Annotated in this window: 80 protein-coding genes, 1 pseudogene and 1 riboswitch; of the genes and pseudogenes, 34 read left to right on the top strand and 47 right to left on the bottom strand. The window is 61.8% G+C overall.

What is annotated here, in order from left to right:
- Nucleotides 1–267 precede the first annotated feature (267 nt).
- Entirely contained in the window at nucleotides 268–516 is a 249-nt protein-coding gene (locus ACTIFE_RS15235) for a hypothetical protein (RefSeq protein ID WP_439530012.1), read from the top strand.
- 311 nt (nucleotides 517–827) lie between these two features.
- On the opposite strand, the gene ACTIFE_RS15230 is transcribed toward ACTIFE_RS15235, so the two are convergent.
- The 12 genes from ACTIFE_RS15230 to ACTIFE_RS15175 all read right to left on the bottom strand — a co-directional run bounded on the left by ACTIFE_RS15230 (nucleotide 828) and on the right by ACTIFE_RS15175 (nucleotide 12,785).
- The gene (locus tag ACTIFE_RS15230; RefSeq protein WP_439530011.1) at nucleotides 828–1,520 is read right to left on the bottom strand and encodes an RraA family protein; all 693 of its coding nucleotides are present in this window, start codon (nucleotides 1,518–1,520) and stop codon (nucleotides 828–830) included.
- Nucleotides 1,520–2,218, bottom strand: coding sequence for an alpha/beta fold hydrolase (locus ACTIFE_RS15225; protein WP_439530010.1), 699 nt, complete (start codon nucleotides 2,216–2,218; stop codon nucleotides 1,520–1,522). The genes ACTIFE_RS15230 and ACTIFE_RS15225 overlap by 1 nt, the downstream gene beginning before the upstream one ends.
- A 26-nt stretch (nucleotides 2,219–2,244) precedes the next feature.
- A complete protein-coding gene (locus ACTIFE_RS15220; RefSeq protein ID WP_439530009.1) occupies nucleotides 2,245–3,213 on the bottom strand; it encodes a cupin domain-containing protein in 969 nt (322 codons plus the stop codon).
- Nucleotides 3,214–3,255: 42 nt separating this feature from the next.
- On the bottom strand, nucleotides 3,256–4,230 hold the full coding sequence (locus ACTIFE_RS15215; RefSeq protein WP_439530008.1) for an ester cyclase: 975 nt from the start codon (nucleotides 4,228–4,230) through the stop codon (nucleotides 3,256–3,258).
- On the bottom strand, nucleotides 4,227–5,252 hold the full coding sequence (locus tag ACTIFE_RS15210; RefSeq protein WP_439530007.1) for a LacI family DNA-binding transcriptional regulator: 1,026 nt from the start codon (nucleotides 5,250–5,252) through the stop codon (nucleotides 4,227–4,229). The genes ACTIFE_RS15215 and ACTIFE_RS15210 overlap by 4 nt, the downstream gene beginning before the upstream one ends.
- The gene (locus tag ACTIFE_RS15205; RefSeq protein WP_439530006.1) at nucleotides 5,249–6,016 is read right to left on the bottom strand and encodes an SDR family NAD(P)-dependent oxidoreductase; all 768 of its coding nucleotides are present in this window, start codon (nucleotides 6,014–6,016) and stop codon (nucleotides 5,249–5,251) included. The genes ACTIFE_RS15210 and ACTIFE_RS15205 overlap by 4 nt, the downstream gene beginning before the upstream one ends.
- On the bottom strand, nucleotides 6,013–7,056 hold the full coding sequence (locus tag ACTIFE_RS15200; RefSeq protein ID WP_439530005.1) for an ester cyclase: 1,044 nt from the start codon (nucleotides 7,054–7,056) through the stop codon (nucleotides 6,013–6,015). Before ACTIFE_RS15200 ends, ACTIFE_RS15205 begins: the two co-directional genes overlap by 4 nt.
- A gap of 4 nt (nucleotides 7,057–7,060) precedes the next feature.
- A complete protein-coding gene (gene hisD / locus ACTIFE_RS15195; protein ID WP_439530004.1) occupies nucleotides 7,061–8,371 on the bottom strand; it encodes a histidinol dehydrogenase in 1,311 nt (436 codons plus the stop codon).
- 40 nt (nucleotides 8,372–8,411) lie between these two features.
- Nucleotides 8,412–9,458 (bottom strand): ABC transporter ATP-binding protein, encoded by a 1,047-nt coding sequence (locus ACTIFE_RS15190; protein ID WP_439530003.1) that lies wholly within the window; start codon nucleotides 9,456–9,458, stop codon nucleotides 8,412–8,414.
- Between the two features lie 4 nt (nucleotides 9,459–9,462).
- Nucleotides 9,463–10,347: a carbohydrate ABC transporter permease gene (locus ACTIFE_RS15185; protein WP_439530002.1), complete on the bottom strand. Its 885-nt coding sequence runs from the start codon at nucleotides 10,345–10,347 to the stop codon at nucleotides 9,463–9,465.
- The gene (locus ACTIFE_RS15180) at nucleotides 10,344–11,372 is read right to left on the bottom strand and encodes a carbohydrate ABC transporter permease (protein ID WP_439530001.1); all 1,029 of its coding nucleotides are present in this window, start codon (nucleotides 11,370–11,372) and stop codon (nucleotides 10,344–10,346) included. The genes ACTIFE_RS15185 and ACTIFE_RS15180 overlap by 4 nt, the downstream gene beginning before the upstream one ends.
- A 156-nt stretch (nucleotides 11,373–11,528) precedes the next feature.
- A complete protein-coding gene (locus tag ACTIFE_RS15175; RefSeq protein WP_439530000.1) occupies nucleotides 11,529–12,785 on the bottom strand; it encodes an ABC transporter substrate-binding protein in 1,257 nt (418 codons plus the stop codon).
- Between the two features lie 226 nt (nucleotides 12,786–13,011).
- Between ACTIFE_RS15175 and ACTIFE_RS15170 the strand changes: the two genes are divergently transcribed.
- Nucleotides 13,012–14,094 (top strand): ester cyclase, encoded by a 1,083-nt coding sequence (locus ACTIFE_RS15170; protein ID WP_439529999.1) that lies wholly within the window; start codon nucleotides 13,012–13,014, stop codon nucleotides 14,092–14,094.
- Nucleotides 14,095–14,230: 136 nt separating this feature from the next.
- Here the strand turns inward: ACTIFE_RS15170 and ACTIFE_RS15165 are convergent, their stop codons facing one another.
- From ACTIFE_RS15165 to ACTIFE_RS15140, 6 genes are all read right to left on the bottom strand, one after another.
- On the bottom strand, nucleotides 14,231–14,953 hold the full coding sequence (locus ACTIFE_RS15165; protein ID WP_439529998.1) for an ATP-binding cassette domain-containing protein: 723 nt from the start codon (nucleotides 14,951–14,953) through the stop codon (nucleotides 14,231–14,233).
- Between the two features lie 6 nt (nucleotides 14,954–14,959).
- Entirely contained in the window at nucleotides 14,960–16,138 is a 1,179-nt protein-coding gene (locus tag ACTIFE_RS15160) for an FtsX-like permease family protein (protein ID WP_439529997.1), read from the bottom strand.
- Nucleotides 16,135–17,259, bottom strand: a complete 1,125-nt coding sequence (locus ACTIFE_RS15155; protein WP_439529996.1) for an HlyD family efflux transporter periplasmic adaptor subunit — start codon at nucleotides 17,257–17,259, stop codon at nucleotides 16,135–16,137. The genes ACTIFE_RS15160 and ACTIFE_RS15155 overlap by 4 nt, the downstream gene beginning before the upstream one ends.
- A gap of 131 nt (nucleotides 17,260–17,390) precedes the next feature.
- The gene (locus ACTIFE_RS15150; RefSeq protein ID WP_439529995.1) at nucleotides 17,391–17,705 is read right to left on the bottom strand and encodes a hypothetical protein; all 315 of its coding nucleotides are present in this window, start codon (nucleotides 17,703–17,705) and stop codon (nucleotides 17,391–17,393) included.
- Between the two features lie 53 nt (nucleotides 17,706–17,758).
- The gene (locus ACTIFE_RS15145; protein ID WP_439529994.1) at nucleotides 17,759–18,124 is read right to left on the bottom strand and encodes an EF-hand domain-containing protein; all 366 of its coding nucleotides are present in this window, start codon (nucleotides 18,122–18,124) and stop codon (nucleotides 17,759–17,761) included.
- Nucleotides 18,125–18,223: 99 nt separating this feature from the next.
- Nucleotides 18,224–18,901 (bottom strand): SH3 domain-containing protein, encoded by a 678-nt coding sequence (locus ACTIFE_RS15140; RefSeq protein ID WP_439529993.1) that lies wholly within the window; start codon nucleotides 18,899–18,901, stop codon nucleotides 18,224–18,226.
- A gap of 184 nt (nucleotides 18,902–19,085) precedes the next feature.
- Here ACTIFE_RS15140 and ACTIFE_RS15135 point away from each other — a divergent pair, with 184 nt between their 5' ends.
- The 10 genes from ACTIFE_RS15135 to ACTIFE_RS15090 all read left to right on the top strand — a co-directional run bounded on the left by ACTIFE_RS15135 (nucleotide 19,086) and on the right by ACTIFE_RS15090 (nucleotide 30,369).
- Complete coding sequence (locus ACTIFE_RS15135; protein ID WP_439529992.1) at nucleotides 19,086–19,793, top strand: response regulator; 708 nt, start codon at nucleotides 19,086–19,088, stop codon at nucleotides 19,791–19,793.
- A 58-nt stretch (nucleotides 19,794–19,851) separates the two neighbouring features.
- Nucleotides 19,852–21,102 carry an ATP-binding protein gene (locus tag ACTIFE_RS15130; protein WP_439529991.1) on the top strand — a complete coding sequence of 417 codons (1,251 nt, stop codon included), beginning with the start codon at nucleotides 19,852–19,854 and terminating at the stop codon, nucleotides 21,100–21,102.
- Between the two features lie 462 nt (nucleotides 21,103–21,564).
- Nucleotides 21,565–23,142, top strand: a complete 1,578-nt coding sequence (locus ACTIFE_RS15125; protein WP_439529990.1) for an ABC transporter substrate-binding protein — start codon at nucleotides 21,565–21,567, stop codon at nucleotides 23,140–23,142.
- 65 nt (nucleotides 23,143–23,207) lie between these two features.
- A complete protein-coding gene (locus ACTIFE_RS15120; protein ID WP_439529989.1) occupies nucleotides 23,208–24,188 on the top strand; it encodes an ABC transporter ATP-binding protein in 981 nt (326 codons plus the stop codon).
- Nucleotides 24,185–25,198 carry an ABC transporter ATP-binding protein gene (locus ACTIFE_RS15115; RefSeq protein WP_439529988.1) on the top strand — a complete coding sequence of 338 codons (1,014 nt, stop codon included), beginning with the start codon at nucleotides 24,185–24,187 and terminating at the stop codon, nucleotides 25,196–25,198. The genes ACTIFE_RS15120 and ACTIFE_RS15115 overlap by 4 nt, the downstream gene beginning before the upstream one ends.
- Nucleotides 25,195–26,148 carry an ABC transporter permease gene (locus ACTIFE_RS15110; RefSeq protein WP_439530015.1) on the top strand — a complete coding sequence of 318 codons (954 nt, stop codon included), beginning with the start codon at nucleotides 25,195–25,197 and terminating at the stop codon, nucleotides 26,146–26,148. Before ACTIFE_RS15115 ends, ACTIFE_RS15110 begins: the two co-directional genes overlap by 4 nt.
- Entirely contained in the window at nucleotides 26,145–27,020 is an 876-nt protein-coding gene (locus ACTIFE_RS15105; protein WP_439529987.1) for an ABC transporter permease, read from the top strand. The genes ACTIFE_RS15110 and ACTIFE_RS15105 overlap by 4 nt, the downstream gene beginning before the upstream one ends.
- A 3-nt stretch (nucleotides 27,021–27,023) precedes the next feature.
- A complete protein-coding gene (locus tag ACTIFE_RS15100) occupies nucleotides 27,024–27,971 on the top strand; it encodes a sugar phosphate isomerase/epimerase family protein (RefSeq protein ID WP_439529986.1) in 948 nt (315 codons plus the stop codon).
- Complete coding sequence (locus ACTIFE_RS15095) at nucleotides 27,968–28,924, top strand: sugar phosphate isomerase/epimerase family protein (RefSeq protein WP_439529985.1); 957 nt, start codon at nucleotides 27,968–27,970, stop codon at nucleotides 28,922–28,924. The genes ACTIFE_RS15100 and ACTIFE_RS15095 overlap by 4 nt, the downstream gene beginning before the upstream one ends.
- A complete protein-coding gene (locus ACTIFE_RS15090) occupies nucleotides 28,921–30,369 on the top strand; it encodes an alkaline phosphatase family protein (protein ID WP_439529984.1) in 1,449 nt (482 codons plus the stop codon). The genes ACTIFE_RS15095 and ACTIFE_RS15090 overlap by 4 nt, the downstream gene beginning before the upstream one ends.
- A 92-nt stretch (nucleotides 30,370–30,461) precedes the next feature.
- Here ACTIFE_RS15090 and ACTIFE_RS15085 read toward each other — a convergent pair whose 3' ends face one another.
- From ACTIFE_RS15085 to ACTIFE_RS15060, 6 genes are all read right to left on the bottom strand, one after another.
- Nucleotides 30,462–32,282 (bottom strand): aminopeptidase P family protein, encoded by a 1,821-nt coding sequence (locus ACTIFE_RS15085; protein WP_439529983.1) that lies wholly within the window; start codon nucleotides 32,280–32,282, stop codon nucleotides 30,462–30,464.
- Nucleotides 32,269–33,270 carry an ABC transporter ATP-binding protein gene (locus ACTIFE_RS15080; protein ID WP_439529982.1) on the bottom strand — a complete coding sequence of 334 codons (1,002 nt, stop codon included), beginning with the start codon at nucleotides 33,268–33,270 and terminating at the stop codon, nucleotides 32,269–32,271. The genes ACTIFE_RS15085 and ACTIFE_RS15080 overlap by 14 nt, the downstream gene beginning before the upstream one ends.
- Nucleotides 33,267–34,268: an ABC transporter ATP-binding protein gene (locus ACTIFE_RS15075; protein ID WP_439529981.1), complete on the bottom strand. Its 1,002-nt coding sequence runs from the start codon at nucleotides 34,266–34,268 to the stop codon at nucleotides 33,267–33,269. The genes ACTIFE_RS15080 and ACTIFE_RS15075 overlap by 4 nt, the downstream gene beginning before the upstream one ends.
- A gap of 2 nt (nucleotides 34,269–34,270) precedes the next feature.
- A complete protein-coding gene (locus ACTIFE_RS15070; RefSeq protein WP_439529980.1) occupies nucleotides 34,271–35,149 on the bottom strand; it encodes an ABC transporter permease in 879 nt (292 codons plus the stop codon).
- Nucleotides 35,146–36,087 carry an ABC transporter permease gene (locus ACTIFE_RS15065; RefSeq protein WP_439529979.1) on the bottom strand — a complete coding sequence of 314 codons (942 nt, stop codon included), beginning with the start codon at nucleotides 36,085–36,087 and terminating at the stop codon, nucleotides 35,146–35,148. Before ACTIFE_RS15065 ends, ACTIFE_RS15070 begins: the two co-directional genes overlap by 4 nt.
- 81 nt (nucleotides 36,088–36,168) lie before the next feature.
- On the bottom strand, nucleotides 36,169–37,761 hold the full coding sequence (locus ACTIFE_RS15060; RefSeq protein ID WP_439529978.1) for an ABC transporter substrate-binding protein: 1,593 nt from the start codon (nucleotides 37,759–37,761) through the stop codon (nucleotides 36,169–36,171).
- Between the two features lie 277 nt (nucleotides 37,762–38,038).
- Between ACTIFE_RS15060 and ACTIFE_RS15055 the strand changes: the two genes are divergently transcribed.
- Entirely contained in the window at nucleotides 38,039–38,710 is a 672-nt protein-coding gene (locus ACTIFE_RS15055) for a helix-turn-helix domain-containing protein (protein ID WP_439529977.1), read from the top strand.
- A 39-nt stretch (nucleotides 38,711–38,749) separates the two neighbouring features.
- Here the strand turns inward: ACTIFE_RS15055 and ACTIFE_RS15050 are convergent, their stop codons facing one another.
- The 5 genes from ACTIFE_RS15050 to ACTIFE_RS15030 form a co-directional block, all read right to left on the bottom strand.
- Nucleotides 38,750–39,559, bottom strand: coding sequence for a metallophosphoesterase (locus ACTIFE_RS15050; protein WP_439529976.1), 810 nt, complete (start codon nucleotides 39,557–39,559; stop codon nucleotides 38,750–38,752).
- A gap of 19 nt (nucleotides 39,560–39,578) precedes the next feature.
- Nucleotides 39,579–40,406 carry an ABC transporter permease gene (locus tag ACTIFE_RS15045; RefSeq protein ID WP_439529975.1) on the bottom strand — a complete coding sequence of 276 codons (828 nt, stop codon included), beginning with the start codon at nucleotides 40,404–40,406 and terminating at the stop codon, nucleotides 39,579–39,581.
- Complete coding sequence (locus ACTIFE_RS15040; RefSeq protein WP_439529974.1) at nucleotides 40,403–41,305, bottom strand: ABC transporter permease; 903 nt, start codon at nucleotides 41,303–41,305, stop codon at nucleotides 40,403–40,405. The genes ACTIFE_RS15045 and ACTIFE_RS15040 overlap by 4 nt, the downstream gene beginning before the upstream one ends.
- A 104-nt stretch (nucleotides 41,306–41,409) precedes the next feature.
- Nucleotides 41,410–42,543, bottom strand: coding sequence for an extracellular solute-binding protein (locus tag ACTIFE_RS15035; protein WP_439529973.1), 1,134 nt, complete (start codon nucleotides 42,541–42,543; stop codon nucleotides 41,410–41,412).
- Nucleotides 42,544–42,576: 33 nt separating this feature from the next.
- Nucleotides 42,577–43,611 (bottom strand): ABC transporter ATP-binding protein, encoded by a 1,035-nt coding sequence (locus tag ACTIFE_RS15030; RefSeq protein ID WP_439529972.1) that lies wholly within the window; start codon nucleotides 43,609–43,611, stop codon nucleotides 42,577–42,579.
- Nucleotides 43,612–43,742: 131 nt separating this feature from the next.
- Between ACTIFE_RS15030 and ACTIFE_RS15025 the strand changes: the two genes are divergently transcribed.
- From ACTIFE_RS15025 to phnE (ACTIFE_RS15005), 5 genes are all read left to right on the top strand, one after another.
- Nucleotides 43,743–44,777 carry a LacI family DNA-binding transcriptional regulator gene (locus tag ACTIFE_RS15025; protein WP_439529971.1) on the top strand — a complete coding sequence of 345 codons (1,035 nt, stop codon included), beginning with the start codon at nucleotides 43,743–43,745 and terminating at the stop codon, nucleotides 44,775–44,777.
- A 156-nt stretch (nucleotides 44,778–44,933) separates the two neighbouring features.
- Nucleotides 44,934–45,881, top strand: coding sequence for a phosphate/phosphite/phosphonate ABC transporter substrate-binding protein (phnD, locus tag ACTIFE_RS15020; protein ID WP_439529970.1), 948 nt, complete (start codon nucleotides 44,934–44,936; stop codon nucleotides 45,879–45,881).
- A 65-nt stretch (nucleotides 45,882–45,946) separates the two neighbouring features.
- Nucleotides 45,947–46,768, top strand: a complete 822-nt coding sequence (gene phnC / locus ACTIFE_RS15015) for a phosphonate ABC transporter ATP-binding protein (protein WP_439529969.1) — start codon at nucleotides 45,947–45,949, stop codon at nucleotides 46,766–46,768.
- Nucleotides 46,765–47,568 carry a phosphonate ABC transporter, permease protein PhnE gene (gene phnE / locus ACTIFE_RS15010; protein ID WP_439529968.1) on the top strand — a complete coding sequence of 268 codons (804 nt, stop codon included), beginning with the start codon at nucleotides 46,765–46,767 and terminating at the stop codon, nucleotides 47,566–47,568. The genes phnC and phnE (ACTIFE_RS15010) overlap by 4 nt, the downstream gene beginning before the upstream one ends.
- Nucleotides 47,565–48,392 (top strand): phosphonate ABC transporter, permease protein PhnE, encoded by an 828-nt coding sequence (phnE, locus tag ACTIFE_RS15005; RefSeq protein WP_439529967.1) that lies wholly within the window; start codon nucleotides 47,565–47,567, stop codon nucleotides 48,390–48,392. The genes phnE (ACTIFE_RS15010) and phnE (ACTIFE_RS15005) overlap by 4 nt, the downstream gene beginning before the upstream one ends.
- A 61-nt stretch (nucleotides 48,393–48,453) precedes the next feature.
- Here phnE (ACTIFE_RS15005) and ACTIFE_RS15000 read toward each other — a convergent pair whose 3' ends face one another.
- Nucleotides 48,454–49,182, bottom strand: a complete 729-nt coding sequence (locus ACTIFE_RS15000) for an NADPH-dependent FMN reductase (RefSeq protein WP_439529966.1) — start codon at nucleotides 49,180–49,182, stop codon at nucleotides 48,454–48,456.
- A gap of 114 nt (nucleotides 49,183–49,296) precedes the next feature.
- Between ACTIFE_RS15000 and ACTIFE_RS14995 the strand changes: the two genes are divergently transcribed.
- The 5 genes from ACTIFE_RS14995 to ACTIFE_RS14975 all read left to right on the top strand — a co-directional run bounded on the left by ACTIFE_RS14995 (nucleotide 49,297) and on the right by ACTIFE_RS14975 (nucleotide 55,889).
- Nucleotides 49,297–50,094, top strand: a complete 798-nt coding sequence (locus ACTIFE_RS14995; protein WP_439529965.1) for a substrate-binding domain-containing protein — start codon at nucleotides 49,297–49,299, stop codon at nucleotides 50,092–50,094.
- A complete protein-coding gene (locus ACTIFE_RS14990) occupies nucleotides 50,091–51,512 on the top strand; it encodes an ATP-binding protein (protein WP_439529964.1) in 1,422 nt (473 codons plus the stop codon). Before ACTIFE_RS14995 ends, ACTIFE_RS14990 begins: the two co-directional genes overlap by 4 nt.
- A complete protein-coding gene (locus tag ACTIFE_RS14985) occupies nucleotides 51,506–52,735 on the top strand; it encodes a sigma-54-dependent transcriptional regulator (RefSeq protein ID WP_439529963.1) in 1,230 nt (409 codons plus the stop codon). The genes ACTIFE_RS14990 and ACTIFE_RS14985 overlap by 7 nt, the downstream gene beginning before the upstream one ends.
- 151 nt (nucleotides 52,736–52,886) lie before the next feature.
- On the top strand, nucleotides 52,887–53,411 hold the full coding sequence (locus ACTIFE_RS14980; protein WP_439529962.1) for an arsenate reductase (azurin) small subunit: 525 nt from the start codon (nucleotides 52,887–52,889) through the stop codon (nucleotides 53,409–53,411).
- Nucleotides 53,412–53,423: 12 nt separating this feature from the next.
- A complete protein-coding gene (locus tag ACTIFE_RS14975; protein WP_439529961.1) occupies nucleotides 53,424–55,889 on the top strand; it encodes an arsenate reductase (azurin) large subunit in 2,466 nt (821 codons plus the stop codon).
- A 156-nt stretch (nucleotides 55,890–56,045) separates the two neighbouring features.
- Here ACTIFE_RS14975 and ACTIFE_RS14970 read toward each other — a convergent pair whose 3' ends face one another.
- Nucleotides 56,046–57,434: an HD domain-containing phosphohydrolase gene (locus ACTIFE_RS14970; RefSeq protein ID WP_439529960.1), complete on the bottom strand. Its 1,389-nt coding sequence runs from the start codon at nucleotides 57,432–57,434 to the stop codon at nucleotides 56,046–56,048.
- A gap of 145 nt (nucleotides 57,435–57,579) precedes the next feature.
- On the opposite strand from ACTIFE_RS14970, the gene ACTIFE_RS14965 reads away from it, so the two are divergent.
- A complete protein-coding gene (locus ACTIFE_RS14965; protein WP_439529959.1) occupies nucleotides 57,580–58,653 on the top strand; it encodes a YeeE/YedE family protein in 1,074 nt (357 codons plus the stop codon).
- 27 nt (nucleotides 58,654–58,680) lie between these two features.
- Here the strand turns inward: ACTIFE_RS14965 and ACTIFE_RS14960 are convergent, their stop codons facing one another.
- The 12 genes from ACTIFE_RS14960 to ACTIFE_RS14905 form a co-directional block, all read right to left on the bottom strand.
- Nucleotides 58,681–59,592, bottom strand: a complete 912-nt coding sequence (locus tag ACTIFE_RS14960) for an MBL fold metallo-hydrolase (protein ID WP_439529958.1) — start codon at nucleotides 59,590–59,592, stop codon at nucleotides 58,681–58,683.
- A gap of 62 nt (nucleotides 59,593–59,654) precedes the next feature.
- Nucleotides 59,655–60,917, bottom strand: a complete 1,263-nt coding sequence (locus tag ACTIFE_RS14955) for an FCSD flavin-binding domain-containing protein (RefSeq protein ID WP_439529957.1) — start codon at nucleotides 60,915–60,917, stop codon at nucleotides 59,655–59,657.
- A gap of 61 nt (nucleotides 60,918–60,978) precedes the next feature.
- Entirely contained in the window at nucleotides 60,979–61,695 is a 717-nt protein-coding gene (locus ACTIFE_RS14950; RefSeq protein ID WP_439529956.1) for a c-type cytochrome, read from the bottom strand.
- A gap of 3 nt (nucleotides 61,696–61,698) precedes the next feature.
- A complete protein-coding gene (locus ACTIFE_RS14945; RefSeq protein WP_439529955.1) occupies nucleotides 61,699–62,838 on the bottom strand; it encodes a c-type cytochrome in 1,140 nt (379 codons plus the stop codon).
- Nucleotides 62,822–64,090, bottom strand: a complete 1,269-nt coding sequence (soxC, locus tag ACTIFE_RS14940; protein WP_439529954.1) for a sulfite dehydrogenase — start codon at nucleotides 64,088–64,090, stop codon at nucleotides 62,822–62,824. The genes ACTIFE_RS14945 and soxC overlap by 17 nt, the downstream gene beginning before the upstream one ends.
- Before the next feature lie 22 nt (nucleotides 64,091–64,112).
- On the bottom strand, nucleotides 64,113–65,804 hold the full coding sequence (gene soxB / locus ACTIFE_RS14935; protein ID WP_439529953.1) for a thiosulfohydrolase SoxB: 1,692 nt from the start codon (nucleotides 65,802–65,804) through the stop codon (nucleotides 64,113–64,115).
- Between the two features lie 123 nt (nucleotides 65,805–65,927).
- Nucleotides 65,928–66,797 (bottom strand): sulfur oxidation c-type cytochrome SoxA, encoded by an 870-nt coding sequence (soxA, locus tag ACTIFE_RS14930; RefSeq protein WP_439529952.1) that lies wholly within the window; start codon nucleotides 66,795–66,797, stop codon nucleotides 65,928–65,930.
- A gap of 35 nt (nucleotides 66,798–66,832) precedes the next feature.
- Nucleotides 66,833–67,162, bottom strand: a complete 330-nt coding sequence (gene soxZ, locus ACTIFE_RS14925; protein WP_439529951.1) for a thiosulfate oxidation carrier complex protein SoxZ — start codon at nucleotides 67,160–67,162, stop codon at nucleotides 66,833–66,835.
- A 16-nt stretch (nucleotides 67,163–67,178) separates the two neighbouring features.
- Nucleotides 67,179–67,598 carry a thiosulfate oxidation carrier protein SoxY gene (gene soxY, locus ACTIFE_RS14920; RefSeq protein WP_439529950.1) on the bottom strand — a complete coding sequence of 140 codons (420 nt, stop codon included), beginning with the start codon at nucleotides 67,596–67,598 and terminating at the stop codon, nucleotides 67,179–67,181.
- Nucleotides 67,599–67,626: 28 nt separating this feature from the next.
- Complete coding sequence (gene soxX, locus ACTIFE_RS14915; protein WP_439529949.1) at nucleotides 67,627–68,100, bottom strand: sulfur oxidation c-type cytochrome SoxX; 474 nt, start codon at nucleotides 68,098–68,100, stop codon at nucleotides 67,627–67,629.
- 127 nt (nucleotides 68,101–68,227) lie between these two features.
- Complete coding sequence (locus ACTIFE_RS14910; protein ID WP_439529948.1) at nucleotides 68,228–68,788, bottom strand: thioredoxin family protein; 561 nt, start codon at nucleotides 68,786–68,788, stop codon at nucleotides 68,228–68,230.
- Between the two features lie 15 nt (nucleotides 68,789–68,803).
- A complete protein-coding gene (locus ACTIFE_RS14905; protein ID WP_439529947.1) occupies nucleotides 68,804–69,541 on the bottom strand; it encodes a cytochrome c biogenesis CcdA family protein in 738 nt (245 codons plus the stop codon).
- A gap of 77 nt (nucleotides 69,542–69,618) precedes the next feature.
- On the opposite strand from ACTIFE_RS14905, the gene ACTIFE_RS14900 reads away from it, so the two are divergent.
- The 10 genes from ACTIFE_RS14900 to ACTIFE_RS14855 all read left to right on the top strand — a co-directional run bounded on the left by ACTIFE_RS14900 (nucleotide 69,619) and on the right by ACTIFE_RS14855 (nucleotide 78,046).
- Nucleotides 69,619–69,975: a hypothetical protein gene (locus tag ACTIFE_RS14900; protein ID WP_439529946.1), complete on the top strand. Its 357-nt coding sequence runs from the start codon at nucleotides 69,619–69,621 to the stop codon at nucleotides 69,973–69,975.
- A gap of 115 nt (nucleotides 69,976–70,090) precedes the next feature.
- Nucleotides 70,091–70,432 carry an ArsR/SmtB family transcription factor gene (locus ACTIFE_RS14895; protein ID WP_439529945.1) on the top strand — a complete coding sequence of 114 codons (342 nt, stop codon included), beginning with the start codon at nucleotides 70,091–70,093 and terminating at the stop codon, nucleotides 70,430–70,432.
- A 61-nt stretch (nucleotides 70,433–70,493) separates the two neighbouring features.
- Complete coding sequence (locus ACTIFE_RS14890) at nucleotides 70,494–71,540, top strand: YeeE/YedE family protein (RefSeq protein WP_439529944.1); 1,047 nt, start codon at nucleotides 70,494–70,496, stop codon at nucleotides 71,538–71,540.
- An 85-nt stretch (nucleotides 71,541–71,625) separates the two neighbouring features.
- Nucleotides 71,626–71,850: riboswitch (cobalamin riboswitch) on the top strand.
- A 254-nt stretch (nucleotides 71,851–72,104) separates the two neighbouring features.
- Nucleotides 72,105–72,326 (top strand): glutaredoxin-like protein NrdH, encoded by a 222-nt coding sequence (gene nrdH, locus ACTIFE_RS14885; protein WP_106752844.1) that lies wholly within the window; start codon nucleotides 72,105–72,107, stop codon nucleotides 72,324–72,326.
- Nucleotides 72,327–72,335: 9 nt separating this feature from the next.
- Nucleotides 72,336–72,734, top strand: a complete 399-nt coding sequence (nrdI, locus tag ACTIFE_RS14880) for a class Ib ribonucleoside-diphosphate reductase assembly flavoprotein NrdI (RefSeq protein ID WP_439529943.1) — start codon at nucleotides 72,336–72,338, stop codon at nucleotides 72,732–72,734.
- The gene (gene nrdE / locus ACTIFE_RS14875) at nucleotides 72,728–74,920 is read left to right on the top strand and encodes a class 1b ribonucleoside-diphosphate reductase subunit alpha (protein WP_439529942.1); all 2,193 of its coding nucleotides are present in this window, start codon (nucleotides 72,728–72,730) and stop codon (nucleotides 74,918–74,920) included. The genes nrdI and nrdE overlap by 7 nt, the downstream gene beginning before the upstream one ends.
- 17 nt (nucleotides 74,921–74,937) lie before the next feature.
- Nucleotides 74,938–75,912: a class 1b ribonucleoside-diphosphate reductase subunit beta gene (gene nrdF / locus ACTIFE_RS14870; protein WP_439529941.1), complete on the top strand. Its 975-nt coding sequence runs from the start codon at nucleotides 74,938–74,940 to the stop codon at nucleotides 75,910–75,912.
- A 262-nt stretch (nucleotides 75,913–76,174) separates the two neighbouring features.
- Complete coding sequence (locus ACTIFE_RS14865) at nucleotides 76,175–77,383, top strand: trans-sulfuration enzyme family protein (protein ID WP_439529940.1); 1,209 nt, start codon at nucleotides 76,175–76,177, stop codon at nucleotides 77,381–77,383.
- 30 nt (nucleotides 77,384–77,413) lie between these two features.
- On the top strand, nucleotides 77,414–77,758 hold the full coding sequence (gene gspG / locus ACTIFE_RS14860; RefSeq protein ID WP_439530014.1) for a type II secretion system major pseudopilin GspG: 345 nt from the start codon (nucleotides 77,414–77,416) through the stop codon (nucleotides 77,756–77,758).
- 111 nt (nucleotides 77,759–77,869) lie between these two features.
- A complete protein-coding gene (locus ACTIFE_RS14855; RefSeq protein WP_439529939.1) occupies nucleotides 77,870–78,046 on the top strand; it encodes a hypothetical protein in 177 nt (58 codons plus the stop codon).
- 990 nt (nucleotides 78,047–79,036) lie between these two features.
- Here ACTIFE_RS14855 and ACTIFE_RS14850 read toward each other — a convergent pair.
- The 4 genes and pseudogenes from ACTIFE_RS14850 to ACTIFE_RS14835 form a co-directional block, all read right to left on the bottom strand.
- The gene (locus ACTIFE_RS14850) at nucleotides 79,037–79,609 is read right to left on the bottom strand and encodes a hypothetical protein (RefSeq protein ID WP_439529938.1); all 573 of its coding nucleotides are present in this window, start codon (nucleotides 79,607–79,609) and stop codon (nucleotides 79,037–79,039) included.
- Nucleotides 79,610–80,109: 500 nt separating this feature from the next.
- Nucleotides 80,110–80,244, bottom strand: coding sequence for a hypothetical protein (locus ACTIFE_RS14845; RefSeq protein WP_439529937.1), 135 nt, complete (start codon nucleotides 80,242–80,244; stop codon nucleotides 80,110–80,112).
- 22 nt (nucleotides 80,245–80,266) lie between these two features.
- Nucleotides 80,267–80,368 (bottom strand): annotated as a pseudogene (locus ACTIFE_RS14840) (hypothetical protein); the annotation flags it as partial.
- 681 nt (nucleotides 80,369–81,049) lie between these two features.
- Nucleotides 81,050–81,199 (bottom strand): transposase (locus ACTIFE_RS14835; RefSeq protein WP_439530013.1); only part of this gene is annotated, 150 nt, incomplete at its 5' end.

Here is an 81,199-nt window from a genome sequence, read left to right as displayed (position 1 = left end):
TGTTTCGATGCAAAACAGGGAATCACGGATCAACACCAAAGGGAATCCCGAATCTGGTCAGATACGACACGCTCTAGTTCGAAAGGTCAGAGGCCTATCCCACGAAGAAAGGAAAACTCTCGGTCACGGCTAGAGAGGTTTCCTCTTCATGAAAGCGGCACAGCGCTCCATGTCTGTGTTCGCGTGAAGCCACTTGCGTCGAGGCATCGCAATTGAGGCGGAGCGTGGGGTAAAGACACTGAGCGTTCGCCAGGAGCGCTACCGCAGATGAGCGGCAAGGACTTAACCTTCGTCACCGCCGACTGCGGATGGTTCAACCCGCTGCCGGAGGTGACAGCAAAGTGTGGGACTTCGCCTGCTGCATCGCGTACCAAAAAGGCAGCGATTGGCTTTCGATCTGCCGGGTTGGCACACAGGCCAAGAGATAACTTATCACAGAGACTGCCTTTGCCGGGCATGACCATTGGTGTGGCGATACCCGCCTCGTTCTTGATCAGTTTTCTTGCGGCAACTTGAGGCCCTGCCGACGCCGTTAGCTCTACGGGCGTACCGTCTTCTAAACCGGATAACCATCAGGGTAGCGATCTCCAATGGGTTCGCCGGAACCGGTGGCTGCAGCTTTCCATCCCTGGCGAGGGCCACAACAAGGAGGCATGGTCGGCCTTCATTCAGCCCAGAAGGCTGTGCGACCTCCCCCACCGCGCCCTGTTTTCCGGCCAGGCAAACTCTTCCGCCACACCATGCACGACTGAGCGCTTGAAGGCCGCGCCAGAACTGAGGGTTGATGGAACACGACCATGCCCGGCGATCTCTGCAACCGGTTCACGTCAGGTTCGCGCCTTCTCGAAAGCGCCCCATGCTGCCTCGAAGGCCGCGAAATCGAAATCACCGGCCCTGGCCGGATCCAGGATCAGGCGCTCAGTCGCCTGGAGTTTTGCGATCGCATCAGCGAGGTGCGGGATTGTCTCAGGCGGAATAATCAGCGCGCCATGCCGGTCGGCATGGATCAGGTCCCCCGTTTTGACTGTCAGCCCGAAAATGCGCACCGGCTCTCCGACGGAGCGCACATGCACGAAACCGTGGCTCGGGCCGATGCTGCCGGCGATCACCGGGAAGCCATCCGGCAGATCCCCCAGATCACGCACCACGCCATTGGTCAGGGCGCCGGACATACCGAAGCCCTTGTGCACCGTGGTGTTGATCTCGCCCCAGTAGGCCCCAATCGCATGCGGCCAGTCGAGATCCTCAATGACCGCGATTGAAGGCTTTGGCGCATCATGCATGGCACGATAATAGGCCATGCGGCGGGCTCGAATGACATCCGCCGGCTCCGTCGGGGGAGCCACTGCCGCAATCTGCGCCGTCATGGCATAGCCGACCACGGCCGTTCCGGGCTCCGTGCAAACCATTGTGCCGCGCGTGAAGGCTGAAAAGCCGCGCCGTCCCTGCACCACCTCGATGGCGTTGCAGACCGTTGGTGTATCGATACGCCGCAACAGGGCGAGAAGGTCCTGGTTCATCATTCCTCCAACCAGCGCTGCAGCGCTGCAATCGTGTCCTGCGGACGTTCCAGGGGGGGCAGGTGCCCTGCCCCATCGATAATCACCAGCCGCGACTGCGGCAGGAGCGCATGCATCAGGTCATGCCTGTCGCGCGGGCAGAGCCGGTCCTCAGCGCCCATCAACACCAGGGCTGGACCATGAAACCCTGCCAGCGCCTCCTGCCGGTCAGCCCGGTTGCGCAAAGCCAGCGACTGGCGGATGAAAACCTCGGGGCCAAGCGAAAGCCCCATCTCGAGGCAAAGCGCCACGAGAGGAGCGGTATCCTGCCCGGAGGCAAAATAGTTCGGAACCATGTCCTCTCGCAGGACGCCTTCAAGGTCACCGGCCCGGGCGCGGGCCATCTGGGGCCCGCGCCGGGCCTGTACCTCCGGCACTTCAGCGCGCGGATTGGTGTCGAGCAAGGCCAGACGCTCGATCCGTTCGGGCGCCTGGGCCAGCATTTCCATGGCGAGGATCCCCCCCATCGAGAGGCCAGCCAGGGCAAAGCGCGGTGGCGCCTGCCGGAGTGCTTCCGCCGCGAGCGCGGCCATGCTGTCAGCCCCCACCGGAGCCACGTGACGAATGTCACGTAGCTTCAAGGTCTCCGGGACGGTCCCCCACATGCGCGCATCGCACATCATGCCCGGAACCAGCAGCAGTGGCAGAGCAGGTGTCATTGGCAGCTCCAGGTCATGTCCGATGCCTAGAGGAGACGACCAGTCGCGCCTGCAGGATCGTCGGTGTTGAGGATGCGGTAGAGGCTCGCCTCACCGGTCATCGATGGGGTCAGGCTGTGTTCGAGCCCGGGAGGAATGGCAGCCGTATCGCCGGGGTTTAGCGCAGTCGTCCCACCGCTCCAGCTGAGCCGCCAGTGACCACGCACTGGCATCAGCACCTCATGCCGGTTCAGTGTGTAGGCCGTCTCCGGCAAGGAATTGCGCGACAGGAATTCGACCTCGAAGCCCGGCCGGTCCTGCAGCTTGCCTTGCGCTCCGATCACCTTGGCCGGTTGCCGATCGGACAGCGCCATCAGATCCCAGTATCGGGCAATGCAATTGGGAATGACCTCAGCGGTTGTCGGTTCCGGGAACGCCTTCAGTTCTTCCTCGGTCAGAAGCGGCATCGGAGCTATGCCGTCGGGAAGGCGTTCGCCCTTCTTGCTGTCGTAGAGCCGGCCATTGGCCCCCAGGACGAGCCCGTAATCGCTGGCTTCCGAAATCACCTGCGGTGCCCAGATGACACCACCGCCGGCGTCGTCACCGCCGAGAATGGCCATGATCATCCCGTAGTCGAGGCCGATGTTCTCGAAACCGCGAAAGATGCCGGTCGGAATATTGAAGATATCCCCCTCCTGCAGCACCACCTCCCCTGCCGTTCCGTGGCGGCCCCAGAAGAACCGCCAGCGGCCCTTGAGGACAAAGAACACCTCGGCGGTGCGATGCGAATGCAGCGAGTTGCGACACTTCGGCGGCTGACCGGCCGCGCCTATGTTGAAGCCCGGCGTCTCCCGGATATGGACATGCTGGTCCGGGCTCTCCGAAACACCGCCACCAATAATGGTGAAGTTTTCCTTCTGGTTCGAACCGGGCGTATGGGCATCGATGAAGGCAGTCTTGCAGGGACGCAAGTCGCCATAGCGGACGATGCGGGCTTCCATTTCTTGCGGAGTCATGGGGGTCATCCTCAGGTCGTGTCCGGGGGCAGACATCAGGTGTCAGAGATCGCCGGTGTGGAGCAGGATCTGTCGCCAGATCGCGGTTTCATCGAACAGGGTGTATTCGCGGCGCAGGCCCCAGGGGCCAAATTCGGCATGGGTGATGCCGAGCACATAGACTTCGGCGCCGGACGGAGCGCCGAAGCGACCCCAGCCGGAATGTTTGCCATAGAGGCTCCAGCGAACCGCCGCCCGTGGCGGCATTTTCGGATCGTCGCGGCCGATGACGTGATCGATGCTAAACTCGGCAGAGGGGAAGGCTGCGCGCAATTCCATCCAGAACCTGTCGGCCGCCCCGGGTCCATGATCCGTGACGCCGCCGGGGTACTCCAGCTGCGCGGCACGGTCATACTCGCGTCCGATGCGGGCAAAATCTGCGTCCATGATGCCGCTCAGCAGATCGGCCAAAGCCTTGCCCGAAGCATTGTCATTTCCCCTGCCCTTGTAGGGGCCGGGGAGATCGGTGGCAGGCGTCAGCGGGCGCAAGCAGGTATCCGGCCCACCCTCGCGCGCGATCTGCTGGCGGGCGTAGTCCTTCGGGTCGAGGCCGAGCTGGCGCACGATCGCGCCCTGGTCCCGGATCAGCCACTCGTCATCGATCATGTTGTTGCGGGCATGGCAGTCGGCCATGATGCGATAGACGAGGCGCTTGCCGGTGGCCGGACCATAGACGCCCGAGCCCTTGTGTGTCGCCGTCGACAGGATCCGGTGCGATGACAGCATCCCGGTTTCCGGTGTTCCGGACCAGATCACGTCCTCGCCGAGCAACGTGCGGTCCGGGAATTCGGCGAGTGTCGCCATGGTCGCCGCGATGACGCCGGCGTTGCCTTGCGCGACCGAGGCTGGCGTTCGCACGATGATATCGGGCGCGTAGTAGCGATGCAGGGTTGAAAGGCCGCGATCTTCCCAGATCTCTTTGGTGATGCCGAGAATGTAATGCGGAAAATCCGTCCAGTGCGGGTCAAAGCCTTTCATGGCGTATATCCTTCGGGAACTCGGGAGGACTTGCGGACGATGAGCGGCCCATCGATCCGGATCTTTTGCGGCAACGTGGTCTGGTCGATCTGACCAAGGATCGCCTCAACCGTCGCCGACACCATCCGGTTGACCGGCTGGCGGATCGTGGTCAGCGCATAAGTCGGCCAGGCAGCCAGGGGCACATCGTCGTAGCCAACGATCGACACATCCCCAGGTATGGACAGGCCGAGTTCGAAGCGCAGTTCGTCCATCACGGCAAAGGCCATGTGGTCGTTGCCGACAAAGATCGCATCCGGCCGTTCACGTCCGGCGCATAGCTCACGCGCCACGGCCGCAGCCCGCTCGCGGGAATACATGCCATCAACCATCGCCACGATTGGCAATCCGGCCTCTTCCATCGCAGACTGGAAGCCGGCAGCCCGGTCGCGGCCTGTGGAGGCTCCCTGCCAGCCCATGATGTGGGCGATGTGTGTGTGCCCGGCCGCTATCAGGAACTCCGCCGCCCGGCGTCCGCCGGCGATGTTGTCTGAGGTCACATCCGTCAGCCGCGGATCGTTCTGGCCACGGTTGAAATTGACCACTGGAATGCCGAAGGAGGCCAGGCGGCCGGTGAGATCATTCGACAGGGAAACCGATGCGGTGATGATGCCGTCGACCCGGTAGTCAATAAGCTCCTGCACCACTTCGGCCACCTTCTCGGTCGAGTTCTCGGCCATGAAGACGAGGATGTGGTATCCGCGTTCCTGCAAGGCGCGCGACAACCTTTCCAGCGCAATCGGATAGAACTGATTTTCCAGATAGGCGACCACGAGGCCGATGATCCGGGTTCTCCCGGTAATCATGGCCCGGGCAAGCGGATCGGGCCGGTAACCAAGGATCTCGGCAGCGGCGCGGACCTTGTCGACGGTAGCTTTGGACGCCGATGCGCCCGGCGTGAAGACACGGCTGACCGCAGACTGGCTGACACCCGCCAGCCGCGCGACATCCTGTGCCGTGATTTTGGAGGAGGTCTCGTTCATTCGGCTGTCCACCCGCCGTCGACCAGAAGATGCGTGCCCGTCACCAGCGCCGATGCGTCACTGGCGAGAAAGACGATCGGCCCCATCAGGTCTGTGATCTCACCGATCCGCCCCAGCTTTATCTTCGACAGGATCCACGCACGCCGCTCCGGATTGGCCAGGGTCTGTTCCGCCAAGGGCGTGCGGATGAACGTCGGGCAAAGCGTGTTCACGCGAATGCCATGGGCGCCCCACTCCAGCGCCATGGCCTTGGTCATGCCCTCAAGTGCGTGCTTGGTGGCGCAATAAACGGCCCGGTCAGGCCCGCCGACCAGACCCATCTGGCTGGAGACATTGATCAGACTGCCGGGACGCCCGGCGGCGATGAGCCCGCGCGCGACTTCCCGGGTGAGGAAGTAGGCAGCTTTTAGGTTCAGCGCGAGTGCAGCGTCGAAATCGTCTTCCTCGGTTTCCAGCGCAGGCGAGTGCCGGGCGAGCCCGGCCGAATTGACCAGAATATCGAACGGCCCAAGACGGTTGACGCAGTCAGCCGCGGCAATGCGGTCGGTGATGTCGAGGCTGCAGGTCTCCGTCAGTCCGCCAACCGCACGAATGGCTTCGGCAACGGCCTGCAGTTCCGCTTCACGGCGGGCGACCAGGGTGACATGGGCCCCGGCCTCGGCCAGCGCTGCGGCGGCGCCCAGACCGATGCCGGAACTGGCGCCTGTCACCAGGGCACGACGCCCGTCAAGACGGAAACTGGGAAGTTTTGGCAGGTCGATCATGGGGTTAATCCATCTGGAACAGTGACAGGCCCAAGGTTCCTTGCCTTGTTGAAAGACGCAAGCCGGGCAAACACATCAACCCCAATCTGGCGATAGAGATCGAGCAGATCGACCAGCACCCAGTTCTCGCGGATCAGACCGTCTTCCAGGCGCCAGAAATCGAGACTGCGCAAAAGCACCTCGCGGCCTGCAGGGGCAATGCCCATCCAGCCGTCACCACTGAGCGTCAGCCGCATGTTGGGCCAGCCGGTCTCGCAGACGTAGTTCCCCTCGCCGATCCAGTGCGACATGAGATCGCCCATCGCGTCGAGCTTGCGGTCCGGCATGGCGCTCAGGAACGGGATCTGGTGCCAGTTTCGAAAACCTGCAATGCCACGCCCGGTGCCGATCCCCGCTGGTCCGTACCAGTTGAAGCGCGGATGCCAGTAACGCTCGAGTTGCATCACCCGGGGGTCGGGGTCAGCCGGGTGCCGGCACAGATCCGTGAGCATGGCAACCACATGCGCGAGGGCTGCCTGTCCGTCACCTGTTACGGTCAGGCCATCGCCGCTCATCGGGGCTGGCGTACAGACAAAAGCGCCCATCTGTGGTGCCATCGGCCAGACGCCGGCCTGCATCATCAGCTCCGGCAGGTCCCAGATTGCCTGCATCTCGACGATCTGCCCCTCCTCGAGCCGGAAGAACTCGTGGTAGCGCATATGCACGAGATGACCGGTCGGGCGAATGCCGAAGAACGGGCGCAAGAACGTGCCCATGTAGTTGCCCATGCAGCCGACCCAGTCCTCGCCCTCAGGGCTGGTGCCTGCCATGACGATCATGTCACGCCGTTCGAGATCCGGTATGGCTGTCAGCAGCGGCCCAAGCGCCTGCAACTCGAACTCCTCCGGACCCGTCAGCATGCCGAAGGGATGGCAAAGCGCGAGACGGGCATCGTCGGCAAAGGCTGCCGCAAGCACGGGACGAAGGCGATCCGCTGACGGATTTTCAAGCGCCTTTCGCAAGGGGTGCAGGGCGTCCTTCAACTCGGCGGGCGTTGCCATGGACCTACTCCGCCGCAGCGCCATAGGCCACGTTGCGTCCGCCATAACGGCGCACACGTACGTTGCACTGTTCTGCATGGCCGACGAAGCCCTCAAGCATGCACAGGCGGGAGCCGTAAGCACCAATGGTCGCTGCTGCCTCGTCTGTCGTGACCTTCTGGTAGGAATGCGTCTTCAGGAATTTGCCGACCCACAGGCCACCCGTGTAGCGCCCGGCCTTGCGGGTTGGCAGCGTGTGGTTCGTGCCGATCACCTTGTCGCCATTGGCTACATTGGTCCGCGCGCCCAGGAACAGCGCGCCGTAGGAATGCATGTTCTCCAGGAACCAGTCGTCCCGGTCCGTCATCACCTGCACATGCTCATAGGCCATGTCGTTGGCCACGCTGAGCATCTCGTCGTAGGTATCGCACAGGATGACATCGCCATAGTCGGCCCAGCTGACGGCTGCAGTCTCGGCCGTTGGCAGGATCTTCAGGAGGCGGTCGATCTCCTCCATCGTGGCTTCGGCGAGACGGCGGGAATTGGTAATCAGGCAGGCCGGAGAATTGTAGCCATGCTCGGCCTGGCCAAGCAGATCCGTCGCGCAGATCTCTGCGTCCACCGTATCGTCGGCGATCACCATGGTCTCGGTCGGCCCGGCAAAGAGATCGATGCCGACGCGGCCGAACAACTGCCGCTTGGCTTCGGCCACGAAGGCGTTGCCTGGCCCCACCAGCATGTGGACCGGTTCGATGCTCTCGGTGCCGATCGCCATGGCACCCACCGCCTGGATACCGCCCAGCACATAGATCTCATGCGCTCCGCCCAGTTGCATGGCAGCGACAATGGCCGGATGCGGTTCGCCCTTCACAGGCGGAGCGGAGGCGACAATGCGCGGAACCCCGGCGACTGAGGCCGTCAGAACCGACATATGCGCCGAGGCAACCATCGGGAACTTGCCGCCCGGCACGTAACAACCGACCGACTGCACCGAAATGTTGCGATGGCCGAGGATGACGCCCGGAAGGGTCTCAACCTCGATATCGGTCATCGACGCCCGCTGGGCTTCGGCAAAGCGACGGATCTGAACCTGGGCGAAGCGAATGTCCTCCATATCGCGCGGGCTGACCTTCTGCATCGCCGCTTCAATTTCGGACGGCGTCAGGCGGAAACGCGGTGCGTCATAGCCGTCAAACTTCCGGGCAAGTTCACGCACCGCCGTGTCGCCGCGTGTCTCGATGTCCTTCAGGATGGTCTCGACTGTCGTCCGGACCTTTGCATCGTCCTCGGCGCGGGCCGCTTCGGGCTTGCCGGACTTCAGGTGCTGGATGGCCATGAATGATCTCCCTAGAATTGCGCTCGGCGCTTTGTTGTTGTCAGGCCGTGAGGCGCGCGCCGCTGTGCGCGTCGAACAAGTGGCAGATGCGGGCGGGCACCTTGGCTGCAATCGGCTGACCGATGCTGCCGGCAAAGGCCTTGGGCGCCTTGATCGCAACGAGCGTGCCGCCAACCTGAACCGTTGCCATCGAACTGTCGCCGAGCAGTTCCATCGAATAGATCGGAGCTGTGATCTCGCCGATATCGGCCAGCGCTGCATCTTCGGCGCGGAAGCCGAGCGTTACCGGTCCGTCGGGAGCCTGCAACCCGGGAATGCGGACATGCGGCGCTTCGAAAACGCCTGAGGTGACAACGCCTTCGATCAGGTTCATCGCTGGGCTGCCGATAAAGCTCGCGACAAATGTGTTGGCCGGACAGTCATAAATATCCAGCGGCGTGCCAACCTGCTGGACCTCGCCGCGCCGCATTACGACAACACGGTCGGCGAGCGTCATGGCCTCGATCTGGTCATGCGTGACGTAGATCGTCGTGGTCTTCAGTTCATGATGCAGGTTCTTGATCTGGGCCCTTGTCGACACGCGCAGCTTCGCGTCCAGGTTCGACAAGGGCTCGTCCATCAGAAACACCTTCGGCTTGCGGACGATGGCGCGGGCAAGCGCCACACGCTGGCGCTGCCCCCCGGAGAGGGCCGCCGGCTTGCGCTGAAGAAATTCGGTCAGTTCCACGGTTTCGGCTGCGCGCATCACCCGGTCATGGTGCTCGGCTTCCGGGATCCGCCGCACCTTCAGTGGAAAGCGGATGTTCTCGTAGACGCTCATGGTCGGGTAGAGACCGTAGGACTGGAACACCATCGCGATATCGCGATCCTTCGGCTCCAGATCGTTGACCCTGCGGCCGCCGATCAGGATGTCACCGTCAGTGGCGTCCTCCAGACCTGCGATCATCCGCATGGTCGTGGTCTTGCCGCAGCCCGAGGGGCCAAGCAGAACAAGGAACTCGCCATCCGAAATTGTCAGGTCCAGTGTCTGGACACCCGTGAAGTTGCCCCAGCGCTTGGACAGGTTGCGAAGTTCAATATTGGCCATCGGCTTATCCTTTCACCGCGCCGGCGGTCAGGCCGCTGACGATCTGGCGCTGGAAGAACATCACCAGCACGAACAGCGGTGCTGTGACGGAGACAACGGAGGAAACGGCGAACATCACATTGCCCTTGGTCTGCGTGGTACCGAGGAACGAGGCGATCTTCGGAATCATGGTCTGGTTTTCCTTCGACAGCAGCATCGCGGTCACCGCGAAGTCATTGTAGGCAAGCAGGAAGGAGAACAGGCCGGTGGTGATGACGCCGGGCCACATGACCGGGATGATCACATAGCGAAAGGCCTGGAACCGGGAACAGCCGTCGACCATGGCGCTCTCGTCGAGGTCCTTCGGAATGTTGCGGAAGAAACTTGTCAGCATCCAAAGGGTGAAAGGCTGGTTGATCGCGACAAGGACGATGATCGCGGTCGGAAGATGCCCCCACAGGTTCCACTCGAAAAAGGGCAACAGATAGCCGGACACCAGCGTCACCGGCGGCATGGCGCGGAACACCAGCGCCACGAGGAGCAGCCAGAAGGCATACCTGTAGGACGAACGGGCAAGTGCATAGCCGCCGAGCGTCCCGAAGGTCAGCGAGATACAGACGACACTGACGACCACGATCGCGGAGTTCAGCGCAGCGCGCCAGAATTCCTCCTGCACCCAGGCGCCGACATATCCGGTTGCGGTAAAGCTGCTGCCGGTCTCAGCCGTTGTCAGGGGACCGGTGATGGCATTCATCCAATCGGCCTTTGAGAAGAAATCCCCCTCAACCTTGAAGCTGCCCCAGAAGGTCCACAGGAAGGGAAAGGCGGCAATCACAAGCCAGATGATCAGGAAACCATTGAGCGCAATCAGCAGCGCAGGTGGACGCCTGTCGGCGATACGGGTTGTCATGCTGCGCCCCTTCCATAGGTTTTCCAGGTGCGGACAAGAACTGGCGACAGCAGCACGATCACACCAAGGATAGTCAGCACCGACGTGGCCGCTGCCGAGGACAGAAGGCGGGTCTCGCCACCCAGATCAGAGTAGATGAAGTAACTGAGGCTCTGGGCGTGGGCGGATGCGTTGAAGCTGACGATCGGCTCGAACACCCGGAAATTGTCCATGATCTTGATCAGCGCCATGAAGGTCGTCAGCGGCAGGAGGTGCGGAACGATCACATAGCGGATGCGTTCCCAACGGCTTGCGCCGTCAATCATTGCGGACTCAAGCGTGTCCTGCGGCACGGTTTGCAGGCCGGCATAGTAGACGACGAAGGCAAAGGGTGCCGACGACCAGATGCCGTAGACCATGAGCATTGCCCACATCAGTGGCGTCGACGCCTTGACCGACAGGTTGGGATCGCCGGCCAGCGACTGGATCAGGGCACCCAGCACGCCGCGCGCATCGACCATCCAGAACAGGATAAGCGCACCCACAAGCGGCGTGATGATCATCGGCAGCAGCGAGACAAAAATCATCGGTCCGCGCAGAAACCTCGGGACGGCATTGACCGCGAGGGCGACGACAAAACCGAGCAGGATCGACAGCGGCGTCACGACCAGGGTGTAGGTCAACGTGAACAGCAAGGCGCCATAGAAGGGCAGGTTCAACAGGCCATTCAGGAAGGCGGCGATCCCGTCTGCGGTGGACGCCAGCATAGCCACCTCGGAAAAAGCCAGATGGTTCCGGTCCGTGTAGATGCTCCCGCCGACGAAGCGGCCGAGCGGCTCGGCCTCCCGCAGCGCTTCTGTTGCAGTAAGATCAACTGTCGTGGTCTTGGTGCAGCCAAACACCGAGCAGTTTTCAACCTCCCGAACAACCTGCTGATGTGGCGCAAAGACAGATTGCATCAGAACGGAGACGATCGGCAGGGCGATGAAGAGGAACATGGCTGCCGCAGAGGGGAGGAAGAACCAGAAAAAGGTGCGATGTTTCATCTGAGCCGCCTCTCGATCCGGACGGAAAAGGATCCCAGCCGCGCGTCCCGACCGTGCCAAAGGCAACGGCCGGAACGCCCTCGCGTCTTTCGGAGGAAGGCAGATGGGTCGAACGGGCGACGCCAGAGCAAATGACCTGGCTGGCGCCTTGCCTTGTTACTGCAGGAAGCCCTTTTCGCGGGCAGCGGCCGTGTAAGCGGCCTCGATGTCGGCGAGCGTTGTCCTGGCGTCCTCCTTACCGGTCAGGAAGTCGGCAATATTGTCCCCGAGCGCCGTGTGCAGCAGCCCCATGTAGGGCAGCATCGGGTAAGGCTTGGCCCCCATGGTCATCGTCTGCATCACGCCTTCATTGATCGGAGCCGGCTTGTAGCCCTCGATCATCCAGACAGCTTCCCGCATCGTGGCATCGTTGAGGATTTCAGGGCCAGAGCCGCGCTTCATCGCGATGAAAGTCGCCTCGGCATCTGCGTCGGATATGTTCTTGGCAACGGTCCAGCCATCCCACCACAGCGTCGTCGCAGGAATTGCGCCCCCACCTACCGTCATCGGCGCGCCGACCATGGTGTTCTCGTAAACTTCCGGCTTGGAGCCTTCGGTGTCGACCAGCACGCCGGTGCGCGAGCCCCACATATTCATCAGGGCGACGTTGCCGGCCTCCCATTCCGCCGACGTGGCGTTGGAATCGTGGGTGAGATAGTCCGGGTTCATGTAACCGGTCAGTTTCTTCATCATTTCCAGCGCCGCCACGCCCTGGTCGTTGTTCACCGCAACTTCCGCCGTACCGGGTTTGAAGAACTCCCCGCCCATGCCGATGTACATGTTGACGAATTCCTGGCCGAGGTTCCAGCCGGCGGCGTAAGCGCCACCCACCGGGTACTGCATGATCCCGGCCGCACGGATCTTTTCCGCAGTCTCGAGCATCTCCTCGTAGGATTTCGGCGGCTGGACACCGACCTTCTCCAAGACGTCCTTGCGATAAACCTGATGCTGCGCGTTTGCCATGAAGGCGACGGCCATCACCTTGCCGTCGATGGTGACGAGACGGTTCTTCGGGATATCCTGACCATGCGCGGCCACCAGTTCATCGAGCGGGCGAATGACGCCTTCGTTCATCAAGGCCACGATGGAAGACGTCGCGATCACGGCGGACGTATACTCCGCAGGATTGCCGCTCATTCCGGCCAGATTGATCTTCTGATGGTCCGCGGTCAGGTTCGACTTCACTTCAACGGTCGAACTGGCACAGGTTGCGGCGTTGGCCGCTACCGTCTTGATCGCCGGGAACTCGTTGCCAACAATTGAAACGCGGCCCGACTTGATACCGCAGTCAGCATTTGCAATCCCGACGGTGCAGGCGAGCGCCGTAGCGCCCAACAGAACAGTCTGCGCAAGGCGCTGGATGGAAATGGTCATCGTTCTCCTCCGTGTTGCCCGCACTGCCCCAGTTTTCTGTTTTTCAGCGCGGCTGCCACTTCACGATTGCAAGCTTTGCAAACGTATGCAACATCAAAATGCATACGTTTGCAAAATTTAATCGAACGGCGCATTTTGGCTGTATGACCGGCAGAAACGCAGCGGTTGCATGACCGCAGCCATGCCAGCGAAATCAGCGGTGCTTGCAAGGGGGAGAGCGTGAAAGATGCTGGAACTGACCGAAGGCTTTGACGCAAACGCGACACCGGGAACATCGATGCGCAATGCGCTCCATACCGCTTTAAAGCGGATTGCGGAGAGCCCGTTCGACCGGCTTGAGACCGAGCTTGCGGCCCTTGCCGCGCCGGATTGCCAGTGGCGTGCCGCCCATCCGATGAACGAGGTCACTGGTACTGCCGCCGCGCTTGCCCGGATCTGGCAGCCGCTGAAGCAGGCCTTCCCGGATCTGGAGCGACGCGACACGATCTTCCTTGCCGGAAGCTACCAGGGCAAGACGTTCTTTGCTGCCACGGGCGTCTATTGCGGCACGATGCGTGGCGACTGGCTCGGCATACCGGCGACGGGCCGCACGATCTACCTCCGCTCTGGCGAAGTCTGGCAAGTGGCTGCCGATGGCCGCGTTGTCCAGGCCAACTTGTTGTGGGATGTGCTGGATGTCATGCGGCAGGCCGGCGTCTGGCCCCTCGGGCCATCGATGGGCGTCGAAGAGGCTTGGCCGGGGCCGATGACGGCCGATGGTGTGCGTCTGTCCCCGTCCGATCCCGCCCTAGGCCGGGCCAGCCTTGCCCAGACGCTTGCCATGCACAAGACATTGGCCGAGTTCGATGATCGGGGAATGTTGTCCCGCGAGGCTCTGATCGCCATGCCGCAGAAGGATCACTGGCATCCGAAAATGATGTGGTACGGCCCTGCCGGCATTGGCACGACGCGTGGCCTCGACGGCTTCGTCACCGGTCACCAGTTCCCGTTCCGCATCGCATTCGCCCGGCCACAGGGCACGTTCGAGGAAGTCACCGCGGAACGCGCCCGCCATGGCGCCGGCCACTACATCCGGATCGGCGACGGCCCCTATTCCGTGACCGGCGGCTGGCCTTCCGTCTATGCCCAGCATGTCGGCGGCGGGTTCTGCGGCATGCCACCATCGGGCAAGCCGGTGTTCATGCGCGTGATGGATTTCTATTTGCACAACGAACAGCTAATCCGCGAGAACTGGGTACCGCTCGACATGCTGGACCTCTTCCGGCAGATGGGTGTCGACCTGCTGGAGCGCATGCGCAGCCAGCTGTAAAGGCGTTTATCTGCTCAGAAAGTGACTTGGAACGTCGGCAAACTGCAACTTGCCGATTCCACATTTCGATCCAAAGCTCAAACGGTTGTCCAAGACAACCGTCAGCCGCAGCGCATATGCAGGACGTGCCGGTTGTTCACGCGTGCTCGGCGGACACATGTGCGTGTCCCGCTGCGGCTCGATCGGCGACGATCCTGCCCTCTTCCAGCGTGACGATGCGATCGGCCAGGTCGAGGATGCGCGAATCGTGGGTGACCATGACGGTCGTTGTGCCGCGGGCGCGGCCGAGTTCCTTGAAAAGCTGCACAGCTGCGAGGCCGCTGACCTTGTCGAGCGCTGCCGTCGGCTCGTCAGCGAAGATAATGTCGGGGTTGGACACCAACGCCCGTGCGATGGCCACACGCTGCTTTTGCCCGCCCGAGAGGTTTGCCGGACGATAGTCCATTCGCTCCCCCAGCCCCAGCAGACCCAGAAGATGATCTGCCGCCCGCGCCTGCTTTGCCGCATCCCCCCGTCCGTGGACCTGCAGGCCCATCATGACATTCTGCCGGGCGGTCAGGCTGTCATGCAGGTTGTGGGCCTGGAAGATGAAACCGAGCCGCCGACGCATGTCGATCCGGCTGATCTCGTCTGAACCAGATAGCTCCTCATCCAGCAAGCGGATCCCGCCCGCCTGCACCTCGCGCAGGCACCCCATGATGGTCAGCAGCGTGGTCTTGCCAGAACCCGATGGCCCCATGAAGATCGTCAGCGATCCGCGCTGGATCTCCAGGTTGATATCGAACAGGGCCTGTTTTCGGGCCTCGCCCTCGCCGAAAAAGTGGTCGAGATGTCTGACTGAAATGGCTGCGTCTGTCATGAGGCCTCAGAACAGGTCGGCCGGCTGGGCGGCGGCGAGTTTGCGCATGGCCAGAACACCGGACAGGGCGCAGGCGATGATCGTCCCGATGAAGACGGCGGCGGCTCGCTCTGGCGTCATGAAGATCGGGATGTTCGTGAGATAGGCCAGCGACTGGTAGAAGAGCTGCGAAAACGCCAGCCCAGGCCAGAAGCCGATGGCCGCGAGAATGATCGCTTCTTCCAGGATGATTCCGACGAAAAAGCCCTGGCGGAACCCCATCGCCTTGAACGTTGCATATTCCCGGATGTGGTCAGCGACATCGGCCGATAGAACCTGATAGGCGATGACGATCCCCACAACGATCCCGATACCCACGCCGAAGGCAAAGATCAGACCAGTCGGACGCTCGGTCATCTGGTAGCGGACCTCATGTTCCATCGCTTCGCCCACCGTTCGAATCCGGACCGTATCGGGTGGATAGATCTGCGCCAGTTCCGCGGCAACGCGCATGGGGTCGGCACCAGGGGCAAGCGCCAGCAGTATGTGGCTTGGCGTGGCGGAGCTGCGCTTCGGAAACAGATGGAAAAAGGTCTGGTCCGAGACGAGGAAAACCCCGTCGCCACCAAATCCGCCGCCAATCGAAACCGTCCCGATTGCGCCAATCTGACGGCTCTGCATTTCGAATGGAACCGGCGTTTCCGGCGTCGCTCCGGCAAAGCTACGCATGTCAACAAAGCGCGTCTGCGTATCGACAAGGGCCGTGTCAGACAGGGACAGGCTGGCCAGAGGATTGACCAGTGCGTCGTCGAAAAACGTCCCGGCGTCCGGCGCAAGGCCGATGAACTGGATCGACGACGACGCATCATGACCCGAGATCCAGGTCGAGCGGCTCATGTAGACCGGCGTACCGCCCACTACGTCCGGGTGTACCTGCGCCTGGAACAGTCTCTGCCTTGGGAGAGTGGCGGCATCGGTCAGGGTTTCGGATTCCGCCGGTGACATGATGAGGAGGTTTTGCTGGAATAGTCTGTACGGAATAGCGATCGATTCCGCCATGGAGCCGGCCAGACCCAGCTGGACGAAAACAAGCACATTGGCGAAGGCGACGCCGGCCAAGGCAGCCAACAATCGCCCTGGGCGATGCAAGAGCTGCAGGTAGCCAATCGGCAACCGGCCGAAGAGGCGTGTCAGGAACCTCGTCATTGTCCCGCCCCCCCGTGAGACGTGTCCTGCGCGACCGCGATCCGGGCGACGACCTCAAGATGAACGTAGCGCTCGGCGCGGGCGCTTGACGCCTCGTCCAGCGCAACTGTGACCAGAAGAACACGCGCATCCGTGTTGGCAGCTGGATCATCCGCAGTCACGCTCTGCCGCCCAACCAGCGTGCCAATGCGCGAGACCGTTCCCGAGAGCTGTTCATCTCCCAGTACTCCGGAGACCAACGAAACCGGCTGGCCGACCGCAACACGTGGCACCATGGTCTGGAACACCTCGAGTTCAGCCTCCATTCGCCCCGTGTCACCCATGCGCAGAAGCCCGTCGGCGGATGGGCGCTCTCCAGCACGCGCGGCCACCTCGATGATGGAACCGTTGCGCGGGGCGAGAACCCGTGCCCTGTCAAGATCGCGCCGCGCCTGCTCAACAGCCGCTTCTGCCGCTGCGAGATCGGCAGTTGCCACCGCAACATCGACCTGCAGTCCGTCAGGCCCGGGTTGATGCCGGGTCAGCGATGCGCGTAACCGGTCAAGATCGGCCCTGGACATGTCCGCGGCCCGATGGGCATCCTCAAGGGACGCTTGCGTCCGAACCCCCCTGTCCAGAAGTGTGCCTGCCCGCGACAGCTCACTCTCGGCCGCCGCAAGCGAGGCCTCTGCTCCTCGGATCTGCGCGAGAATTTCAGCTTCTGTTGCCGAAGCCTGGACCTTGGTCTGGGCAAGAACGGCGCGCCGGATAGCCAGGTTGCTTTCGGCGCTCGTCAAGGCCGCCTCATAGACCGCAAGACTGTCCAGAACCGCCAGCACGTCGCCTTCGGCAACGATATCCCCCTCGTCGACAAGGATCCGGTCAATCCGCGCATCGCCGGCGCCCTGCGGCAGAGCAACGGAGACAACCCCGCCAGCGGGCTGCAAACGACCGAGGGCAACAACGTCGCCGGTTGCCATAGAAGCGACGCGCTCAGGCGACGGCACGCGGCGAACAGCGAGCGCAATCGGCTGACGCGCACCGGCACCGGGCTCAAGCGAAGTCCAGGCGAAGATCGCCCGCACGGCCGGCCCCTGGAAATAGAGACCGCCCACCCCGCCGATGAGCAAGGTCAAAAACACGGTCAACACCCTCAGCGACCAACGCGGCCGCCGCCGAGTTGCTGGTTTCGACGAGGACAGATCCTTACCGTTGTCGAGCAACGGCAAGGTGTTGGATTGGGACGCGTCGTCCGGGCGGTGAGTGCCGGATTTCATCGGGCGAGCGCTTGCAGTTCTTGCTGGGTCACCAGGCCGTTCCGATCGGCGTCGATCTGGTTGAAAGCTGTGTCCTGGCGGCCAAACCTGACGATCTGCGCTGCCCTGCCGATGTTGTCTTGGGCGTTGAGCAACAAAAGATTGTTAAACTCGGCGCGTGTCAGAGCCTTGTCGCCATTGGCATCGGCCTGGGCATAGTTTTCAGCCAGTTTCTGTTTGTTCGCATCAGACATCGTCTGGGCCTGGACGCCGGACAGCGACAAGGCAGCAGAAACGGCAATAATCAGCGGTGCCAATACAGTGTATTTCATATTTCTATTTCTCCTTCTTGGATGATTTGCAGAGAACAAGGTTTGTAAAAGAGCTATTGGGCGGCCATTTCCAGTTCGGCTCTGGTCAGGACGCCGTCTCCGTTCCGGTCGGCCCGACGGAACAAAGGCGCTTCTCCATCAACGAATTCGCTCTGGCTGAACTGGCCGTCGCCATCCGTGTCGAGATACGCAATCCCTGCCAACTGCGCCTTTGCACGGTCTGCGGCGATGCTGGGAAAGTCGTCAACGGTAAGGAAGCCGTCGCCATTGCGGTCGATCTGCAGCCATCGGGCCAACTGGACCTCGCGAAACTCGGCCCGTGAGATGGCACCGTCACCGTCGAGATCGAGACGCTCGAAGTTGGCAAGAACGTTCTGGACCGGGTCTTGCGACTGTGCCGAGACTTGGCACACTCCCACTGACACTCCGAAGGCAATGATGATCACTCTGACCAAAGTGTTCCCCTTCTCGTGACGTGTTGTCGATCCGGCTGCCCCGTCAAGGAGGCGAGATACAGGTTAGCGGTTAAACGTGCGGGTGCCTGTAGACGTGCCACCAAACGGACCAGAGCGCGTCATGTTGCAGCTGCGGTCGTTTGCGCTGCAGTTCCGGTTACGGGAAGCGGTATTGCCATAGCGGCCGGTTGTCTCACGCATTGCATTGCATTCACCGCCAGCACAATTGCGGGTCTGGCTCGTCGATCCACCGTAGATCCCCGTGGCCGCACGTGTCCCCGTGCAGCTGCCGTCGGCACAAGTTGCATTTCGGCCATAAGTCTCAACTCGCGGGGCGACGGGGGCATAGGGGCGGTAATAGGATGACCAGGACCCGTACCACGGCTGGGCCACGTAGTGCGTGTTCCAATAGGCACGGTCATAGGTAACGACGGTCACGCCAACGGCGGGAGCAACGGCAGCGGACAAAGCGACTGGGCCGCCCTTGTAAACAACCTGAATGTAGCTAGCGGACACCCAGCCACGGAATTGGCCATAGGCAACGTCGCACCACGTGTAGCCATCAACGCAACCATGGGTCACAATGCGCGCACCCTGCGGAACGACGGTCACAACCGGATAGCTCGTTGCAGGACCAGCGCGCAGGTTGACGTTTGCCCGCGACACTGCAACGGCAGAGGCTGACGCGGCCGTTATCCCGGCCATCAACACAGCCAAGACCACAACTATTCTCTTCAGCATGATCAACTCCATATCCGATGAACCTCGTGCTCATCTGCTGGGCTGCTTTTTGCCGAAGCGGTGTTTCACCGGTGCTACGAAAATCGAGCAAGTTGCGACCGAATGTTACGGACGGCAGTTCCTGTCACACTTTGAAATATCTTGGAGCTGTGCATGAATTCAGAGCACCGATAGGATCGACCCCATGAATGGCAAACCAGATAGAGTGATCGTCGTCGATGATGATCCGGAGCTCCGCGCGCTGCTGCGCCGGTTCCTGTCCGATCACGGCTTCGACACCCGCGCCGTGGAGAGCGGTGCTGCGCTGGACAGGGAATTGTCGCGCAATCCGGCCGATGCCATCGTTCTCGACCTCATGATGCCGGGTGAAGACGGGCTCTCCATCTGCAGGCGCCTTCGTGCCGCAGGTGACATGACACCGATCTTGATGCTCACCGCACGTGGCGATCCGATTGACCGGATTGTCGGTCTGGAAACCGGCATGGACGACTATCTGTCCAAACCCTTCGAACCGCGCGAGCTGGTGGCCCGCCTGTCTGCGGTGCTACGACGGACCCGAGGCTGGCGAGACGTGGCGACCGACGACATCGTGACGGTCGGCACTCTCGAGATCAATCTGTCGACCCGAACCGCCACGCGCGGCGGCACGGTGCTGAAGCTCTCCAGTCGAGAATTCGCGTTGCTCGCCGCTCTGGTGCGCAGCCGGGGACGCCCCCTCAGCCGCTCGCAACTGATCGAACGCGCGCTCGGGCGGGATGCCGAGGTTACGGACCGCGCGGTGGATGTCCAGGTCGCCCGCCTGCGACGCGCGATCGGTGACCAGGCCGATGCGGCAGAACTGATCAAGACAGTCTGGGGCGTAGGCTACGTGTTGGTGTCCGACGGTGCTTGACTCGCTCCTTAAACAGAACATGGCGGTACTCGTTGCGACGATCCTTGGCGCATTGTTGGTGTCGCTGGCCCTGATCGCCACTCTTGTCCTGCGGCCCCAGATCGAACGCTCTGCCGCGGATACCGCGCAGACAATTCGAAATTTAGAGCTATCCTTTGCGCAGATGGATCCGTTCCAGCAGATCCTGTTCGCCGAGGCATTGCGGGCCGATGAAGCGCCTGGTGTTCTGGTCGCAGAGACAGCTCCGCAGGACACAAACGCACCGCGCAACTGGTTTTCACGCTATTTCCTGCAAGTTCTGACGGACCGTCACGGCATCGCAGCGTCTGACGTGATGGTCGATTCCGATGGCCGTGTGTGGGCCCGCATGGCCACGGCAGATCAACCATACTGGCTGTCGCTCAGGACCCTTCCTGCAACCGATCCGGCAACCGGCGTCCTGATCGCATTTGGCATCGCACTGATCGCCGCGCTGGCCGGCGGCATCGCGCTTCAACGACGGATTGCACTGCCGCTGAAGCGGCTGGAAGAAGCTGTTGGCCAGCTGTCTTTTCCCAGCGACCTTTACGACAACAAGATCGAGAGCCCCCGGGAGATCGCCGCCGTGTCGCGCGCGCTGACAGACATGTCACAGCGACTGAGGGCGGCAGAAGCGGACAGGGCATTGATGCTGGCTGGCGTCAGCCATGACCTGCGCACGCCCCTGACAAAGCTTCGACTGACCCTGGCGTTACTGAAGGACGCAGATGCCGAACTTATTGCTGGTGCGGAGCGCAACGTGGTCCGCATTGAAAGTATGTTGGGACAGTTTCTCGATTTCGCTCGTGGTTTCGAGGCGGAAGAGACCCGTGTGGTTTCGCTGCAGGACCTGTTGCAAAGTGCAATCGCCACATTCGCCGAGCCAATAACAGTCGAGGCCGAGCCGCATGCGGACGTTGAGGTCCAGGTCAAGGAAACAGCGCTGCTGCGCGCAATCGACAATCTGCTCATGAATGCCCTGCGACATGGCAAGCCACCAATAACACTCAGCGCCCGCGTTGAGGCTGGCACCCTCTCAATCGACGTGCGCGATGCGGGGCGCGGCCTCTCTCCCGACGAGGCACAGGACTTGGTGCGTCCATTTGCACGGGGAAACGCTGCGCGCTCTGGCGAGGGGACGGGCCTTGGGCTCGCGATCGTCGCGCAGGTTGCCAGGGCACACCGCGGAAGCGTCGAATTCAAGCAAGATGCGGAAACATTCACAGTGCGCCTGATCATTCCCCAATCGGGCGTTACTTGCTCGGACAGACAGCCGACTTTGCGCTCGTAGACCACTTCCCCGCGGTGCAGGATGGAGTTCCTATCCGTGTCGTTGGCGTCCTGGGACCGGGCAAATGTCATGTCAGCCGTTGCGCCAAGCCGCCAGAATGTCAGGCATCAAGCGCCTGTTCGGATATTCGTTCAAGCTCAGATCACAACGTCCGACATCCTCGCCCCATACAATAAACCTGAAAAGGCCCGCAAACGGGAAACTCAATATAAATCGAAATAATCCTTATCCGAAGAAGATTAGGCCTTGAGCACAGATTCAGCATTCGAAGCCATTTATTCTTATATCTTTGAAAAATATATTTAATATGATTTGCTAAATAACGACACAACCTCATCATAAGCCGCCTAAAATACATTCTTCTGTCATATTTTAATCGCGAAAAATTCAATAAACCGAATCGAGCATGTCATTCGAATGAGTGAAGTTCCCGTGCGAAACGTCACGGGAAAGGATGCTCTCATGCCCACAACTTTACTGGTTCAAACCGCCAGACTGCTGCGAGGTGCAATCGTCGCGTCTCTGATCAGTCTTCCAGCCCTCGCCGATGATCGACCCAACCTGACTGTTGCTGTGAACACGCTGCCGGCAAGCCTTGAGTCAATCGAGGAGCAGGGCAATGTGGCCGTCCGCATCACCTATACCCTGTTCGACAGCCTGATCCGCCGCGACTTTCTCTCCGATGGCAGCGGGACCTCCGCAACCCTGGTCCCAGGCCTGGCAGAAAGCTGGGTTCGTGTCGATGACCGGACGATGGACTTCAAGCTTCGCGAAGGGGTGAAGTTTCACAACGGCGATGAAATGACGTCGGATGACGTCGCCTTCTCGCTGGTCCCGGGGCGCGGCCTTGGGCAGAACCCGCTGTTCGGCGAAGCCAAGACCTACATGAACTCCATCAGTCATGTGATCCCGCTCGACCGTTACAGCGTGCGCATCGTGTCGAAGAAGCCTGACATCCTGATGGAGCAGCGCATCGCAGGCTACTCGTTCTGGATCGTCAACGCCCGTGAATACCTGACACGCGGCGCGGCCGACTATGCCCGCAAGCCTGTCGGCACCGGCCCCTACAAGGTCGAGGAATGGGTGGATGGCGAATTCCTCCGCCTCGTTGCCCATGACGACTATTTCGGCGGCAAGCCGACCGCTGCGTCGATCACCTATCGTGTGGTTCCTGAAGTCTCGGCACGCATCGCCGGACTGGTCTCCGGCGAGTTCGACATCGCCGTCAATATTCCGCCGGACCAGGTTCCGGTGATCCGCGGCTACGACGATTTGAAAGTCGAGCGTATTGTCCTCGACAACTCGCATGTCCTGCGCTTCTTCCCCTACGGCCCACTCGCTGACAAACGCGTTCGCCAGGCGCTGAGCCTTGGCATCAACCGTGCCCTGCTGCGTGAGGCGCTGTGGGAGAATGCCAACTACACGCCGAACGGCCACCAGTTGCGCTCCTACGACATGTGGATCGAAGAGTTCCCGGACTTCGCTTATGACCCGGAGCAGGCAAAGGCCCTGTTGGCCGAAGCAGGGTATGCCGGCGAGGAAATCGTCTACCGGCTGCCGCTGAACTACTACCTGCTGAGCCTCGAAGCCGCGCAGGCCATGCAGCAGATGTGGGCCGCAATCGGGCTGAACGTATCGCTGCAGCCGGTCGAGAACTTCACCCAGGCCGAGGAAAAGGGCGTCCATATCCTGCCCTGGTCCAACACCCACCGCTTCCCGGACCCGCTGGGCAGCTTCGTACCGCAATGGGGCAAGAGTTCTGGGAGCCAGAAGAACGCCAAGTTCCCCGAACGGTCCTGGGCTGCACCGACACGCTTCAACGAACTTCAGGACATCCTGCTGACTTCGATGGACTGGGCAGAGCGCAAGACTGCCTACCGGGAAGCGCTGGAGATCTGGAATGACGAGGCTCCCGGCACGATCCTCTACAATCCGCTGGAAAGCTACGCGATGAAGAAGTCCGTCAACTGGAAGCCCTACGGCCTCTACTACATGGACTTCCGTCCCTACAACCTGACCTTCGGCAACGCGTCCAACTGAGCCAAACAAACAAGCGGGCGGCGCCGTTTGCGGGCCGCCCGTCCTGCATTGTAGGGAGGCCGAGAATGTCGATGATAGAACTCGACCAGTTGCGCGTCAGCATCCAGGGCCGGGATGGCACCGAGGTTCATCCGGTGCGCGAAGTTTCGCTCAGTCTCGACACCGGCCGGACCTTGGCGTTGGTCGGCGAAAGCGGCTGCGGCAAATCGATGACCTGTCTGGCTTTGGCCGGGCTCCTGCCACACCGCACAAGGATCAGCTCCGGCAGCTTTCGGTTCGAGGGAACCGATGTCTTCAGCCTGTCGAACGCAGCTGCCTTTGACTTGCGACGCCGCAATATCGCAAGCGTGTTTCAGGATGCGACTGGCAGTCTGAACCCAGTCCGCACGATCGGCTGGCAAATCGCCGAGGCATTGCGTCTGCGCCGGGGCGCCACACAGGCCGAAGCGTGGACCGAGGCCGTGCGCCTGCTGGGCCGCGTCGGCATTCCCAGCCCGGAGGCCCGGGCGCGCGATTATCCCCACCGCTTTTCCGGCGGCATGAACCAGCGGGCGATGATCGCGCTGGCAATCGCAGGACGCCCGCGCCTCCTGATCGCCGACGAAGCGACGACCGCACTGGACGTGACCATCCAGGCGCAGATCCTGGATCTGATCGCAGACCTGCAGGCCGAGATGGGCATGGCGGTTCTGCTGGTGACCCATGATCTGGGCGTCGTGGCCCGTGCCGCCGACGATGTCGCAGTGATGTATGCCGGGCGTGTGGTGGAGCGCGCGCCCGTGCGGCGCCTGTTCGCGGATCCGCGCCATCCCTACACCCAGGGACTTCTGGGCGCGCGTCCCCGGATTGATCGCGACGCCGCGCGCCTGGTCACGATTGACGGCGTCGTACCGCCGCTCAACGCAATTCCATCCGGTTGCGCCTTCGCGCCGCGTTGCCCGCATGCGGATGCAACCTGTCAACGCCAGGATCCGCCGACAGCGGGGGATGGGTCAGGCCGCTTCCTTGCCTGCCACAAGCCGGGCGCAGCGAGGATTGCGGCATGACAGCGCCTCTCCTGTCCGCCAGAGATGTGTCGCGCAGCTACGTCGCCGGTCGAGCCGGCCTGTTTCGCAGGGTATCCAGATTCCGCGCTGTCGATGGTGTCTCGCTACACGTGAATCGGGGAGAGACGGTTGGGATCGTCGGTGAGAGCGGATGTGGCAAGTCCACTCTGGCCCGGTTGCTGCTGGCTCTGTCCCGCACCGAAACCGGCACCGTGACATTTGACGGCATCGACCTTGAAGGTCTGAGCACCGCAAAGTGGCGCGCCCTCAGGGCACGAATGCAATGCGTCTTCCAGGATACCGGCGCCTCACTCGACCCCCGCCTCACAATCCGGACCCAGGTTCGGGAACCTCTGGAGATACACTGCCACCCCGACCCGGCCGCACGAACGCAGGCAGTGCTGGAGATGGTCCGCCTAGGCGCGCATCTTTGGGATCACTATCCGCATGAACTGTCAGGCGGACAGGTGCAACGCGTGATCCTGGCGCGAGCCCTGGCCCTCGGACCCGATCTGCTGGTGCTGGACGAACCGGTGTCCGCGCTGGACGTTTCCATTCAGGCGCAGATCGTAAACCTGCTGAAAGACCTGCAAGAAGAACTGGGACTTGCATACGTCTTTGTCAGCCATGACCTCGGTGTTGTGCGCCATATCGCTGACCGGGTTTATGTCATGTATCTGGGGCAGGTGATTGAGCATGCCCCCAAGGCCGACTTCTTCGCAAATCCACGCCACCCCTACAGTGCAGCGCTTCTGGCAGCCATTCCTGCGGCTGATCCGGAGGCCGTGCCCAAGCGCGTTGCCTTGATCGGTGATCCGCCCAGCCCGCTCACCCCGCCAAGCGGATGCCGGTTCCATCCGCGCTGCCCTCACGCACTCGCACAGTGTGCAACAGAGACACCGGTCCTGCGCAGGCTCGGCACGCATGAGGTGGCCTGCCACAGGTCCGAAGACGTCACCCCAGTCGCGCTTGTCCCCCGGCACATTGCAGTAAAACGGGAGTTTGCCTGATGCGCTTCGTTGCCGTGAAACTGCTGCGAGCCGCCCTCACCCTTTGGCTGGTCATCACCTTCGTCTTCGTGGTGCTGCGCATCTCGGGGGACCCGACGGACATCCTGCTGCCAGACGATGTCACCCAGGCGGTGCGCGACTTTTACCGGGCCAAGTGGGGTTTGGACAAATCCCTCTGGCAACAATACCTGGCCTATTGGCAGTCACTGTTGACGGGCGACTTCGGCATGTCCCTGCGCTCAGGCATGCCTGCATGGGACATGGTAATGGAACGGGCGCCGAAGACGCTGCTCCTTGGGGTATGTGGTCTGGGGATGGCGCTGTTCATCGGCATACCGCTTGGCGTGGTCGCAGCACGGTACAAGGGCACCGCGATCGACCGTGGCGTGATGAGTTTTGCCGTCTTCGGCTTCTCGATGCCCAACTTCTTCTTGGGGATCATCCTCATCCTCGCATTTTCCTTGCATCTGCGCTGGCTCCCCTCTTCCGGGTCCGGCACCTGGGCACAGTTGGTGATGCCAGCCTTCACGCTCGGCACTGCATTTGCCGCGCAGATCGCGCGGTTCACCCGCTCGGCCATGATCGATGTGTCCAACCGCCCCTACATGCGCACCGCCCGTTCCAAAGGAGCCGGGCGACTGCGGCAGGTGGTTTCCCACGCCTTTCCCAATGCGGTCGCCCCGATCGTCACCATCGTCGGCCTGAAGATCGGCGAACTGATCGGAGGGGCAGTGGTGACGGAGACCGTCTTTGCCTGGCCGGGGCTCGGCCGGCTGATCACCATAGCTGTTGCCAATCGCGACCTGGCAGTGGTGCAGACGATTTTGATCCTGCTCGCGGTCACAATGATCACCACCAATCTGGTGGTTGACCTTCTCTATGGCTGGCTCGACCCAAGGGTCCGCGATCTGAGACGGGCGGGTGTATCCAGCCAGGAGGCAAGAGCGTGACCGTTGTTTCTGAGAAGGCTCCTGTTCGAAGCACCCGCAAACCGCCTCGGCTGCAGTTGGGGGTCGCTCTGGCGACCGGCTTCCTGGTGTTGATCCTGTTCGTCACACTCTTCGCCCAGGCGATCCAGCCCTATGCCTTCGAGCATATCAGCCTGCTGGACCGGATGAAGCCGCCTTTCCCGCTTGAGGGATATTCTGCCGACCACCTGCTGGGCACCGACCGGTTGGGCCGGGATCTGCTGTCCCGCCTTCTGGTTGCCACGCAGACCTCGATCGCACTGGCCCTTCTGGGGACCATCTTCGGGGCAGTGCTCGGAACCGGGCTCGGCTTTATGGCGGCGCATTACGGCGGCTGGGTTGATGAAGCGATCAGCGCCCTCGTCGATTTCGGCGCGGCCATGCCTTACTTCATTATCGCACTGGCCGTGCTGGCATTTCTCGGCAACTCGATGCTCGTGTTCCTGTTCCTGATGGGGATCTACGGCTGGGAGCGCTATGCCCGCATCACGCGCGGTCTTGTCCTTTCGGCGCGCCAGGAGGGCTATGCCCTGGCCGTGCATGCCCTTGGGGGCAGCCCAGCCCGCATCTACGCGCGTCATGTCCTGCCGAACATCATGGGACCGTTGATCGTCCAGATCACGATCAACTTCCCCGAGACCATCCTGTTCGAGACCTCGCTTTCCTTCATCGGCCTCGGCATCCGCCCGCCACTGACCTCTCTCGGGCAATTGCTGGGCGACGGGCGCGACTACCTCATCAACGCCTGGTGGCTGGCCGTCATACCGGGGCTGGTGATCTTCTTCACCACCCTGTCGATCTCCATTCTGGGCGACCACCTGCGCGCCCGTCTCGATCCCTCTTCCCAAGGATAGGACATGACTGCTGAACCCATCATCGACGGCGTGGGGTTGAACCTGACGGACATGGTTCCGGGCAACATCGACCAGCTTCCCGGCATCTTGAACTGGTACCGGGAGATCGGCTGCAGCCACGTGGAGTTGACTGCGCGCAGGTTGGACTTCGTTGTTGGCGGACGGCTCAATGTTGCGCGCACCGAGACCGTCGCAGCCATCGTGGCAGAGGCCGGTCTTGTCCCCGTGCTGCACGCCAATCACGCAATCAACCTGATGCATCCGGTTGACGCGGATCTGCACGAGGCGGCCGCAGCGGCCTCGATCGCCGCCTGTGAAAGGCTCGGGGCTGGCTCGATGGTGTTGCACCCGGGCGTATTGCCGCGCGACCTGCATGTCGCCGAGGGGGAGGTCCGACGCAAGCTTGAGCGGGATCGCCTGCGGCGTCTCGGCGACCTGGCCGGCAAGGCCGGGGTCAGACTGGCGATGGAGAACCTCATCGGCGGACCGGAAACGCCCTGGGTTGCCTATAGCGCCGATCCGGTGATGCTTGCGACCCAGCTCGACGCCGTCGCGCATGACCATGTCGGGGCCTGTCTGGATTTCGGGCATGGCTGGCTGTCGTCCCATGCAATGGGCTTCGACTACCTCGCCGCCCTTGAAACCCTGTCCCCCTTCGTCTGGCATCTGCATCTGCACGACAACTTCGGTCGTCGCGGCAACGCCGGCGATCCGGGTGACGATGTAACCCTTCGCCTTGGAGACATGCACGCCCCGATGTTCATGGGGTCGATCCCTTGGGCGGAATTGCTGCCGAAAATGCGGTTCCGGCCGCGGACCTTTGGCGGAATTGAACTGAACGGGCGCTTCCGGACCGAAGCGGCAACAGTGGTTTCAACCGCCTACGCAATCGCTGCCCATGTCAATTCCGGGGCCGAACTCGTGAACCCCTACAGGGACGCTTTCAAATGACGATCATCGCCACTGGCTTCAACACGGGCGACGCAGCGGGTTCCGTTGCCGCGCTTGCAACCAAACTTGCGCATCTGGCCCAAATAGGCGCAACTGGCGCCGAAATCACGGCTACGGGTCTGGATGCAGTCGTCGCCTGCCGCCTGATCCCGTCGCAAGTTGCCGCCGTGCGCGCGGCCATGGCCGCGCACGATCTGGCCTATTCAATGCATGCCCCGATCGCCATCAACCTGATGGATGAAGCACACCGTGACCTGCAGCGCCGCGCGGCGCTGGTTTCAATGGAGCTTGCTGCGGAGATCGGCGCACGGGTGGTCGTCCTGCATCCAGGCCGCTGCACCCCGCTCGACTGGGTAAACCGGCGCGCGGAGCTTCTGGCCTTCGAGCGCGAGCTTCTGGCAGAAGTCGCCGACCGGGCGCAGGTGCTCGGCGTGCGCATCGCCTATGAGAACATCTCTCCCAACGCCCGGGTAATTGACGGGTTGGAAACATCCTACTCGCTTGACCCTGCGCAACTGGCCGAGCAACTGGAAGCGCTGAACCATCCTGCTGTGGTGGCCTGCCTCGACATCAGTCATGCGCAGCAAGGGGCAACGCTCTGGGGCTTCGACATGATTGCCGCCTGCCTTCGGCTGGCACCGCATATCGGCCACATCCACTATTCCGACAGCACCGGCTGGCCCGCCACAATCGCAAGCCGTCATATGGGCGAGACGCATTTCTTCGGTCTGGGCGACATGCATGCGCCCCCAGGTTTCGGCCTCGTGGATTTTGCAGCGCTGGAAGCCCAACTGACCGTCCTGCCCGACACGCGCATCGTCATCGAGATCAAGTCAAACTTCAAAGCCCATAGCGAAGCTTCAACCCTTGCTGCAGCGCAAGGGTTCGCTGCCGCCGTCAATGCGCGTCAGATGGCAGGAAATACCGCGATCAAGACAGAGGCAGGCGCATGACAACCGGGACCGCAGACCGCGTGGTGGTCGTCGTCTTCGACGGGCTCCGTCCCGACATGATCGCGGGAAGAATGCCGGTACTGGAGGCGTTCGGACAATCGGGCGTGGTGTTCACGGGCGCAAGGTCTGTGTTTCCTTCGGTCACGCGCGTGGCGACAAGTTCGATCGGCTCCGGCCATTGGCCGCGCATGCATGGCATTGTCGGCAATTCGATGCATCAGCCACAGGTGATCCAGGGCCGGGCCCTGGACACATCCGGCTTCGAACATCTCACCCTTGCGCGGGAGGCCTGGGGACGGGTCGTCGCTCCGCAGACCTTGGGCGAAGCGTTGGCAGCGGCAGGCAGGAAGATGGCCGTTGTCCACTCCGGATCATCCGGATCTGCCTATCTCTGCAACCCGGAAGTCACGGCCAACAAAGGCCACTGGACCTTCTCGATCCACGGCACCGGCCACACGCAGACACCCGATGCCGTTGACAATGCACAGAACCTGCATGGTCCGCTGCCCAAAGGCGGCACCCCCAAACATGACCAGCTTGCCTATGCTACCGAAGTTGCTCTGACCAGCCTGACTTCCGCCGACGGCCCGGATGTTCTGGTGGTCTGGCTTTGCGAACCCGACAGCACTTGGCATAGCAATGGCCTCGGGTCCGATGAAGCCAACGCGGTGCTGGCCTCAGCGGATGCTGCCTTCTCCCGCATCCTTGATGCGGCAACCCAAGGCCCGCGCGGCACGTCTACGGCGGTGATGGCCGTGTCTGACCATGGCCAGATCACCACGACCGGCCTGTTCGAGATCGAGGCCTTGTTGCGCGAAGACGGCTTCGACGCGCGGGTCCGTCCCGAGACCGACACCGCCATCGCCCTCACCCTTGGCAACAGCGGCGAACTGCGTTGCCTGCGGGATGAGGCGACCATCGCGCCGGAACTGGCCAAATGGCTCATGCAGCGCCCGGAGATCGGCATGGTGTTTGCGCGCGACGATCTGCTGCCCATTGTTGCCGGCGCGTTTCCGCTCTCCCTGGTGAACCTCGATCACGCGCGGGCTCCTTCGCTGTTCTACGTGATGTCGTCGGATACAGGCCCGGATCGGCTCGGTCTGCCGGGTCGCGGTTTGATGACGGGCGGAGTTGCAGTGGGCGGTGGCATGCATGGCGGCCTCAATCGCCACGAGATGGCAACGGTCCTGCATCTGCGCTTGCCCGGGGGCCCTGCCGGCGTTCGCGATGATCAGCCATGTGCCTTGCCGGACATTGCACCGACCATCCTTGACTTGCTGGGACTGCCGAAAGGGGCGATGTCCGGACATCCTCTGACGCTCGACGGATCGCTGTCCGCGATCGAGGTTGACCGGCAGACAGCCTCAAGCGGCAACTTCGAACAGATGCTGGAACGGCGACGCACAGCCGGGGATTGGGTGCTGGATCACGGCGGGCGCGCATAAACGGCTGCACACGTGTGGGTCAGTTCAACCCCGTGACGTTTGTACGGAACCGGATGAACCTCTGGCACCTGCGCCTGCAGCAGCACCGCTCCCTATCGGGGCGGTGCCTCGGCCGAAACCCCGGAACAGGCTGCCAACAACCACGCGCGTGCGTCCTTGCTGACCCGCGCTTCGAGGGTTGACCAGACCCTGGCATGATAGGCGTCGAGCCAGTCGATCTCTGTCCAGGTCAGGCTGGCGAGATCGAGCATGTCGGTCTGGATCGGAGCAAGGGTCAAAGTCTGGAACTCGAGGAAGCCGTCCTCGGCCTCGCGGATCTCGAACAGGTTCTCGATGCGGATGCCGTAGTCGCCTGCCACGTAGTGCCCCGGCTCGATGGACAGGACCATGCCGGGCTGCAGGTCGACCGGATTGTAGGGCCGGCCAATGCGCTGCGGCTGTTCATGCACGGACAGGCGGTGGCCGATGCCGTGGCCGGTGCCGTGGTCATAGTCGAGGCCGAGATCCCAGAGCGGCCGGCGGCAGAGGGCGTCGAGATGATGTCCTTGGGTTCCCTTGGGAAAACGGGCGGTGGCAAGCGCATGAAACGCCCGGAACACGGCCGTATAGGCGCGGCGGTACTGGGGCGAGACCGGGCCGAAGGCATAGCTGCGGGTGGCGTCGGTGGTTCCGGTCAGATACTGGCCGCCGCTATCAAGGAGGTACGTCCCGTCCAGCGCGATGCGTCCCTGGCTGGCCGGATCGGCGGAATAGTGGCACATGGCGGCATTGCTACCTGCGGCGGAAATCGTGCGGAAGCTCTCGGAGAGAAACCCAGGTTGCTGCTGGCGGAAGGCGAGGATGGCGTCTTCGGCCTCCAGTTCCGTGATCGGATGACCGGCCTTTACCCGCTCCGGCACCATCAGGGCCAGCCAGGCGCCGAACTCCACCCAGGCTGCCCCGTCGACGACGTGACAGTCGCGCAGGCCCTCCAGTTCGGTCCGGTTCTTGACGGCCTTTTCCAGGGTCACGGCGCTGGGCCGTGCGATCACGCTCGCGCCGGCCTCCCTGATCAGCAGCGAGACGGCGACCGGCGAGAAGTCCGGATCAATTGCTATCCGGTCTGCGGCGCTAAGGCGCTCGCGCAGGTGCGGCAGAAACTCCGGCATCGGATGCACATGGAGCCAGTCCGGCAGACTGCCGGCAAGACCTTCCTCGAACTTCGTCCGGTCGACGAACCAATTGGCCATGCCGTCCCGGCCAAGCGTCAGGAAGGACTGCGGCATGGGATTGAAGCGGACGTCGTCACCGCGCACGTTGAGGAACCAGGCGATGTTGTCCGGCTGGGTCTCAACGTGATGGCTGGCCCCGATCCGGGCCATTTCCCCAAGCAGCCAGTCGCGCTTTTCAAGCGGAGAGCGGCCGGCGAACTGCAACGGAAAGCTCGAAATGCGGCCCTGCGGCGCGGCTGGCTGGTGGACCCAGATCCGGTCAATGAGATTGCCCTCGGTCACGACCATCCGGACAGCAACGGGTGTCAGCGCGGTTTCATAGCGCGCCAGCCAGGCGGGCGGCAGCAGCATGGCGTCATAGCCGACACGCCAACCGGGCAATGCGACATCGGCCAGCCATTGCTCCGGTGGCTGGCTGTGCAGGTGCAGGCGCTCGATGCCATGGCCGCCGCATTGCCGCGCGGCCTGCACGGTGTAACGGCCATCGACGAACAAGGCCGTCCGGTCCTGCGTCACGATGGCAACGCCGGCCGATCCGGTAAACCCGGTCAGGAAGGCCAGCCGCTCGTCATGCGGGGCGATGTATTCGCCCTGGTGCGCATCGAAACGGGGCACGATAAGAGCATCAAGGCCGCTAGAGTTCATCTCCTGGCGCAGGGCGGCAAGGCGGGCGGCAATGGAGGGCAAGTCAAAGGCGTTCATGGGCAATCTCTTCAATGTGATGACAGGCGGCCGCGCCGCCGGTGGCGAGCGGACGCAGCGCCGGCACTTCAGCCGAGCAACGGGGCGAGCGGTGCGGGCAACGGACGTGAAAGGCACAGCCGCCGGGCACGTCCAGGGGCGAAGGGAGCTCCCCTTCCAGGTGGGTGCGGTTGCCGCGCTCAGCCGGATCGAGCGACGGCGCCGCCGACAGCAGTGCACGTGAATAAGGATGCACCGGGTCCTTGAACAGCGTCTCGCTGTCGCCGATCTCGACGATCCGGCCGAGATAGATCACCGCCACCCGGTGCGAGATATGGCGCACCAGACGCAGGTCATGCGCCACGAACAGGATCGTCAGATCGAGCCGCTCCTGCAGGTCCAGAAGCAGGTTGACGATCTGCGCCTGCACAGACACATCCAGCGCCGAGACCAGTTCGTCGGCGATCAGGATCTCGGGTTCGACGGCAAGGGCGCGGGCAATGGCGATCCGCTGGCGCTGGCCGCCGGAAAACGCATGCGGCAGTTTGTGGGCGGCATCCTGCGGCAGGCGGACGAGATCGAGAAGCTCGGCCACACGGGCGGGAACATCGGTGGCCGGGCAGATCCGGTGCACGCGCAGCGCTTCGGCCAGGATCTCGCCCGTGGTCATGCGCGGGTTCAGGGACGAATACGGGTCCTGGAACATCATCTGGACGCGGCGGTTGAAGCGCCGGTCATGACGCTGGTCCGGGGCGAAAATGTCCTTGCCGTGAAAGTGGATCGAGCCGCCGGTCGGCGTGTTGAGGCGAACGATGCAGCGCGCCAGCGTTGACTTGCCACACCCGGATTCGCCCACGACGCCCAGCGTTTCCCCGCGCCGCAGGGTCAGCGTGACGCCGTTGAGTGCATTGACCTGCCGGACCGGCGCACGCCGGACGAGATCGACCAGGCTACGCGCAACGGGAAAGGACAGGCGCAGGTCGCGGATTTCGAGCACGGGATCACTCATGCCGCAGTTACTCCCTCGGCCGGACGGACTTCACAGCGGAAACAGGCAGCCCTGCGGTCATCGCTGAAGCTGGCAAGATCAGGGCGGCTAACGGCGCAGGACGGGTCGCGGACCGGGCAGCGCGGCTCGAAGGCGCAACCCGGCGGCAGATGCAGCAGGCCCGGCGGGGTTCCCGGGATCGTGTAGAGCCGGCTGCGCGGCGCAACGTCCTGTGGCACGGAGCGCATCAGGCCGATGGTATAGGGATGGAGCGGTGCCCGCAGCACATCGCGTACGCTGCCCTCCTCCACCACCCGCCCGGCATACATGACCGCGACCCGGTCGCAGGTCTGTGCCACCACGCCCAGATCATGGGTGACGAGAATAACGCCCATGTCGAAGTCACGGGCAAGCGCCAGAATGAGGTCGAGGATCTGGGCCTGAATGGTCACATCAAGCGCGGTCGTCGGCTCATCGGCGAGCAGCAGGCGGGGCCGCACGGCAAGGGCAATCGCGATCATCACCCGCTGCCGCATGCCGCCAGAAAACTGATGCGGGTAATTGTCGAGGCGGGACGCCGCCGCCGGGATGCCGACCATGTCCAGCATCTCGATGGCCCGCGCCTTGCGCTCGCTGCGCGACAGGGACGTATGGGCCTTAAGGCTTTCCGTGATCTGCAGGCCGACCGGCAGCAGCGGGTTGAGCGCGGTCATCGGCTCCTGGAAGATCATGGCGATCTCCCTGCCCCGCACGCGGCGCAAGGCTGCCTCATTGAGCGCGAGCAGATCCTGTCCCTTCCAGCGGACCGCCCCCTCGATCTGGCCATAGCGGCGGGTGAGACCCAGGATCGAGCGCAGCGTCACGCTCTTGCCCGAGCCGCTTTCGCCGACAAGCCCGAGCACCTCACCGGGGGCGAGGGTGAAGCTGACATTGCGCACGGCGGGCAGCGTGGCGGCCCCGACCGGGAACGTGACGGAGAGGTTGGAGACCTCCAGCCGGGGTGTTGCATCGGTTGTCATGATCATCCCCGCGGCCGCAGAAGATCGGCAAGACCATCGCCGATGAGGGAAAAGCCGAAGCCTGTCAGCACGATGGCAATGCCCGGCATCAGGCTGAGCCACCAGGCGGTGGTGACAAAGTTGCGCCCTTCGGCAATCAGCACGCCCCATTCGGCCTGTGGTGGCTGGGCGCCGAGACCGAGATACCCGAGGGAGCTGCCCAGCAGGATGGCGAGCGCCATATCGGTCATCCAGTAGACGATGACAGGGGTGATCGCGTTGGGAAGCAGGTGGCGGAAAATGATACGCAGGTCGGAATAGCCCATGACGATACCGGCTGCGGCGTAGTCGCTGGTCTTCTGCGAGATGATCTCGGCCCGCATCAGCCGGGCATAGTAGACCCAGCCGACCAGCGTGATGGCGATGTACATGTTGACAAGGCCGGGCCCGAGCACCGCGACCACGGCAATGACGAGGACGAGGAACGGGAAGGTGATGATCGCATCGACAAACCGGCCGAATATGATGTCGGCGATGCCGCGGTAGTATCCGACCAGCGCCCCGACCACGACGCCGATGACAAGCGCAAAGACGGTGGCGAGCACCGCCATCTGCATGTTGACCGAATAGGCCCAGATCACGCGCGAAAAGGCATCGCGGCCGAGCATGTCGGTTCCGAAGGGATGCGCGAGGCTCGGCGGCTGGCGCATGGCCGCCACATTGATCGCGTTGGGATCGTGCGGGGCAAAGAAACCGGGGAACAGGGCCAGCAGCGTCGACAGGGCAATGATGCCCATGCCGACCATCAGCCCGGGTTTGGCGAGGGCAGCGCGCAGAAGCTCACGGCTACGACGGGAACTTGCCGGCGGAACTGGAGCGGAAACAGGGGAAGCCGATGTCATGACAGGCGCAGTCTCGGATCAAGCCAGCTCTGGATCAGGTCGGTCATCAGGAAGACCAGCGTGACCAGCACGGCGAAGGTAAGGGTGAGCCCCTGGATCAGGGCATAGTCGCGGCCGAAGATGGCATCGAGCATCAGCCGCCCGACGCCCGGGACGCCGAAGACGGTCTCGGTGACAAGCGTTCCGCTCATCAGGTTGCCGATGGACAGGCCCAGCAGCGTGATCGTGGAGATGAGGGCGTTGCGCAGCACGTGACGCCCAAGGACAAGACGCAGCGGCAGGCCCTTGGCACGGGCGAACTGCACGTATTCCGCATCGAGCACCTCGATGATGGCGGCGCGCAGGTTCCGCATCAGGATGGCGGAGGTGTAGAGCGCCACGGTCATGGCTGGCAGGAACAGGTGATAGAGGTTGTCGGCCAGCCCCTTGCCATAGCCGCCGACCGGAAAGAGCCGCAGCTGCGCGGCCAGAAACGTCAGCAGCAACAGGCCGATGTAGAACACCGGCATCGACAGCCCGACCTGGAACACGGCGCGGATGACAGTGTCCGGCCAGCGGCCACGATTGAGGGCGGCAACGAAGGCGAGCGGTCCGGCGATCAGCACGGCCAGCGACACGGAATAGACCGTGAGAAAGATCGTTGCCGGAAGGCGCGACAGGATCACGTCCCAGACCGGAGCCCGCAGCATCAGGGAGGTGCCGAGATTGCCGCTGAGAACCGAGCTGACGAACAGCATGAACTGTGTGGCCAGCGGCGCGTTGAGGCCGAGCCGTTCCCGGAAAGCTGCCAGCTCGGCATCGGAAGCCTTGTCGCCAACCAGGGCAATCGCCGGATCGCCCGGCAACAGCCGGACCAGCAGGAAAATGATGACCATGACCAGAAGAAAGGTCGGCACCAGCAGCAGAAGCCGGTTCAGGAGATATCGAAGGGGAGCCATTGACGTTCCATGGATGGGGTCGGACGAGGAGCACCCGGCCGGCTCCGGCGGACCGGGACCGGCCGGGTGCAAGCCGGACCCTCAGCGCTGCAGGGATGCTTCCTCGAAAACATTGGCCCCGAGCGGCGTCTGCACGTAGCCGGTCACCTTCGCCGACAGGGCGACGGCAAAGGGCGTCTCGTACATGAACAGGAGCGGTGCCTCTTCCGCATAGATTTCCTGCATGCGGCGGAACTGGGCGGCGCGGCGTTCGGGATCCATCTCGGCGGCGGCGGCGGCATAGAGCTCGTTGAACTCCGTGTTTTCCCAGCCCGTGCCGACCGCCTTTGCCGTGGGCGTGTGGCCAAGCCAGCCGACGACCTGGCTCGGGTCGGCAATGTCGTCAACCCAGCCGTAGGTGTGGATGTCGAAGTCGCCGGAGCGGTTCTTGGCGCCGCGTGTCGGGCTGTCGACCTGTTCGGCGACAAGCTCGACGCCGACTGCGGTCCACATCTGCTGCAGGGCCGCGAACACAGTGGCATCATCCGCCGAGCCGGCCAGGGTGGTGAGCTTGATCTTGGTGCCAGCGGCAAAGCCGGCCTCCTGCATCAGCTCCATCGCCTTGACCGGGTCATAGCCGTAGAGCGGGTCGGTCTTGACAGCCATATGGGTCGAGGAGGACATCAGCGGCGACGTCATCGGCGCGCCTGCACCGTGCAGGACGAGGCTGACCAGCGCTTCCTTGTTGGTGGCGTAGTTGAGTGCCTGGCGCACCCGCTTGTCAGCCAGCGGATTGGGCGTCCCGTCAGCCCGCGCGGCCCGGGTGTTGATCGGCGAGTAGATGATGCGGGTCGAGGGGAAGAGTTCCATCTTCAGGTTGGTATCGGTGCCAAGCTCGGCGATGCGGGCGAAGGGGATAAACTCCGCGACATCCACTTCCCCGGCCTGCAGCTTCAGGATGCGGGTGGCGTCATCCGGGATGATCTGGAACTCGACCCCATCAAGGTAGGGCAGCGGCTTTCCGTCCGCACCGGACCTCCAGTAGTAGGGATTGGCCTTGAACGACATCGAGGCACCCTGCTCGAAGCCACTGAGGTAGAACGGGCCTGATCCCGCACCCGGACCGCCGGCAGCAAACAGCGCCGCCGACTTCTCCTGATCCGTTGCGCCGGGTGCCTTTTCAAAGGCCGCACGGGACACGATGGCCGTGTTGAAGGTGGCCAGCATCGACAGGATGGTCGGGTCTGGCCGCGACAGGCTGATCGTCACCTTGGCCCCCTCCCCGGTCACGCCGGAAATTGCGCCGAGCAGCCCGGCCCAGGGCGAAAGGTCGGAATTGCGGGCACGATCCAGCGAGAACACCACATCGGCAGCTGTGACCGTGCTTCCATCTGAAAAGCGGATACCATCGCGCAAAGTGATGTCGATCGTCTTGCCATCGCTCGACTGGCTGAAGCTCGCCGCCAATGCACCCGTGAGGCCGGATCCATCCCGTGCCCGCTCCAAGAGCGTGCTGTACAGGCTGCCGACCATCCAGATGTCCGGATTGCGTTCGGCATAAATCGGATCGACCAGCTTGGAGCCGTCATAGCGGGCAAACTTCAATGTGCCGCCACGTTCCTGCGCCGCCAGCGGTGCCGCCAGGCCAAGCGCGAGCGTTGCGGCAAGGGCAGCCGCGAACAAAGTCTTTTTCATGTGTTCTCCTCCCAGAGCGTCTCGTCGAGACGAGGCGACACTAGGCGAGCTGCGGCAAAAATTGAAGTAAAAATTATAGTGAGGCTTCAAAATATATAAGCTATCGTAGCGCCGTACTCTCTGTGCGGCCCGAACAGAAAGCCATCCATTTGTATTTTATAATCTTTTCTTCGAGTCCCCCAAACTGCAGGGCCGTGACAACGTTTGCGGCAACTTGCCAATCGGCCTATATCGGGAACAACTCGAACACCCGGCGCCTGCGACTGCGAGAGAACAAATGACGTTGCCACCCCACCCTCCTGCCACGCATGTGCCTCAGCCAGGGACAGGGCCAGAGTTCGGGAAAACGATCCGTAAGCGTCGCAAGGCTCTGGGAAAGACACTGGAGGCTGTCGCGCAGGAAACGCAGCTGACCATCGGTTTCCTGTCGCAGGTCGAACGCGGGGTCAGCAGTCCGTCGCTCTCCTCCTTCATGCGCATTGCGTCGGCGCTCCAGACGACGATGGAAGAGCTGCTGAGCATGCCCGAGCCGTTTTGCGAGTTCTCTCCGCGGGAAGGACGCTCGACCTATCGGCTGGGCGAGGCAGGAAAGCTCTACGAAAAACTCGGGCCCGGCTTTGCGGGCGCGTTGAACTATCCCAGCATCATTCATCGTGTCCCCGGCCATGTCTCCGAAAAGATGTGCCATGACGGCGAGGCGTTCCTGTATCTGCTGGAAGGCCAACTCGAGTACCACCTTGGCGACCAGGTCTACATCCTCGGGCCAGGCGACAGCATTCACCACGACACGCGCACGCTGCATTTTTCACGCGTCCTGGGCGACACGGACTCCGTCGAGCTGTGGGTCAGTTCACGTCCCATTCGCCCGGCTCCACCTTCACAGCCGCGCCAGGAATCCGTGAAAGACGAGCCCGGGACGCCTGGATCGCTCGACAAGAAGGGCCGATAAGCCCCCATTGTGACAGCCGCTTGAGCGGTCCGGCGCGCCTCAGACCGGCGCAGCGCCGAGGTCGATCATCCGTGGGCTGGTGATGACGGTCCCCGGCGCCGTAATATGATGCAGCCAGTAGACATAAGGCTCCGCCGACAAGGGCGGCTCGCCGGTCCAGCCAAGGCCGGGAGCATACTGGAAAGCCGGACTGCCGGCGATGGCGGCGAAATGTCCGGCGTGCGTCGTGATCAGGGGCCGATGCACATGGCCTGTGAGCAGGCGCAGATGTCCCTCGAACCCTGAAATCAGTTGGGTGAACTCCCGCCGTCCCTTCATCAAGGTCATGGCATCCCAGGACGGGCTCGCCAGGTCGAACGGTGGGTGATGCAGCATCAAGAAGGTGACGGCACTTTCCGTCTGCGTTCTGGCAGTCTCGTCAGCCAGCCGATCAGCAAGCCAGTCAAGCCGGTCAGGACAAAGTTCGCCCTCGACAGCACCTGGAACGATCGTGTCGAGACCAATGACGCGGATGCCCTTGTGGATCAGGTCGAAATTGAGGAACGGGCCTTCAGCAAAGGGAATGCTGTCACCAAAAGCCGCCCGCATGGCCGCACGGCGATCATGGTTGCCCGGGATGACAAGTACCGGCGACGAGAAGCCGGCCAGCATCTCCTTGGCCAGCGCATAGTCCTCCGCCGTGCCGCAGTCCGTTAGGTCACCGGAAATCAGCACGAGATCCGGCTGCGGCGTCAGACGAGCGGCATCCGCCAGCACCCGCTCTACCGCGTCCACGGTGTCGTGACGCGGATGGGTGCTTTCCTTTTCGCCTGCGAAAAGATGAAAGTCGGAGAAATGAAGGATGTACATATGTCGGGGTGTCTTTTTATCAGCGGCCAATGCGCGAGAGCACATCAGCCTTCAAGAAGCGCTCGATGACCAGCATGAAGCCGACCGAGGGGATCAGCAGGATCAGCGCCGTAATGGCCGCAATCTGGTAATTGCCGCCCATGCTGGCATTGAACATCAAGATCGGCAGGGTTGCGATGTCCGGCGCACCGACGAAGTAGGTGCCAGTGAACTCGTCGATACTGTCGAGGAAGACGAAGATCGACGCGGCCATCAGCCCGGGAAAGGCCTGCGGCAGAGTGATATCGCGGAAGGTTCGCAGCGGGCCGGCTCCGAGATTGCGCGCGGCTTCTTCCATGCTGCGATCAACGGCCGAGAACGCCGCGGTGGCAATCCAAACCGCATAGACGAGGCCCGGCAGCGAATGCACCAGCACAACGCCGAACAGCGTGCCGTTAAGCCCGAAATTATAGAAGATGGCGGCAATGTTGACGAAGATCGGCAGGGAAGGAAAAGCCTGGGGCAGCAGGAAGATCAGCATGATCAGGCTGCGGGCGGGCAAGGCAAGCCGCGCCAGCGCATAGCCGGCAGGCACTGACAGCGCCATCGACAGGCCAACCGTCGCAACGGCGATCAAAACTGAATTCCACAAAGAATCCCACGCGCCGGCGCGCGGCCGGAAAACCCGGCCCCAGAACTCAAAGCCCCAGCGGGTCGGCCACTGGTTCGGGTAGAACCATTGCTCGGCAAAGGCCCAGATGGCGAGGTTGGCCAGAGGTCCGAAGACAACAAAGGCGACAAGACCCATGGCGATGGCAAGGCCCAGGGCCGAGCCGGCGCCGCGCAGAGTTGCGGACAGGTTGCTCATGGGTTCGCCTTCTCTTTCAGGCTCATGCGAAGGTAGGCCCAGGCCGCCGCGGCCGTCAGAAGGTAGGAGAACAGGCCAAGCGCGTTGGCGACGGCGTAGTCGCCATAATAGGTGACCCTGTGCGCCATCATCGCCGTCATCATGGTCGGGTTGCCAGAGATCAGCATCACCGGGACGGACAGGACGGAGAGCAGGGTGACCAGCGACAAGACAAGTGCCACGAACAATTGCGGACGAACCTGTGGCAACACGATCTCGAACAAGCACCGGAACCGGCCGGCACCGAGGTTTCGGGCAGCCTCGATGGTCGAGCGATCAAGCGAGGCCATCGCCCCGGCCAGCAGCAGGGTGACGAAGGGGACCTGCTTCCAGGCGAAGGTCAGCACCAGGCCGCGCCAGTCGAGCAGGCTTTGTGCAGCAGCCGCGTCCAGAACACCCGCATCCGCGAGCAGCGTGTTCAGCATGCCATTGCGGGCCAGGAACGAGCGCGCAGTCTGGCCGGCAACAATGAAGGGAATGAACAACGGCCAACGGTACATCCAGCGCAGCAACGGCACTGCCCAGCGGCTTTGCCCAAGCGTCAGATAGCCGGCAATCGCGATGGATGTCGCCGCGATCAGCGCCAGCGAAGCCAGTGTGACAAGGATAGAGAAGAGAATGTCGGCACCATAAAACTCCAGCGCCTTTGCCAGATTGGCGAAGGTAAAAGTGCCGTCTTCTCCGACGAATGCCGTCACAAGCGACCGTACAAGCGGCGCGGCATAGAGCAAACCGATAGCCGTCAGCGCCGGCGCGACAAGCAGCAGCCCAGGGAGCATGCCCGAAAGGTGTCGACTGGCAGAACCAGGTACGCGGTCCGGAGGGGTCTGCCGGGCACCGGCGGACGTCGTTGCAGTCATGTCCGTAGGTCCTGTTCGCCGGCCTGTCCACCCCTTGGCGGCCGACCTGTCATCAACAGCAAGAGCCCGGTCCGGCGTGTCAGCCGGACCGGGTAGTTTACGCCTTACTTGGCGACGTTCTTTTCGTAGGCTTCCAGGATCGCTGCGAAATACTTCGCCTGCGGCATGGACCAACCGCGCTCAGCCAGCGTTTCAGGAGCAACGTCCGCGAACAGACGGTTCCACTCGGCGTCGGTGAGTTCCGACTTCACGTTCTGCGGATCAATGCCCGGGAACCAGTTGAAGCGGCGGACAATGCCTTCGGCCTGAACCGCCGGGCTGGTTGCGAAGGCGATGAATTCCTTGGCAAGGTCAGCCTGTGCGGCCTTGGCCGGTACCGCATAGTACATCGGCTGGCCCGGCATGCCCGGCGACAGGATCATCAGCTTCAGGTTGGGGTTCAGACGACCGTCAGCAACCCAGGTGTAGAACATGTCCATCCACACCGGACCCATGGCGATTTCGCCGCGGTTCATGGCATCCAGAGTGCCGGCATTGCCCGGGGTCATGACAACGCTCTGGTTGAAGTCGCGCAGCGACGCCAAGGCCGGAGCCCACTTGTCGGCGGCGCCATCCACCCACGGTCCATTGCGGATCTCGTCCGCCATGTCCGAGAAGGCGTACATCCAGCCAAACACGAAGCCAACCCCGGCCATGCCGCCGGTGATGCCGTTGTAGCCGAACTTGCCCGGGTTCTCTTTCACCCACTTGGCCAGCTCTTCATAGGACTGCGGCGGGGTAGCGATGACATCCGGGTTGTAGGCAATCGCGATCTGGCTGTGGAACATCGGCATGACATAGCCAGACACGTTCACGCCGAGTGCGTTTTCTGCGGTCTCGCGGGTGACGAGCTTGGCCGTGGTCAGCCCGTCACGATAATTTGCCAGCAAACCATCCTGAACCATCTGCCCGGCCATGCGCTGATGCACGACGGCCACGTCCACATCCCAGACATCCTTGTCCTTCTGGGCGTTGATCTTTTCAAAGATTGCCTGGCTGCCGCCGTCGCCCGGGCCGGTGCCAACCGCGCGGACGGTGACGCCAGGATGGCTCTCCTCGAACTTCGGACCGAGGTAGTCGTTGATGTAGTCCACCATGTTGGTGTCGCCGGCCGTGACCACGTTCAGGGTCTGGGCGGAGACGCTGGTGGCAAGGGCCGAGGCTGCCAGCAGGCTGGCAAATGCTATCCTGATATTCATGACTGTCTTCCCTTAGGTCCAAGTGTTGGAGAGTTAGTGCCTGATCCCCTGGAGCAGGCGGGTGTTGGCGTCGAAACTCATGAGCATCGATGCCGGAACGGAGAGGAAGGCATCAGCCCCTGATGACACAGGGCTGGCCGAACAGGCCGACAGGCTTTCGCCGGCAACGTCGATGCCGACCTGATAGCCACCACCGGCATAGGCGCAGGTCGTAACCTTGCCCTTCCGGGTGAGCGCTGGAACACCTGAACGTTCCGCCGCATCAGTGAACACGTGTGCATCTTCGGTGCGGAAGCCGACCAGGGTCGCTCCCGGTGCAGCCGGATCATCCGGCGCAGCAACCAGGACGTTGTCGACCCCAAGAAACTGGGCTGCCCCGAGGTCTGCCGGCGCGCTGTAGAGTTGCTCCGGGCCGGCCACCTGGACGATCTGACCATCGCGCATCAGGACGATACGATCGGCCATGGCGAGCGCTTCATCCTGGTCATGGGTCACCATGATGGTGGTGATGCCGATTTTCTGCTGCAGACGACGCAGTTCGCCGCGCAGGCTGCGGCGGATCGAGGCATCGAGATTGGACAGCGGCTCGTCGAGCAGCAGCAAGGGCGGATCAATGATCAATGCGCGCCCAAGCGCAACCCGCTGGCGCTGACCACCCGACAGACTGGTCACCGCACGCGGACCATACCCCTCAAGGCCAAGCAGCGAGAGGATTGCATCCGCCCGCGCCTCGCGCTCAGCTTTCGGCAAGCCGCGCAGTTTGAGCGGATAGGTCAGATTGCCGACCACGGTCATATGCGGCCACAGGGCATAGGACTGGAACACCATCGCCGTCTGACGGGCCTCTGGTGCCAGCGTCGCGATCGAGCGTCCGCCCACCTTGATGTCGCCCGCTGCAAGCGGAGCGAACCCGGCAATTGAGCGCAGCAGGGTGGTCTTGCCGCAGCCGGAGGGCCCGAGCAGACAAGTGAAGCTGCCGGCCGGCACCTCCAGCGAGATGCGGTCGAGAACAAGGGTCTTTCCAAGGCGAATGGACACCCCCTCCAGCGACAGCGCTTCCGTTCCCATGGCTTCCTCCGATTGAACGCGCGTGCAATCTATGTTTGATGGATGACAGTTTCATGTCAAAGACTTTTGCATTCACGTGGTTTTTGTGCGATGCAGTAGCCGCACGCGGTTTCAAGCCTGGCGGAGAACAGATGCGCGTCACAGCCGATGATGTTGCCGAAGCGGCGGGGGTCTCCCGCGCGATGGTGTCCCGCGCCTTCACGGAAGGCGCCCCCATTGCCGCGCGCAAGCGTGCGCATGTTCTGGCTGTCGCCGCAACATTGGGGTACCAGCCCAACCGTATTGCGCGTGGCCTCACCGGAAGCCAGACGGGCCTGATTGCCCTGGTCGTGGGCGCGGTCTCCCGCCCTTATGAAGCCTGGCTGCTGGAAACGCTGAGCCGCGAGATCCGGACGGCGCGCTACTGGCCCCTGCTGCTGCAGGTGCAGCCCGGTGACGAACTGAACAATGCCCTTGAGGATGCTCTTGCCTATCAGGTTGACGGGGCAATTGTTGCTGCGGGCTCCGTCAGTCCGACACTGGCCGAACGGTGCCGTTCGTCTGGAGCTCCGATTGTGATGGTCGGCCGCGTCCTTCCCGGCGATGATACCGATGCCGTGTGCTGCGACAACCGCCTGGGCCTCGAACTTCTGGTCGATCATCTGACGCGGTCGGGTCGCAAGCGGCTCGCCTGGATTGGCGGCACCCCTGACACCTTCTCCAACATCGAGCGGCAGAACGGCCTGATGGAGGCCCTTGATCGACGCGGGCTGAACCTGCTTGCGGCCCGAACCGGCGACTACTCCGTCGACAGTGGCCTTGCGCAGGCGCTTGCCCTGCTGACTGCCCATGACAAGCCGGATGCGATCCTGTGCGGCAATGACGCAATGGCCCTCGGCGCCATCGCAGCCGCGCGGCGCCTGGGAATGTCTGTCCCGGGCCATGTCGCGATCGCCGGTTTCGATGACATCCCGGCCGCCGCCTGGGAGCCGTACCAATTGACGACCGTGCGCAATCCGGTTCTCGAGACCTCACGCGAAGCCCTGCGCCTGCTGACAAAACGCATTCAAAGTGATGGGGCATCGGGCTCGCCGGAAGGGGATGCGGCCTCATCGCCCGGTTTCCTCGGCCGCACAGCAGAAGTCGTCCGCCTCGCGCCGGAACTGGTCATCCGCCAGAGCGCTTGACTTCATTTCGCAAAAGCCAAACCAGTCGAGCTGTGTTCATCGCAGTTCACCATGTCGCCGCGTCTGATCTACAAGACCTTCCGCTCAGACGAAGGTGTCATTCCAGTGATACAAATTGCCGTTACGCAAACTCCTAATCTTTAAAAGGAGGATCTGATGCGTACCATTCTCGTTTCTGCGGCCTTGACGCTTGCCCTTTCCCTGCCGGCGATGGCGGAATTCAAGCTCGACACTCGGTATACGGACGCGGATGGCGATATGATCGCCGACATTCCGGCAGATGCAAGCCAGCAGGTTGACCCCTCGACGCTCATCTTCGCCTACACGCCAGTTGAAGATCCGGCCGTCTATGCGGAAGCCTGGAAGGATTTCCTGGTTCACATGGAAAGCGTCACCGGAAAGAAGGTCCAGTTTTTCCCGGTTGATTCCAACGCTGCACAGATTGAAGCCATGCGCGCCGGTCGCCTGCATATCGCAGGCTTCAACACTGGATCCAACCCGCTTGCCGTTGCATGCGCTGGCTTCCGGCCGTTCACGATGATGGCGAAGGCAGATGGTTCCTTCGGCTATGAGATGGAGATCATCACTCATCCCGGCTCGGGCATCGAGAAAGTTGAAGACCTGAAGGGCAAGAAACTCGCCTTCACGGCGGAAACGTCCAACTCCGGCTTCAAGGCACCGTCCGCCCTGCTGAAGGCCCAGTACAATCTCGTTGCTGGCACCGACTTCGAACCGGTTTTTTCAGGCAAACACGACAACTCGATCCTCGGCGTTGCCAACAAGGATTACCCGGCTGCGGCCATCGCCAACTCGGTCATGACCCGCATGATTGAGCGTGATGTGATCAAGGCTGATCAGGTTGTGTCGATCTACAAGTCGCAGACTTTCCCGACCACCGGCTACGGCACGGCCCACAACCTGACACCGGCACTGCAGGACAAGATCAAGGAAGGCTTTGCCACCTTCAAGTGGGAGGGTTCGTCGCTGGCAGCTGAGTTCTCCAAATCCGACGAAGCGCAGTTCATTCCGATCACCTTCAAGGACACATGGTCGGTGATCCGGCAGATCGATGAAGCCACTGGCGTGTCTTACGATTGCAAGTAAGATTTTCAAACTAGACTTGTGCGGGCGGCCTGCCGCCCGCATTGTCTTTCTTGATGGTGGCTACGATGCTTGAATTGCGCGCCCTTACAAAGACGTATCGCACCGGCGACAAAGCGCTGAATGCGGTCAGCCTCATCGTGCCACAAGGACAAGTCGTCGGCCTGATCGGGCCCTCCGGTGCGGGCAAGTCTACGCTCATTCGCTGCATCAATCGCCTCGTCGAACCCAGTTCGGGCGAAGTCATTCTGGGCGGCACGGCTCTCACCGGCCTGTCGGCTGGTGCCCTCCGCCGGCAACGCCGCCGTATCGGCATGATCTTCCAAGAGTATGCCCTCGTCGAGCGATTGACCGTCATGGAAAATGTACTGTCTGGGCGGCTCGGCTACGTTGGCTTCTGGCAAAGCTACTTCCGTCGGTTTCCTCCCGCGGACATTCAGCGCGCCTATCGCCTGCTTGACCGCGTCGGCCTTCTTGACCACGCCGACAAGCGCGCTGATGCGCTTTCCGGCGGCCAACGCCAGCGTGTCGGCATTGCACGAGCGCTGGCCCAGGAACCGGAGCTTCTTCTGGTCGACGAACCGACAGCAAGCCTTGATCCGAAGACAAGCCGCCAGATCATGCGCCTAATCATCGAGATCTGTGCGGAGAGCAATCTGCCGGCCATCGTCAACATCCATGACGTTCCGCTTGCCCAGCAGTTCATGCAGCGCATCATCGGCTTGCGGGCCGGTGAAGTTGTCTTTGACGGACCTCCTTCCGACCTGACCGAAACAGCCCTGACGGACATCTACGGCGCCGAGGATTGGGCAGCCATGCGCAAAGGAGATGAGGAGCAAGGAGAAGCCGAAGCAGAACAACGACGCATCCTGGCTAGGATCGGCGTATGAGCACGGCATATCCGACCACTTGGCGACGCCCACCGCAGATCCTGACGAACCGGACCTGGCGCATCGTCATTCAGCTTGGAGCCCTTGCCTATCTCGTCCTCGCACTGGGCACACTCGACGTCAACTGGACAAGAGTTGTCGAAGGCATGGCCCGCGGCATGCGCTTCATTGAGGGATTTCTGACCCCTGATTTCACGTCACGCTGGCGGGATATCTCCAAGGGACTGTCCGAAAGCCTCACCATGACGCTGACTTCGACTGTCGTCGGAATTGCAATTTCAATTCCAATCGGGATTGGCGCCGCGCGTAATCTTGCCCCGCGTTGGGTCTACATGATCTGCCGAGGTATTATTGCGCTGTCCCGCGCCCTCCAGGAAGTCATAATCGCCATATTTTTTGTCGCGATGTTTGGCTTTGGTCCGTTCGCCGGCTTTCTCACTCTGTCTTTCGCCACCATCGGCTTTATTTCAAAGCTGTTGGCAGAAGACATCGAGGATATCGATGAAGCCCAGGCAGAAGCAATCAGGGCAACTGGCGCATCCTGGCTGCAACTTGTGAACTACGCTATCCAGCCACAGGTCATGCCGCGATTGATCGGGCTGTCGCTTTATCGGCTGGACATCAACTTCCGCGAAAGTGCTGTCATTGGCATCGTCGGGGCCGGTGGGATTGGCTCGACGTTGAACACAGCAATCGACCGGTATGAATATGACAGTGCCGGAGCGATCCTGCTGATTATCATCATGATCGTCATGGTCGCCGAGTATTCATCATCTTATCTGCGGAAGTTCCTGCAATGACTCTCGCGCCAGTCTCAGCGCCGTCCAAACTGCCGCAGAAATGGCAGTTCAGAAGCACAAAAGCCCGCCTTGCGCTCTGGTTCGGCTGGCTTGGACTTGTCGCCCTCTTCGTTTGGTGCTGGCAGGTCATGACGAAGGACACGATCTGGTACTTCATCGCGGACGCGCCGCGTCAGGCCGCCGACATTGGCGGCCGAATGCTGCCGCCACGGATCAGCTATCTGCCAGAGCTGTTGTGGCCGCTCTGGGACACACTCAACATGGCGACCCTCGGCACACTCCTGGGCGTCATCCTGGCTGTGCCAGTTGCATTCCTGGCCGCGCGAAACACCACTCCTTCAAACCTGATACTCCGTCCGGCGGCATTGTTCGTAATTGTCGCGTCACGATCGATCAACTCGCTTATTTGGGCGCTTCTGCTTGTTGCCATCCTGGGCCCGGGACTTTTGGCCGGGATCATCGCCATCGGTCTCAGATCGATCGGCTTCATCGGTAAGCTTCTTTACGAAGCAATCGAAGAGACGGACATCCGGCAGGTCGAGGCAATTACCGCAACAGGTGCCAGCGGGCCGCAAGTCCTGACTTATGCAATTGTCCCGCAGGTTCTGCCGGCATTCTGGGGCATCACGGTGTTTCGCTGGGATATCAACATTCGGGAAAGCGCGATCCTCGGCCTGGTCGGCGCCGGAGGCCTGGGGCTAAAGCTGCAGTCCTCTCTCAATGTCCTTGCCTGGCCGCAGGTGACAATGATCCTGTTGGTCATCCTTGCGACAGTAATCGTATCCGAATGGATCTCGGCCAAGGTCCGCGCAGCGATCATCTGAAGCCCGTGCCTCCCGAGCATGCCTTCACCTGGGGCGTTGGTGGGATCGACCGCGATTCCGCTCAAGGTGCATTGCGCTCGGAAGGGGAACGGGAGAAGGCAGGGGTGGGCAGGTCGCCCAAGCTGCGTTGACGTCCGGCCGCATCCGACCACCAGACCAACTGATCGAAAGCACGCCCAAGGTATTGATGCCAAACGGCCATATCGACCGTTTCAAGGCAGCTTCCGTCTTCGGCAAAGACTTCTTGCGCCTTGGGGACATGGACCATGGCCGACACCGGCAGACACCCAAGTTCCGAGAGAAATGCCCGCATGCCGACGGCCGCTCTCGCACCGCCCCATTGGCCGGCCGAATAGGTCACGATAGCGCTTGGCTTGTAGGAAAACAGTGAACTCCCGAAGTGGTTCAGCAGATGCATCAAGGCCGGGCTCATGGAGTGATTATATTCCGGACTGACCATGACATAGCCGTCAGCTGCAGCAATCGCCTTCGCCAGGTCATCGATATCGCCGGGTGCTCGGCCAGCGGCATAGGCAAAATGCGGCTTGAAAACCGGCGGAAGATCATGGGCCAGCGGATCGACGAGCTTGCTTGTGTGACCGGCCGCGTCGAGGTGCTGGCAACAGGCAAGGGCAACCCGGTGCCCGAGCCGCCTGGGCTGCGGCGGCGTGCTATCGCGGGCGGATCCAAGAAAAACCAGGAAAGTGGACGGCATGCATGGATCCCTTGCCTGAGTTCGGGGAAGTGAGAGCGCCGCCATCTTAACCGGATATGCCGGCGATTGAAGCATGCCGCTTGCCTGTTGTCACGAGCGGACCCTATGCTGAAGTCGGGAGAGGAACCCGAAATGACCGGAACGTTTTCACGTCGCGGCTTGCTTGCCGGAGCCGGCGCGCTTTTGGCAATGCCGGCGATCCTGCGCGCGGACGAGCATGTTCGACTGGGGCTGACGCCGGTGTTTCTCGACAATGACGGCGCCGTTCTGGCCCGACTGCGGGCTGCGCTTGAACAGGCCACCGGCCGGCCTGTCGAACTGGTGCAGAGACGGACCTATCAGGAAGTAACGGGGCTCGTGCTGGAAGGCGGTGTCACCGCCGCATGGCTCTGCGGCTATCCGTATCTCCAGCATGAAGCATCCTTGTCGCTTCTCGGCGTTCCAATCTGGCGGGGAGCCCCCCTCTACAGGTCTTATCTGATCGTCGAAGCGAGCGATCCTGCGACGAGCATCGACGATCTCACGGGAAGCACGCATGCCTTTTCCGATCCGGACAGCAACTCCGGCTGGCTGGTCACAGCTTCCGACCTGGCACGCCGGGGCCTGAAGCCGGATGGCTTTTTCAGCCGGACATTGTTCACCTATGGACATCGCAATGTCGTGCGCGCAGTCGCTTCAGGCCTTGCCCGTTCGGGTAGTGTTGATGGGTATGTCTGGGAAGCCTTGACCGCAGTTGAGCCAGCCTTGACCGCGCTTACACGTGTGGTCAGTCAGTCAGAGCTGCTTGGCTTTCCCCCCTTCGTTGCCCGGCGCGACCTGGCATCGAATGACATGGTACTTGGTCTTCAACGTGCGTTGCTTTCGCTTGAAAAAACCAGTGATGGCAAAGCGGCACTGGGCATGATGCAACTGGACCGGATCGCGGCTGCAGAAACCGACCTCTTCGACGGCATCCGGGTGCGGATGGCGGAATTGAGACCTGCATGATGCGCCGACTGTCCTTGCCGTTGTCAGTCCGGGTGCCTCTGATCGCAGCCGGGATGATGGTCCTGGTCGGCATTGTCGCCTCGCACCAGGTTCTGTCTGCCTTGGCAACCGCTCAAGAGGAGCGGCTTCGTGAACTCACGCGTCTGCATGTCCAGGGCCTGACGGTTGCCCTCGGACCAGCTGTGCTGCGGCAGGACGTCTGGGAGGTGTATGACACACTTGATCGGGCGTCTTCCGCCATGGAAGACCAGCGCATGGTGCTGACGATTGTCGCAGATGCCGCGGGGCGGGTGATCGCAGCCTCTTATCCACGCCGCGCTCCGGTCGACAGCGATCTGGCCCCGCTGCTTGGCGACGCGCAGCCGCTGGCAGATCTGCGATTGACCGGATCCGCCTCGCGGATGCGTGTGGTCAGCGACCTGAACTTCCAGGATCGCACGGTTGGCCAGATCGTCAGCGAAATCGACATCACCGACCTGCAGAGCGAGCGTCGCCGGGCCCTGCTCTACTTGTTGGCCGGCAACGGGCTGGCGACACTGGTGCTCGCGGCAGGAGGCTATTTTGCCGTCCGACGGATGCTGTTCCCCCTGAGGCTGCTGGCCGGCCACATGGCAAAGACCAATGGCACGCCCCAGCCCATCGCAACGGATCTCGTTCCCAAGGGGGATCGTGAGCTTGCTCGCCTGTTCGAGACCTACAATGCCATGAGCGGAGCTGCTGCTGCAAAAGTAGAGGCGGAGCGTCGCCTGGCCGAGCGGGAGCGTTTCGTCAGCCTCGGACGCCTTTCTTCCTCCCTCGCGCATGAAATCAACAATCCGCTCGGTGGCCTGCTCAATGCCGCAGACACGATCCGCAGCTATGCGGACCGGCCAGAGGCGGTGCGGGAAGCGGCAAGCCTCTTGGATCGCGGGCTGAAGCACCTGCGCGATGTGGTGCGGGCAACGCTGGAGCACAATCGCCTGGATCGACAAGGCAGGCCTCTGGAACTGGAGGACTTCGAGGATCTGAAGCTCCTGTTCGCGCCGGAAACAACGCTGCGGGGTCAGTCGCTGGAATGGTCGGTTGTCGCCCCGCCGGCGCTCCTTTGCGGTTTCCCGTCTGCCCCGGTGCGCCAGATCGCCTTGAACCTGCTGCTGAACGCCGCTGCGGCAGCAGGTGCCGGAGGCACCGTCACGTTCAGGGCACAGCAGCAGGATCAAACCCTGCAACTCATCATCCAGGACAATGGCCCGGGCATGCCCCCACCTGCCATGAACCGGCTCCTGACCGACGACCCCGTGGAACCGGGAGGTGGGGTCGGACTGCGGCTTGTCCGCAGCCTGGTGCTTGATCTGGGCGGCGACGTCGCCAGCGCTCGCCGGGGCAACCTGACAGAAATCGCCGTTTCACTGCCAGTCCAAGGACATCTCCGATGCTGAAAGGACGCCGCATCGCCCTGGTCGAGGATGATGAAATCATGGGAGGCTCGATCTACCAGCGGCTGAAACTCGAAGGAGCCGAGGTGGTCTGGATCAAGCTTGCCCAACGCGCCCTCGGTGCGCTGCGCACACCGCGCGCGCCGATCGATCTGGTCGTCTGCGATATTCACCTGCCGGATGGCAATGGCGAAGAGCTTTTCTCGGCTCTGTGCCAGACGTCCTCCCCTCCTCCGTTCCTGTTCCTGACCGGACAGGGCAGTATCGACCAGGCGGTCAGGCTGCTGCATCGCGGGGCAGGCGACTACATCACGAAGCCCTTCGACATGACGGCCTTCCTCAATCGGCTGCTCATCCTCCTGCGGCCAAGGCTTTCGGAGGCAGGGCCCATCCTTGAGCTGCTTGGTCCTTCGCAAGCCGCCCAAGCCTGCGAACTCTTGGTCCTCAAGGCGAGTGGTCACGATGAGCCGGTCCTCATTCGCGGGGCGGTCGGGACCGGCAAAGCGCTGATTGCAAAGGCGATCCATACCCGTTCGGATCGGAGGTCCGCCCCCTTCGTGCACATCAATCTTGGCCGCTCGGCGAATGCATCGGACGAGTTGCAGCACGGGCTACAGAACGTCGGCGAAGGCACCTTGTTCCTGAATGGGATCAGCTATCTGACAGCCGACGACCAGAGCTGCCTGATGCGCTGGCTCGACGGCAAACCGGATTGCCGGATGCTGGCTGCCTGTGGCTCAAGCGAGGAAGATCGTCTCAGGGCGACGCAACTGCGCAGTGACCTGTTGGCTCAGATTGGTCAAAACGAAATCCCGATCCCGCCCTTGCGGGATCGGCCGGATGACGCGGTCTGGCTCCTGCACCGGCTGTTTGGTCCTCTGAACACCCGCCAGCCGTCCCAGTTGCGCGGGATCAGTGAACTCACCGACCAGGCGGTTCGGGATTATGACTGGCCCGGCAACGGGCGCGAGCTGAGGGCCCGGCTCATCCAGGGCATGAGCCGGGCAACCAACGATATGCTGTTTCCGTCAGACCTCTTTCCCGAACGCATCACCGACCGGGATGAGAGCCGGATGATGAGCCTGTCGGAGGCCCGCGAAGTCGCCGAACGCAATCAGATCATCGCGGCATTGGAGCGGGCCGGAGGCCAGGTCACCAAGGCAGCCCAGTTACTGCGCGTCTCCCGCACGACCTTGTGGGAAAAGATGCAACGTCTGGGTCTTTGATCTCCTTGGGTTGTTCGGATTTCTGAACACTCCAAAAAAGGCTTTCACATCAAAGCATTCCCGCATTGCACCCGCAGGAGTGTTGGTGTTGTTGCGGATTTCTGCCCTTGCTAGCGTTTGTCCGACGCGAGTTTGAGGGAGGATCACACTCATGAAATGCAATCGCTTGATCGATGTTGGCCGGCGCCAGTTCCTGCGCGGTGGCCTTGCAGGTGTCGCCGGTGTGGCGGCAACCGCAGTTGTATCGACGGGACCTGCCAAGGCCCAGGCCAGGGCGCTGGTCGACTATCCGGCAAACCGCCTTGCCAACATCTCCGACCTTGTCGTCAACGAGCCGATGGACATCGCCTATCCGGACGAGGACAGCCCCGGCATCCTGCTCAAGCTCGGCACCGCCGTTGAGGGAGGCGCTGGCCCGGAGCGCGACATCGTCGCCTTTTCCGTCCTGTGCCCGCACAAGGGCTATGTCATGAACTACAGCGCAGAGGACAAAGCACTGAACTGTCCCGGTCACTACTCCCGCTTTGACTGCGAAAAGGGAGGACAGCAGATCTGGGGTCATGCAACGCAGAACCTGCCGCAGTTCGATCTTCGCGTCGATGACGAGGGCGACATTTACGCCGAGGGCGTGGACGAGCTCATCTACGGTCGCCTGTCAAACGTGCTGGAAAGCTGAGGGAGAAGAGACATGGCTTACAAGCGCCAGATCGACCGTCTGCCCATCATTCCGGCGGACGCTAAGGAACACAATGTCACGTGCCACTATTGCATCGTCGGATGCGGCTACAAGGCCTACACGTGGCCGGTCAACAAGCAGGGCGGTACGGCACCCGGCGCCAACAAGTTTGGCGTCGACCTCAGCCAGCAGCAAGGCGCCGATGCCGAAGCCTGGTACGCCCCGTCGATGTACAATGTGGTGCGCCAGGACGGCAAAGACGTTCATCTCGTCATCAAGCCGGACGTTAATTGCGAAGTGAACTCCGGTCTCGGGTCCATTCGCGGAGCCCGGATGGCGGAAAACCGGAGATCCGACGTACTTGGCACCCAACAGCAACGCCTGACCGAACCGATGGTCTGGCGCTATGGCACCTGGCAGCCAACCTCCTGGGATGACGCACTCGATCTCGTCGCCCGTGTAACCGCCCGGGTGATTAACAAGGATGACGAGGACGATCTCTTCGTCTCGATGTTTGACCATGGTGGCTCTGCCGGCGGCTACGAGAACACCTGGGGGACTGGCAAGCTCTATTTCGGCTCCATGAAGGTCAAGAACTGCCGGATCCATAACCGGCCGGCCTACAATTCCGAGGTCCACTCGACTCGGGACATGGGCATAGGTGAACTGAACTACGCCTATGAAGACTATCAGCTGACCGACACCATCCTGCTTGTCGGCACCAATCCGATGGAATGCCAGACCAACCTCTACCTCAACCACATGGTCAAGGGGATGCAGAACGGCGCCAGGGTGATTGTTGTCGATCCGCGCCGAACCGTGACGGTCAGTTCAGCCGAGCAGATTGCGGGCGCCGAAAACGTCCTGCACCTGGCCATTGCCAGTGGATCGGACCTCGCCCTCTTCAACACGCTGTTCACCTACATTGCGGATCAGGGCTGGGTCGACGAAGCATTCATCAAGGCCTCGACGTTCCAGGGTGATGTCGCGGTTGCGCAGGACGAGGCGCATCCGGCGAGCCTCGGATCCTTTGCCGCCGCCCGCGAGGCCTGCCGCATGTCACTTGCAGATGGCGCTGCGATCTGCGGCCTCAGCGAAGCGGACATCATCAAGGCCGCGGAATGGATTGCCAAGCCGAAAGAGGACGGCTCCCGCCGGAAATGCTGCACCGGCTACGAAAAAGGCATCATCTGGGGCAATGACAACTATCGGGTGATTGGCGCTCTGGTGAACATTGGCCTTGCGACCGGCAACATCGGCCGGGAGGGCGGCGGCGTCTGCCGTCTTGGTGGCCACCAGGAAGGCTATGTCCGCCCGTCGGATGCCCATGTCGGCCGTCCGGCCCCCTATATCGATCAGCTCATCATCGCCGGTCGCGGCAAGGTGCACCATATCTGGGCCAATGATCACTACAAGACAACGCTGAACGCGGCCGAGTTCAAGCGCGTCTACAATCGCCGGACCAATATGGTGAAGGAAGCGATGGATGCCCGCGCCGGCGCCACCCGCGAGGAACTTGTCGATGCGATCGTCGGTGCGATTAATGCCGGCGGCATCTTTTCGGTCAATGTCGACATCATTAACACCCAGATCGGCCAGGCCGCGCATGTGATCCTGCCTGCAGTCGAGTCCGGTGAGATGAACCTTACCTCGATGAACGGCGAACGGCGGATGCGCCTCGTAGAGCGCTACATGGACCCTCCGGGGGCCGCCAAGCCGGACTGCATGATCGCTGCAGCCCTCGCCCAGCACCTCGAACGCGTGTTGCGCGAGGACGGACGCGGTGACTACGCTGACCAGTTCAAGGGCTACGACTGGGCAAGCGAAGAAGACGCCTTCATGGACGGCTATCACAACAACGCCCATGGCGGCGAGTTCGTCACCTATGAACGTTTGCGCAAGATGGGCAACAATGGCTTCCAGGAGCCTGCAACCGGTCTCGACGGGGAAACGATCGTTGGAACGAAACGCCTCTACACTGACGGAAAGTTCGGTGGACCGGATGGAAAGGCCCTGTTCTGCATGGGGCAATGGCGCGGACTGCAGGCGGCGGGCAAAGCCCAACAGAAGGCAAACTACGCATTCCTCATCAACAATGGCCGCGCCAACATGAACTGGCAAAACTGGTTCCTGGACCAGAAGAACGACTTCGTCATGGATCGCTTCCCCGTGCCCTTCATCCAGATCCATCCGGATGATATGGCAACCTTGGGGATTGCCCAGGGCGACATGGTCGAAGTCTACAATGATGTCGGCGCCACACAGGCACTGGTTTATCCTGAACCCACCGCCCGTAAGGGCGAGACATTCATGATCTTCGGTGCACCCAGCGGCACCCAGGGCAATGTCGTGAACGCAGGTGTCAACGAGTTGATCCTGCCGAACTACAAACAGACCTGGGCCAACATCCGCAAGATCTCCGACGCGACCCCAGCCTCCGCGCGGACATCCTACAAGTCCTGGGAAGCGAAGGTCTGACCAGACTGCTCCCTGTCGCCGGAAAGGGCGGCAGGGCATCTTCACAAGACGCAACGAAAGAAACGACCCGTCAGCGCCATAAATCAGAAGACGCTTCAATTGAGCACGAACTGGCTCGAATTGAGCAAGTCGAATGACAGCCGGCGCAGTCCGCCCTCAGGCAGCAACCGCCGCATCGAGACGGGCCAGGCCCGACTTCAGGGCGGTTATACATGCCGGATCAAAGGCAAACCCGGCTTCCTCGTCGAGGATGGCAAGGGCCTTGGCAATCGGCATCGGTCCACGATAGGGACGCTCTGCCGTCAAGGCATCGAAGACGTCGGCGACGGTGAGAATGCGCGCTTCAAGACAGATGTCATCGCCCTTGAGGCCTCGCGGATATCCTTTTCCATCCAGTCTTTCATGGTGAGCACCGGCAACCGGGGCAATGTCGGCAAAGGCAGGCACCCGGGCTAGAATTGTTTCACTGGCCGCAGGGTGAGAGCGGACAGAGCTCCACTCAAGGTCATCAAGCTTCCCCGGCTTGTCCAGCACCTGATTGCTGACACCGAGCTTGCCGAGATCATGCAACAGGGCAGCCCGCCGCAGCCAGCGGCGATGTTCAGGATCAAGGCCAAGTTCCTCGGCGATGAGATCTGTATACAGCGTGACACGATTGGAATGATCCGCCGTATAAGGGCTTTTGGCATCGACGATGTCCGAGAAGGCCTCGGCGATTTCATCAAGATAATCCGCATCGACCTCATGGGCGCGCAGGCCCGGTGCCATGGCGAAGACGACAGCATCCAGATCAGTCCGGGCCAGTCCCATCCAGAACTTGGCGTCGGCGGACACGGCAGCAAAAGCCTGGGCAAGCGTCGGCGCGAACCAACTGCCGGAACGCGCTGCCACCTCGCGCAAGGCAGCATCCGGTCCGTGCTCGAGTTGGAAAACATCGACAACCTGCGCCAGAAGAGCAATAGCGGAGGCAACCGGTACCTGATCGCCCTTCAGGCCCAGCGGCTTGCCGGCACCGTCGTGGTGTTCATCCAGGCAGCGGATGCCATCTTGCACCGCTTCGGAAAAGCGCATCTTCGCTGCAATATCCGCACCGCGGTGGCAGCGGGTTTCGATGAGATCACGCACCAGTTCACCGCCATTCTGCAGGATATGGACGATAGCCCGGATGCGCTCCGACAGGCCTGATTTCAGGCCGGTCTTGCGGAACACAAAGCGAAGGGCAGCGCTGAGCGATCCGTCGATTGTCTTGAAGTCGCGCTTGAAGCTGATGTCATCGGCAAGATAAAGCTCACAGATGCGGGCAGCGTTGCTGCTGCAGCCGAGATCCTTCAGCAACAGAACATAGTAAAGGTCGGCAAGCGCGTCATCGTTGAGGCCAAGCTTGTGGCCGATGGCCATCCCGATGTAGCAACACCGAATGCAATGACCCTCGGGTTGGCCCTCGGTCATATCCAGCGCATAGCTGAGCGAGCCCAGCAATTCCGCTAGGACAAAAGTCCGGGGCGCCGGCGCTTTCGCCTGTTCGAGATAGAGACTTCTGACCATGATACCTGCCTGTGTCGATCCGGTTTTAGCAAACTGCCTTTAAGGTCAGGTGAACTGGCAGCGCCTGATGTGTTCCGGCAGCGATGCTGACACAGATCAAGGCAAAAGATGCCGCTGCGGGATATCGAATGGAGAGGAGACCGCGATGGACATAACCTTTCTGCTCGACCACCTGGATGAAGCTCGCCTGGCCGCGCTGTTCGGGCTCCTGACCGGACTGGTCTTCGGTTTTGCCGCCCAGCGATCTTCCTTTTGCTTGCGCGCTGCAACCGTTGAATTTGCTCGTGGTCAGCTCGGTCCGCGCATGGCCGTATGGCTCCTGACGTTTTCAGCGGCCCTGGTTTTGGTTCAAGGAGCAGAGACTTCAGGCCTGTTCGACAGCAGCCAGGCCAGGATGATGGCTGTGACCGGTTCCTGGTCCGGAGCGATCATCGGCGGGTTGTTGTTCGGTGCAGGCATGGTGCTGGCGCGCGGCTGTTCCGGACGCCTGCTGGTTCTGGCCGCAACGGGCAATCTTCGTTCGCTGGTGTCCGGTCTGGTTTTTGCCGTGGTCGCGCAAATGTCGCTGTTTGGACTGCTTGCCCCGCTGCGGCAATGGCTGGCCGGATTGTGGGTAACGCCCGGGGGGCAGAATGTCGATTTGCTGGCAAGCCTGTCCCTGCCCTCCTGGAGCGGACTGGCGCTTGGCGGCGTCGCGGCCATCATCGCCTTGCGTATTGCCCGACAGAACAGTCTCGGCTGCGCCAACCTCCTGTTTGCGCCCATCATCGGCTTTGCAATCGCACTTGGTTGGGTCCTCACCTATTCTCTGGCACAGGTTGCCTTTGAGCCGCAAACCGTTACTTCGGCAACCTTCTCCGGCCCTTCGGCGAATACGCTGATGTTTTTCCTGGAGGATACATCGACGCTCGGCTTTGACGTCGGACTGGTGCCGGGCGTTTTCATCGGTGCCTTTCTATCCGCCATCCTGGCCAGAGAATTCCAGTTCCAGGGCTTCGAGGGCGAGAGCCAGATGCGCCGATCCCTGACCGGCGCAGCGCTGATGGGCTTTGGCGCGATGCTCGCAGGCGGTTGCGCCATCGGGGCGGGTGTGACGGGTGGCTCGATTTTCGTCGCCACCGCCTGGCTGGCGCTGACCGCCATGTGGGTCGGTGCCGTGGTAACCGACGCGCTGGTCGATCAGCGCGGGATCCGGCAAGCTGGCGTCGCCGCGCAATAGGCGGGCGTTGCGGTTGACCGCCTGTGGTCAGACCTGCGGTTCAAAGCGATAGGCGGCCCCGTCCTGGACGACGCGGCCAATGCCGCCCTCCGGCAGGTGGAAGCCGATGAGCCGGGTGTTCGCAGAGGCAAGCTGATCCATCAGTGCAAGGCGGGTTCGTGCCGCCAGCGCCGGATCCTGATCCGAGCTGGACAGGCTGCCGGGATAGGCAAAGGCCATGTGATGGTTGCCGATGGCATCGCCCACGACCAGCACCGGGCCTTCCGGCGTGTCGATCTCGAAGGCAAGGTGGCCGGGCGTATGCCCCGGTGTGAGCCGGGCGGTGACGCCGTCGACGGGCTTGTCGCCGTCGCCCAGCAGCTTGATGCTGTCCGCGATGACAGCGAGACGGCGCGCGGCACCAACTGCGAACGTGCTGCGCTCTGCGCCGATGCTGTTCACGGTCTCGGGATTGGTCCAGTAAGCGAATTCCTGTTCGCCCATCAGGAAGCTGGCACCCGGAAACAGCGGTTCATCGAACTCATCGAGCAGCCCCCACAGATGATCGGGATGGCCATGCGTGAACACCACGTGGGTGACATCCTCGACAGACAGGCCGAGCGTTCCGAGCGCTTCCGGCAGCCTGCCGGCCGTTGACTGGAAGTCCTGACCGGCTCCGACATCGAACAGAACGGTGTTGGTTCCGTCGCGCAGCAGGGTGACGTTGCAGGGCGGTGCAAGCGTGTCACCGGCGAGGTTGAACTGTGTCTTGAGCCTGTCCACATCGGTGGCAGGCAGTTCTGAGAAGATGAAGCCCTGGGGGAGAACCAGATTTCCGTCAGAAACCGTGTCGAGCGTGATGTTGCCTGCCTTCAGGGTCGTGGTCGCCCAGGTTCTCCAGGCGGGCAGCGACAGGCAGGACGCTGTGGCAGACAGGATGAAGTGGCGGCGGGTCAGCATCTGGAGCTCCGAAAAAGAATCCGGGCACCTTTGCGACGGTGCCCGGAAGTGGGGAGGAACGGTCAGCCGAACATGTCGGCGGTGATGCCCGCATACCAGCCGAGCGACTCCTCGTAGGTTGCCTTGCGCAGGGCGGCATCCTCGCCGGTCTGGCTGATGAAGCTCGTCACCGAGGCGATCTTTTCCGGCGTCGGCTCGTAGGACGCACCAACCTTGACGCCATCATCAGGCGCGATCAACGACCAGCAGGTGTTGGAGTATTTGGCCGGGAACACCTTCGAGCCAGTCAACTCGGCGCGGATGACCATCGAGGCGACCTTGGCCTGCGAGTTGGCCGAGAAGCCGGACTTGGGCATGTCGCCCTGGGCCGAACTGTCGCCCAGCACCCAGATATTCTTGTCCACCTTGGACTGCATCGTGGCGGGATCGACAGGCGCCCAGCCGGCATCATTGGTGACGCCCGCCACCTTGGCGATGGCGCCGGCCATCTGGGCCGGGATCACGTTGCAGACGTCGACCTTCTGGACTTCACCGTCAACGACGATTTCCATGGTCTTCGGCCGCACCTCGACCTTGTCGCCGCCGAATTCCGGTCCGATCCATTGGACCATGCCGTCATAGTGCTTTGCCCAGCCTTCCTCGAACAGGGCCTGCTTCGAGTACTTGTCCTTGGGGTCGACAATCAGGATCTTCGCGGTCGGGTTCTTCTGCGACAAGAGATGAGCCACCATGCTGATGCGCTCATAGGGTCCAGGAGGGCAACGATACGGGTTCGGCGGGGCAACCATTGCGAAGGTGCCGCCCGCTGGCATCGCCTCGATCATCTTTTTCAGCAACAGCGTCTGCGGGCCGGCCTTGTAGGCATGCGGCATGACCTCGGCATCGGTAACATTCCAGCCGGGCACGGCCCCGTCCTTAAAGTCGATCCCGGGCGACAAAACGAGCTTGTCGTAGGACAGCACCTGGCCGCCGGCCAGGGTGACGGTGCGGGCGTCTCTGTCGACGGCCGTTGCGCGGTCGTTGATGACAGTCACACCGCCACCCGCCAGCTTGTCGTAGCCATGCTGCAGGCTTTCGAAGTCCCGGAACCCGCCGATATAGAGGTTGGAAAAGAAACAGGTCGTGTAGATCGGATTGGCTTCGACCAGCGTGACGTCGATGGCGCCCTTGCTGTCCTTCGCGAGATAGCGGGCAGCCGTTGCGCCTCCGGCACCGCCTCCGATGATGACAACCTTCGGCTTTGCCTGACTGAACACCGTGGGCGCATAGAGCACCCCGGCTGCGGCCACACTCGATGCAAGAAAGCTTCTGCGATTCAGTGTCATGGGCTGTTCCTTCGGTATTTTGGCATCTCGGATGCGGTGTTGTCCGCATCTCGCCTTGTCATCACTCCAGTGTTGCGAAATAGGCAGCCAGCGCCGCGATTTCCTCGTCCGAGAGCCGGGTCGCCATCATCTGCATGACGGGATGGGGCCTGAGTTTCTGTTTGTAGGCATGCATGGCCGCGACAAAATCATCTTGCGGCCATTTGGTGATTGCGGGGATACCTTGATCTGACCCATCGCGCTGGTGGCAGGTGGTGCATTCCGAAGAGAGATACTCGCCATAAGCCGGATCCCCCTGGATGGCGAGGATGGCAGCATCAAGCACGGGCACGCTCGGTCGGGCCGTCGGCGAGGCTTCCGGTATATTTTGCGGCTTGTCAGACCAGGTCCGCAGATAAGCCATCAAGGCCGATCGGTCCTGCTGGTCCTTCATGCCGCGATAGCTCATCCGTGTCCCCGACACGAGGCTGCGCGGATTGGCCAGATAGGCGTCGAGGGTCTCGAATGTCCAGGTCAGACCGTCGCTTCCCATCCGCAGCATGCCCTTGGAATAGGAGAAACTCGCCAGGGATCCAGCTCGTCTGTCGAATAGACCATTCAATTGCGGGCCGACCCGATTAACCGCTCCCTCCCCGACCTGATGACAGGCGGCACAGTCCTTTTTGAACAGGCTTTCTCCATGCACCGGGTCGCCGATCTTGTCGGCAGCGGCGTTGGAGATGCAGGCCAACCAGACACCTGCAACGACCAGCCCAAGGCGTGAGCTTCGGTTCAGCATCGGCTAGGGTCCAATGCTTGCCAGGTAGGCAATCACCGCCGCGCGCTCGTCTTCCTTCTTGATCCCCGCAAAGGCCATCTTGTTCTTCGGCAGGAAGCCCTTGGGATCAGCGAGATATGCATCCAGCGTCGCTGCGTCCCAGACCATTCCGCCAGCGCCTGCATCCAAAAGCACCTTGGAATACTTGAAGCCGTCGACAGCGCCCGCCTTGGCTCCGATCACACCATTCAGCACAGGACCAGTGCCGTTCTTGGCGCCCTCGCCGACCTTGTGACAGGCGGCGCATTTCTTGAAGACGGTCTTGCCTTTGTCGATCAGGGCCGGATCGGCAGTAGCGACGGCGGCCGTTGCTGCCGGAGCTTCCGATGGCGCGACCGGAACTGGTGAAGCCGCCGCAACCTGTGTTTCCGCAGGAGGGGGAACAACAGCTGGCGCTTGCGCCCTGTTGGGCTGCGCTCCGATGGGCGGCAGGCTGCCGGCCGGGCGTCCGTCCGGGTCTTCCGGGGTGACGTTCAGCTCGATAGCCCGCTTGGTGACCTTCACCGGAGCCACGCAGTTGGACATGCAGGGCTCTTTGGTGAACAGCGGATACTCGGTCTGCGGCCGGTCGTCGGGATAGAAGCCGTCGGCATTCGGCAGCTTCACTTCGGTGAAATTCTCATGCGACAGGACAAAATCATCCTCGACGAGCCCGTTCGAATAGAGCAGGAACGCGGTGATCGCGTAGGTCTCATCGATTGAGACCGTCTGCGCGGCGCCAAAGGGCATCGACCGGTGGACGTAGTCCCAGACAGTCGAGAGATAAGGCCAGTAGCTGCCGATGGTCTTGACCGGGCGGCGGTCCGTCAGACTGCCCTCGCCGCCGGCCAGCACAGGCCAGCTGTCGAGACCCTCGGCGAACTCGCCATGGCACGCGGCGCATTTTTCGGCGAACACTTCCTCACCAGTTGCGACATCCCCCGATCCGGGCCGTAATCCTGTCCCGTCCGGCAGCACAGACAGGTCCCAGGCCGCGATTTCCTCCGGCAAGGCCTCGCGGCCGAGCCCCAGCTTGCCAGCGATGGCCGGGGTGACAAGGCTGCCGAGCATGAGGCCCGAGGCAACCAGCGCTGCGGTCAGGCGGAACTCAGGCAACTTCGACATTCTCGACCTCCCCGTCAGCCTTGACCCACCAGGTCTGGATGCCGTTGTTGTGATAGACGTTGTTCAGCCCCCGGATCTCGCGCAGCTCGTCCTTGGTCGGCTGGAGGTATCCGGTGTCATCGATGGCCCGAGACTGAAGCAGCATTTCCTCGCCGTTCCAGTTGATATCGAGGTGGAAACGGGTCAACGCCTTCGGCTTTGCATCACCCGATATGCGCGCCGGCTGCCAGTTCACGCCTCCGTCCAGCGAGACATCCACACGGGTGATACGTCCATTGCCGGACCAGGCGAGACCGGAAATGACCAACGCCCCCTTGCCATGGCGGATCGGTACCTGCGGCGAGGGCGAAGTGATGACGGACTTTGCGTCCATGACCCAGGTCCACTTGCGGGCCCGGCCGTCCGGCATCAGGTCGGTGTATTTCGAGGTCTCCTCGCGGCTTTCGACCGCCTGGTCGTAGACCGCGATGCGGCGCAGCCACTTGACCCACATGTTGCCCTCCCAGCCGGGAACAACCAGACGGGCCGGATAGCCATGTTCCTTGCGCAGCGCCTCGCCATTGGCGAAGAAGGCGACCATCACGTCATCCATGGCCTTTTCCAGCGGCATCGATCGGCCATTGGAGCTGGCGTCCGCGCCTTCGGCATAGACCCATTTGCCTTCCGGATTCACGCCCGCTTCCTCGAGCAGAAGCCGGAGCGGGACGCCGGTGTATTCCATGTTGTGGATCATGCCCTGGGTGTACTGGCAGCCTTCCAGCTGTGCCCCGCCCCACTCCATGCCGCCATTGGCAGCGCATTCGCAGAAGGCGGTGGTGACGCTGCGGGGAAAGCGCAGCAGATCCTCGAAGGTGAAGACGAGCGGCTTTTCGACCAGCCCGTTGATCATCAGCCGGAAGTCCTGCTTGCTCAGTTCGATCGCACCGGAGTGGTGCCGTTCAAAGGCACAGCCCTGTGGCGTGATCGTGCCTTCCAGCGCATGGATGGGCGTGAAGTTGATCGAGGAGACCGGGCTTTCCGTCAGCCATTCGACGTTGCGGCGGACGACGTGCGATTCAAACCGGATCGGCGAACCATACGGGGCGGCATCAACGGCATCGCCAAAGCTTGATGCCCAGTCCTGGACCTCAGTAATCTTCGGATCCGGTCCTGCGGCACGGGCGGACGCGGCACCAGCGACAAGTCCCGCTCCGGCGAGAGCCGTTGAGCGCAGAAAGCCGCGGCGCGATGGGCTGACAGGTTCGTCGGTCATGGCGAACTCTCCTTGGGTCGTCTCAGATGCCGGTCACGGTGACCGAAGTATTGGGTTTCAGCTGCACGGTGCCGATCTTGCGCACGTGGGTTTCGATCACGTCCCAAATCTGCGGCCCTTCCGTGCCTTCGTTGACACTCGCCCAGCCGGCCACGGTGTAGGTCTTGCCCGCCTCGATCGCCTCGCCGTTGTCGGCCAGGGCAATGTTCGAGATGCGTTCGCCAATTGGCTTGGACACATCAACCGCATAGGCAAGCCCGCCGACGCGCACCATGTCGCCGCCCTGCTGGTAATAGGGATCCGGATTGAAGATGTTGTCCGCAACGTCCTCGAGGATTGTCTTAATCGTTTCGCCAGACATCTCTGTGCGGTAGCAGGCGCCATAGGTCATCGACGTGACATTGTGGATGTCTTCCCGCGTGATGGCGTCGCCCGGCAGCAGCGTTGTGCCCCAGCGCACGCCGGGAGACATGGCAATCTGCGCGTCGCGCTCCGAGCGGATCGCATCACAGATCAGGTCGTCCCAAGAGCCGTTGAAGTTGCCGCGCCGATAGAGAAGGCTTTCGGTGGTGCCAATCTTCTCTTCCAGCTGCGCCTTGAAGGGCTCGCGCTCCTTATCGATCAGGGCCGCCATGTCGGCATCCGGCGTGATGACATCTGAGAAGATCGGGATAAGCTTGTGCAGGTATCCCATCATGCGGCCGTCGCGCACATCGAGGTCAATGCGGGAGACGAACTTGCCGTTCGATCCCGAGGCAATCAGGATGGTTTCGCCGATCAACACCGGCTCCGGTACCGCGTCATGGGTGTGGCCCGTCAGGACAACGTCGATGCCCTTGACCCGGCTTGCCATCTTGCGGTCGACATCGAAGCCGTTGTGCGACAGACAGACGACGAGATCGACGCCAGCCGCCCGGACCTCGTCGACCACTTCCTGCATGCGTTCCTCACGAATGCCGAAGGAGTATTCAGGGAACATCCATTTCGGATTGGCAATCGGCATGTAGGGGAACGCCTGCCCGATCACCGCGATCTTCACGCCGCCGCGTTCAAAGATCTTGTAGGGTTCGAACGCCGGTTCGTCCCACTCGGCATCAAAGATGTTCGCGCCGAGGAAGGGGAACGGCAACGTTTCGACGATTTCCTTCACCCGGTCCGTGCCGTAGGTCCATTCCCAGTGGCTGGTCATGGCCTCGACGCCCAGCGCGGCCATGACATTGACCATGTCCTGGCCCTTGGTCAGGAAGCTGGTCATGGACCCGTGCCAGGTGTCGCCGCCGTCCAGCAACAGGGCGTCAGGACGCGCGGCGCGGATGGATTTCACGACCGTCGCAACCCGGTCCATGCCGCCCATGCGCCCATAGCTGCGGGCCAGAGCGACGTAGTCGTCATAGGTCAGCGCGTAGGCATCGGCCGACCCTTTGGCGATGCCGAACTTCGACAGGAAGTCCGTTCCCGTCAGATGCGGCACGACGCCCTTTGCCTCACCGACACCGATATTGATCTCCGGTTCGCGGAACCAGATCGGCCTCAGCTGGGCATGAATGTCGGTGACATGGATGAGCGTCACATTGCCGAAGTCATCGAAACGCAGGAGATCGTCCTGTGTCAGCGTCTGCTGCGCGGCAAGGCGCGACCAGGAACCAAACGCATCGGTTCCTGTGATCGCGGCGAGGGCCATGGAGGCCTGCAGGAATTCTCGGCGGGTGATCATCCTGATCTCCGGGTTTGCGGACATGGCTCGACCGTCGCGCCGCAGCACGTTTGCCAATGCCTGCATCAATCAATCGGTGCTTGGTGACAGCGGCCGCATCTGCGGCCGCTGGACTTGCCTTCGTCAGTGCCGGACCGAAACGCCCTCGACAGACAGCCCGTTGCCGCGCGAAGCGACATAAAGCTCAAGCGCCTTGAACTCGTCGGACCCAGCCTTGAAGGTCTCGGCTCTCGTATCGCGGACGCATCCGACAAAGCGCTGCTGCGCGCTCAACATACCGGCATCCTTGAGGCGATAGGTCGGGAACCCGTTGACCTGCCCCTGAGACAGATGATCGGCACGGATCATCTTGCCGTAGTTGTCCTCGTGACAGTTTGCGCAGGACATCTCTAGCTGACCATAACGGGTGTAGTAGATTTCCTTGCCCTTTTCCCAATAGGACTGCGCCGGACCGTCGATGGCGATGTTCACGACATGACCACGGGACTGCATGGAAATGAGGCTGAGCATGTCCTTCATCTTGTCGGATGTCATGCCCCAGGCCTCAAGGCCCATGCGCTCTGTCACGCAGCCATTGATATAGTCCTCGACAAGCATCAGTTTTCCGGACTTGTCATCGACCCGCGGCGTCACGGCGCGAAGACCCGCCATGGTTTCCGGCCCCTGGTGACAACCAGCGCAGGACTCGCCGTTCTTGCCCATGACCTGGTTCCAGGCATCCACTCCCCGATCGACGAAAACCATGGCCGGATTGTCGAAATCATCCTTCTGGAGATCGCGGGTTTCGGTTTCGCGGAAAAGCCACCCAGAGTAGATGGTGTCCATGGTCCCCTTGAGATGCTGAGGGGCTGGAGCTGTCGTCACGAACTCCATGACGCCTTCCTCCGTCTCGACAGTCAGCTTGTCTTCGACAGGATCTGCCAAGGCGGAGCCGAGGACTGTCAGCCCAAGAACGGCCGTCGCGGCCAGTAAAGTGATCTTGCGCGGCTGCATAAGCTCTCCTCCCAGAGTTCTGTGGCGCGTCGCGATCAGGCGATGGCGATCGGTTTTGCGTCTTCGTAAACCGCACCGTCGTCATCATACCAGGTGAACTTGAACTCACCGGCTGCCGCAACCTTGGCGTCGAATTCAAAATAGGGGTTGGTCGAAACTGCCGGCTCGATTGTCACATCGACGATATTCTCGCCGTTCAGATCGCAGGTGAACCGGTTGATGATCGACCGCGGGATGAGCTTGCCATCCTTGTCCTTGCGCTGGCCGGATTCCATGGTGTGGCTGATCAGTGCCTTGATCGTCACCACTTCGCCAGCCTTGGCCGACTTCGGGACCTTTACGCGGGGCTTTGCATCTTTTGCCATTTTGCTTCTCCTTGCGTCAGCCGCCACAGCCGCCGATGGTGACCTTGACCGTTGCCTGTGCCTGCCGGACCGAGCCGTCCGCCATCTTGGCCAGAGCGATGACATCCTGCGTCTTTGCCAGCCGGATACGTGTCGCAGCCCGATGCGAACCGGCGGCGGGACCGAATTTGAAGGTCGCAACCGAAGGCTCGGGGTTCCCGGCAGCCAGGAGCATCACGGCAACAGCACCCGGGGCGTCGAACTCGATCGGCACGGTGTTGCCGTTTTCCGCAATTTCGGGCGCCGTCAGCGTAATGCCGCCGGCCTGTGGAGCCGCACCACCGGCGAAGGCTGCCGTCAGTTCCTCAACCTTGGCCGCGAGGGCTGCGCCGGGCAGCGCAATCGCCACCAGTCCACCAAGCCCGAACAACAGTGCGTCACGTCTTGAGAGTTCCATCTTCATCTCCATGCGACCGGGCCGGGCCTCAGTCCTTCAGAGTCATCAGGTAGGCGACGACATCTTCGATTTGTTGCGCCGTCAGGACTGGCGGCAACTCGCCGCTGGCGGCTTTGCCAGAGTAGCCATCGCCCGGGCGAATGAAGCCGTCGGTCTTGTAGAAGGCAGGCATGAAGCTGCCCTCGAAGGTCATTTTGGCGTTGGCAACAATCCCGCGCAGTTCCGGTTCGGAGTAGCGGTCGGCGACGCCGTCCAGCGGGGGGGCAATTGTGCCGGGGAACTGCACATCGGGCAGGGCCTCGATCATGTGGCAGGCGACGCAATTTCCCAGCGCATTGGTCGTCATGACCTTCACACCGTTTTTCGGATCCCCGGGAACACCCGACAGGGATGCCGCAATCGCACCGCCGTCAAAGATGAGGTCCTTGGGCGCTGTTTCTGACATGGCAGGCATCACTGTGACCATAGCCACAGCTGCCGCCAGCATTAGCCGACGTGTCATGCTCTCCTCCCAGAGTGCTTCCTCATTACAACGATAGACCCAATTTCATCCTTCATGCAATATAAGAATATGTATTTTTGAATATTTTAATTTATAAGCATTATCAGATACTTGCTCCTAAGCCCCGCTACGGCTGGCTGTTGACCCGGCCTGCGAGAAATTTCTGGAAGTGTTCGCCGTTGTCATAGCCGTGGTCCTTGACCCAGGTCAGCAGAGCTTCCGTCGTGCCCTTGCCGAACGCACCGGGCATCTGAGCAACTGCGGCCTTGCTAACGGAGATGCCGGGTCCGACCTGTTCCGGCAGGAAGATCAATGTCGGCGTGAACATCACGCCCCAGCGGGTTGCCATGGCCTTTTCCGGCAGCACCGTCCCATCGAGATCAGTGACTTCGACATCACCGAAGAGATTGATCTGAACGACGAAATAGTGATCCCGGATCAAGCTGTCGATGGCCGGGTCCACCAGCACTTCCTCATGCATCTTGGTGCAATAGATGCAGCCCCGTTGTTCGATCATGATCAGCAGGCGTTTCGATTGCGCGGTGGCTTCGGCAAGATCCTCCCGCAGATCCTTGAACGTTTCGCGCAGCCAGTCCGGCTTGTGCAAACCGTCATCGCCCAACGGCGCAGCACCACTTGAAAGGCCACTGAACAAGATGGCCGCAAACACGATCAAAATGCGTCTCATGGTGTCTCTCCTTGGTCAAAGAACGGTGGCAGACCAATCAAAATTCCGGATCATCCATTCAGCGATGAGATTGACGCTATTGGTTGCGATCAAGAGGCCGAAGATGATGAGCATCACGCCCATGGCTTTCTCGATATGGCGCATGGCCTGCCGGTGGCGGCTGAAGAAACCCAGGAACGGTCCGGCGAACATGGCCGCGATCACGAAGGGAACTGTCATGGCAACGCCATAGACCAACAGCAAGGCCCCTCCGCGCCAGACTTCGCCCATGCCGCTTGCAACAAACAGGATTGCCGCGAGCGCCGGGCCGACACAGGGCGTCCAACCGAAGCCGAACGCAAGCCCCAGCACATAGGAGCCGGCCAGGGATGTCGCGGCCGCATTGCTTTGCAGCCTGGCCTCCCGGTAAAGCAGCCCGATCCGCAGCACGCCGAGAAAATGCAAACCGAACAAGACAAGCACCGCACCGGCCACCCAGCTCAACACCTCTTTCCACTGCAGAAACAGCCCGCCCAGAGCGGTTGCCCCCATGCCGAGCAGGACAAAGATCGTCGTGACACCACAAGCGAAGGCGATGGCCTGAAGCACAAGCCGGCGGCGCGCGCCCCTTCTCACTTCCCCATCGCCTGCAATCTCGTTGATCGACTGCCCGGCCATGTAGGACAGATAGAAGGGCACCATCGGCAGGACACAGGGAGACAGGAACGACAGGAGGCCGGCAATTGCCGCCCCTCCAAAACTGACTTCAAGCATGCGCCCCTCCCTGAGCTCGCTTGCGCCCTTTATTTTAATACATTAGGATATTCCTATGTAAGTATAGGCCTGTCAACATGCTCCGCATCCTTCTCGGTTTGATCCTGCTCGTGGGCTTGTTGCGCCCGGCACACGCCGAGGGGTTGGAACTGCTGATGTTCGAACAACCAGGCTGCGTTTACTGCCTGCGCTGGCATGAAGAGATCGGACCGAAATTCGCACTCACCGATGAGGGCAAAGCTGCCCCGCTGCGCCTTCTGCAACTGCAATCTCCCCTGCCTGAGGGTATTCACCTCGCCTCACGGCCTGCTTTCACTCCGACTTTCGTCCTTGTTCGCGGCGGGCAGGAGATGGGACGGATCGAAGGATACCCTGGCGAAGATTTCTTCTGGCCGATGCTGGCAGAACTGATCGAAAAGGCGAAGGTGCCATAACACTAGCGGCCGGCAAGCCGCAGCAACCAAAACTTCTACAGGGAAACTGCGGGGTTTGCGTTGCAGGTGCGAAGCTGACGTTTTATCTAGGGCGCTCAAGCATCGGGGTCGCCACGTGTCCGCAGTCGAGGAAAACATTGATGGCCGGTCGCCGTCATCCGAACTTTCCGGACTGGTCGAGCAGTCGAACGAGGCTGCTGCCTTTCTGAAGGCGATGGGCCACGATGGACGCCTGACCATACTCGCCCATCTTTCAAGTGGCCCCAAGAGTGTCACCGAGCTTGAAAACCTGCTGTCATCGCGTCAGGCTGTCGTCAGCCAGCAACTCGCACGCCTCCGGCTCGAGGGGATGGTAAGTGCGCGGCGCGACGGACAAACGATCTACTACTCGCTGCTGGACCCTCGGGTCGGCGCGATGATCGAAGTCCTCGCGAAACTGTTCGGCAGGCAGGCCTGAGACCTGCCGGAGAACCGGTTACCCACTGGGCCGATGCGCGACTGGACGGGAGGAGAACAACATGGATGCCATGCCTTATGGCCTCCTCGCAGCCCTGATTGGCCTGGCCGGCGGAACCGTGCTGGGACTTGCCGGGCGGCTCGGAAATTTCTGTACGGTTTCTGCACTCGAGATGGCCGTCTACGGCAAGGATGCGCGCAAGCTTCGGCTGTGGGGAATCGTTCTCGGCGTCGCTGTTCTGGCAACGCAATTCGCTGCCCTCGCCGGCTACGTCCATCTTGAGATGACATTCTACCACGAGCTGGTCTGGAACCCGGTAGCCTCGATCGTCGGCGGTCTGATGTTCGGCTATGGCATGGCCATGTCCGGCAATTGCGGTTTTGGCGCCCTCACCCGGATGGGTGGCGGCGACATTCGCGCCCTGGTCATTGTCGTGGTCATCGCCATTGCCGCCTACGTCACCCTATCGGGTCCGCTGGCGCCCCTGCGCATCGCGTTGTTTCCGCAGGAAGACGCCCTCGGCCCTCAAGGCATACTGCACGACCTGCAAACCCATGCCGGTCTGCCGCCCGCGCTGGTCATTTCCGTCATTGCCAGCGGCCTCGGTTTCTGGGGCTTGTCCTACGGCCCTTTGCGCCGCGAACCGCATATGCTGTTCTGGGGCATTGCAGCCGGTCTTGCTGTCGCCGGTTGCCTTGCGGGAACTTCCTGGCTCTCAGACACTAGCCTTGGTGCAATCGACGTCGAAGGTCCGTCCTTCACCGCTCCGGTGGGCAGGGCGCTGCTGTTCCTCATGACATCCACGGCAGGCGGAATCTCCTTCTCGGTCGGTATCGTTGTGGGCGTGATCCTTGGCGGATTTATTGGCTCAATGGTGCGGGGCCTGTTCCAGTGGGAGGCGTGTGAAGATCCCCGCGAACTGGGCCGCGCCATTGTCGGAGCCATGCTGATGGGCGTCGGCGGTGTTGTTGCCATGGGCTGCTCCGTCGGACAGGGCGTCACCGCGTTCGCCACCCTGTCCTGGTCCGGGCCTGTCACGCTCCTGGCCATCAGCGCCGGCTGCCTTCTTGGGCTGCGGCAACTGATTGGCGGCTATCAGGTTGAATGAGCCTGCTGATTGGTTCAGCGCTCCTGCTCAGTGCCTCCTACACGCCATACCTTTAGCACCTATTGACGCTAAGCGGATTTGAACTACTATATGTAGCGTTCAAGGTTCCGTCGATTCGAGTGGATCGACGGCTAAGATGGGAATGCGGAACGCGGGGCTGCAAAGCCTTGCCAAGCCGCAGCTGCCCCCGCAACTGTGAACGGCGAGCGTATACCCGAACCGCGCCACTGGCTTCCTCAAGAAGCCGGGAAGGCTGGGTACAGCGTGATGACCCGTGAGCCAGGAGACCTGCCTTGAGCGAAACGTCCACCGGCGGGGTGACCGGTAGGGGGCATGTCTGGCGCGTCCGGCTCACGCCGGCCGCCTGCTTCCCCGGTTCCCTGCAATTGTGCTTCGGGGTGAAGTCATGTTGATCAGTTCGATGTTCCAGTTTCCGCCTGGGCGGCCAAGCCGCAATGCGTGACCCGGGCTGCCTGCCTCAGGCTGCCTGATCCCAATTCCCTATCAAAGCCGACTGCGGACGCCGTGCTGCACCCTGTCGGCTTGCCTTTCGAAAGCCATGTCATGACCGTCACCGTCTACAGCAAGCCCGCCTGCGTCCAGTGCAACGCCACCACCCGTGCGCTGGAGCGCCAGGGCATCACCTACACCCTGGTCGACATTTCCGAAGACGCGGAGGCCTATGACCTCGTCACGGGCCTCGGCTACCGCCAGGTTCCGGTGGTGATCGCCGGGGAACAGCACTGGGCCGGGTTCCGTCCCGACCTGATCGGCGGACTTGCCTGAGGCACAGCGATGAGCGGGCTCGTCTATTTCTCCAGCACCTCGGAAAATACGCGCCGCTTTGTCGAAAAGCTTGGCCAGGACGCGCTGCGCCTGCCGGTGGATGCCGCCGCACCGGCTCCGCTTGCGACCCGGCCCTTCGTGCTGGTCACCCCAACCTATGGCGGTGGTACGTCCAAGGGAGCTGTGCCCAAGCCCGTGATCCGCTTTCTCAATGACGAGCGGAACCGCGCACTGATCCGCGGCGTCATCGCCGCGGGAAACACCAATTTCGGCGCGGCCTACGGGCTCGCCGGCGACATCATCGCGGCCAAATGCCAGGTGCCGTTCCTCTACCGCTTCGAGCTGCTCGGCACGGCGGAGGATGTCGCGAATGTCAGCCAGGGACTGGAACGGTTTTGGACATGCTAGACACGCCCTCACTCTTGGAAGCGGATGACGCAGCCGCGCAGCCCCTCACGGCCGACCGCAAGGGCCGGCCCGTCGAGGAGCTGGACTATCACGCGCTCAACGCGATGCTGAACCTCTATGATGCGAACGGCCGGATCCAGCTCGACAAGGACCGGGAAGCGGCGCGGCAGTATTTCCTCACCCATGTGAACCAGAACACCGTCTTCTTCCACAACCTCAAGGAGAAGCTCGATTATCTGGTGACCGAAGGATACTACGAGCCCGAGGTTCTGGCGCAGTATTCCTTCGCGTTCGTCCGCGACCTTTTCGATGCTGCCTATGACAGGAAGTTCCGCTTCCCGACCTTCCTCGGCGCGTTCAAATATTACACCAGCTACACGCTGAAGACCTTCGACGGGAAGCGCTACCTGGAGCGCTACGAGGACCGTGTCTGCATGGTGGCGCTGACGCTGGCGCGCGGCGACGAGCAGCTGGCCCGTGATCTGATGGACGAGATCATTTCCGGCCGCTTCCAGCCGGCGACGCCGACTTTCCTCAACGCCGGCAAGAAGCAGCGCGGCGAACTGGTGTCCTGCTTCCTGCTCAGGGTCGAGGACAACATGGAGTCCATCGGCCGGTCGATCAACTCCGCCCTGCAGCTGTCCAAGCGCGGCGGCGGCGTCGCCCTCAGCCTGACCAACATTCGTGAGGCCGGTGCGCCGATCAAGCAGATCGAGAACCAGTCGTCCGGCGTCATCCCGGTGATGAAACTGCTGGAAGACAGCTTCTCCTATGCCAACCAGCTTGGCGCACGCCAGGGCGCCGGCGCGGTCTATCTCAACGCGCACCACCCGGACATCCTGCGGTTCCTCGACACCAAGCGGGAGAACGCGGACGAGAAGATCCGCATCAAGACGCTGTCGCTCGGCGTTGTCGTGCCGGACATCACGTTCGAACTCGCGAAGAACAACGAGGACATGTACCTGTTCTCGCCGCATGACATCGAGCGGGTCTATGGCGTTCCCTTCACCGAGATATCGGTGACGGAAAAGTACCGCGAGATGGTGGAGGACAAGCGGATCCGCAAGTCCAAGATCAAGGCGCGCGAGTTCTTCCAGATCATAGCCGAGATCCAGTTCGAGAGCGGCTATCCCTACCTGATGTTCGAGGACACGGTGAACCGGGCCAACCCGATCGCCGGACGTATCTCGATGAGCAACCTGTGCTCGGAAATCCTGCAGGTCAGCGAGGAAAGCCGCTTCAACGAGGACCTGTCCTATGCCCATCTCGGCAAGGACATTTCCTGCAACCTTGGTTCGCTGAACATCGCCAAGACGATGGACAGCGCCAACTTCGGCAAGACCATCGAGACCTCGATCCGTGCGCTGACGGCCGTGTCGGAGATGAGCAACATCGCCTCCGTGCCGTCGGTCGCCAAGGGCAACGAGGACAGCCACGCCATCGGCCTTGGCCAGATGAACCTGCACGGCTATCTCGCCCGCGAGCGCATCCACTACGGCTCCGAGGAAGGCGTCGACTTCACCAACATTTATTTCTACACGGTGACCTATCACGCCATCCGGGCGTCGAACCGGCTCGCGGTGGAAAAGGGGCGCAGCTTCAAGGGCTTTGAGGCCTCGAAATATGCTTCTGGTGCCTATTTCGACAAGTACACGGATCAGGCCTGGACGCCGAAGACATCGAAGGTGGCGCAGCTCTTTGCCGATCCCGGCATTCCTATCCCGACCCAGGATGATTGGCGGGCGCTGAAGGCCGCCGTGATGACTGGCGGGCTCTATAACCAGAACCTCCAGGCCGTGCCACCGACCGGATCGATCTCCTACATCAATCACTCGACCTCCTCGATCCATCCGATCGTGTCGAAGATCGAGATCCGCAAGGAAGGCAAGATCGGCCGCGTCTATTATCCGGCAGCCTACATGAGCAATGACAACCTGGACTATTACCAGGATGCCTATGAAATCGGCCCGGAGAAGATCATCGACACCTATGCGGCGGCAACGCAGCATGTGGATCAGGGCCTGTCCCTGACCCTGTTCTTCCGCGACACCGCGACGACGCGCGACATCAACCGGGCGCAGATCTACGCCTGGAAGAAGGGCATCAAGACCATCTACTACATCCGCCTGCGCCAGATGGCGCTGGAAGGCACGCAGGTCGAAGGCTGCGTGTCCTGCACGCTGTGAACCGGGGAAAAGGCACCATGAACATGCATATCAAGCCCGCCTCCCGCGTGCGCGCCATCAACTGGAACCGGCTTGAGGACGACAAGGACCTCGAGGTCTGGAACCGTCTGACGGGGAATTTCTGGCTGCCGGAAAAGGTGCCGCTGTCCAACGACATTCCGTCCTGGGCGACGCTCCGGTCGGAGGAACAACGCCTGACCATCCGCGTCTTCACCGGCCTGACCCTGCTGGACACCATCCAGAACGGGGTTGGAGCGGTGAAGCTGATGGCGGATGCCGTGACCCAGCACGAGGAAGCGGTCCTGTCGAACATCTCCTTCATGGAAGCGGTTCATGCGCGCTCCTATTCCTCGATCTTCTCCACGCTCTGCATGACGTCCGACGTGGACGAGGCCTATCGCTGGTCCGAGGAAAACGAGTTCCTGCAGAAGAAGTCGGCGCTGATCATGGAGCAGTATGACAGCGGCGATCCCTTGAAGAAAAAAGTTGCCTCCGTCTTCCTGGAAAGCTTCCTGTTCTATTCCGGCTTCTATCTGCCGATGTACTGGTCGAGCCGGGCCAAGCTGACCAACACGGCCGACCTGATCCGCCTCATCATCCGCGATGAAGCCGTGCACGGCTACTACATCGGCTACAAGTTCCAGCGCGCGCTGGACCGCGAGCCGGAGGCGCGGCGTCAGGAGATCAAGGACTTCGCCTTTGACCTGCTGCTGGAGCTTTACGACAACGAGGCCCGCTACACGGAAGATCTCTATGACGGGGCCGGCCTGACCGAGGACGTGAAGAAGTTCCTGCATTATAACGCCAACAAGGCGCTGATGAACCTCGGCTATGAGGCCCTGTTCCCGGCCGAGGCCTGCAAGGTGAACCCGGCGATCCTCTCCGCGCTCTCGCCCAACGCCGACGAGAACCACGACTTCTTCTCCGGCTCCGGCTCGTCCTATGTCATCGGCAAGGCGGTCGCGACCGAAGACGAAGACTGGGACTTCTGATTGATTTCGCCGGCGGATCAGGGGCCCTGGTCCGCCGGCTGGCAGAGCTGGATCCACCACAGGATCGACCAGCAAGATCCTTCGGTCGCCGAACAAGACTGAAACAACGGTCAGGGATGTAAACAGGCCAAAATAGTCGCCTGTCAAATGCCCCTCTGGCGCTCTTTCCTGGCCGGGAGAACCCGGAGATTCGGATAGAGCCAATCTTACGATTGGACGGAACGCTGAACCCCGTGTCCTATGGGCCGGTCAGGAGATACCCATGCAGGACACCACCCGTTGCCTCCATCATCCGCAAGCGGAAACCGACGGGTTTCGCGCGCTTGCTGTGCCCGTCTATCGCGCCTCCACCATCGTCTTCCCGGATGCGGCCACGTTTGCGGCGCGCGGCGATCTGGCCCCTGAGGGCTACACCTACGGCCTGCATGGCACGCCCACGACGCGCATGCTGGAACGCAGCCTCAGCGACCTGCACGGCGGCGCCTGGACATTTCTGACGCCCTCCGGACAGGCCGCCGTGGTTCTGGCCATGCTGGCGGTGCTGTCGGCTGGCGACACGGTGCTGATTGCCGATACGGTCTACCCGCCGGTCCGCCAGTTCGCCGATCTCGATCTTGTGCGGATGGGCGTGACGGTGCGCTACTTCGATCCGCTGTCGCCTGAGGATGTGGCCCGGCAGATCGACGCCCGCACGCGGCTTGTCTGGTGCGAATCCCCCGGGTCCAACACGATGGAGGTGATGGATCTGCCGGCCATCACCGCGATCGCGCACCAGCATGGCGCCCTCGTCGGCTGCGACAACACATGGGCGACCGCGCTCAACTTCAAGCCGCTGCGGCATGGCGTTGACCTTGTGGCAGAAGCCCTGACCAAGTTCCATGGCGGGCATGCCGATCTTCTGATGGGCGCGCTGACCTTGCGCGACAAGGCGCTGATCCTGCCGCTGCGCAATCTGATCGGCAGGCTCGGCAGCGGCGTGTCGCCGGATGATGCAGCACTTGTCCTGCGCGGCATGGAAACGATGCCGCTGCGGCTGGCCCATGCCAGCGCCGTGGCCCTGCGGCTGGCGACGCGTCTTGCGGGCTTTCCTGCCGTTCATCGCGTACTGCATCCGGCGCTGCCTGGCAGTCCGGGCCACGAGGTGTGGCTGCGTGACTTCACCGGCTCCAGCCCGCTGTTCAGTGTCGAGTTCACCCCTGACGCCACACCGCATATCGATGCGGCCCTCAGCGGGCTACAGACCTTTGCCATCGGTGCCTCCTGGGGCGGAACCCGAAGCCTGCTGGCCCCGCAACCCACCACCGGCACCCGGACCGCGCGGCCCTGGCAGGGGGCCCACCAGATCCTGCGGTTCAGCATCGGGCTGGAAGCGGAGGAAGATCTCACGCGGGACATTGACCGCTTTCTGGACAAGCTGACGGCAGCCAGCGCGGATGTGCGCGGGGATAGGAGCGGTGAAGACTTGAGATAAGTGTGACCCGATGACAGTAGACAGGGATTCATCGTCGGAATTGTCGGGCCGCGCGCGGCCACCTTTCTTGGCAAGTCCAAGGAAAAGGCGGCCGGACTGCAGATGAAAAGCATCCAGAGCTCGCTCGAGCTCTTCTATGTCGACACGGGCAATTACCCGAGCGAGGCCGCCGGCCTTGCCGCCCTCGTCACTGCACCCTCCGGCGTCAAGAGCTGGGCCGGGCCCTACATCGATGATCCGCAAGCCCTGCAGGATCCCTGGGGCCGGCCCTACATCTACAAGGTCCCCGGCCAGACGCGCCCTTACGAGATCTCCACCCTCGGCCGCGACGGCCGCGACGGCGGATCCGGCGAGGACGGCGATATCAAATACTGACAAGCCAGGCAGCCCAGCACCCACGCAGCCATAGCGCCATGAAATGACGTCGCCAATCTGGGTGTCACGAAGCCTGTACAAGCCATTGACAGCCGCCAGGAATGGCTGGCGGTGGGTGAGGAGCTTGAGGGGTGGCGGCTGGTTGGCGTGGCAGCGGACCATGTCCGGCTGGCATTGTCCGGGCCGGACCAGAGCGCCGAGGCGACGGTGATGCTCTATCCGCCGGAGGCAGCAAAAGACGACGAGAGCGGTATTGCGCCGGCACCGGAGAGCAGTCCACGGCCTTGAGCAGCGTCGCATCAGGTCGAGGCATTGCAGTCTTTACCGCGGCCGGTGCGGTGCTTGGCGAGCTGTCTTTGGCGAGTAAGGTTCAGAACGATCAAGGGCCCGCAGCAACGCCATGACCGCGCGGGTGGCGTAATGCTTTAGCCCGTGGATCCTGAGCATCCGAACGCTCCAGCTGGTCTTAGCGTTTCCGAACAGAAGCCTTTAGAGATGTCCGGGGATAGAGTGCTGCCCCCTGGGCGCATCACAGGTGGCGGGCAAGTGTCCGTGGCTGCGGGAGGGCTTGGCGCTGCGCACGGCCGAGTTCGACGTCATGGTGTCCGCCGCGCCAGACGTATGTTTCGGGGGTGAAGCTCTGTCAGACGTCGGCGCTGTCCTGGTTGGGCGGGCTGCGTCAGCCGGTTTACCGTGTCGTGGTCATAGCCCAGGTGCCATAGAGCCGGTTCGATGGGCCAGTTCAATGTGAACGGGGTGATCAGCCCCCCAAAACGCGGCAAGATCGTTGCGGGTGCAGCTCTCCGGGAACAGCGACGCCCCACCCGTTCCAGCATTGGGCCCTGTCGTGACGATGCCCATGCCTTGACTTGGCAGCCACAGCCGGTTGCCGTCATAGCTGCGGGTCTCGATGACCCGGTTGGCAGAGGTGGTGACCAGCGGCTGGCCGCTGGCATGACAGGTGCCAGAAAATGGATAGGGGGTTGATCAGGCCCGGCACGGCGCTCAGCCGACCGAAGCCGTCATACGGGTAGCCCACCACCCCCGGCGTTGCGTTCGTGCCCGAGGACTGGGTCGAGGCCTGGGTTGTCGACTGGCCAGAGGCCTGACCAGAGGACGGAGGCGACACCTGCGCCTGCGCCGGCGCGAGCCCAAGCGCCACGCTCTGCACCAGATACACCGCCGACAGCGCCGCAACGCCAGCACGGCGAAGGCAGCTGATGTTAAGAAAGTTAACGATCAGAGTTTGAATAGTTCCGCTATAAGCAATTTCCAAACTTAACCGTATACTTCACGCATACGATCTTGGAATAAAACATATTCATCTGGCGCAAACTCAATTGAAACCAACCCATCTAACGCTTCATCAAGTGTGTGAATCGGAAAAACACCACTTAATTTACTATAAAAAGCAAGAAATTCATCTTCAGACAATGAGCATTGAAATATACATAGTCCAGTAAAACGTTCACCCCAACATACCCATTCCCCCGAACTTCCGCCCCAAGCAATTACATCACCACGATAGCCCACAGCATCCGCACAATTTTTTTCTGGAAATTTAAACATAGTCTCCGTATATTCTTCCGGCGTCCCGTGACACGGAAAGCAGAACTCAGCCTTTAATCCGAAATTTTTCATATAATACGTGTAATAGTCAGGATCTATACATCGCACAAAAATATACTCCTCACCGTAAAATTTAGAAATACTAGAGAAAAAATTCCACGCCTCTTCGCCAAACGACCAGGGAAATTCAAAGAAGAAATACCCTCCTTTCTTGTCCGTGAATACCTGATCTGGCAAACGACCACCGGTCAGCATCTCAGTTGGGAACTTAAATTTTTGCATTTAATTCACCTCAAATCTGATCTTAACATCTACCCTTGAGCTTCCAGCCCGATAGAAGTCTGCCGTTGTGCCTCAAGTACTTCTCGCCTCCTCACGAATAAAGTATCTTGCGCCATTCTTCTCAAAGTTGATCCCATTCCCATCGCGGGAAACAGTCTCTCTCCATCCGTTTGTTCGAAGGTTACTCTTAAATTCATGTGAACTTATATCAGTAGATCTGTTCTCAAAGCGACTTCTCCGATCTGTAGCCCGCTCATACTTGCTGTGGGGCCAATTATCATCATCGTCTGGACCACCAGGTGAACCACCTGCGGCATTGCCCAAGCCGCGCCTTCCCTGCGAACCTACGCTCTGCGGTTGGTTCCCTGCCTCTTCATTCAGATGCTGAACCCCGGCAGTCCCGATCGCAAGCCCTGTTCCGAACCCGAGGGCGCCCCAAGCCCAAGCACCAAGCTCAATTCCGCCAAGCACCGCCGGGGCAAACGCAACTTTTTGTTCGCCTACTCGAACGGTGCTTCCGCGTCGGTCTCCGCCGGTTCCTCCGCCGACAGAACCTCTCCAATTGGCTTTTCCGCCCCCACTTCCGCTATAGTTGGAAGGCCCGACCAGCGCGCCAGGATTGTCGAGAGCGTCATAGGCCTTGTTCCCACTCGGATCCTTGAACAGGATTGGATTATTCGCCGCATAGGCATACCTGTTTGTTCCGACGCCGGGTTTGGTTGGATCGAACCAGTCTGGTGAGACGAAGCGGGCGAGGATGGGGTTCCCCGGTCAGGCCGGGGACAGGCTCCGTAGCGGGCGCTCAAGGTAGGTGAGGCCGGTTTCCGGGTCGTCGCGCCTGGTCAGGGCGCTTCTGCGCCCTGACCACAACAGAGAGTTGGCCCGCAAAGCGGGCCGGCGATCCAGCCATTGGATTCACGCGGCAGGTTCGCCGCTTGGCTCGCAGCTCCGAGCGCTGGCCATAGGGGCGGTAATGGTTCTCCGCGATAACCGCGCCGCTGCCGTCCGTCATCAGCCGGATCGAGGCCAGGTGATCGCCTTGCAGCCAGTTGAGCGTTCCGTCCACCTCGCGCACGCCCGCGTGCGCCTGCGCGGCTTACGCGCAAAACAGGGAAGCCCGGATCTTGCGCCCCTCCGGCGTGATCTCCTCGTCTGCGCCGAGGTACAGCGTAGCCAGATTACCATTTGGGCCGCCGCTGACCTTCTTCAGCCGCGCGCCGTCCGGACCTGAGGCAAAAGGTCATCGTCGTGCCGGCGCGGGTCACCAATCCTAAATATGGGCACCGGCCGGTCGAGCCCGTCATAGGTCATCGTCCGCCCGCCGCCCGCGGTCATGTTGCCCAGAAAGTGGACATGGCGCGTCGTAGGTGTAGCTCTGGCTGCCGGCCTCACGTCACCGCATGCGGGCGCAGCAATGTCTATGCCGACTAGGCTTCAGACTCATAACCAGTAGCATACGGTTGCCGCGAGGCAGATGGACGAGAGAAAGTTCCTGGCATTTCGGTCATAGCGAGTTGCGATCCTGCGGAATTCCTTCAGCCTTCCGAACATGCGCTCGATGACGTTTCTGCCCTTGTAAAGGTATGGCGA

The organism is Pannonibacter sp. (assembly GCF_051860505.1).
In the GTDB taxonomy this organism is placed as follows: domain Bacteria; phylum Pseudomonadota; class Alphaproteobacteria; order Rhizobiales; family Stappiaceae; genus Pannonibacter.
The sequence above is the reverse complement of the archived record's forward strand: the minus strand, read 5'-3'. Positions and strand labels throughout refer to the sequence as shown.

Coding starts and splice junctions, on each gene's coding strand:
- ACTIFE_RS15235 (WP_439530012.1), top strand. CDS start 268: ATGAGCGGCAAGGACTTAACCTTCGTCACCGCCGACTGCGGATGGTTC.
- ACTIFE_RS15230 (WP_439530011.1), bottom strand. CDS start 1,520: ATGAACCAGGACCTTCTCGCCCTGTTGCGGCGTATCGATACACCAACG.
- ACTIFE_RS15225 (WP_439530010.1), bottom strand. CDS start 2,218: ATGACACCTGCTCTGCCACTGCTGCTGGTTCCGGGCATGATGTGCGAT.
- ACTIFE_RS15220 (WP_439530009.1), bottom strand. CDS start 3,213: ATGACTCCGCAAGAAATGGAAGCCCGCATCGTCCGCTATGGCGACTTG.
- ACTIFE_RS15215 (WP_439530008.1), bottom strand. CDS start 4,230: ATGAAAGGCTTTGACCCGCACTGGACGGATTTTCCGCATTACATTCTC.
- ACTIFE_RS15210 (WP_439530007.1), bottom strand. CDS start 5,252: ATGAACGAGACCTCCTCCAAAATCACGGCACAGGATGTCGCGCGGCTG.
- ACTIFE_RS15205 (WP_439530006.1), bottom strand. CDS start 6,016: ATGATCGACCTGCCAAAACTTCCCAGTTTCCGTCTTGACGGGCGTCGT.
- ACTIFE_RS15200 (WP_439530005.1), bottom strand. CDS start 7,056: ATGGCAACGCCCGCCGAGTTGAAGGACGCCCTGCACCCCTTGCGAAAG.
- hisD (WP_439530004.1), bottom strand. CDS start 8,371: ATGGCCATCCAGCACCTGAAGTCCGGCAAGCCCGAAGCGGCCCGCGCC.
- ACTIFE_RS15190 (WP_439530003.1), bottom strand. CDS start 9,458: ATGGCCAATATTGAACTTCGCAACCTGTCCAAGCGCTGGGGCAACTTC.
- ACTIFE_RS15185 (WP_439530002.1), bottom strand. CDS start 10,347: ATGACAACCCGTATCGCCGACAGGCGTCCACCTGCGCTGCTGATTGCG.
- ACTIFE_RS15180 (WP_439530001.1), bottom strand. CDS start 11,372: ATGAAACATCGCACCTTTTTCTGGTTCTTCCTCCCCTCTGCGGCAGCC.
- ACTIFE_RS15175 (WP_439530000.1), bottom strand. CDS start 12,785: ATGACCATTTCCATCCAGCGCCTTGCGCAGACTGTTCTGTTGGGCGCT.
- ACTIFE_RS15170 (WP_439529999.1), top strand. CDS start 13,012: ATGCTGGAACTGACCGAAGGCTTTGACGCAAACGCGACACCGGGAACA.
- ACTIFE_RS15165 (WP_439529998.1), bottom strand. CDS start 14,953: ATGACAGACGCAGCCATTTCAGTCAGACATCTCGACCACTTTTTCGGC.
- ACTIFE_RS15160 (WP_439529997.1), bottom strand. CDS start 16,138: ATGACGAGGTTCCTGACACGCCTCTTCGGCCGGTTGCCGATTGGCTAC.
- ACTIFE_RS15150 (WP_439529995.1), bottom strand. CDS start 17,705: ATGAAATACACTGTATTGGCACCGCTGATTATTGCCGTTTCTGCTGCC.
- ACTIFE_RS15140 (WP_439529993.1), bottom strand. CDS start 18,901: ATGCTGAAGAGAATAGTTGTGGTCTTGGCTGTGTTGATGGCCGGGATA.
- ACTIFE_RS15135 (WP_439529992.1), top strand. CDS start 19,086: ATGAATGGCAAACCAGATAGAGTGATCGTCGTCGATGATGATCCGGAG.
- ACTIFE_RS15125 (WP_439529990.1), top strand. CDS start 21,565: ATGCCCACAACTTTACTGGTTCAAACCGCCAGACTGCTGCGAGGTGCA.
- ACTIFE_RS15120 (WP_439529989.1), top strand. CDS start 23,208: ATGTCGATGATAGAACTCGACCAGTTGCGCGTCAGCATCCAGGGCCGG.
- ACTIFE_RS15115 (WP_439529988.1), top strand. CDS start 24,185: ATGACAGCGCCTCTCCTGTCCGCCAGAGATGTGTCGCGCAGCTACGTC.
- ACTIFE_RS15100 (WP_439529986.1), top strand. CDS start 27,024: ATGACTGCTGAACCCATCATCGACGGCGTGGGGTTGAACCTGACGGAC.
- ACTIFE_RS15095 (WP_439529985.1), top strand. CDS start 27,968: ATGACGATCATCGCCACTGGCTTCAACACGGGCGACGCAGCGGGTTCC.
- ACTIFE_RS15090 (WP_439529984.1), top strand. CDS start 28,921: ATGACAACCGGGACCGCAGACCGCGTGGTGGTCGTCGTCTTCGACGGG.
- ACTIFE_RS15085 (WP_439529983.1), bottom strand. CDS start 32,282: ATGAACGCCTTTGACTTGCCCTCCATTGCCGCCCGCCTTGCCGCCCTG.
- ACTIFE_RS15080 (WP_439529982.1), bottom strand. CDS start 33,270: ATGAGTGATCCCGTGCTCGAAATCCGCGACCTGCGCCTGTCCTTTCCC.
- ACTIFE_RS15075 (WP_439529981.1), bottom strand. CDS start 34,268: ATGACAACCGATGCAACACCCCGGCTGGAGGTCTCCAACCTCTCCGTC.
- ACTIFE_RS15070 (WP_439529980.1), bottom strand. CDS start 35,149: ATGACATCGGCTTCCCCTGTTTCCGCTCCAGTTCCGCCGGCAAGTTCC.
- ACTIFE_RS15065 (WP_439529979.1), bottom strand. CDS start 36,087: ATGGCTCCCCTTCGATATCTCCTGAACCGGCTTCTGCTGCTGGTGCCG.
- ACTIFE_RS15060 (WP_439529978.1), bottom strand. CDS start 37,761: ATGAAAAAGACTTTGTTCGCGGCTGCCCTTGCCGCAACGCTCGCGCTT.
- ACTIFE_RS15055 (WP_439529977.1), top strand. CDS start 38,039: ATGACGTTGCCACCCCACCCTCCTGCCACGCATGTGCCTCAGCCAGGG.
- ACTIFE_RS15050 (WP_439529976.1), bottom strand. CDS start 39,559: ATGTACATCCTTCATTTCTCCGACTTTCATCTTTTCGCAGGCGAAAAG.
- ACTIFE_RS15045 (WP_439529975.1), bottom strand. CDS start 40,406: ATGAGCAACCTGTCCGCAACTCTGCGCGGCGCCGGCTCGGCCCTGGGC.
- ACTIFE_RS15040 (WP_439529974.1), bottom strand. CDS start 41,305: ATGACTGCAACGACGTCCGCCGGTGCCCGGCAGACCCCTCCGGACCGC.
- ACTIFE_RS15035 (WP_439529973.1), bottom strand. CDS start 42,543: ATGAATATCAGGATAGCATTTGCCAGCCTGCTGGCAGCCTCGGCCCTT.
- ACTIFE_RS15030 (WP_439529972.1), bottom strand. CDS start 43,611: ATGGGAACGGAAGCGCTGTCGCTGGAGGGGGTGTCCATTCGCCTTGGA.
- ACTIFE_RS15025 (WP_439529971.1), top strand. CDS start 43,743: ATGCGCGTCACAGCCGATGATGTTGCCGAAGCGGCGGGGGTCTCCCGC.
- phnD (WP_439529970.1), top strand. CDS start 44,934: ATGCGTACCATTCTCGTTTCTGCGGCCTTGACGCTTGCCCTTTCCCTG.
- phnC (WP_439529969.1), top strand. CDS start 45,947: ATGCTTGAATTGCGCGCCCTTACAAAGACGTATCGCACCGGCGACAAA.
- phnE (WP_439529968.1), top strand. CDS start 46,765: ATGAGCACGGCATATCCGACCACTTGGCGACGCCCACCGCAGATCCTG.
- phnE (WP_439529967.1), top strand. CDS start 47,565: ATGACTCTCGCGCCAGTCTCAGCGCCGTCCAAACTGCCGCAGAAATGG.
- ACTIFE_RS15000 (WP_439529966.1), bottom strand. CDS start 49,182: ATGCTTCAATCGCCGGCATATCCGGTTAAGATGGCGGCGCTCTCACTT.
- ACTIFE_RS14995 (WP_439529965.1), top strand. CDS start 49,297: ATGCCGGCGATCCTGCGCGCGGACGAGCATGTTCGACTGGGGCTGACG.
- ACTIFE_RS14990 (WP_439529964.1), top strand. CDS start 50,091: ATGATGCGCCGACTGTCCTTGCCGTTGTCAGTCCGGGTGCCTCTGATC.
- ACTIFE_RS14985 (WP_439529963.1), top strand. CDS start 51,506: ATGCTGAAAGGACGCCGCATCGCCCTGGTCGAGGATGATGAAATCATG.
- ACTIFE_RS14980 (WP_439529962.1), top strand. CDS start 52,887: ATGAAATGCAATCGCTTGATCGATGTTGGCCGGCGCCAGTTCCTGCGC.
- ACTIFE_RS14975 (WP_439529961.1), top strand. CDS start 53,424: ATGGCTTACAAGCGCCAGATCGACCGTCTGCCCATCATTCCGGCGGAC.
- ACTIFE_RS14970 (WP_439529960.1), bottom strand. CDS start 57,434: ATGGTCAGAAGTCTCTATCTCGAACAGGCGAAAGCGCCGGCGCCCCGG.
- ACTIFE_RS14965 (WP_439529959.1), top strand. CDS start 57,580: ATGGACATAACCTTTCTGCTCGACCACCTGGATGAAGCTCGCCTGGCC.
- ACTIFE_RS14960 (WP_439529958.1), bottom strand. CDS start 59,592: ATGCTGACCCGCCGCCACTTCATCCTGTCTGCCACAGCGTCCTGCCTG.
- ACTIFE_RS14955 (WP_439529957.1), bottom strand. CDS start 60,917: ATGACACTGAATCGCAGAAGCTTTCTTGCATCGAGTGTGGCCGCAGCC.
- ACTIFE_RS14950 (WP_439529956.1), bottom strand. CDS start 61,695: ATGCTGAACCGAAGCTCACGCCTTGGGCTGGTCGTTGCAGGTGTCTGG.
- ACTIFE_RS14945 (WP_439529955.1), bottom strand. CDS start 62,838: ATGTCGAAGTTGCCTGAGTTCCGCCTGACCGCAGCGCTGGTTGCCTCG.
- soxC (WP_439529954.1), bottom strand. CDS start 64,090: ATGACCGACGAACCTGTCAGCCCATCGCGCCGCGGCTTTCTGCGCTCA.
- soxB (WP_439529953.1), bottom strand. CDS start 65,804: ATGATCACCCGCCGAGAATTCCTGCAGGCCTCCATGGCCCTCGCCGCG.
- soxA (WP_439529952.1), bottom strand. CDS start 66,797: ATGCAGCCGCGCAAGATCACTTTACTGGCCGCGACGGCCGTTCTTGGG.
- soxZ (WP_439529951.1), bottom strand. CDS start 67,162: ATGGCAAAAGATGCAAAGCCCCGCGTAAAGGTCCCGAAGTCGGCCAAG.
- soxY (WP_439529950.1), bottom strand. CDS start 67,598: ATGGAACTCTCAAGACGTGACGCACTGTTGTTCGGGCTTGGTGGACTG.
- soxX (WP_439529949.1), bottom strand. CDS start 68,100: ATGACACGTCGGCTAATGCTGGCGGCAGCTGTGGCTATGGTCACAGTG.
- ACTIFE_RS14910 (WP_439529948.1), bottom strand. CDS start 68,788: ATGAGACGCATTTTGATCGTGTTTGCGGCCATCTTGTTCAGTGGCCTT.
- ACTIFE_RS14905 (WP_439529947.1), bottom strand. CDS start 69,541: ATGCTTGAAGTCAGTTTTGGAGGGGCGGCAATTGCCGGCCTCCTGTCG.
- ACTIFE_RS14900 (WP_439529946.1), top strand. CDS start 69,619: ATGCTCCGCATCCTTCTCGGTTTGATCCTGCTCGTGGGCTTGTTGCGC.
- ACTIFE_RS14890 (WP_439529944.1), top strand. CDS start 70,494: ATGGATGCCATGCCTTATGGCCTCCTCGCAGCCCTGATTGGCCTGGCC.
- nrdH (WP_106752844.1), top strand. CDS start 72,105: ATGACCGTCACCGTCTACAGCAAGCCCGCCTGCGTCCAGTGCAACGCC.
- nrdI (WP_439529943.1), top strand. CDS start 72,336: ATGAGCGGGCTCGTCTATTTCTCCAGCACCTCGGAAAATACGCGCCGC.
- nrdE (WP_439529942.1), top strand. CDS start 72,728: ATGCTAGACACGCCCTCACTCTTGGAAGCGGATGACGCAGCCGCGCAG.
- nrdF (WP_439529941.1), top strand. CDS start 74,938: ATGAACATGCATATCAAGCCCGCCTCCCGCGTGCGCGCCATCAACTGG.
- ACTIFE_RS14865 (WP_439529940.1), top strand. CDS start 76,175: ATGCAGGACACCACCCGTTGCCTCCATCATCCGCAAGCGGAAACCGAC.
- ACTIFE_RS14850 (WP_439529938.1), bottom strand. CDS start 79,609: ATGCAAAAATTTAAGTTCCCAACTGAGATGCTGACCGGTGGTCGTTTG.
- ACTIFE_RS14845 (WP_439529937.1), bottom strand. CDS start 80,244: ATGACGCTCTCGACAATCCTGGCGCGCTGGTCGGGCCTTCCAACTATA.